Genomic DNA, 115343 nt, shown 5'->3' on the forward strand with positions numbered 1-115343 from the left:
GTCGGCCGATGATCGTATTTTCAAAGGGAACCTGGTACCGCCGGCTGATCGACGATCTGTTCGGCCGTTACAGCATCCTGCCCGACATCCGCATGGAGATCGATTCGTTTGAAGCGATCGTGCGCCTCCTGCCGATTTGCAAAGCGGCCGCCCTGTTGCCCAAATCGTACCTGCGCATGCCGCTGCTGCGGGATAACGGCCTGCTCACCGTCCCGATTCCCGAGCTGGCGCAGACGCGCCGCGAAACCTGCCTCGTCTACGGCGACAAATCGGAGCTGTCCAGCGAGACGAAGGAGTGGATCGCGCAAATCCGCGAAACCCTCGTGAAGGAAATGCCAATCTGAAGGGGGAGACCGATCCGCTCTCTCGTCCCTCATACAGAAAGCTGCCGCTCCTCAGGTCAACACCTGAATTAACGGCAGCTTTCTATTTAGAAGTAGCGAAGATAAATGTATATGCTGGAGATCAGAATGGTGATCACCATCAACGGCAGCCCGTATTTCAAATAACGGACAAAGCTGATGGGCTCTCCTTCCTTGGCGGACATCCCGGCGGCGATCAAATTGGCGCTGGCCCCGATCAAGGTCCCGTTTCCGCCCAAGCACGCCCCCAGCGCGAGACTCCACCATAACGGTTCCAGATGGTCCAGTCCCATGCTCCCCATATCCCGGATCATCGGAATCATCGTCGCGACCAGCGGAATATTGTCGATAAAGGCCGACGCCAAAGCGCTCAGCCACAGGATCAACATCGAGGCGGACAGCGCGTTCCCCCCGGTCAAATGCACAACCCATTCCGCCACCATCGTGATTATTCCCGTTTCTACCAAACCGCCAACCAAGACGAACAAACCGATGAAGAAAAAGAGGGTTGGCCATTCCACGGAGCGGAAGGCTCTCTCCATCACGTGTTCACCGGTCATGAATAGCAGCAGCGACGCACCGGCCAACGCGATTGTCGCGGTTTCTAGTTGAATATATTGATGCAAAAAGAACCCCAGCAAAGTGACGCCCAAAGAGATTAGGCATTTTACCAGCAGCTTTTTTTCCGTAATCAACCCCTCGAGGCTGATCTCCATAATGAGGTGCCGATTGGCGGCGGCCTCCTTCAAAGGCTTGCGGAAAATCACGATGACGAGCGGCAAGACTACTGCCAGAATCAGCAGGGATATCGGTGCCAAATTTTCCAAAAAAGCAACAAAGGTCAGCTCTTTCACGGCGCTGCCGATCATGATGTTCGGAGGATCCCCGATCAACGTCGCCGTGCCGCCTATATTCGTCGCGATAATCATGGAGAAGAGGTAAGGAAACGATTTTACCCTTAACCGGCGCGTGATGCTGAATGCCACGGGAACCATCAGGATGATCGTTGTCACGTTATCCAGAAAAGCAGAACCTACGGCGGTGATGAGCGACAGCAGCCACAAAAGGGTGATGGGATTCCCTTTGGCCAATTTGGCGGTCCACATTCCAATATAGGAGAATACCCCCGTTTCGGCCGTCGTATTGACGATAATCATCATTCCGATCAACAGCCCCAGCGTGTTGAAGTCGATATGATGCACCGCGCTCTCCTGGTCAAGGATCCCCAGCATGATCATCAAAGCGGCGCCGGCCATCGCCAATATCGTCCGATGAACTTTCTCAGAAATAATGAGTGCATAGGTTAGCAAAAAAATGCCCAATGCCCAAATCGCCTGTTGTTCCATGGTCTTCTCCCGTCCAATGCCAAAACCGCTTCTCGTTTATTGGTTGAGTATGGTCTCGAATTGCTCGATATTTTTTTTCGCTCCAATAATCACCATAATATCACCTTCGGTCAACTGATCCATAGCGGTTGGCGCCACCAGCACGCCGCCTTCGCGGTGGATCGCCACGATGCTGCAGCCGAACCGGGCCCGCGGGTTGAGGTCGCCTAAACTTTTTTGATTCAGGCAAGCGGGGACGTTCATTTCCACGATGCTGTATTCCTTCGACAACTCGATATAATCCAGCAGATTCGGAGTGACCAGTTGGTGCGCCACGCGGATTCCCATATCCCTTTCGGGGAAAATGACCCGGTCTACGCCCAGCTTCTCCAGCGCACGGCCGTGCAGTACGGAGATCGCCTTGGCAACCACGGTAGGAATGCCCAGATCCTTCAGGAGGATCGCCGCCAAAACGCTGGTTTGAATGTCGTTGCCGATCGCGACGACGCCGCAATCGAAGTTGCGTACTCCCAACGACTTCAACACCTCTTCATCCGTCGCGTCCGCAACCACGGTATGCGTCAGGTGCTCGCTCATTTCGTTGACCAGCTCTTCATTCCGATCGATGCCCAGTACCTCGTACCCCAAGTCCATGAGCTCCAGTGCCAGACTGGAACCAAAGCGTCCCAACCCGATCACTACAAACTGCTGTGTTTTCATTCTCGTTTAATTCCCCTTATCCAATAATAATTTTGCCCTCTGGATGGCGATATAAATCTTTCCCCTTTTTCGGTCCTAATGCATAGGCTAATGTCAGCATTCCCAACCGGCCGGCGAACATGGTGAAACTGATCACGGCTTTCCCGAACGATGTCAAATCACCGGTCAGCCCCATGGAAAGACCCACGGTTCCGAATGCGGAAGTCGATTCAAACAGGATCGTTAAGAAGCTGGCATCCTCCGTGGTAGACAACACCATCGCAACGACAATCACAAGGAACAAGGCCAGCATCGTGATGGTGACGGCTTTAAAGATGCGCTCCTGGGCCAAGCGGTAACGAAAAAGGTCAAGATCCGTCCGGCCGCGAATCATGGAGATGACCGCACCAACCAGGATCGTAAACGTCGTCGTCTTAATGCCGCCCCCGGTGGAGCCTGGCGACGCGCCGATAAACATCAGGATAATGATAAAGAATTGGCTTGCTTGCCGCATCGCGCCGATATCCAGCGTATTGGCCCCCGCCGTTCTCGGCGTAGCCGACTGAAAGAAGGAACTCATGATTTTCGTTCCCATATCCAAAGGTTCCAGGGTTCTGGAGTTCGTATACTCAAAAATGAAAAACACCAAAGTCCCGACCACAAGCAGCGTCGCAGTCATCGACAACACCACTTTGGAATGCAGGGACAGCTTCCGCCGCTTCCGATACTCGATCAAATCGGACAATACGATAAAACCGAGTCCACCCGTAATAATCAAAGTCAGGGCAATGAAGTTGGTCATCGGATCGCTGACGTACTGGGTTAGGCTGCGATAATCGCCGAACAGGTCGAAACCGCCGTTGTTAAACAGCGAAACCGCGTGGAAGATTCCAAAATATATCGCACGGCCCAGCGGCATATCGAACGCCCAACGAACGGAAAAGAGGAATGCGCCGCAAGACTCGATAATCAGGGAGTACATCAACACTTTGCGGATCAGGCGGACAATGCCCTCCATCGTATTTTGGTTCATGGCCTCCTGGAGAATCAAGCGGTCTTTAAGCGAGATTTTCCGTTTAAGCACAAGCGAGAACAAGGTCGCCATGGTCATGAATCCGAGACCGCCGACCTGAATCAGCAGCATGATAATGATTTGCCCAAAGGGCGTAAAAAAAGTACCCGTATCCCGCACGACCAACCCCGTGACGCAGGTGGCCGAGGTGGCCGTAAATAAAGCGTCGATATACGGCAGTGATTTCCCCGTTACATTGGCGATCGGAAGCATCAGAAGCACCGAACCCAACAAAATGATGAGCCCAAATCCGATGACCAAAATCTGCGGCGGCGAAAAGCTAACTTTCTTGAATCGCAACTCGTTCACCTCATTGTAGTTAGAACAAAAGAAAAAAAGCACTGGAAATCCAATGCCTTTCGGTGTTTGGTTCCTGCTGCACAGGCCTACGAGGTTAGCTGACGGATTCGGACATGCACAGTTGCCCTATTCGCAGACCTTCCGCCGCTATCTAGCCGGCTGCACGAAGCCCTGTGAAATTCACCCCAAAAAGACGGTTCCCCCGTTTTCATAACGAAATTCGGCCGCTATTCTTTTCAATTGTTTTCATTCATTTTTCGTCAAATGGATTATATCCCTTATTTTCTTTCGCCACAAAGCTCTATTTTCAGGAAAAAGACCAAAAAAGGACGAAATCGGAGGGTGGATCAATAAACTTCGCCCTGAATCTGAGAGATGCGAAGCCTTGCCGGAGTTATTGCCGTTTCTCGTCATTTTTATTCCCGATCTGGCGTAGGGGGGGCGGCTGTGTTATCTTTACTTTGACGTACTTGAGGGAATTTCATACCTCATATAAAGAAGGGCATGTTCAAAAATCAACATTACTTCAAAAAAGGAGTTTTGCGAGTGAGTTCCTCCATGAAACCAACCGGCCGCAGGATGAAGACGAAAACCCTATGGCTACTGGCCGCTCTCGGCTTGATCGTGTTTATCGCCGTCCAATTGTTCCCGACGACCGACTCAGAGTCGCTGCAGTTGCAGCAAGCGGATGAGGTCATCAGCAAATCGAAGGCGGCGGACAGCGCAGCCGAATTCGCCGGGTCCGTCTTACATCTGGAACTGTCGGACCAAGTCAAAGATAAGGCTTTAATTACATACGAAACGCGTTCCGATCTGTTTGGTTATTTGACCAAAGAAGATCTGCTCGCTACGTACTTAAAAACTTATGAAAAGCAGTTTCCCTACGACGTCTTCCGCGTCCGTTACAACGATCCCGCCGGGACGTTAAGCGCTGTGACCATCGATGTCCACATGACGACCGGCCGAGTCGTCGGCTTCGAGGAAATCGCTTCCGCCACCAACGCCAACAAGCAAATGATGCTTGACCTGGGGGCGGAAACTACCGATTCCATGAAGGCTTGGGAAGGCGATTTGACATTAGCCGAGAAAGAACAGCTGGCGCTGCCTTACCTGAACGCCTTCGGATTTCAACCCGGCGATCTGGAGCTGGCTTCCGACGAAGAGGAGGTCGGTCTCCAATATCAAGTCAAAGACCACGCTTTGGGCGAATCGCAAGCGCAAATCAAGATCAGCTACGAATACGGCGCCGTATCCTCGCTGGAGCGCTATTTTACCGTCCCGCAGGCTCACAAGGACTACGTCGCCGGGCAGACGCAAATCGCCAATTGGCTCACCTATGCCGGATATGCTCTACTGACGTTCGTGCTGGCGATTCTCGCGATCGTATACAGCGCACTGACGCGGGCCCATACGTCGTTTAAGCGGGGAATCTTCCTGGCTTCGGCTTACTTCGTGTTATCCACGCTTGGAACGATCAACATGATGCCGGTCTTCCAAAAAGACGGCCTCGAACCCGGCGTGCTGATTTTCGGCTTCTTCTTCCAGGGCCTGGTGACGTTGTTCCTCGCCGCTTCCGTGTACTTCTCGTTGGTCGGCGGAGACGGACTGTGGCGGAAGAACGGCATCAACCTGTGGCCGCGAGCGCGGGAGGAAGGGTACGGCCGCCATGTGCTGACCTCGATGGCCGACGGCTATGCCTGGGCCCTGATCCTGCTGGGGGTTCAATCCGTTGCCTTCTTCATTCTGGAACGAACGATTCATACCTGGTCCACAACGGATGCAACGCAGTCGCCGTACAACATGATGGTTCCGCTCCTGTTCCCCCTGCTGGCATGGGTGGCGGGGATCGGGGAAGAGGCGGTGTACCGGCTGTTCGGGATCCCGATGCTGAAGAAAATGTTCCGCAGCACCTTCGTCGCCAGCCTGCTGTCGACCTTGATCTGGGCGTTTGGCCATACGTTGTATCCGATTTATCCGGTCATTTCGCGCCCGATCGAATTGACCCTTATCGGACTGCTGTTCAGCTTCGTGTTCCTGCGGTACGGGTTCGCCGCCGTTGTCTTCTCGCATGTCATCTTTGACAGCATCCTGATGGCGCTGAGCCTGATGTTTATGGGCGGAGCGCTGAACATCGGCGCCGGCTTGTTCTACATCGCGTTGCCGGCGATCGTCGCTTATGTCATTTACCTGTTCAACCCGCCAAGCAAGGAACGGAAGAACCCGCCTCAGCAGCAGCAAAAAGAGGAGCCGTATTTCACGACTCCTCTGGCGGATCCTCGTCCCGGAGGGCATTGATAATTTCGCGGGCTAATTTTTCCCCGATAGAAAGAGGCCGGAAGTCTTCGACGGAGGCCTCTTTTATTTTTTTCAGCGACCCGAAGTGCTTCAGCAGCGCTTTCCGGCGTTTCTCCCCGATGCCGGGGATCGCATCCAGCCGCGAGGTGACCATCGACTTGGCCCGCTGTTCGCGGTGGAACGAAATGGCGAAGCGGTGCACCTCGTCCTGAATCCGCTGCAGCAGATAGAACTCCTGGCTGTCGCGGGGGAGAAGAACCGGCTCCGGCGGGTCAAACGCCATCAACTGCGCCGTTTTGTGCTTGGCGTCCTTCACCAGCCCGCACACCGGGATATACAAGCCCAGCTCGTTCTCCAGCACGTCGGTAGCCGCGGAGATTTGCCCCTTGCCCCCGTCGACGACGATCAGATCGGGACGCGGCAGATTCTCCTTCAGCACCCGCTCGTAACGGCGGCGGATCACCTCGCGCATCGTCTCGTAATCGTCCGGGCCTTGCACGGTTTTCACTTTATATTTGCGATATTCCTTCTTGGCTGGCTTGCCGTCGATGAAGACGACCATGGCCGAGACCGGGTTCGTCCCCTGGATGTTGGAGTTATCGAACGCCTCGATCCGCGACACCGACTCCAGGCCAATGGCCTTGCCGAGGTTCTCGGCCGCCTTCGACGTCCGCTCCTCATCCCGTTCAATGAGGCGGAACTTCTCGTCCAGCGAGACGCGCGCGTTCTCCTCGGCCATCTTGGTCATCTGCCGCTTCAAGCCGCGCTGCGGCACCAGCGTCTTGACGCCAAGCCACTCCTGGAGGGCTGTCGGGGCATCGAGCGCGCCCGGGTCCTCTTGGTCCTCCGGCTTCTCCGGCAGCAGAATCTCCTGCGGCAATGCCGGATTATCACTGTAATACTGCGTCACATAGGACATGAAATCGCCGTAAGCTTCACCGAAGAACGGAAAGACCGACGCGTGCCGTTCGATCATTTTCCCCTGGCGCATGTACAGAATCTGCACGCACATCCAGCCCTTGTCCACGGCGTACCCAAACACGTCGCGGTCCTTGGCGTCGTTCACCGTAATCTTCTGCTTCTCCATTAGCGCATCGATGTTGATGATTTGATCGCGCAATTCCTTAGCCCGCTCGAAGTGCAATTCTTCGGCCGCCTCGTGCATTTTGCGCTGCAGCTCCTTCTTGATCTCCTCATGCCCACCGCTAAGGAAAGAGGTGATTTCCTGAATCATCGTTTCGTACGTTTCCTTCGCCACCTCCTGCACGCAGGGGGCGAGGCATTGGCCGATGTGATAGTACAGGCACACCTCCTTGGGCATCACGTTGCATTTGCGCAGCGGATACATGCGGTCGAGCAGCTTCTTCGTCTGCTGGGCCGCGTACGCGTTCGGATACGGACCGAAGTATTTCGCTTTATCTTTAAGCACCCGCCGGGTGACTTCCAGCCGGGGATGCGGTTCATTCGTAATCTTGATATAAGGAAAAGTTTTGTCGTCCTTGAGCAGGATATTAAAACGCGGATGATGTTCTTTGATCAGGTTGCACTCCAGAATGAGCGCTTCCATATTGCTCGCGGTGACGATGTACTCGAAGTCGCGTATCTCGGACACGAGCAGTTGGGTCTTGCCGTCATGGCTTCCCGTAAAATAGGAACGGACCCGGTTCTTTAACACTTTGGCTTTCCCGACGTAAATAATCGTGCCGTCCTTGTTCTTCATCAGGTAACAACCCGGCGAATCGGGCAACAGCGCCAGCTTATGGTGGATTCGCTCCATCGCCTTCTCATAACTAGGCGTTTCGTCGGTCGGTGCGTCCAAGGCTTCTCCTCCTTTCTCCTCTCCAGGTTAACGCAGAAAACGCCCCCGGCCCAAACCGGAGGCGTCATCCAAGGCGTCAAGCGACGCGCCTGATCGCCTGGATTATTGATGTTTCGCGATCAGGTTTTTCAGCGTGTCCTTCGAGTTCAATCCGACGATTTTGTCAACCGGTTGACCGTCTTTGAACAAGATGAGGGTAGGAATGCTCATAACGCCGAAACGGGAAGCCGTTTCCGGATTGTCATCCACGTTCAGCTTGGCAATCTTCACCGAATCCCCTACTTCTGCGGACAATTCCTCCAGAATTGGAGCGATCATCTTGCAGGGACCGCACCAGGGAGCCCAAAAATCAACAAGAACCGGACCTTGCCCTTCGATTTCCGCGTTGAAGGACTGATCGGATACATTCACGATAGCCATGATTATTTCCTCCTTATTGGGGTTGCCCAGTCCCGCATAAAGATCTGCAGGCACTCGAACAACCGGATAGTTGGACAAAAAAGATGCAGACTGCCTGGAAAACAGCTGCCGAACCCATTATACCACACTCCACTGAAAAAAAGAAAGTGCATGATCACGCCTTCTTTACAAAGTGAAAAGGGTTTGGTTATACTAAGAATAACCTGAAAATGAATTGTCTATGACATATTTCATTGACGAGACGATTATTTCTTGAGGAGGCCCGTCGCCATGGATGCTAACCCGCATGCGAACGATCCGCGGCAACATATCAACGAAGAACCCCGCAACGACTTGTTTGATTTGATGAACGGCTTTTTTGGCATGTTGACGTTGATGGCCGTGATTTTCTTCGGCATGGTCATCATCAAATTTATCGCCAGCTAAGCTGGTCCGGCGGTAACAAAACCCGTGAATTTGACGAAAGAGCCGGGCCTTCCCCCGCAAGGGAAGCCCGGCTCTTTTTCTCTGCCGTTATATCTTCTACGCCCGACCGCGCTTATTTGTCCCGTTCACCTGGACGACGTCGACGAACGGGGCAATCCGGTCCATCAGCCGTTGGCCTTTGTGCCGCTCTTCCCCGTCCTTGTTCGTGAAGCTCAAATGCTTCTCCAGCGCGTTTAGGGAATAATTCGACGTGTAGAACGTCGGCTTGCGGTTCATCCGGTAATTCAGGATCGCGCCCATCACATGGTCGCGCACCCATGGATTCAGGTTCTCCGCACCGATATCGTCGAAGATGAGCAGATCCACTCGCTTCATCATTTCCACCGTATCGCGCAGCTTGTCGCTGTCCTGCAGCATGTTCTTCAGCTCTTCCACGAATTCCGGCATGTAGACGATGGCGCCGGAATACCCTTCCTTAGCCAGCTCATGCAGCAAATAACACATCAAGAACGTTTTGCCGGTGCCGAACGGCCCTTCCAAATACAGCCCTTTCGTTTGGAGGCCGGACTCCTTCGCTTCTTCAATGTAGCGAAATACCTGGCCTACGGCCGGAGCCCTCAAGCTATCCTTGGCCATGATTTCTACCGCATTGTAGCCTTCTTCCAGCGCCCGCTCATCCACGTAAAAACTGTGAATCCGTTTCTTGACGGACAATTCCCGTTCATACTGCAACTGCTTGGAGCATGGGACCTGCCGGTCCACCAACTGCGGGCTGCCACCCACCTGTTCGACCGTCAATCTCGTGAAATGGCCGGGGAAATCATTGGGGCAGTGCGCAAGCCCCGGGCAATTGGCACAGTGCTTGCTGTCGTTGACGTATTGATACAGCTTGGCCATTCCGCGCGTCAGTTGCTCCTGCTCCAGCTCCGGATGGCGATCCCGAAGTTCCCATACCAGCGGGTCATTCAGCAGCCGCGCGGTCAGTTCCTCCGAGCGTTGTTTGAGTTGCGTGTTCTTCATCTGGGTGAGCAGTTCCCCAAGGGATTCCATCGTGGTATGTCACCTTCCTTCCCCAAGCCAAACGGATTCAGACTTCTTTTTTGTGCTTTCCGGACTGCATGCGCTCCGCCATTTTAATCAATTCGGCGAACTCTTCCTCGGAAACCGTCGGCTCCGCCCCCGTCCGCTCCACGATCGGAATCTCCGGCTTCGGCTTGGCCCCGCGGCTGCCGTAGGCTCGCGCCCGTCCTCCGCCGGAAGCGCCGCCGGACGCCTTCTCTTTCACTTTATCCTTCACTTTCGACTGATCGCGGATATACTGCACCGCCTGCTCATATGTGCTGATCTGCTTCAGCAGCATGTTGGCGGCGATCGCGTCGATGAAGTTGCGGTTAATTCGTTGCTCCCCGCCCGAAGTTAACAGCGACATCAAATAATGGATGAGCACATTGATCACTTCGCCGGGCAGTTTATAATTGAGATCGATCTTCTCAAAGATGTCCAGCAGATTGTCCGGAATCGTCCCCGGAAAAAACGTCTTCAGCAGCCGGGTATACGGCTCATTGCGAAGCATCATATTGTATTGGTGAATATCGCATTTGCTTTGGAATTGCGGCGGCACATCGACGTAATACTCCATCTGCACCGCGACTTCTTCCGCCACGTTGCCGGAGGAAGAGGCCGCCTCCTTCGGCTGCTCGCCGCGCAGCGCGACGATTTTGCCGAAGGCGACCTCGCGCTCCTCCTGGCGCCGCTTCCCCTGCCGGAACTGCAGATTGGCCTTATGCTGGAGCTCATCCAGCAGAATTCCGCCGCCCGGCTCGAATACGCCGTCTTCGTCCAGCAACCGGCACAAATCCTGCACGCTCAAATCGTATTTACGGGCGACAAAATTCACCACGCCCATCCCTTCCGGGTCGAACCGGAGCGCCTCGACGAACGCTCGATTCCGCGATTCCCGCGGAAATCGGAGGATGATGTCCGCGTAGTTGATCGATTCCTCATCCATGGCCAGCTTAAGGCCCGGTTGTCTGGCAATCGACGTCTCGGCGATCGCCTGCTCCAGCTCGTAATCGATGGAATGCGTATTCAGCTCGAAAATTTCGTAAAACGGTACCGTAATATTCTCCCTATTCAAGCCAAGGCCGGGCCACGCCTCCGGCTCCTGGCGGAACAGTTGCTCCCGCAGGGACAACACCGCGAATTTGCCGATCTTGTCCCGCAGCAGCAAGGTCAAATGCTGGGTCCGAAAAAATTCGGCCGGAGCCAACGGGGCCTGCAGCTCATATTCGTACATATAATCATCGCTGTCCGGGACATACAGCCGATTCGTCTGAAGCAGACCTACCGCCTCCAGACGGGAAGCCTGCTCGATCAGGAACTTCCTTCCTTTTTCGCTCGGGTCCAGGCCTAGGGTCAAGAACAGCTTCCGCTGCTGCTCCAGCTCCGAATATCCAACCTGTTCCTGGGGAATCTGGTCCGCCAGCAGACGGTACAGCGAAATCGCAAACGCCCCGACCATCGGCTGATAGACCAAACCTAGCATCTTGCCGTCAACGGGACTGAGACCGAAGTCACGGTATACGCAATAACGGTGATTTTCGGTAAAATGCAGCAGGTTGTTCATGCGCACGGCTTCATCGCTCCTTCCCTATCACGCACCAATAGACTTCCTCTATTTTAGCATAAAAGACATCGTCCTGAATCGCCCCCAGCTTACAAAAATCGCCCTTTTTCCGCCTGCTCCGCTCCGGGACAACGTTTTACGCACGAATAGACAAAAAAAAGAACCGTCCCTCTTCCGACCGGGGACGATCCCTTACTCCCTCTTCCTGCTTTCAGTTACTCATTATGTAGGTGCCACTCTGCCGGTTTGGATCGATCTCCGGCCAAGAAGCGTCTGACCTCGTCAATGGATATCCCCGCCTCCTTGGCCATGGCGAGCAAAACCACCCACTCCGGATCGACGTTACCGGGGTACCGATCGTAAACAATAACCTGGGCGGACTTCTTCAACAACAATCTCCTCCTAAGATCATTATTTTGGTTTTGTCCCCAGGCAGTCCAGCCATCCTAGTATCGCTACCTTAGATCTGAGACTTTGTGCCCCTGCTTTTCAACAGGTTTACCCTTAACTGGTGCTTTGTTATGCCAATGGATCACGGGCTTTTGAGTCAGCAGCTCTCCTAGACCCTATTATAACGGCGTCGTTTTGAAAAGTATGTCACTCTGCGTAGACCGGGCCGATCGTTTTCTTGGAAAAGGATAGCTTTTTTTGTTTGATCGCTTACGATCTTGTCATTTCCGGCAAAAAAATAACCTGCTGCCGTAACAAGGACTGTTCGTTTCCTATAGTGAACAAAAGGCTGTGATATTTCGTGAATCAGGCAGATTTTTAAAGATAATCCAAGATAATCGTTCTTTATTAAGAACAAATCGCCGAATTCGTGAGTTTCCTTTTTTCGATTGTTTCGGGTATATTCGAATCACGGAATTCGTTCTTTATAACGAACGTAATAACGAACATTTGAACCCTCCCCAGAAAGGAGCGACTATTCTGCGAAGAACCCGAGCTGAAGTGATCCGCAAATTACGTAAAAAGCGGAAGAAACAAAACATGGTCAAATCGCTGCAATCCGGATTCATTCTCTCGACGCTGCTCTTGTGGACCTCCCAGCAGGTCGGGACCACTTTCGGCGAATTCACCAGCGTACGCGAGGACAACTCGGAGATTAAGGCATGCCGCGTGTTTCCGAGCCAAATCGAAAGCCAGCTTGCGATTTTGGCCAAGCATCTGGAACGGGCCGCAACCTTAAAAGGAAAACTTATCGGCGCGACCCTGACCCGCGCTGCGATAGATACGACGATCCCTGCGCCGGCTCCGGTTCTGTCGGAAGCGGGCGTCACCGCCCCTGCTTCGCCGGCTGCACCGTCCGCAACCGACGCGGTTTACTCCGGCGGCGAAGGGTCCGGCGGCTCGGAAGCGACCGCGGATTTCTCCGCAAGCTTGCAGTTGGAAGCCGCCGCCGATAGGTTAGCGGCGCAAATCAGCGAACTCCACGCCACGATTCAGCAGATGCAGCGGCAGCAAGCCCTGAACCAGTCCATTTGGCAGGAATTGCAACAGGAGCTCGCCGCTGCCGCCGCCGTGTTTCACGGGTTGTTGACTTCGCTGATCGAATTGGAGCCGAATTGCGCCGAACTCACGCAAACCACGCTGCTTGATCGCCTCGAGGACCTCCTGAAGGGCAGCGGGCTGTCCGGCCCGCTTCGCGGCACGCTGCAGGAAATGCTGGGCTACTTGCGCTCCATCCATGCGTCCGCCCCGGCCCTCTCCGTCGACGGATTTGCCGCCGTCGCATTTACCGGTCCGTTGGCCGATGGCGATTCCGCCTTAAACAATCCGGTTGACGGCGAGGCGCTCGCTTATTTTGAAAGCGTGCAGGCCTCTCTGGAATCGGCGATCGCCGGTTTATCCGCCGAGCTCTCCAGCCTCGAAGCGCAGCGGTCCAGACTGTTGGCGGAAGCGGAGGCCCAGCGGCTGGCCGAGATCGAACGGTTGAAGCGGCTGGCGGAAGCGAAAGCCCAAGAAGAAGCGGGGCAAGCCGAAGATCCGGCGAACCCGGATGAGAACGCCGACCCAAGCGGCGGCGAACCGCAGCAGCCCGGGGAGGAGCCGCCGGCGCCGGACGAACCGACTGACGGCGAAGTCCCTCCGACGGAGGGCGACTCCGATAACGGAGCGGTTCAACCTCCTGCGGAGGACGATAACGCTGCGGAGGAGGACGCTAAGGACGGTAACAAAGCGGACGAGGAAGCTTCCTCCGACGAACCGCCGCCAGCCCCCGGCGATGCTGCCGAACATGGTCCTTCGCCGGAACAGCCGGATCCACCGGTTGGCGAAGACCCTGTTGCCCTTCCGCCGGATGCGCCGACAAGCGGTGACCCGCCGACGTTGGAACCCCCGCTGCCTCCCGTACAGCCGGACCCGTTGGAGGATCTCGTCCTGACGAAGCCGGAGGAGGAGCTGCCGATTCATGACGAGAATACGGCGGATGACGAAGACGAGGAAGAGAGTGAAGGCGATAACGAAGAGGGGAATCAGCCGAACGAAGTCGATCCCTCTCGGACTGCGATTCCCTCTCCCGCAAATTCATCGGAGGTAGGTGAATAAGCATGCGGATTCGCAAATGGATCGGAAACGCGTTGACGTTCCTGATGGCGGTCGCCTTTTTTACCGTGGCCGGCTCGGTCGTACTCTCGAAGGTTTCCGGCAGTGAACCGAACTTCTACGGCTATCAGCTCAAAACGGTCCTGTCCGGCTCGATGGAGCCTGCCATCCCTACCGGTTCCGTCGCGGCCATTAAGCCCGGCGGAGATATGAACCGGTTTGGCGTCGGCGATGTCATCACCTTCCGCTCCATCGACAATAAGCTGATCACTCACCGCATTGTCGAGGTAACACGCGACGAGCAGAGCGGTCAGGTGCTTTACCGGACCAAAGGGGATAACAATAACGCCGCCGACTCCGCCCCCGTGAACCCGGCGAACGTCACGGGCGTTTATACCGGGTTTAACGTTCCCTATGTCGGTTATGTATTCAGCTTCGCCGGGACAAAAACGGGCAATGTCGTACTGCTGATTATCCCGGGCCTCCTCTTATTCCTGTACGCGCTCGTGACCCTTTGGAAAGCGATCGCCGGGCTGGAGGAACCGAAGAAGGAGCCGAACCAGCCGCAGCCCAATGCCGACGCTAAAGTCAGTTGACGTCTAAGGAGCTGGTTTGAACATCGGTTGTTCTCCTTATGAATTCATAAGGATGCAATATATCAAAAATCTTTTTAAAATCAGGGAGGAATTTAGGAAATGGGTATCAAAAAGACGTTAGGTTTCGGAGTAGCAACCGCAGCACTTGGCTTGACCTTGATCGGCGGAGGCACGTTCGCTTACTTTAGCGATACGGTGGAAACGACCGGCACGTTCGCCGCTGGCACACTGGATATCAACGCCGATCCGACGGCGATTGTGGATATCGGCAACTTAAAGCCGGGCGATCAGATTCTTCGCTCGTTCAAGCTCAAAAACTCCGGCACGCTCGACATTAAAGAAGTCCTGCTGAAAACGAGCTACACGGTAACGAATAGAGCCGGCGCACCGGACAACACGGACGATTTCGGCAAACATATCAAAGTGAAAATCCTGAAAAACGTAGACAAACTGAATGACGTCATTTATGAAACTACGTTGTTCGATCTGCAAAATCAAACCCCGGACGCCGTTGAAAAAGGATTTTTCCTCGGGGAACGCAGCGGCCTGAGAGCCGGCAACACCGATATCTTGGCCGTCGCTTTTGAATTCGTGGACAACGGTCAAGACCAAAACCAATTCCAAGGCGACGCCTTGAACCTGAAATGGACGTTTGAAGCTAGACAAGGCGCCGGCGACATTAGATAATAACGGATGGCCGAATCAGAACACCTTGCCCCGCTCTTGGGACTAAGGTGTTCTTTGCTTGGTTTAAATTCCGACTTAACTCCTTTGTCCGATTCCGTTTATTTTGATATAATGACATCAAATTATTCTGATAGAAGGGCGACGGCTACATGGCAGAACAAATTGGCGAGCGTATTCAGAAAATTCGGCAAGACCGAGGGTACTCCTTGTCCGAGCTGGCGGAGAAAGCGGAAGTGGCCAAATCTTACCTCAGCAATGTCGAACGCAACATTCAATCGAATCCCTCCATTTCCTTCATCGAGAAGATCGCCGATGCTCTTAACGTCTCGATCAACCTGCTATTGTATGGCGACCGCCCCGCACCCGAATTGCTTGATCCGGAATGGTCGGAGCTGGTGCAGGAAGCCATGACTTCGGGCGTCAGCAAGAAGGAATTTAAGGACTTCCTCGAATACCAGAAGTGGAAGCGAGGCCAACAGGAATAACGGTAAACGCAAAGAAAGCGCGAGACGCCAGGAGGCTGCCCCCTGACGATGCTCACGCTTTTTGAACATGTTCCCTCTAGAACATTTTGTACCCGCCCAGCCGCAGTTTGCGGATGGTCCACCCGCTCAGGATCGCCCCGCACAACCCGGCGAACGCCGTCAAATAATCCACCAGTCGGAACGACGCGAGATAGGCCCCGAAGCTCTGGTCATGGTCCCACAGCGTATAAATCACGATCGGCAAAATGACGATAATGAAGACGTATGCCGGAAACCAGGTTGTTTTCATCAGCATATTCAAAATAAACCCGATGCCGAACATCATGACGAAGAATAAAACCATCAGCACCAGTACGATGAGCCACCCCATCGCTCCCCCACCCTTCTAAAGGTCATTCAAAAAGGCATCTTTCGATCACGAAGCAAATCAGTGAAGGTGATTCGACATCGAATCTTGAATTCAGCGGGTCTTCCGTTGCTCACGTACCCAATACGTACGCTCCGCTACTCAGACCCTGGCTTCATCCAACCTAAAGCGTTTTGAAAAAACGCACTTCGGAAGCATAAGCTTCGGTGCTCCAAACCTGCCTTTTTGAATCTTCATTGTAACGATCATTCAATAAGGCATCTTCGGATCACGAATCCCGCTCAAACTATAACATAAATCACACAAAATTAGGCTAGTAGTTAGTTTACTAGAAATTATGTAACGAAGCAATGAACTTTGCATGAAAAATGGTTGAATCAATTTGCCCCGTTCGTGCTCCTTGCGATACAATAAGAAGCGTAATTGACGATTCGTGAATCAGGATCAGAATGAATCTAGGAGTGATTATACATGAACGAAGCTACCTTAACCTTGGAAGGTTGGTATGCGCTTCACGATTTCCGCACCATCGATTGGAACGCCTGGAAAGCGGCGGACGACGAGGAACGCGCCGGAGCTCTGGAAGAGCTGCACACGTTCTTGAAAGAATGGAGCCTCATGGAAGAATCCAAGACGGGCAGTTCTGCCGTGTATTCGATCGTCGGACAGAAGGCCGATATCGTGTTCATGCATCTGCGGGAAAGCTTGGAAGAGCTGAACGCCTTGGAGAATGCCTTCAACAAAACGACCTTTGCCGAATATACGATCAAAGCGTACTCCTACGTCAGCGTCGTGGAGTTGAGCAATTATCTCGCATCCGGCGGCGGCGATCCGAAGGCGAACCCGGAGGTCATGGCCCGTTTGCAGCCGATCCTGCCGAAGTCCAACCATATCTGCTTCTACCCGATGAACAAAAAACGCGATCTCAGCGACAACTGGTATATGCTGTCGATGGACGAGCGCCGCGAAATGATGCGCAGCCACGGTCTGATCGGTCGCAGCTATGCCGGTAAAGTAAAGCAAATCATCACCGGCTCCGTCGGCCTCGACGACTGGGAATGGGGCGTTACGCTGTTTGCCGATGATGCCTTGCAGTTCAAGAAGCTCGTTTATGAAATGCGGTTTGACGAAGTCAGCGCGCGCTACGGCGAGTTTGGTTCCTTTTATGTCGGCAACCTGCTCAATACGGAGCGGTTAGACGATATGCTGAAGCTGTAACTCTAATCATTTGAGCATCTCCAAAAAAGGGTGTGCCGTCTCTAAGCGAGCGGCACACCCTTCTTATTCCTCCTCTTCCCGTTCCGACTCGAGCGACTTCAGGAATTCCGCCGTCGCCCGGTCGCGGTCGCGGCTTTTCTCCTTCAGCCGTTCGATTGCCGGCAGGATCAAAAGATCGACTTCCTTTTGAACCGTATAAGCCAAATCGTAACGCTGCTGCGATTCCAGGTAAGAACCTACTTCCATCAAGGCGTTGTAGCGATCCAGCTCGTCCCGCGTCAGCAGCCCCCGAACCTGTACGCTGCAGTGCCGCATCCTAGAAGAATCTTCCTTTCTTCAGCACGAGCGGGATGCCGCCGATAATGAACAGATACCGCATGTCGACCAGCTTCTTCAATTGGGCCGCCACCCAACCTTTGTATTTCTTGCCGAAAGCACTGGCGACGGCTTCCCCTTTGCCGAGCGAAGCCACCGTTCCTTTATTGCTGAACACGAACTTCCTGAGCTCCTTGCCGCGAATGGACGCCACCACGTTTTGCGCGCAGGTCACCCCTTGCTGCATGGCGATTTGCGCCGTTGGCGGGTACGGACGGCCCTCCGGATTGAACATCAGCGAATTGTCGCCGATGATAAAGACGTTGTCATGTCCGGGCGCCCGCAGATAATCGTCGATTTTCACCCGTCCGCGCGCGGTCTCGAAGCCTGCCGCCTCGATCAGGCGGTTGCCGCGGATGCCGCCGGTCCACACGACCGTTTGCGATTTGATTTCCTCGCCGGTGGCCAAAATAACACCATCCGGCGTACACTCCTTAATGGCCACGCCGATTTTGAACTGTACCCCTTTCTTCTTGAGTACGTCCATCGCGTATTCGACCAGTTCGGGATCGAAGCCCGGCAGAGCCGTTGGCGCGGCTTCGACGTTGTACACATTCACGAAGTTCGGATCCACGTCGTATTCCTTGCACAACTGCGGAATGCGGTCGGCTAGTTCGGCCACAAATTCGATGCCGCTGAATCCCGCGCCGCCAACTACAAAGTTCAGGCGATCGCTCCGGCTTTCGTCCATTTTGTACAGCGCAAATTGATATTCGATATGCTGGCGGATCAAGCGGACGGAATTGATGCTGCGAATCGTCATCGCATATTCCGTCAATCCCGGAATGCCGAAGGACTCCGGCTCGCCGCCCAGCGCGATAATCAGGTAATCATAAGAAAGGGTTCCGTCCTGCAGCACGACTTTCTTGTCGGCCAGACGAATCTCCTGTACGTTCGATTTCACAAGGTCGATTTTGAACTCGTCAATCAATTTGGATATAGCCACCCGGGTATGTTCGATGGAGTCCGTCCCGGCTGCCGGCATATGTAGATGCGTCGTGAAATAATGATAGTCGTGCCGATTTACCAGGGTAACGTCCGCTTCATTGTAATTCAACTCTTTCTGCAGCCGCTGAGCGGTAAGAATGCCGCCATAACCCGCACCGAGAATTACAATTTTGGGTATGGTACTCATGTATTTGTTCTCCTTCCAATTTTGCACACTCTATATTTGAATTAAACCAAAAAACGCAATGTGAAAATTAACACATAAAAATCCAATCTTACGTCCCTTGTCCAGCCGTTCGATGAACCCTGAGACATTTGTCACAGTTAGTTTAACCCTTAATTATAGGATGATCAAAAGCCTTCTGTCGTATAATCATAAATGTACTTTTTTCGTCACAAATATGAGTGCATACATTTGAATGATATCGACTTTTGCCTAAAAGATCAAGTCTTATTTTACCTGTAACTATAGGACTTTCCACGGATTATTTTCCATATTTTCGACAGTTTCGAACTTGCCTTTGCAAGCGGGGGTGTGACGTTTATAATAAAGTAGAATTGACATTATAGCTAGAAGGAAAAGAAACCATCTGGAGGTGTTTGGCCCGTGTCATCCCAAAACAACGCCGAATTCACTGATCTCCTGATTATCGGGGGCGGACCGGCGGGCATGTTTGCCGCATTTTACGGCGGAATGAGAAAAGCTTCTGTCAAGTTAATTGAAAGTATGCCTCAGCTTGGGGGGCAAGTTGCTGCCCTCTACCCTGAGAAATATATTTACGACGTGGCCGGCTTTCCTAAAGTGACGGGCCAGGAGCTGATCAACAACTTGAACGAGCAATTGAAGCTGTTCGAGCCGGACATTCGTCTGGAGGAACGGGTGCTCCAAATCGAGAAGAAAGAGGAGCGCCATTTTGTGGTGACGACCGATAAAGACGTGCATTATGCGCGCGCCTTGATCATTACTGCAGGGGTTGGCGCCTTTGAACCGCGCCGTCTTGAACTGGAGAATGCCGCCCGCTTCGAGAAAACGAACCTGCATTATTTCGTCAGCGACATGAACCGTTTCCGCGGCAAGAAGGTGCTGATCAGCGGCGGCGGCGATTCCGCCGTTGATTGGGCGCTGATGCTGGAGCCCATCGCGCAGCAGGTCACGCTGATTCACCGCCGCGACAAATTCCGGGCGCATGAACACAGCGTCGAGAAGCTGATGGCTTCCCGAGTGCAGGTCATTACGCCAACGGAAATCGCGGAACTGCACGGGGACGAGCGGATCGAACGCGTCACGCTGGCCGACGTGAAAACGAAGGAAACGCAAGAGATCGCCGTGGACGATGTCATCGTCAATTTCGGTTTCGTTTCTTCGCTGGGACCCATCGCCGAATGGGGCCTCGACATCGAGGGGAACGCCATTGTCGTCGATTCCCGGATGGAAAGCTCGATTCCCGGCATTTTTGCCGCCGGGGACATTACGACATATCCCGGCAAATTGGACCTGATTGCGGTAGGATTTGGCGAAGCGCCGACAGCGGTCAACAACGCCAAAGTCTACATCGATCCGGAAGCGAAGCTATCCCCGGGCCACAGCAGCAATATGAAGCTGTAGTTCACCCGATTCACCCGAGGATATTCACGCTCTTACATGTTCTGACAAAGAAAAGGGTATCTTAACTTTACGGAAGATTCTGCCGTAAAGGAGAGATACCCTTTGCCATTTATATGCCCGTTATGCAACGGTCTGGCTGCACTGACCGCCACCTGCCCGGATTGCGGAAACATTCTGGAGAATGCGGGAAAAAAAGAAGATTACGCCGGGCCTTACAGCCCTTACGGCTCCGCTGATCAATACACCTCAGCTATCTCCGGGCGTATTCCTTTCGGTTGCGAACATGTCGTGCAATGTCCGCATTGTCATGAAGCTTATATATATCATGTCAACGCCTGGCAGGCGCCTTAATGGTTGGGGATAACTTCATCATCAAACTGGGAGATAGCCAGGTTGTCCACAATTTTAGTGCAGAACGGACGGCGCGGCGAGCTCTAATTCGCGTTTGCGGATTTCCGCTAACAGCAGTGCGATAAACTCGCGATCCAATTGCAGTTCGGTCGCTTTCTGATAGGATTCCAGGAGCAACTCATCCGTTAACAGCGCCATTCATAACACATCCTTTCTAGTATTTTCCTCATCATAACAGGAAAAGTTTAGTAGAACAAGTGTTCCTGTTATCCACAAACGCTTGTGGAAATCCTGTGAATAACGTGTTAGTAATTATCGAAAACCGTTGAAAAAGCTATTGGGATAATGTGGACAAAAGTTATTCACAGGACATTTGTTCCCATAATTCTCCAAAAATTTTTTTATTTTCCGTCGATCCAAGCTTATTGAGGCCGCGTATTGACCTCAAAAATCCAGATCTTGCCGCTCCGGTCCACGCCATAATCAAATCCCAGCTGTCCGATACCCGGAAAGCGAGTCTCCAATATTTGCACGCACGTATTGGTCAACGAGCGCATTTCCCGCCGTTTGCGGCCGGCGGCCTTTCGGCTTAACGAGCGGCTGAGCCCCTCGCGCGCGCTGAGCATCGTTCCGCCTTTGCACAGATTGGTCACGAACAGACCGGGACGGGCCAAGCGGCCAACCATCGAGCGGTATACCCAGGCTCCATTCTCCTTGACGACCTTCACCCGGTAGTCGATCGGTCGACCGCCGATGCGCGCCAAATGTATTCCCTGCTGAATCATGTACTTCCGCCCGACCTTCACTCGGTTTAATGCCCGAAACATCGCCTCAAAACTGGAGAAGCCATATCTCCGGGACATATAGGTAAAAGCATAAACCCCGCCTGCGTAAGTCACTTTAATCACGCCATATCCCCCGCCTCCGCGGAGCGGCTTAATCACGACCATGCCGAATTGATGCAGCATACTTCTTAAAGATTCGGCACCGTACAATCGGGTTTGCGGTATGTGGGCGGCCACGTCCGCGTTGCTTAGAAGCGCCTCGGTCTTGAGCCATTTGTTGGCCAATTGTCTTCCCGCCATGACACCATCCCCTTTCTCGCACTATACGATATCCTACTCATTTGTAGATTAATATTCTTGGATGATTGTCCAAGGCTTAAGCCTCTTTTCCGGCGCGGCCTTCCGCAGGCTCTTTCTATGCAAAAAGAGGGATTTCGCGTATATTAAGGGGAGACGTTGAACTATACCTAGCAGAGGAAGGGGAAATCAGAAGCTTTGAATACGGGGAATTCTTCATTCGAGGCAGCTCTGTTCGAGGTGCTTTATTGGTTTGCCATGATCGCCATGTCGCTGGTGCTGGCGGGCATCACCGTCGCCTTGTTCCTCATGGGCTTGAAAATGGCAAAAACGGCGCGCAAAGGTCTCGGGATCGGCTGCATCCTCTTTTCTCTCGCGGCAGCCTCCATGGTCGTCCTGATGGTGAATCGCCAATTTTTCTAGAGCGGGTTGGGGGCTCTCCCGCCGATGGTGAAAGGCTCCGGTCAACGCCTGCGGGTGGGGGCCCGGGCTTTTTTTCTTAAAATTTATGGGAACCAAATCGTTTTGATGCGTAATACTACATATAATTAATCCATTCTCGCTGAGTACTGAAGGAAGATACAGGAGGCTCTAATAGCATGGGAAGCGCGCAACCTTGGGGGGACCGATTCAAAAGATTCTTTCTAAACAACCGTTTCGTGGTATTTCTGCTCGTCTTATTGCTGATTGGCTTGAATATTTTGGTGTTCTCCAATATCCCATTCGTGTTCAAACCGCTTACGGTGTTGCTAAAAACGGTGCTGCTGCCGATTCTGCTGACCGGAGCGATTTATTATCTGCTGAACCCGCTGGTCGATTGGCTGGAAACCAAGCGAATCCAAAGGGTATACACGATTACCGGATTGTACCTGTTGATCGCGGGGATCCTGACGGTGCTGATTATGACCGTTATCCCGTTGGTTCGGGAACAGATTACGAGTTTGATCGATAATTTCCCGAAATATCTCACGGAGGTGCAACGGCAGTTCGAAAGCATGATCGGCAGCAACTTCTTCCATCAGGTACAGGAATCAACCGGCTTTAGTCTCGACGACCTATCGAACTCGCTCTCGGAGCAGGGATCAGCCCTGCTGAACAACGCCTGGTCAGGCCTGGGCGGATTCATAGGCGCGATCAAGAACGTCGTGCTGGCGATTATCACCGTGCCGTTCATCTTATTTTATCTGTTAAAGGATGGCAAGAAGCTGCCGAAATTCATCCTGCGTTACGTGCCGGTCCGCTTCCGCGAACAGACGCACCATGTCATGACCGAGATGAACGGCCAAATCAGCTCTTATATCCGCGGACAAATCATTGTCAGCTTCTGCATCGGGACGCTGATGTACGTCGGCTTTCTGATCATCGGCCTCGATTACTCGCTGACGCTTGCGATCATCGCTTCGTTCACGAGCATCGTGCCGTATCTCGGTCCGGCCATCGCGATCACGCCGGCGATCATCGTGGCCATCGTCACGTCGCCGATCATGCTGCTGAAGCTGGTCATCGTCTGGACGGTTGTTCAACTGATCGAAGGCAAGTTCATCTCGCCGCAAATTATGGGCAAGACGCTGCGGGTGCATCCGATTACGATCATCTTCGTCATCCTGACTGCCGGCAATCTGTTTGGCGTGCTTGGCGTCATCTTGGCCGTGCCGGGTTATGCCGTGCTCAAGGTGATCTTCACCCATCTGTTTCAGTGGTTCGAGCGGCGGTCCCATTTGTACGAGGAGACAGCCGGGCCTTCCCCTGGCCAGGATGTCAATCCCGATGGCGCCGACGAATCGCAGCAATAAGCAAGAGGGACCCTTCCGGTTGGAAGAGTCCCTTTTTAATTGATAACCGTTCTTGTTACTGCTTATCCCCTTTACGAAGCTCTTGCCGATCGCGCATGGGCTTCCGTACCGGCTACCGTTCAGATCAACGGGAGAAGAAACCGGAGAACCCGCGTCGTTATTGCGCTCGTCAATCGCAAGGCTGCGGTTGGCCTTCCTCATCCTTAAAGCGAAACGATTGGCCGCAGCCGCAGGTGGCGATGGCGTTCGGGTTGTGGATCGTGAACCCGCCGCTCATGCCGGATTCCTTGAAGTCGATCTCCAGGCCGTTCAGATAGCGGAGGCTTTCCTTATCCACGACCACCTTAAGCCCTTTAATGTCCATATATACGTCCTCTTCGCTCTCCTGATCATCGAGGCCCATGCCATAGGAGAAGCCGCTGCAGCCGCCGGGATTCACGCCGACGCGCAGGAACATGTTCGGCGTTTCTTCTTCGGCTAACATATCTTTAATCCGCGCCATGGCGCTGTCGCTTATGTTAATCATCATGTACTCACTCCTTTACGAAAAATTATACTCCTTCTCCCCCGATCGCTCAACAATTGTGATATTTCTTGTTGCCAATTTCTTTTTCATCTCTCTAGGCTTCTTGCCCGCTTAGGATGTGAGGTTTATAATAGGTAGGGAATTCATACAGTTAGGATACGAGGCATTTTATGCAATTGGAAACGGAGGGAACGTCATGTTCACTGTAGTCACCCCAAACACCGATAGGAGAATGGCCGAAATTGTGGACAAAGTCCGGCAAGGCGAACGTCTCACCCTCGAAGACGGTGTTTATTTATATGACAGCGATGATATATTGACCATTGGACAATTAGCGAATGAAGTCAATTTGCGCAAGAACGGCAAAAAAGTATATTTTATCGAAAATATGAGCCTCTACTTCACAAACGTCTGCGAATCTCACTGCGCATTTTGCAGCTTCCGCAAGGATCAAGGAGAAGAAGGGGCTTATACGCTTTCCGGGGAGGAAATGGTCGCTTACGTGAAGCAGCATATCACCCCGGGCGTCCGCGAGTTCCATATCGTGGGCGGGCATAACAACCACGTTCCGTTCCAATATTACGTTGATTCGCTTAAAGCGCTGAAAGAAAATTTTCCGAATGTCACGATCAAGGCGTATACGGCGGCGGAGATCGAATTCTTCACCCGGATCAGCGGCCTGAGCACGAAAGAAGTGCTGATCCGGTTGCAGGAAGCCGGCCTTGAATCGTTAACCGGCGGCGGCGCGGAAATTCTGTCTGACCAATACCGCGAAAAGATGAAGGTGGAAAAAGCCAACGTCGACCAATATCTGGATGTCCACCGGACCGCGCACCGATTGGGGATGAAGACGCCGACCACCATGCTGTACGGCTCGATCGAGTCCTATGAGGATCGGATTCGCCATATGATGCAAATCCGTGATCTGCAGGACGAAACCCGCGGGTTCCAAGTGTTTATCCCCTTGTCCATGCAGCCGCGCAACAAGAACGCCAGCATTATGCGCCGCAACTCGGCTTACGAGGACCTCAAGACGATCGCGATCAGCCGTTTGATGCTGGACAACATCCAACATATTAAAGCTTACTTCATTAATATTGGCGTTCAGTTGACCCAAGTGGCGTTGGCCTTTGGCGCCTCGGACGTGCACGGTACGATCCTGAAGGAGCAAATCAGCCATGCCGCTGGCGCGCAAACCCCGGAAGGGTTAACTTTGAAAGAGCTAATCTGGCTGGTTAAAGGCGCCGGGCGCATCCCGGTTGAGCGGGACACCTTCTATAACGAGATCCGTATCTACGAGTAATTCCGTCCGGCAGCAACACGCGGCTATTTCACGATCACGGCAAAAAGGGGAATCGTCACGTATGAGGCAATTCGTTGTGCTTGGGGGAGGATATGGAGGAACGGCCGTCATTCATGAGCTGTTCAAGGCTCCGATTCCTTCGGATGTGCAAGTCGTATTGGTCGACCGGATGCCTTACCAGAGCCTAAAGACCGAATTTTACGCCTTGGCGGCCGGGACGGCCAGCGATCATGAATTGCGCGTCCCCTTTGCCGCCTACCCGGGTCTGGTCCTGAAATACGGCGAAGTCGAATCCATCGATATGGACCGGCGACGGATCCATTTCGCGGAGGAGGAACCGCTGGAGTATGATCAATTGGTGATCGCATTGGGTTGTACCGATAACTATCACCATGTTCCCGGCGCTGCCGAGTTTTCGTGCAGCGTCCAGTCGTTCGCTTCAACCCGCGAAACCTACCTGCGGCTGAACAATACCAGGCCCTATGGCAAAATCAATATCGTCGGCGGAGGACTCAGCGGCGTCGAATTGGCTGCCGAGCTGCGGGAAAGCCGCCCGGATTTGAACATCGCGATCATCGACCGCGGGGCCCGGCTGCTCTCCGCTTTTCCGGCAAAGGTCTCCGATTATGTAGCCAAATGGTTCCATGAGAACGACGTCGAAACGCTGTCGACCATTTCGATCCAGGCCGTAGCATGCGGCGTGATTCACCATGAGCGGGGGTACATCGATTCCGACGTCACCGTGTGGACGGCCGGGATTCAGCCGGCGTCGATCGTGCAATCGCTGGACGTTGCCAAGGACCGGCAAGGCCGCGTCCTGTTGAACGAATATTACCAGATCCCCGAACACCCCGAGGTGTTTGTCTGCGGCGATTGCGCGAGCTTGCCCTTTTCGCCGAGTGCCCAGGCAGCCGAAGCTCAAGGCGCCCAGATTGGACAAATTACCGGCGCGTTATGGCGAGGGGAGACGCCGCGGCTTTCGCGGATTAAGCTCAAGGGAACGCTGGGATCGTTAGGCAAAAAAGCCGGATTCGGCCTGATGGGCCGAACGCAGGTCACGGGCCGCGTCCCGCGCCTGCTGAAGAGCGGCGTGCTGTGGATGTCCAAGCATCATATCGGATAAACGGAAGAAGGAGCGCCGTCAAAGCCTCAAGCGGCCTACGGATGTGTCTCCCTGATTTTTTGCAAAATCCGCTCCGCCAGCCGTTCCGCATCTTCCCCCTCTACCTGCTCGCCGTCAACCAGCACGTACGGGAACAAATAACAGGTGCCGCAAGCGGTAAGGCAGCCGTATTCATAAACGTCGCAATCCGCTTGTTCCTTCACTTGCCGGATTGCTTCCCCCGTACCTAAGCTGGCGTTATTTGCACAAAATTCAAGGATCGGTTTCATCTTCCGTCCCCCCCATGAAGAAGCATTTAAATTTTTGACTTTTTGTAATATAATAAGGCAAGAAAGGAGTTGAACACAATGAGTGAACACGTACAAGATAAATTATATGATGAAGTATTGGAAGTATTGGACAAACTGCGGCCTTTCCTGCAGCGTGACGGCGGCGATGTCGAGCTCGTCGACGTCGAGGACGGCATCGTAAAGCTGAAGCTGATGGGGGCCTGCGGCAGCTGCCCAAGCTCCACGATCACCCTCAAAGCCGGGATCGAACGCGCCCTGTTTGAAGAAGTGGACGGCGTAGAAGAGGTTGTTCAAGTATTCTAATCCTGTTTATAAAATAGACTCGGCCCCGTGCATTTGCCGGAGGGCCGGGTCTTTTGTTTTGCAATTTTTTTAATCGTCCGCTAATGCAGATAATGGTCGCGAAGCTGGCGAAGTTCCTCCCCAGTCAGGCCGAGTCCGCTCGTCCAATACGTTTCGAAGTTTCCGTATTTTCGGTCCATCTCGTCAAAGGCGGCTTGCAGATAGGAAGGTCTGGCTTCCAACAACGCGGCTCGAACCTCCTCCGGCAATCGCTCCATCGTTTTGGCCCAGACCGGGTCCCCCCCATCCAGTCCGCCCTTCAGGCGCTCTGCATACCGGTTGGTTAACGCATAATCGCTTAAAATATGTTTGCGGTCGACGCCAAGCGCCTGCAAAATCAACCCGCCGATAAAGCCGGTACGATCTTTGCCCGCCGCACAATGGAACAGGATCGATGCTCCCTGCTGTTCGAGGAGACGACGCAGGAAGCGGACCGCCGTCTCCGTATAGCCGACCATCCGCCGGTTCATGTCGGCCAGCATATTCACTGTCATGCCGGACGCTGTGGCGGCCAATTCTTCGGGATCGGCCGCGGCCATAAAGGAGAGCAACTCATTGACTTCACTTCCGATGCGCGGGCTGGGATAGCGTCGGGCTTCATCGGGGGTGCGCAGGTCGCAGATCCAGGCGATGCCTAAGCTGCGTGCATAACGAAGATCCGGATCGGTCATACGGGACAGGTCCCCCGAACGATACAACTTTCCCCATTGCACACGTCTGCCGTCGGCCGCCGGGTAACCGCCCAAATCCCTGAAGTTCATAACACTCCGTAAGGGAACGATCCGCTCCGCCACCGGCGGCAGCATTTCCTCGCCCAGTCGGATATGATAGTAGCTTCGTCCTTCCGGCTGCGGATCGGAAAAGCCGTAAGCGGTGGGCCCCGCGAATGCCGCGATCAGCGTCGCCTCCTGTTCCTCGAATTTCGGCCGCGGGCTCCAATAGATTTCGACCGGGTGATTCTTTTCTTCCTTGAGCCAAGACAAGCGCAGTTCCCCGTTCTCCGCCCGTTCCAACCTGATTCGCTCCTCTCGCAAACCGGCCGTTTCGTTTTGTTCAATCATCTGTATCGGACTCCTTTTGTTAGAACATATCCTATGATTTTTTGCGGAGCCCCAGCTTTATGCGGTTGGAAACCAACTCGACGCTGAAGACCATCGCAAAAATGACAAATCCGACGAATAAAGCTTGATCATACCGATAACTCCGCATGGCATGGGACAATTCGAAGCCGATGCCTCCAGCCCCCACCGCCCCAAGAATGGTGGATTCCGCCAAATCGCCCTCAAACCGCATGACGCACCACGATAATAATGCCGACAGCGCGCAGGGCAGCACCCCTTGAATAACGATCGCCAGCCAGCTTGCTCCCGTGGAGCGCAGCGCTTCGATGACGCCAGGGTCCACTTCTTCCAGCGACTGTGCGAATACTTTAACCAAGCTGCCGACCGCACCGACCATGATCGCCAGCACGCCGGGCAACGGCCCCATCCCAACCGCGACAATAAAGATCAGCGCCCAGACAAGCGTCGGTATCGCTCGTAGCAAGGAGGCTGCGCCGCGCACGAGCCAGGCGACCGCGGGATGCGGTGTAATGTTCTCCGCGGCAAGAAACGCGAGGAAAAAGGCGGTGATAATCGCCAGCACCGTGCCCAACACGGCCACCTGGATAGACTCCGCCGCTGCGGACAGCACATAAGTCCATTGCGAGACGTCCGGCGGAAACATCAGCCTTGCCGTCCGGGCGAATTTCGCCGCGCCTTCCAGCAGTCTGCCATAATCGAGGTCCAACTGGATCAAGCTGAATACGAAGAAGGCGGCCGCGCCGGCTCCGTACCCCGCAAGCGCCAACTTTCGCTTCGCCATCTGCCGTTTGGCCATCCGTAATCTCTCATTGACGGCCGGAACGTTGGCCGCATGCTCATTCATTAGATCAGCCTCCTTCTGATCCGTCCGGTCAGAAATTCCGTGCCCAGTACAATGATCAACACAAGAACGATTCCCATGCTAACCTCTTTATACTGAAACAGCTTGATGCCGGATTGAATCGCAAAACCCAGTCCACCGCCGCCTACCATCCCGACGATGGTCGAAGCCCGGACGTTGATCTCCAAATTGAACAGCGACCAGCCGATAAAGCTGGGCAAAAACTGCGGCAGCACGGCCTGCGTCAAGACGGCCCAATAACCTGCGCCAGTTGCCCGCAACGCTTCGACCTGCCCCATATCGATCTCCTCCAGCGAATCGGCATAGCAGCGAACAAGCATGCCGACCGAAACGAGCAGCAAGGACAAAATACCCACCAGATTGCCCAGTCCGAACGAAGCGACGAACAAAATCGTCCAGATCATCACCGGTATGTTGCGTAGCAGTGCGGATAAACCGCGAACCAAAATGCGCAGCGCCGAATTCGGTGCTGTCGTGGCCGCCGCGAACAACGCGAGCAAGCCTGCGATCAGCGAACCGACGACCATGGCGACAAAACTCATGTAAATCGTATCCAACGCCGGGGAGATCAGGCCCGGGAACTTGGAGGTATTGGGCGGAAGCAAATCGACGAACAGAAACTTTGCCCCATTGCCGAGGCCGCCCCACAGCTCCAAGGGACTAAAATTTGTACCGATCGCCGACCATACGGTCAGCCCGCCCAGCAAAACCAGAAAAACCATCGTCTGATTTCGTTTGGTTCGCCGGATTTGCCGCAGTTTCCGGTCATCCCGCTTCATACCACAGCCTCCGCCTGCGCGTTGCGATACTCCGGCTCTTCCAACGCGAATTCTCCCGGGTCCCGGGCATAGATTTGCGCGATGATTTCATCCGTCAGCTCCTCCGGCGTCCCGTCGAACACCTTCGTTCCCTTATGAATCCCGATGATCCGGGTAGCGTACTTGCGGGCCATTTCCACCTGATGTAAATTGCACAGGCAAGCGATACCGTCCTCCTTGCAGAAACGATGAAGACTGCTCATCACCGTCTCTGAAGAAGCCGGGTCCAAACTGGCAATCGGCTCATCGGCCAAAATCAGCTTCGGCTTCTGGGCGAGCGCCCGGGCGATACCGACCCGCTGCTGCTGGCCCCCGCTTAATTCGTCGGCCCGCTTGTAGATTTGCTCCCCTAGGCCGACGCGCTCCAACAGGCGTTCAGCCTCCTGAACGTCCTGTTTGGAGAACCAACCCAACGCCCCGCGCCAACCGCTCATATACCCAAGGCGGCCGTGCAGGACATTGGTCAGGACAGACACGCGTTCCACCAGATTAAAGCCTTGGAAAATCATACTGATTTCCCTGCGAAGCCGTCTCAGCCGTCGGCTGCCGGTCCCCACGGTTTCCTCTCCCAGAAACCGAATACTGCCCGACGTGGGTTCGACAATCCGGTTTAAGCAGCGGAGGAGCGTGCTTTTGCCCGCCCCGCTAGGTCCGATGACCGCGACAAATTCCCCGGCCTCCACCTGAACGTTGATCCCGCCAAGCATCCTACAATGTGGAAGATTGGATTTGAACGACCCTACCTCCACCTGAACGTTGATCCCGCCAAGCCCCACCGTTCCGTCCGCATATACTTTCCGCAAACCTTCAACCTGCAGCAATACCATTCTCCCCATCCCCCCGTCTCACTTGTACTTGTCATCCGGCGAATTATTGGCTTAGCATTTCTTCCGGAGACATCTCCAGCATTTTCGCCACTTCTCGGACACCGTCAAAATCGGACTCCTCCGCAGGAAAAAAGCCTTTTACCCCCAACGCCTGGAAATAATCGGGATTCTTCTCCGCGTAACCCAAGGCGAACTCGCTCATCTTGTCCACTAGATCCTGCGGCAAATCGCCACGGTAGGCTAGCGCTCCACCGCCCTTAATCGGGTCCGACTCGGCGATGATGCGGATATCCTCGGCCTTGAACAATCCGGAATCGGCAAACATCTGGATGCACTGGCTGCAGGTTGCCGCCGCGTCGGCGTCTCCGTTGGCGATCGCCAGAAGGGACTTGTCATGCCCTCCGGAAAATGAGACATTGCCGAAAAACTCCGGAATCTCATCGTTTTTGAGCCCCAGCAGTTTCATCAAGGTAGCCCGCGGGTACAAATGTCCGGTCGTCGAAGCCGGATCGGCAAACAGGAAGTCCTTTCCTTTTAAGTCCTGAACCGTCTGCACCGGGGAGTCCTTCGGCACGATGATGACGCTTGTGCCTTCCGACCCGGGGCCGTTGCCCATTGAGGCCAGCAGTTTGGCATTGCTTCGCTCCGCCGCGATAATATAACCGAAGGGCCCGTAAGTCGTGAGGTCGATTTTTTTGGAGCGCATCGCCTCGATCATCATGTTGTAGTCCTCGCCTTGAAACGTCTCCACCTTGACCCCCAGATACTCGCCAAGATCTTTCGCGAACTGGTCCGCCGTGCGGCTCATTTCGCCATCCTCCATCGGTAGGCTGCCTATACGTAATACGGACGGCCATCCTTCAGGCAAATCGCCGTCGTTTCCGGCGCTGGTCTCTTTGCCCTCGCCACATCCAGCCAACGTCAATATCACGGCCGAGAGCAGCAACGCCATGACCCACTTTGCTTTTTTCAACACAATTAACAACCTCCTCATAACTTGTATGCAACTAGAATACAACCTGAGTGTAAGAAGTTTGTTTCCGTAAATCACAAGTTTTGTTAAACTGGGATTGGGGTTGCGCACAGAAAAGCGCGACTGTTAAGATAAGGTTGCTAATTATTTTTGGAAAGGAATAATTCGTATGAGCTCCCAATCGCTTGTCAATACGGCCTACAAGGCTCTCAAGGAGCGGATGCTGTGCGGCAGCCTGATGCCCGGAACCATGTTGTCCGAGAATGAAATAGCCGAAGAACTGCAAATGAGCCGGACGCCGGTCCGTAACGCCATTACCCGCCTGGAAGCGGAAGGATTCGTCCAGTCGCTCAAAAACCGGGGGATCCTGGTAAGAGAAATATCCGGCAAAGAAACGATGGATATGTTCGAGGCGACGATGGCGATGCTGGTTTACGTCTTGGATATGACCCACGAGCTTGGTATCCGGTTAAACCTTGAGAAGCTGGAGGAGTTTGTGCAAAAGCAAATTGAGGCGGAGGAAGCGGATGATTATCTGTCTTATATGAAAAATTCTATGTTGTTTTTTAAAGCGGTCATCTCATCGATCAACAATCAAGCCATGCTTGAAGTCATGGAGGGTTATGCCGACAAGCTTGCGATGGCTTCATACATAAACTATTTAAGGACTCCCTTTGTGAAACACTATTCGGCCAACCATTTGAACCGCTCTATTCTGGAGGCCTTAAAAGCGGGAGATAGCGAGGGAGTTCGCAGCATTGTCAAAAGCTTCAATCGGTCAACCCGCAATCGGATTATCAACGGCATGCCCTTTTAAGCGAAGAAGGAAACGAAAAAAAGCCCCAAATTCCCACATTAGCGGGAATTTGGTGCTCTTTTTTTTTGAGAGCCAAATTGATTATATCGGCTTGATCCATGGCCGGATCGGATCCAGGCCGCCGGAAATGTCCACTCTACCGAGATAAACCGGTTTTCTCTTACCCATTCCCCGTTCTTCTTCGCTCCGCCCGGGGTCCCCGGTTTTTATCCTTGATGCAATAACCGAGCTGGACTGATACGGGTTAACCTGCTGGAAACAATAGAAGTTACTGTATACGATAGAAACAAAGCTATCCCGCAGCCGATTACAAACCATACTAATCTTACCGGCACATCGGTCATTCCCGAAACCAGGAGCTCTCCGACTGCAGCAACAAATAACGAAACGAACGTCCCCGCTGCCCCTCCGATGATGGAAATTAGTCCGTTCTCGATTAAAAAGGATCGTTTGATCTGACGATCGCCAACACCGCAGGTTTTGAGAATGGCTAAATCATACTGCGCCTCCAGAATGGTATTCATAAATTGATTTGCAATCAAAAGTGCGGCAATCAAAAGTGTAAATGCACTAATTAAAGTGAAAATTTTCTTTTGCATATCCAATATATTTTGCAACCCATCTACTGCCGCTTGATTCATGGAGTAGGTCATAGCGGATGGCGGCAGTTTCGAATACATTTGTTCTAGCGCCTGGTCATTCGCGCTTGTATAATAAATGAACCGTGTCGGGATATTCCATTCCCGAATCTCCGCATCGCTCACCCGAAGAAAGGCCGTCTTGACCGTTCCTGATTGAAAAAAACCTTTTGCTTTGAGCGTATAATCAACATCATTAATCTTAACAGTTACGGTATCGCCTACCTGCAACCCTAAATCCGTATGAAATTCCTCAATAAAAAGAGCCTCATCCTCATTTCCGGTCAAATCCGTTCCTGCAATGACTTTATAACGATGCTCAGAAGAAGAATTGAGATCTACCGACTCAACCGTTACGGTTGAACTTCTAAACATAGCGGCCACTCGTTTATTCTTCTGAAGAGAAAAGATTTTTTCTTGAAAGGCTTGATCGTTGAAAGAAACCAAATCCAGTTGCGCCTGCATATGAGGTTTCGGCGGAGCCGTCCCGGTTGCCTTTGCAATCACATTCTCTGTTTGTCCCCGGTCTCCGGTTGAACTGGTGACAATAACGTTGCCCTCCAATTGTTCCATGACCTGATTATTGACACTATGAATCAAATTTTGTCCAAATACCAAGCTGGCCAGTACTGAACAAATACTAACGGATAACACGAATGCAATCAGGCCATTCTTTTTGCTATGCCTCCCGACCCTTTGAAGACTAAGAAAAATCGACTGGGAACGTACAACTTTTATTTTTCCAATCAGATAAAAAAACAATCTAAAGAGAGAGCTGCCCAACTGAGTTATAATGATGGCCACCAGTAAAATGCCAATTGAGATGAAGAAGCAGGTGACATAAGAACTTAACGAGTAGACTCCCGGAGCCAACACATCGCGAATATAGAAGGCACTTATCGCTGCGGCTCCAAGAAAAACAATCAACTTTTCAAATAAGGAAGATCTGGAGCGCAAGGGCTTCTGAGCAGAGATACGCAATAATATCGTCGGATTGATTCTAAGCAATGGACGAACCGAAAGCAACGTTGCACAAAGCGTTACCAAAATTCCCAGTCCACACGCTACCAGCAAGGTCCACCATTGCATCCTCCAGGTCATCTCAATATCTATGGCATGTCCTAAAATTAGCGATAAAACTGAGTAAAAGAGGATGCCTAAAATTCCACCTGAAATACTTCCTATCGTTCCGAGAATCAGACTCTCGGAGAGCAGGATGCGAGTTATTTTCCACCCTTTCATCCCAACGGCTTTATATACGGCAATTTCATCCAAGCGTGCCATCCATACCATTTTCATCGTATTATAAACAGCGATAGTTGCAATAAACAAACTAATTAAACTGACAAATTGCAAATAAAACAAAACGAATTTCTTTTCCGAAAACTGGTTTTCTTCAACGATCTGGGGTGTGATTATTGTAGTTTGCGGTTGCGTTTTTTGGAGGTCAGCTTGAATGTCGGAAATAGATGCCCCCTCCCTTAATTTGATTAACCGCTCATTGTATACAGGAGTATCTAAATCCAATATATTTTTCATAAGTTGGTCATAGTGAATGTACATGCTTCCGAATATAGCCGCGTCACCATAAAATTCAACCGTGTCATTTATAATCGCAGTAACCGTATAATGCTGCATCTGATCTAAACGGTCAGGAATTTTGATTGTATCGCCTTCCTTAGCCTGAAGACGCTCAGCCGCCGTTTTTGTCAAGTAAACTCCATTGGCAGGCCATTCGCCCTTAGGATGAATACGATCGCGACCATAAAAGGGATACGATTCGGAAATGCCTTTTAATACGATGTTACTGACCCGCTGATCTGAAGCAACCCGGGTTTGCATGGAGAATGAAAAGGTTTCCGAAAGGCTTTCGGGTAAAGCCTGTGAATCATCCATGGAGTAAGGTTCCAGATAAGAGGTTAACATTAAATCTCCGCCGAGCATTTGACGGCTTGACTTTGCTATAGAGTCATTAAACTGGGTAATAAAGGACGTTGTCCCATAATAACTTGCTATAGAAACCATGATCGTGACGGCAAGCAAAATGGTGCGCAGAGGCGACTTTCGCAGGGTTCGCCACGCAGGGAGCATCCAAATCATCTTGTGCCTCCCAACTCTTCAAATATCCCGCCATCGGACATCTGCAGAATTCGATCTGAATGTGCTGCAACTTTTTCATCGTGCGTTACAATAACAAATGTTGTTTCATATTGATCTCGCAACCTATGAAGCAGCTCCAATATCGATTGCGTTGCTTTTGAATCAAGATTGCCCGTAGGTTCGTCCATAAACACAATTTGGGGGAAATTAGCAAGTGCTCTGGCAATGGCGACCCGTTGTTGCTGCCCCCCCGACATTTGGGAAGGAAGTTTATCCGCTTGATCTTCCAAGCCGACATCTCTCAACACCTCGATTGCGCGATGGTTCAATTGTTTCCGCTGTTTCACTCCTCCAGCCATTAGGGGAACATAAATGTTTTCCCTCGCCGTCATGCTGGAAATTAAATTGTAATTCTGAAATACAAAACCAATTAACGTCGAGCGGATCTTGACCAACTCTTTCTCGTTGCATTGCGTGACTCGGATTCCGTTAAGAGTCACCTCCCCGTTCGTTGGCTGATCCAACGTTCCCAGAATACTCAGGAGTGTCGACTTCCCGCTTCCGCTTGGCCCGATTATGCTAATCATTTCACCTTTGTTTACACGGAAGTCGATATGGTTTAGAATCTGATGGATGTTTCCGTTTATCCTATGATGTTTGTTTAAATTGTCTACCTGAATGACTACTCCCACGATCCCTGCTCCTCCTTTTTCATAACTATCGACTATGCCCTATTATCCCATATTTTAGTATATCTTAGATGTTTGGATTAGGATATTATTCACGCATAAGAAAAAAATTCTAAAAAAATCCAAAAGCGGCTCAAATATCAATGGACATCAAGCCCATTTCATGAACCGCCCTTGGATTTAAGACCTGTTAGGTAATATGGATGCAACAGAAATTCCAACAACAGATACCTTTAACGCAAACATCCGCCGGGGTAACTCCTAGAGCGCTCATTTCATCACGTTGTTCTAAGGATTCAACTTCATCTAGGAGATTTGTCCATAAACTTTCTGTTGCATTGACAGAATTGAACTTATCCATTTTCTCACCTCCTTCCTCGTTCGAAAAGTATGGAAGTGGTTTATCGGTTTTATCGGTTTTTAAAGAAATTTTTGCAAAAACTCAATGCAATTATTACAATTGGTATTAATAAAGGTACAAAATCTTTAAAACTGTAATCTTGGGAAGTAATAATAAAAATTATTCGATATAAAAAAGAACCAAGAAGTACAGTAAATAAAATTATTGCTATAAATGTATACATTATGCTCCAGAACTTTTCGCTTTTTCTTACTAATTTATGTTTCGTATTATACAACTGAATCGCTGTATCCTTTTTAAGTATTTTTGCTTTGATCCACAATGTGAAATTTTGAACAATCTTGTTTTTAAGATTGTACTGCCCTAAAAAGTCAGCCAGTAACCAATAGCCGTCTGTATTAGGTAATAAAGGATTTATATTAAAAATCATAGTAGATAATATTAAAATCACTGCGTAATCTAGCCAATATAAATTTAGAAAAGAGCGGCAAAATAATAGGAAGACTAAGAAAATACCTTGAAAATATATTCCTGATACATCAACTATCATTCGTTGCTTTCTATTTATTCTCCATATATTTGTCAAATCAACAAAAAAAGTAGGATAAATAAAGTATAACCCGACTCCTATATCTTTTGGTTTTACTCCGAACTTATAAGATGCAGTCACATGTCCTAATTCGTGGACTAATGTAGAAATAATAAGAATTAAGAAACCTATAATATATGTTCTTAGATCATTCACTGGATCAACTCGTGAATATAAGAAAATATAGCTAAAACAAACTATCAAGCAAAAAATGCTAATGAATAAAAGTGTCTTTTTAGAGAACAAGAACAAGAGCTTCTGAGAAATATGTTGAAGTCGACTTCCATCCATTAAGGGAAAACGAAAAAGTAATTGAGATTTTATATTGGATTTATGTTCTACACTTGAACCAATAACTAATCCATTCGGTATTAGTTTCTTATTAACTAACAATTTAATTTCTTCTTTTTCAATGTAAATGTTTTTTTCACGAAGCTCTTCTATAATGTCTTCATATTTTTTGGTTCCATCAAAGCACTCTATTAACGTAATGATCTTTTGGGATACCTTTAAGTTGACTTCATTATCAAAAGATAAAATATACTGCTCCTTTTCTGAGTTAATATCCAGCGTATCAATACTATAAGGAATAAGTTTAATATTTTCTTTATCCGTATTCATTTTTTAGACCTAGTTACTCGTAATTAATTTGTGCTCAATCGATTTAATATACTCATGTATAGTGGCATGACAATCCTTACAAACAGGTTTTGTAATCGAACCTTTTTGAAGGATATTATTGTAAGCACATGCTCCACCACAAAATAGTGCGACATTACACTTTCTACACTCTTCTGAATTTGTTATATCTTGCATCCAATAATTGATTTTCTTTTCATCAATAAAGTAATTAGGTAAATAAGAGCCTATTACCATATCAGTGTTTCCAACAGCCTCATTGCAAGCATAGATATATCCATCAGCACCAAACACGTAATATTTTCCGGCTCTCGCAGAACAATGCTTAAATATTGGAGCCCCCCCAACACTTCTATTACATTTTTTATCAAGTACATCGCGGTAAGTATAAGTAGAGTCAATTGCATTTTTAATTCTGGAGATTCTTAAGTTTGGATTTGCCCCAAATTGAGCGTTATACTTCTTTTCAAATTCATCGATATTACCAAAGTTCTCCCGAACCCATTTCATCAATTCATCGTCACTAATAAAATCATCATCATAATCCCCATAATGGTATTCTACAGTTGACAACTGCCATACAAATAGTCCTGTATCATTCCATCTCTGTTCTTCTATATATTCAGCCAAATTGATCAAATCCAACAAATTTTTCCTACTAACATTTGTTCTAACACCTACACGCAATCCTTTGGATAAGGCTAAATTAATGTTATTAGTTATTTTACGAAATGTCCCTTTCCCGTTTAAACTTTTCCTACTGATATTATGGATTGCTTCGGTTCCATCTAAAGTAATTTGTAAAAATGAAATATTATCCTTGTACAAGGTAAATATATCAATAAATTTTTCTAAGTAATATCCATTTGTTACACAATCAATTGAAAAATTGTGGTTCTCTACACTTTGCTTAATGATTCTCTCAACAATACTCTTTGTCCCTGGCAATAAGGGTTCACCGCCAAATAAAGTTAATGCATGTCTTTTTAGAGAAAAAGAAGGATCAGTAGCCGCTCCATTAGAGAGAATTTTTGAGATTGCATCAAATAGTTTATCAACTTCCTCATTATTCAATACTTTTGTGCCAATTCGATTATTTAACGGTTCAAAACAATAGGAACATCGAAAATTACACATTAGTGTCGGACATACTGTAAATGAATAACCAAGTTGAGACTTTTGAGAAATTTTTTCGGTAAGCCCTCTAACTTTATAAAGGACAACTTCCTCCTCCATTTCGTTATTAAATACGTATCCTCTACTATAAAAAAAATCAATCGTCTCTTGCGGAACATTATCAATATATTCTACTGTTTTTAACATATCGATTATTTCATGACCAACGACATCAATTGCACCACTGAGTGAATTCAATAAAACATATCGGCCATTAGATAGCTTTTGAAAGTAGTTATACGTGCTCGCTTTCATATAATCTCCTCCTTATCGATAAAATCACTAACAGAGAACAATCTTTCAATCTCCTCTAAAATCATTTGTTCCGGATCAGGACAGATTGGAACGCTTAAGTTACCATTTTTTATCAACGCCTGTGCGGCACATCCACCTCCACATAAGGGTGCACAATTACAAGTTTGACATTTAGTGAGTGAAAAAGAATTAAAATTACTCCATTGATCCATAATATTTCTATCTAGGTCGAACTGGGGGTAGTAGATACCTATATTGAAGCGTGGATCTCCTAGTAAGTCTTCGCAAGGATATATGTAGTTATCTGGGGCAAAAATATATCTAGAGCCTAAAGTGGCATCACAATAATTGAAAACCGGTAAGTATGTCTCCTTTGTAACTTTATATTTCTTTGTCATTCCAGACAAAATATGATAGAACCGAACCATATTAGGACTAATAATAAGTTTATTTGTTTGAATTAAATTTTCAAAGTCGTCAATGGACTCCCATAAAATTTGTAGTATTTCTGCACCCTTCATCAAGTTTTTATCATAATAACAATGTGAATGGTCTTTTACAGGTGCTAAAGATATACTAAAGTTTTCTTTAGCGAACAAACCGTTTTGTTTGTAAAATTGAATTAATAAGTTTACATCGTTAATGTTATCTCGATCCAAGTTCATTCTAATCATAACTGGTATTTTCAAATGTAGAATTTTTTTCACACCATAATTAATTTTCTCAAATGTTCCCTTCCCATTTACTAGGAATCTTCTCTTATCATGGGTTGATTGTAACCCATCTATTGTCACAAGAAGATTAATTATATCCTTATATTCTTTTAGCAACTCAGCAAATTCATTTAGATAATACCCGTTAGTATTAACTCCTATCATAAACTTCTGTTGTTTAGCAAATTCACATATTTGAAGAACTATCTCCTTAGTACTGGGTAAAAATGGCTCACCACCAAAGATATTTATGTAACCATTTTTCTTAGTCATTAGTTGGATCTCTTTAATTGCTTGAAAGATCGAATCAAGTTGCGATTGGTTTAATACATGTGTATTTGAATGCAGTTCCATGTTTTCAAAACAATATGTACATTTGAAGTTACATGCTAAAGTAGGACAAATTATATACTGGACACAATCTTTGTGAGTATGATTACACAACATTCTTTTTATCAAATCGATGCGTCTTTGTTCATCAACCTCATTAACCAAGTGTCCCCGACTAATCATCTGTTCTACAAACTCTTCATTACATTCTTCTTGTACAAGCGTATCTAAATCCTGTTCTAACCGTTTGTACAGACTATTTTGTAAAATATCAATAGCACCAGTGAAAGTATTAATTAGAACTGTATTATTTCCCTTGTTATATTTGATTGCATAATCGCTTAGTTTCATCATTATTCTCCTACTATATGTTTTATTGAAGTATAAAGCATCCTGGTTCAAAATAACTATATCATTTTTATAAATATGGTTATATATAGAATTTTATAGAAAATTAATTATTAAAAGTGATATAATGGTATTGTCTTGTTTTTCCTTTTTGTGTATCTTATACAAATACCAAAATGGCAAAGAAGGAAACGAAAAAAGCACCAAATTCCCACATTGACGGGAACTTGGTGCTCTTTTTTTGAGAGCCAAATTGATTATATCGGCTTGATCCACGGCCGGATCGGATCCAGGCCGCCGGAAATGTCCATGATATTGCCGGTGATGAAATCGGAATCCGAATGGCATAAGAAAGCGATTACGCGGGCGATATCCTCCCCGCTGCCCGGCCTTCCAAGCGGCGTCTCGCGATCGCGTTGGCCCCGCGCTTCCCGGATTGAGATCTCTTTGTTGCCCCCGCGGATATCGCCGGGACAAACCATATTGACGGTGATGCCGTAAGGCGCCTCTTCGACGGCCAGCGTTTTCGTAAAGGAGACCAGCCCGGTCTTCGCCGCGGCGTAGACGGCGCGGTGCGGCCAGGCCCGCGATTCGGCGGCATGGCCGAAGCCGAAATGAATGATTCGCCCCCACCGCTTCTCCCGCATGCCCGGCAGCACGAGATGATCCAGCAGCAGGCTGCCGACCAGGTTTCCCTCGATCATCGCCAGCACCTCGGTCTGGCTGTAATCGGCGAACAGCTTGCGCTCCCGGATAAACGGGCCGGCATTGTTGACCAGAATATCGATCGTTCCCAACTGTTCCCCCACCTGCCAGGTCAGGTCCTCGATTTGTTCGCGGCGCGAGACGTCCGCCTGCACCGCGATGCAGCGAACGCCCATCCGCTCGATCTCGGAACGGAGGGAGAGCGCTTCCGCTTCGCTATGTACGTAATTCAGCGCGATATGGCAGCCTTGCTCCGCCAGCATCAGCGCTGTTTTTTTCCCGAGGCCCTTCGCGCTCCCAGTGATTAAGGCGACTTTCCCTTGCAACGTTCCTCCTCCTCCAGATGCGATTATCTCAAGTATAAAAGATTTGGCGCGTTCCCACAAACAGCTGCGGCGTGACATCCTCCCTTCGATGATGCCGCCCGCCTATCTTCAAATGCATAAGTGCAGTTGATTTTCGCCAAAATGCCCCGCAGTCAGCTCTCAGATGCATAAGTGCATTTAAATTCCCGTAAAACAGATGTTTTCAAGCGAATCGCCACCAACCAGATGCGCTTTTGCATTTCAGTCGGCTTCTATCGGGAATTTGCCGGAGAGGTACTGCAGTTTTGCAGTTGAGGTGAATATGCCGATGCGGACAATGGGTTCTTGCCTTGATCAGGCGGCACCACTTCTCGTCGGCTCCAGCAATAAAAAAATCCCGCTGCATGCGCAGCGGGAACCCTTCAAGCCTAATCATCTTAAAATACCGGAACAAGCGCTCCTTGATACGTGTCGTTGATGAATGTTCTGACCTCATCGGAAGTCAGAGCTTTCGCCAGCTTCTGGATCGCTTCGGAATCCTTGTTGTCCGGGCGGGCGACCAAAATGTTAGTGTACGGCGAATCCTTATCCTCGATGAACAAAGCGTCCTTCGTCGGATTCAGCTTGGCTTCCAGCGCGTAGTTCGTGTTGATCAGCGCCAGATCCACTTCGGCCAATTGACGTGGCAGCATGGCCGCATCGGCTTCGATAAGCTTCAGGTTTTTTGGATTTTCCACGATGTCCTTTTGCGTCGCGGTGATGCCGGCATCGTCCTTCAGTTTGATCAGCCCTTGCTTTTGCAGCAGCAGCAGCGCGCGGCCGCCGTTGGTCGGGTCGTTCGGGATCGCGACTTTCGCGCCGTCCGGAATTTCGTCCGCAGATTTGTATTTGTTGGAGTATGCGCCAAACGGTTCAACGTGAACGCCTACAACCGGAACGAGGTCAAACTTGTTTTGCGCGTTTTGTTCGTCGAGATAAGGCTGATGCTGGAAGTAGTTGGCGTCCAGTTCTTTTTCGAACAGCTGCACGTTCGGCTGCACATAATCGGTAAACTCCTTGACTTCCAGTTCCACGCCTTCTTCCTTCAGCTGCGGCGCGATAAATTTCAAAATATCGGCGTGCGGCACCGTAGCGCCCACAACGAGTTTCACCGGCTCGGCTGCGGTTTCGTTCTCCGCATTCCCTTCGGCAGCCGGAGCGTTGCCCTCCGCCGCATTTCCCGCACCGTTGTTGGCGGCATTGTTGGTGCCGCAAGCGGCCAGCACCAGTACCAAAACGAGCGTCAACAAAGATAAAGTCCATTTTTTCATTGCAAATTTCTCCCCCTTAAAAGTGTGTTTTTGAATAAGGATTTCTTATCTATTTGGTATTTCCTTATTTCCGCGTAAAAAAGATCACCAGCCGGTCGCCCAGCATTTGCAGCACCTGCACCAGAATGACCATGAAAATAACCGACACGATCATGATTCCCGTCTCATACCGGTAGTAACCGTAACGGATCGCCAGATCGCCGAGTCCGCCGCCGCCGACCATCCCCGACATCGCCGTGTAGGACACCAGCGTCACGACGGTGATCGTCATGCCCGCGATCAGACCGGGTAGCGATTCCGGCAGCAGCACCTTGCGAATGATCTGGAACGAGGAAGCGCCCATTGCCTGGGAGGCTTCGATCACGCCCCGATCCACCTCGCGCAGCGCCGTCTCCACCAGCCGGGCAAAGAACGGAGCCGCTCCGATCACTAGCGGCGGAATCGTTCCCTCCACGCCGGTGGATACGCCCATGATCGCCCGCGTGACCGGAATCAACGCGACGATCAGGATGATGAACGGAACCGAACGAAGGATGTTGACGACGAGCGAAATTAACCGGTAAACCCATCCCAATACCAAGGATTGGGAACGCGAGAAAGTGAACAGCAGCACCCCGAGCGGAAGACCGATCACGAAGGTGAACAAAGTCGCGTAACCCATCATTTCCAACGTATCCAGCGTGGCGGCGCCCATCTCCGACCAATCGATCGTTCCGAAATCCAGTCCTCCCATTAATCGATCACCTCCACGTCAAGATCGCGTTCCCGCAGCAGCGCAAGCGTGCGCTCCACCCGGTCGTCTTCGCCTTCGAACGATACGGTCAGTTGACCGTATGGGGTATCCTTGATCGTTGATATCGTTCCTTGCAGGATGGCGAAGTTGACGCCGGTTTCCCGCACGACCTGGGATAACACCGATTCGTAGGTTTTCGCCCCCAGGAACGTGATTTTGACCAGCCGCGACCCTTCGGGATGCGGCAGCGAGGCAGCCAGCCTCACGCCCTCTTCCCCGGCCGACTCCCGGTAGATAAACTCCCGGGTCACCGGATGCTTCGGTTTGAGGAACACTTCCGTCACCGGCCCTTGCTCCACGATGCCGCCTTCATGAATGACCGCCACGCGGTCGCAGATGCTTTGGATAACGTGCATCTCGTGCGTGATCAGCAGAATCGTCAGTTGGAACCGCTTGTTGATGTCCAGCAGCAGCTTCAAGATGGAGTCCGTCGTCTGCGGGTCGAGCGCCGAGGTGGCCTCGTCGCACAGCAGCACATCGGGATCGCTGGCCAACGCCCGGGCGATACCGACCCGCTGCTTCTGGCCGCCGGACAACTGCGCCGGATACTTGTGACGGTGCTCCTCCAGCCCAACCAAGGCGAGCAGTTCATTCACCTTCTCCGCGATGGCCGCCTTCGGCGTTCCGATCAGCGTTAGCGGAAAAGCGATATTATCGTAAACGGTGGCCGAAGAGAGCAGGTTGAAATGTTGAAAAATCATCCCGATCTTGCGCCGCCGCTGTTGAAGCTCACGCTTGCCGAGCTTCGTCAACTCGACTCCGCCAACCCACACCTCGCCTTTGGTCGGGCGCTCCAGCAAATTGATGCAGCGAATCAACGTGCTTTTGCCCGCGCCGGAATGGCCGATGACGCCGAAGATTTCTCCTTTGCGAACGCTCAGGTTCAACCCGGACAGCGCAGTGGTCGCCGTTTTTTTCGTGCCGTATATTTTCGTAATCCCTTTAAGTTCGATCAAGCGGCTAACCTCCTGTACCTAGCATGAACAATTATCGATCGGCGTATGAAAAAAGAAAGAGCCCCTCACAGATTCAAAGGGCTCTCTTTACGTAAAGACAATGCCTTCTCATCTGCCAAAACCATCTGCGTCCATACGCATCGGTTTTGAAGGAATTAGCACCATGACATTCGGTCCCGTGACGAACGCGGCTTCACACTTCCGCATCACGGACGAATCGGTTGCTGGGCTTCATCGGGCCTTTCCCTCCGCCTCTCTCGATAAGAAAAATATGAAATTATAGAGTCGTATACTGAAACTATTGATGAGTATAAAGAGTTTTGACCGTTTTGTAAAGAGGGAAAAAATGAACGGCTGACCTTCTCAGTCCGCCGCTATTTTTTTCCATCGCAGATTGACGTAGTCGAACACCGTGAAATACGTGTCGCAAACCATGCGGTAACCCTGCTCCAGGTCGCGGATATGCTGGTCCAGATCCTCCAGGGCGACTTTCCCGTACAACGCCTGATGCCGCTGCCACAAATCGTCCTTCATCTCTGAATTCATGTAATGAATCTCCGTGTTTCTCCGGCTCCGCAGAACGCCAAGCGCTTCCCGGTAGGTCTCCTTAATGGCGGACAACCGGTTTCCGAGCTCGGTATGCGTCTTCAGATAAGCGAACTGGCGCAGTACGGTAAAATACGAAAAACGCGTCTTCACCTTCGCCGTATTCAAATCGAACAGCTCGTTCAGCACCGTCCCGAGCTTGTCCAGCGCCGAAAATACGCGAATGAAACCGTCCTTGTAAAAGTACACGTACCTCGCGTAATCGGTCCGTTCGACCGTGTCCATGTCCTCGACAAATTCGGTCCGCACCTTTTTGCGGAAAAAGGCGGCCGCATATAGACATTGTTCGAGCTCATCCAACGAAGAGATCAAGCCGTGCACCCAAATCTCCAGCTTGCGGAAATCATGCGAAGGATCCTGATGCTCTTTGATTTCCTTTTGCAGCAGCCGGGTCGTTTGCACCATCGCGTCGATCGTTTCGGCCAGCCGTCCCTCGTTTTGCCGAGGCGGCTCGCCAAGCAAGCTTCGCAGCATAAGCATCCCCCGATTCACAGAAAGTAGGATTTCCAACGCTGATCCACCAAGGACACGATGTCCTCTTGCGGGAACAGCTCGTCCGGATAACCCGGTTTCATGCGGGCATCGATGACCAGCGGCAGACCGTAGGCCAGATGATGCTGGCGGATCTCGGAGGCGGCGTAAATGTCGCTAGCCGGGTTAAACCGCGTAAACACCGTCCACAGGAACGCCGTCTGATCATGCGCCGCCGCTTCGGCGTTATCCACCAGCACCACAAGCGGCCAAGCGGTCCCGCGCTCGCGTAGACGGCCAAGCAGCCGCCCGGCAAGCTCCGGCTCGTCCTCATAGGATGCACCGGAAACGACAAGACATCCGTCATGAAAAACTTGGATGCGGTCGATTTCGGCGAGCTCGCCTTCCTCATACGTACGGGGCAGTTCCCGCACCGGATCGCCAACGCCGATCAAAATCGCTTTGCTGCCGTGGTTCAGCTTATGGCCGGTATAATCCAGCGTATCATGCGAGGTGTTGTTGAGAATAAACAGATCCGTCCGCGGATCGAAACGCTCCAACACCGTCTTGAGCAGCAGGCGGAAATCCGCCAGATCGATCGGCTTGTCCGTCAGCATGAGGAATTTGGTCAGCGAGAGCTGGCCTTCCCCCAGGATGCGGAACGCCGATACGAGCGCCTCGCGGGAGTAGCTTTCGCGAACCACAGCGGAGCTCAACGCGTGAAATCCGCTCTCCGCATACGTCCACAGGGAGCGCACATTCGGCATGACGATCGGGAATGCCGGCGACAGCAGCTTTTGCAGGAAATCGCCCAGGTAATAATCCTCTTGCCGCGGCTTGCCGACGATCGTCGCCGGATAGATGGCGTCCTTCCGATGCCACATATGGTTGACGTGCAGCACCGGGAATTCATGCTGCAAGGAATAGTAGCCGAAATGATCGCCGAACGGGCCTTCGAGTCGGCGTTCATGCGGCGGGACCAGCCCGGAAATGGCGAACTCCGACTCGGCCGGAATGCGGTGGCCGCCCAGCGGGTTTTCCGCCATCGGCAGCTTTTCGCCCAAAATGAAGGAAGCGACCAAAAGCTCCGACAAATGCTCGGGCACCGGCGAAATCGCCGAGGCGATCATGGCCGGCGGCCCGCCCAGGAACACGGAAACCGGCAGCGGCTCGCCGCGTTTCTCGGCCTCGTGGTAGTGGAATCCGCCGCCTTTTTGGATTTGCCAGTGCACCCCGGTCGTCTGGTCGTCATATAACTGAATCCGGTACATGCCCAGGTTGTTTTCTTTCGGCTGCAGCGGATTTTCGGTGTAGACGAGCGGCAGCGTGATAAACGGACCGCCGTCCTTCTGCCAGCTCGTGACCTTCGGCAGATCCTTCAGCGGCGCCTCCGTCCGGCAAACCTCCAGTATGGGGGCTTCATTTTTGGATACGGTTTTCATGCCGATCTTTAGCACATCGCGGATGAGTCCGCGTTCGTTCCAAATCGCTTTGGGGGAAGGCGGCAGCAGCTTATGTATCGCCTCGACCAACTGGTTAGCAAGCATTTCGGGACGGGGGCCAAAAGCCATCTCCACCCGGCGAGGCGTTCCAAACAGATTGGTTGCCACCGGGAACGGCGTTCCTTTCACATTGGTAAACAGTAAGGCCGGGCCGCCATCGTCGATGACCCGCCGGTGAATTTCAGCCAACTCCAGATAAGGGTCGACCGGCACGTCGATGACGGCCAGGTCGTTTTCTTTTTGCAGCGCATCGATCCATTGCCGCAAGTTCTTATAACTCATCTCTATGATCCTCCTAAAAGACGGGGTGTCTCCCGATCATTACATCCGTTATAGACAAAAGTATACCTTACCCAAGCGGTCCCTTGGGTGCCCGTCATTCTACAGATTCATGACAATCGCAGCAGCATTGCCCTGTGGCGGACCTTATACCGCCTTGCCGGCAGGCGGCGCCTGTACCTCGATCGCTCGGCTAAGCTGCCAAGTCCGAACGCTTAAGTAGCATAAGACCCCAAACAAAGCGGCCAGCACGACAATGTGCGCCAGCGAAGCGAACAGATACACGTGATAATTCGTTAGCGTCAGCACGATGCTCGCCCCGGTGAACACCTGAACGATCACCAGCAGCGTCGCGGCGAGCCCAAGCTTACGGATTTCCGGCAGTCCGGGATGCTTGCGGTATGCAAAATGTCCGACCGTTGCGATTACAATCAACAGCAAGGCGGCCGCGACCCGATGCATAAAGGCGATGCCTTCCCCTCCGGACAATCCGGGAACAAGCTTCCCGTTGCATAACGGCCAACCGCTGCACCCGCCGGCCGAATCCGTATGGCTGACATACGCGCCGATATAAACGACGACATAGGTGTAGCCGGTCGCCAGCCAAGTCAGGTTGCGGAATGCTTTCGATACGCGGGCTGGCGGGGCAGCAGCAGAAGACTGCTTCGCACTGACTTGTCCGCGTTCCTCCTGACGGACGCCCAGCACCAGCATGATCGAGTTGGCGAAGGCGATCAACGAAAACCCGAAATGCAGCGCCATAACAGCGGACGATGTAGGATAAATCACCGCCATCGCTCCCATAACGGCCTGTACCATGACGAAGATCAGCGCCAGCAGGGAGTACATCCGCAGGTCTTTACGATTCTTCCGATAGAACCAAAAGGCGACGAATGCCGCCAAAGAGACCAATCCGGCCGCCCCGCTGACGGCACGGTGGGAATATTCGATCATCGAAGCAAGGGTATGAGCAGGAACAAATTTTCCGTGGCACAGCGGCCAATCGTTGCCGCAGCCCAGTCCCGATTCCGTTTTGGTCACGACGCTGCCGCCCAGCGTGGCGAGGAACATCACAAAACAGGAAGCATAACTGAGCCATTTCAAATATTTCGTATTCAAACGGTTCACACCTTTTAGTTAATCGCTAAATCCCTTTCATTATAACCGATTAAGTCATCTCTTTCATAGAAAATGTTGAAAAATAGACACCGCCGCAAGGAAATCTCCTGCGGCGGTGTGAGAAATATAACGGCGTCTTATAATGTATCCCGAGTCTCCGGCGTGTCGTGTAGGGTGTGATACACGTCCAAAGCTTGGTTCAGAAAATGCTCGATTTCCTCGCGGGATTTGCGCAATTTGTTGACGAAACGAACCAACTCCCGTCCGTCGGTATAAGCGACGAAGCTCGGTATACCCAGGATATTTTGCTCCTGGCTGACATCGCCGACCTGATCGACATCCACTTCGATCAACGTTAAACGTCCGGCGTATTTCTCCTCGACTTCGGGCATAAAAGGATCTATAAATTTGCAATCCCCGCACCAGTCGGCTTTGAATACGGCCACGATCAAGTTGCTGGATTGGATGCTGACCTGAAATTCCGCGGGAGACGTTATCTTTTTCATAAGGCAATCCTTCCTTTCCTTCAGAGTACTTCCAGTCAACCAAAAGCGGGAGTGGAAGTCAAATCTTTAGGGAATACTAATACCGTATTATTCCTTGCCGGCCGCTGAATATTCGGTTGCTCGATCGATGAGAAGGGAGGGCGGAACCGCATGGATCACCCCCGTCAGGGCGAGGGGAAGGCGATCGATTTGCGAAGATTGATGTTCCGCCTGCCCGCCGCGATCTCAACCATGCTCAGAAGCAAAACCGCCTCGCTCTCCGACTCGTCCCGAATGCGGAAAGAGACGGTTTCTTTGGGCTGGAGCGAAGCGGCCGCCCGCACGGTGATCGCCGAAATCGAAGAGCAATTGCGGCGTTCCAAGGTGTCCCGGCCAGCGCCAGCCGAAGAGGAGTACAGCGCTGAGGATCTGCGGCTGGCCGAAGCCATCGCGGAGGAAACGCGGTTGGCCGGGGCAAGCAACATCAGCCGGACGGCGGCATATCTCGCCTGCTACCAAGCCTGTCCCGAGCTGCATTGGGCCTTCCTCGCGCACATGGTCTCACGCAATGCCGGCTGGAACATGACGGACCTGCACAGCAGCCGAATGGCCGATGTGATCGACGCCGAAGAGAAGCGGCTCACCTACCGGTTTCTGGAGCGGAGCAACGCTTTGATCTTCCAGGACGCCTACCCGCAGCTCAGATTGTATATGAAGAGCCGGGAGCTTGGGGCCAGCCGATTCCATCTGCTTCCGTATTTTCAGGTCTCCCGCTTCATGCGGCCGTTCTGGGAGCGGTTTTGGATCGACCGCGGCAGCGCCTTGCTTACCGTCGGACTGATCATCAACGAGCAGAACTATATCGAGAAACGCGTCGTGCGCCATCCTTACTTCCAGAAATACGTCACAGGGAAAATAAACTTTCGCCTGTTCAGCCTGGCCGGATTAAACCAGGTGGTGTTCCCGCTGAGCGAACAGGCGGAGGACGGGGCTGCCGCCGGGAAGGCGCGCCGCCTTTCGGGGCGCACCGTCTCCGACTTCGGCAGCCTGCCGGACCGCATCGCGTTAGGCAAAAGCCTGTACGCGATGCTGATGGGCTACCGCGCCGTGCGCAGCGGCGCGGAGCGGTTCGCCGCGAGCGTGCCGCACAGCGGCTCGCGGGCGGATTATTGGCCGGAGCTGTTCACGGCCAATTTGGAAGAAGCTCTGACCGCCAAGGTGCAGGGGTCAGAGCTTCTGGCGCAAGAGACGCTGCCGCCGGGCCAGCGTCTGTACAGCCCCAAGCTGCTGAGCGCTTGGGGCGACACCGCCTATGAGCCAATCTCCCGGGAGGATTGGCTCAAGGATACCCGCGCGCTGGACGGCATCAGCGCGCCGAAGGCGCCGTTCCTGTGCGACATCAGCCGCGCGCACCGGAACGGCATCCTTGAGACCGCATTACTGCACGATGCGGTGGAGGAGCGCTGACCCTGGCCACGGAGGGGGGCGGGCCCCCCTTCTCCGGCTTATTTTGCACCATTATCCCGTATGATCAGGTAACACTACAACAAGCCAATCGGGAGCTTCCCCTGCCACTCCTACTTCCCTGAACCAAAGGGATAATCGTGCAATGGGTGGCACACAGTAAGTACACTGGGACGGGAGCATCCCCTGCCACTCCTACCTCCCTGAACCAAAGGGATAATCGTGCAAAACGGCGGCACACATAAGAACACAGGACGGGAGCATCCCCTGCCACTCCTACCTCCCTGAACCAAAGGGATAATCGTGCAATGGGCGGCACACAGTAAGTACACTGGGACGGGAGCATCCCCTGCCAACTCCTACTTCCCTGAACCAAAGGGATAACCATGCTAAGGGTCGCACACATAAGAACACTGGGCGAGAGCATCCCCTACCATTCTTACCTCCCTGAACCAAAGGGATAATCGTGCAATGGGCACCAAACGTTAAAGTACGGGAGGAGTAATCCTCACCCCACCTGCCGTCCTCCGCGCTGCAACCGCATGAGCGGGGACAGCACCTTGCGCAGCGGCGCCGGATAACCGGCCAGCTCGTCCTTTCGGACCACGCGCAGCAAGATGAGCAGCACCGGATACAGCGCGACGACCGCCACGCCAACGATGCAGCAGGTCAGGAAGAAAGCAACGCGCGCAGGCATCAGCTCTACCATTTGGATCCCGGCCTGGTTCAAGCCATAACCGACCCCCGACAATGCGACGACCGTCACCAGGAACCCGCCCCAGCGGCTGCCCATCAGGGAGAACGGGACGATTTGCTTCATCGCCCGCACGTTCAACAGCGTGATCACGAAGAAGCAGAGCCCGGTGGCGATAACGATGCCATAAATCCCCCAAAACTGCGCAAGCACATAGCTGGCTGCCAGCTTGACGAGAACCCCGATCCCCACGTGTACCATCGACAGATTGGCTTTACCAACCCCAAGCAGGATCGAATTGCTAGTCATCATCGTGATCTGAAAAATGGTCGCGAACGTCAGCAACGCCACAATGCTGCTGCCGTCCAGGGTACTGAACAGCAACCCGTTCACGGAATAGGCCGCCGTTCCCAGCGCGAGGATGATCGGCATTCCGCTCAGCACCGCAACCCGCATGGCCAACGTAACCTGACGCCGCAGATGCTCTTCGTCCTTCCGCGCATAAGCGGCCGAAATGATCGGCACCAGCGATTGGCTTAGCGCGATCGCCAAGATCGGCGGAATGCCGGCGATCATCTGCGCGCGGTTCCCGAGAATGCCAAGGATGTACGTGGCTTGATCGGAACCGATTTGCCCGGTCAGCAGCGGCTTCAGAATCGAGTTGTCGATGAAGTTGACGGCCGGTACCGCCAGCGCAGTCAACACGATCGGAATCGACAGCTTGAAAATCTCCGCATAAATCCGCTTAAACGAAAGCCGCCCGGCCCCCTTCTCCGGCGGCCCTTGCCGCTCGGCCTGGTCCTGCCGCTGCAATTTCATGCTGTAGACGAGCATGACGACCAGCGCCGCCACCCCTCCGAGCACCGCGCCGAACGTCGCGCCCGCCGCGATCCGCTCGCCCGAGTACCCCCAATGAAACAGCACAAACGCCAAAATAATGCCGGTAGCCACCCGCACTATTTGCTCGATGACCTGTGAGACGCCTCCGGCGATCATGATGTTCCGCCCCTGCAAATATCCGCGGATCATCGCGATCAGCGGAAACAGCAGCAGTGCCGGGGCTAGTGCGCGGATGGCGACGACCGATTCCGGAACGCCGGAAGCCTTGGCATAATAGGGCGCCAGCGCAAACAGCAGCCCGAACATAACCACGCCCGCCACGCCCGCAAATAAAAGCGCCGCCTGGTAGACGCGACGCGCTTCCTCCGGCCGACCCAGCGCATGCCGCTCCGATACCATTTTGCTCAACGTACTGGGAATGCCAGCCGTCGCCAGAGTTAACAGCATGAAATAAGCCGCATTCGCTTGAGAATAGGACGCGTTCCCGACGTCGCCGAGGATATGCTCCAGCGGAACGCGCTGGAATAAGCCAAGCACCCTCGCGATCAGCGCGGCCCCCGCCAAAATTAACGTGCCCTTAATGAACGATTCCTTCTTGGACAAAACCGATTCCTTCTTTCCCGCAATCCTGATGAGTGCAATCTGAAATATAAGTTAAAACGCAATGATCCAGATGATGAAGGCGACGATCATGACCAGTTGCAAAATCACCTTAACGACCATGCTGCTAAATAAGCCGACGACCGAGCCGATACCAACCTTAAACGACTTGGACAGCGATTCGCCTTTGATCAATTCCCCGATCATCGCGCCAAGCAGCGGCCCCAGTACCAAGCCGAACGCCGGGATAACAAACGGGCCGACGATAATGCCGATCGTGCTGAGCCATACCGACAGCTTGCTGCCGCCGAATTTCTTAACGCCCCAGGCCCCGACCGCATAATCCGCCACCATTAACACGACGACGATCAGCGTTTGCAGGATCCAGAAGAATGCGTTAAACGGTTCAAACGAGAAAAACCACCCGTATACGAAAAAGGCAAAATATACGGCAAGCACCCCGGGCAATACGGGATACACCGCTCCGGCCATGCCCACGGCAAACAAGGCGATCACCAGAATCCATCCAAGCACGGTCAGCGCCATCTGCTTCTCACTCCCCCGTCAAAATATAATCCCGGATAATCCAAGCAATTCCGTCCTCATTATTCGACGCGGTGACGACATCGGCCTTCTCTTTTACGGTCTCCTGGGCATTGCCCATCGCCACGCCAAGCCCGGCGGCTTCAATCGCGGCCAAGTCGTTCAAGCTGTCCCCGATCGCCACGACTTCGGACATCTCCAGCCCCAGCAGTCCGCAAACGGTCGCAATTCCGCTGGCTTTGCTGATTCCCTTCGGGTTGATTTCCAGATTATGCGGGGATGAATTCGTGATTTCAAGGCCGCCCATATCCTGCAGCTGTCGCATAATCTCCCCGCGTACCGCGTCATCCTCGGTAAAATAACCAAACTTCATCCACTGGTTCCGCTCCAAAAACTCCGGTCTCCAGTTCGTTTCGTTGTAGCTTCCCTCCACCGCGTAGGCCCAAAACCAGACCTGCTTTTCCCGGGAAATGTCGTACATTCGCGAAACCAAAGACCGATCAAGCAGCAGACGGCGGTACAGTTCATGCGGCGACTTCCAAACCTCGCTCCCATTCACCGTAATCATCGGCGTACCAAGATCCAGTTGATCGCCGTAAGGAATCGCCTCCCGATACCCGCGCCCCGTCGACAAGCAGACATGAACCCCGGCTGCTGCCGCCTTGCGGATCCAGCGTTCCGTCTCCGGCGTAATTTGCTGCTCATCATTGAGCAGCGTTCCATCCATATCGAGCGCCAACAGTTTGTATTTCAACAACAGACAGCTCCCCTATCCGCAAAATTCTTGATCTCTAAACAGCACACCGCCATTTTACCATAATCCCGGAACCCCAACAAAGCTTCGGCAAAAGCGGGCAGGCTGACCGGTGGCTCGTCGGTCGCAACCTGTCATAGCTTGCGAGCCGCTATTGCATCATATCGGCTCCTTCCGGCATTGCCGGCATCCCACCCTCTCATGCGAAAGCTCCCCCGCTCATCGACGCTCCAGTCAAAACGCGCGTCGCCGGTTCGGCATTTCAACGCCCGCTCACTGTTTCAGCAAAGGAAGGCAGCGGGCAACTGTACAAGCTGGAGAGTGAAGCAGATGCGCTCGGGCGGGGCGATCAAAAAAAGAGCTCCCAAGCGGAGAGCCCTGCAAAAGCCTCGTTTCTAGGTTATTGGGGGCTCGGAACTGGAAAATAAATTCGATAAAACGGAAAAAGCAGCTTCATCCTCACCCGAGGATGGGCTGCTTTTGCTCTTTTAACTTCACCATCCGTTTTACGTTTACAACAAACGCGGTGAGGTAGGCTTGTATTCGCATGCGGAAGAGACCCCGGTACCTGGCTGTATCCATACCGTGGAATCTCTTCATTTCCGCGTTCTTGTGTTCAATGATCGGTCTGCGCTTGATTCGTTCCTTGAACGTATCACTGAACTCGAACTCGATCTGTTCCTTATAATGTTCGGCGATGATCCGAATCGAGTAAGTCTTACTCTTGGCGCCCGGCTTGTAGCATCCTTCGCGCAGCGGACAGGTTTTGCATTTCTCGACGTCAAAGTAAAAGACGAGTGATCGGCTCTCTCCGCTGGTCTTGCTGCCTTGAATCGCCTTCCGTTTGTTTCGCTCACCGGCCGGACAAACGACGAAATCGGCATCCTTGTTATACTCGAATCCTTCTTGACGCTCGCCCCCTTCGTGGACAATTGGGTTTAAGGGCACGACAGGCGATATGGTTTCCTTTTTCATTCTCGCCAGATTATCCTTGCCCGAATAGGCGGTATCCGCAATGATTTCGTTTACGGTTACACCGTTTGCTGTGGTTTGTTCGAGCAATGCCGGTAATTGCTTGCCGTCGTCAGTGCTTCCCGGTGTTACCTCCAGCGCGGTAATGATCTCTTCCTCCGTCATGGCGATATGTTCTTTGTAGCCAAAGAACGATTTGCTACTACTCTTCCAGCCGAAACGTGCATCCGGGTCGATGGCGGAGAGAATCCCCTTTTGTGAGAGGAGTCGCTCATCCTCGATGATTTGTTTGGCGATGCCCAGTTTCTCACTCACCGCTCCTTCATGGTCCGGAAGCAGTTCCTCCACGGTCTCTCCCAGTTGCGCCAAGTAGGTCAGCATGGTTTTCTCCGCTTCCGTATCTTCGCTTTTAACGGAGGGCAGCTTAGGTAGTTTCTTCTCCAACTTGGGGTGGCGTTTGACTACGACGCGAAACAGACGCTTGGCCGCGTCACGCAGCACGTCGAACGGCTTTTGTTTTGGGCTGCCGGCCCGTGTATGCGTGGCATCCAGGATAATGGTTTTGCTTTTGACTAAGCCTTGCTCAATGCATTGACTGACTACATGCTTCAGTACGTCTTCGACCTGACTTGCTCCTAGCCGGTGATTACGAAACCGCGACAGCTGGGAGGCGTCTGGCAGCGGATCCTCCGGATTGATCCCGAGAAACCACTTGTAAGCCAGATTCACCTCAGCTTCCTGAATCATTCGCTCATCCGAGAGGTTGTACAGGATCTGTAAGAACAGCAGGCGAAACAACAGTTCCGGCTCGTTTGCCGGTCTGCCGTAATACTTGCAGTAGGAATCCTCCACTAGTTCGTATACAAATCCGAAATCCACCGCAGCATCGATCTTGCGAAGCAGATGGTCTTCCGGCACAAGCTGATATAGCTCCGCATGGAATGATGCGGTTAGTTGTCTGGCTGGCTGCAGCAAAACGGCTCAACTCGCTTCTCTTTTTCTTCCAGTATACAGCAAACCCAGCACCGAAGGGGTACTGGGTTGCTTTTTACAGAAACTGTATTCGTTTTGCAGGGCTCTCCAAGCGGAAGAAACCTTCTCGCTATTGGGGAGCCCTTAATTAACCAACCCGCCGCTATGCCTATATAAACTGGAGCATCACGGCGCGCCGGTACTCGCCGCTTGCCATTTTTGCCGGTCCAGCGCCGGATCCGGCTCGTTCAGGTACAAGGAACCGCCGTCCGCCGAAGCTTCAAGCGCTTGCCGGTTGTGAAGCGACAGAATGGCTATCGTGCCGTCGCCATTGTCGCGAAGCAGCCAGCGCTGATTGTCGTAACCGAGATAATCGTACAGTTGGAGTTTGTTTTGGCCGGTATCGAGGTCCAAAGCTTTGCCTCCCGCGGAGGTGCGGATCGAATAGGAGCCCAACTCGTCTCCGGTCGGCACCAACACCCAAGCCTGCCGGGTCGCCTCCCCGTCCCCGGCCGGGAGCAGGGCGATCGGCTCGCCGTCTTCCGCTACAGCGGCGTACAGCGACGCGTTCGCGCCGGCGTTGACGAAGCTTGTTCTCCGCAGCTTGGCCTGCTCCATCCGGTTGGCGTTGACGTTTTGATAAAACGCCGCGCCGCCGAAGACGTGGACGCCGAGATGCCCTTCCGCAAACGTTCCGTCGGTAATGTCAATGATCCCGGCGCCGTCCACGGAAATCCGGATACGCGGCCCGTCCGCTTCGATGACGATGGCGTATTTCTTTCCCGGCTGGATGAAAGCCGGCACTTTCGCCAGCACCTGGCGTTCGGCAAATGCGCCATCGATTTTGTAGAACAAACGGAAAGCTTTCATATTCGGATCGATATTAAAATAGTACCCGCTTCGCCCGTCCCGGCTGGCGCGAAACAGGATAGAGCCCGCCCCGCCCGTTTCGGCCAGCGTCATTTCGGCCTCATACACAAAATCCCCGGCCGTCTCCTCCGCCACATAATGAGCGTCGCTCCCGTAGCTGCCGCGGATGCCCCGCTCCGTCGCCACCCAGGAGGATGCCGTCAAATCGGGAGCCCATCCGGTCAGATTCGTATGGAACTCCCCGGCAAACACCTTCACCGGAACGCCGGCCGCCGCTTTCCCGTTCGGGGTGGAGGCGGTGACCACCGCCTCTCCTGGGCCGACCGCGCGAATCACCGCCTGCCGCTGATCGGACGAAGCGATGGCCACGACTTGCGGATCGCTCGACTCCCAGCGGATCGGCTGATTCCGGTTAATGTCCGAACCGCCGCTGTGCCCGCTTGTCGCACCGTCGCTCACCGCCGCGTACAAGGTCCGGGTGTCCCCTTGCCCCATTTCCTGCGGGCTCGTGTTCATCACGATGGAGGTTTGGCTCCCCGCCGCCTCGTTCCATACGTTTGTCAGCGCGTGCACCTTCAAGGAAACGACGTTCACCTCTCCACCTACACTAAAAAGGCTCATTTCACGGTGCGCAGGATCGGGAAACATCACCTCCGAAAACACGATGCGGCCATCCCCTCCGAAGACTTCCAGCGAGGAATCGTCCACGAAAATCCGCAGCTTCACGCGCCGGTTGTCCGGCTGAAGCGGTGCCTTATGAAGCGTGGTGAACCGGTCGGAGAAGTCGGTATCGCCGGAAAGGGAGCGGTCCACGTAGATTTCGTTCTCTTTTGTTTTGTAGCCGACGACCGTATACTTTCCGGCTCCCTCGCGGAGGCGGAAACCAAATTCGCTCACGCGGCTAGACTGCGGAATTTCAATGTCGGCTTCAATTTCATAAGCGCCGGAGGACACGCCTTTCAGTAAATTCTCCCTATCCGGCTGGACAAGGCGATCCGACGCCGCAAACAACCGCTGGCCGCGCAGCGATTCCAGCTCGCGGATCGGCGTCTGCACCAGACGGATTCCCTCTTGCGTCTTCCTCAGCGTTAACTCGCGCGGAATGCTAAGGACACCTTTCCACCCTTCGGTCGGAAAAGCGAACGGGTAATCCCAGTTCGTCATCCAGGCCAGCATCACCCTGCGTCCGTCCGGCATACCGGCAAATGACATGGAGGCGTAAAATTCTTTGCCGTAATCGGTCGCCAGCACTTTGCCGGCAGGATTGTCGTTAACGAACTTGCCCTCGGCAGTAAGCTCCCCGACAAAATACTCCGCCGCCGAGCCCTGCGTATTCGGGTGGGCGCCCGTGCTGATCATGAGCACCCATTTTTTCTCGCCCGTGCCGTCCACGGCCAGTTGGAACAAATCGGGGCATTCCCACACGCCGCCGCGGACATAAGCCCCGTATCCGAAGTTGTCGGTCAGCGTCCAGTCGATCAGGTTGGTCGAAGTGAAGAAGCGGATATGGTCGCCGCCGGACACAACCATAACCCAGCGGTTATGCTCTTCGTCCCGCACGACCTTGGGATCGCGAAAGTCCCATCCTCCCGGATCGTCCCCCTGCTTGCCCGGGTTTTCGATCACGACCGGGCGCTCTGCGGCGTATTCCCAGGTGCGGCCGCGATCTTTGCTGTAAGCCAGCCCGATGCGTTGGTTGCCGTTCGGACCGTCCGGATGATAGGAAGTATAATAAGCGATCAGGCCTTTTCCCCCGGAATCCGTGAACAAGCCGGAGGCATTATGGAGATCGGCGACGGCCGAACCCGACCAAACATGGCCCAGATCGTTCCAGGGCAATGCGACGGGCAAGCGCTTCCAATGAACGAGATCGGTGCTGACCGCGTGCGCCCAAGTTCCGCCGTCCTGATGAAACAGATGGTATTCCCCTTCGTAATAGACCAGTCCGTTCGGATCGCTTGCCGACCCGCGGGCAGGCGAATAATGGTAGTCGGGGCGGTATTTTTCCGTATAATAATCGTTGGCCGCGGTCAAATAAACGTCCTGAAAATACGCCGCTCCCCCGGATACCGCAAATCCCGCGTGACCGTCCGCGTAGCTATTGTCAACGGCATCCACGGCCGGTTCGGCGTAGCCGTCCACATAAACCTGAATCCGGCTCCCAAGCGCATGGATTTCCAGATGATGCTTTGCTTTGGAAGCCGACGGGTAAGCGCGTTTCGAGATGGCGATGACGCGGCCGTCCGCTTTTCTTAGCTCCGCCCAAACTTGGCCGCCGTCTTTTCGCAAAGCCGCCTCGTAGCCGTCCGTCCCCTGTCCGTTCGCTCTAAACCGCAAGCCGGCATCCCCTTGATCGGCGGCAAAAGACACGTTCCCTTCCAGCACGAGATCCCGCTCAGCCCCCTGATAAAGCCGCAGCGCCCGCCGGGTACCGTCCGCCGTTCCCAGCTCCCCCCGCAGGTCCGGCTGCCAGGCTCCCGAAGTCGCGATCGCCTTGCCTAAATTACTGTTCAGTTCGCTGACCCTCACGTTTTGAAACAGCGCGGAGCCGTCCCAAACGTTCAGGCCCAAATACCCGGAAGCATAAGCCCCGTCATGGACATCGATCAGCGGTTTATAGCGGTCCCCCCAATAGACCTGAAGCCGGGTTCCTTCGGCTTTGACTTTCAGATGATAGATTTCCCCTTCGGCCAAGTCCACCCGCCGTTCTTCCCGCAGCCTGCCGTCTCCGCTCGCGTCTTTTAATCGGATCAATCCCGCGTTCGGCACGAGCTGAAGCATATAGGAGGACCACCCGTCCTGACTGGAACGGAATACCAACGTGGCGTCCGCCTGTCTCTCCGTTACCATGACGTCGGCTTCATAGATAAAATCGGCCGCCCGGGTTTCCGTCAGGGCCATGACGTTCTCCCTCGGTTCCGAGACAAGCAGCAGCCCCAGCTCCGCCGTCTCCATTCGGCCCTTTCCTTCCATCCGCCAACCGGTCAAATTCGTCTCAAAGTTGGTTGCGCTTTCAAAAATGACATGAGCCTCCTTTCCCGTTTCCTTTTCCGTCTCCGCACTCAATGCCCGGACCACCCCTGCATCAAGCCCGGCAATAATAAGCGCGGAGGACAAAAGGATGGAGACTGCGACGGATTTGCCTTTTCCCATGATATCCCCTCTTTTCTTGTGAGAGATACAAACTTGTTTGGACCTCCGGCGCGAGGAGGCCGTGGATCACGGCCACCGCCTCCCTCCGGTGTCCCTCTTCGCTTAAGAAGCAGGAATCCGCCCGGTTAACGCCTTCAGCCCCAATGCCAACGCGCCGCAAAGCCCCGCTTGCTGCCCAAGACCGGGAGGCACGATATACTCCTCTATGCGCTCCAAAATCTCGCCGGCGTTTAGGTATCCGTTCAGATTTTGGCGCACCGCCTCCCGAATCAACGGGAACAATTGGGGCTGCTGCATGACCCCGCCGCCCAGGATGATCTTTTCCGGCGAGGTCAACAGCACCGCCCCCGTAATCGACTGAGCAAGATAAAACGCCTCGATTTCCCAAGCGGGATGATCCCCCGGCAGCTCATGCCCTTTGACTTTCCAGCGGGCTTCAATCGCCGGTCCCGCCGCCATGCCTTCCAGGCAATCGCCGTGATACGGGCAGCGGCCCGCGAAATCATCGTCCGGGTGCCGCCTTACCGGCACATGACCGCCCTCCGGGTGAACCAGCCCATGCACCAGCCGGCCTTCCAGATAGACGCCGATCCCAACGCCCGTTCCCACCGTATAATACAGGCAGCTGTTCAGGCCCCGGGCGGCCCCCCATGCCGCTTCTCCCAACGCGGCCGCGTTCACGTCGGTATCCCAGCCCAAAGGGACGGGAAATTCGCGGCGCAGCGCGCCGAGGAAATCGAACCGGCTCCAGCCGGGTTTCGGCGTTGTGGTTACATAGCCGTAGGTGGGACTGTCTTGCCGAAGATCGATGGGGCCAAATGAACCGACCCCGATCGCCTCCACCCGTTTGTCCTTCAAATAAGCTATCGCTTTGCCAAGCGTGACCTCCGGACTTCCCGTCGGAAAACTGATGCTGTCCTCAATCACGCCGTGCTCATCGCCGACGCCGCAGACGAATTTCGTCCCGCCGGCCTCAATCGCTCCTATGCGCATGTTGATGATCTCCTTTTTTCGATACAGTCCAAGGCGGCCCCGCATCTTGTATGTTTCACCGGCCCCATTCATCGGCCGCAGTGCCGATCCTAACGGACACCAGCGCCGCTATTTCGCCAAAAGCAACAGTTTGCATACAGTAACGGACACCACAGACCTTATTTGGCAATACAGCGTGCGTATTCGGTCATTTCCGGGCAAATAAGAGCGCTACGGTCCGCTAGAATTTGAAACGCCGCCTTTTCGAGCAAATCATAACCACCCGTCCAACGGGTGGTTTGCTCTTGGGGTATAACCCCCTGTTGCCAAACTGCGCCTAAAGACGCTAGCCTGACAATAAAATTGTTCAGGCTCAGTGTATTTTGTCACCTTCACTTACCAGTTAAACTGGTTTACTTCTTCTTGCCACCGTTACTGCTGAACGGATCTTCATATTCTTTTACACTCAGCTTATCCATCGCCTGGTCGTGTACTTCTTGTTCACGAATATACTTTGCTACGGTAGCTTCATTCAGTCCCACTGTACTCACATAATATCCCTCCGCCCAAAATTTTCGGTTCCCGTATTTATACTTTAATTGGGCATGTTTCTCAAAGATCATGAGGGAACTTTTTCCCTTCAGATATCCCATGAAAGATGACACGGATATCTTTGGTGGAATGGCTACCAACATGTGTACATGATCCGGCATCATATGACCTTCTAGAATCTCCACGCCTTTATACTTACATAGACGTTTGAAAATTTCGATCAAGTCTTTCCTCACTTGATTATAGATTTCTTTCCGTCTATACTTCGGGGTGAACACAATATGGTATTTGCACATCCACTTTGTGTGAGCAAGACTGTAGTTCTTGTTTGCCATCTAAGACCATTCCTTTCATTGAGCCTGAACATCTCAATTTTATCGGGATGGTCTTGTTGGTCAAACCCTCGTTCCCTCCACCCGCATAGCGGGTGGTTTTTTGTTTCGCACGCTTCGCGTACTCAACTGGCTAAAGCCTAAATAAGGCCGCCCAGGTCCGTTAACCGTCCAGGCCGGCGCGCCCGCCATTGCCACACCAGCCAATTATGGCGCCAGCTCATAAATCGTCAGCGACTTCAGCGCCAAGTCCGTTTCCGCCGCCAGGGATAGGCCGGTGGCCTCCGGTCCGGGGAAGATCAGATCGGTAATGACCGCCTCTCCGTCATTGGCAAACACTTCGACGGAGGCGCGGTCCACGAAAATGCGCAGCTCAAGCTTCTCCCCCGCGGAATGCAGCTTGGCCGCGTGCACGCCGCGGAACTGCTCGTGGAACTCGTGCTGCCCCGACTTCGTGCGGTCCACATAGACCTCCCCGGAAGCCGCGTTCACGCCAACAATCGTCTCCTGTCCGGCCCCCGTTCTGACCTTAAAGGCTAAGGACGTGCCGGGTGCGGCTTCCGCAACCAGCTCGTAGCTATCCAGCCGCAAGGAACGCAAAGCGGCTTCCGCTTCCCCGGCGGCGACATTCGCCAGACTGAGCACCGGCCGGCGCAGACGAGCCAGTTCCCGCACCGGTCTCTGCGTCAGAACGGTCGCACCGTTCCGGGATTCCAGCGCAAGTTCCCGCGGTACCGTCATCGCGCCGCGAAACGCTTCCGTCGGCGTCAACTGCGCATACTTCCAGTTGCTCATCCAGCCAATCAACAGCCGTCTGCCATCCTCCGCCGGAATATCGGACCAACTGACGCCCGCGTAATTGTCCCGGCCATGGTCCAGCCAGCGGACCGCGCGCGATTCTTCATCGGGCGTAAACGTCACGCCGTCGAATTCCCCGGTAAAATACTGTGTTCTCGACCCTTCCGGATAAGCGGGATGGTCGCCCACGCTGACTAGCATCACCCACCTGGTTCTGGAAGCGTCGCCGTCCACCGCCAGCTGGAACAAATCGGGACATTCCCAAACCGCCTCATGGAAGCCGATTCCGCTGCCGAATTCACTGGCGAACGTCCATGTTTTTAAATCGGGAGAATGATACAGACCTACCGTCTGTCCGCAAGCGATGATCATAACCCAGCGCCGGGTGTCTTCATGCCAAAATACCTTGGGATCGCGAAAATCAACGAAACGTTCCTGTCTCAACACCGGATTTCCCGCGTATTTCGTCCATGTCCTGCCTTTGTCTTTGCTGTAGGCGATGCTTTGCATCTGCACGGGAGGTTTTCCTTCCGATTCGAGGTGATGGGTGAAAATCGCGACCAGCCCCGGTTCCTCCCCGAAAAAGCCGGTCGAATTGCTCCAGTCCACTACCGCACTCCCCGAGAAAATCGTTCCGTTCTCGTCGGGAAAGAGCGCGATGTCAAGCTCCTCCCAATGAACCAGGTCTTCGCTTACGGCGTGGCCCCAGTGCATTGGCCCGTGGGTCGTTCCATGCGGATAATACTGATAGAACAGATGGTATTCTCCGGCAAAATAAACCAGCCCGTTCGGATCGTTCATCCAGTTTTTCTCCGGCGAGAAATGATACCTGCCTCTGTAGTTTTGCTTGGCGATTGTCGACATTCCAGCGTCTCTCCTTTTTTGCCTCCATAATATAAATCGATTATCTCTATATAAGTACCTTTGCTTCGTTCGAAGCCGCTTGGCTTCCCGATTACTTTTTCATGGCCCGGTCGTAACCGTCCTGTTTGATTTTCAGCCAATCCTGCAGCCCGAGCCGATCCAGCTCCTGCAAATAGCCGCCCCACTCTTGATCGATTTTGCCGTTCTGATACCACTCGGTGCGCTTTCTCAGCACATAAGCGAACAAGTCCGTTTCGATCGTCGTCAGTCGGTCCAGCTCATCGATCGAATGGAATACGTTGGGCATTGCCTGCTCCGCCTGCATATGAGGTGCCATGACCTCCTTGATGATTTGCATTCTCTCCTTGGCGTCGTCCGGCACGGTGGTGTATTTGCCGAAATAGCTGTCCAGGATCGCCAGCGGACCGCCGACGCTCGTTTTTTCCCGCAGTTCAACCGGAGCGGTTCCGTTCAGCGGCAGATGCTTCAGGCTGTTGCTCGCTTCGTCGTATTCGAAGATGTTTTGCTGCGTCTCGTCGCCGTAAGTGCCCCAGTTGTTCTGCACGGATTGGATCGGATCGTACATTTGATCCACCCATTTCGCCGTCGCTTCCAGGTTTTTGTTGGTGCTCGTAACGACCATCCGGCCGCGATGGAAGCCCAACGCGTTCGTTTGGGCCACATTGATCTCGCCGTCCGGCCCGGCTACCGGCGGCATCACTTCGTAACTGTCATTAGCGCCCGTAATGTTGCTCTTGTCCCAAGTGAAATAGAGGCCGTACCGATGGTCCTTGCCCTTGGCCAGATACGTGCTCCAATCCTGCGTGTACGCTTCGATATCGATGAGTCCCTCTTTATATAGCTCGTTGATATATTTGACGGCGTCTTTATAGCCTTCCTCGGCAGGTGCAAACACGACTTTGCCGTCGTTCGAAACTACCGCGTGATCGGGATTTTCTCCTAAACCAAACGCGGCGAACAGGAACACCAAATCCTCGGCCCCCGGCTTGTTGATAAAAGACAGCGGAATTTCGTCGGCCTGCCCGTTTCCGTTGGGATCCTGGGTTTTGAAGGCGATCAGTACCCGCTTCAATTCCTCCGTCGTTTTCGGCATCTCAAGACCGAGCTTATTCAGCCATTCCACATTGATCCACGGAACGGCGTCGACGGATTGAATTCGCTCTTTCCCCGTACCGAGCTCTTCGATCCACGGAAAAGCGTAGATGTTGCCGTCCGGCGCGGTAATCATCCCCTTGTATTCCGGCGCATCCTCCAGCACTTTTTGGAAATTCGGCATATATTGCTCGATCAGATCGTTCAGCGGAATAATCGCCCCGTCCTTGGCCAGCTTAAGCAGCTCGTAATCGCTGTAACCGGCGTCGAAGATCGCGTCGGGAAGATCGCCGCTGGCCATGGCGAGATTTCTTTTTTCCACAAACACATCTTTGGTGAAATTCTTCCAATTAATATGGACATTCGTTTTTTCCTCCAGCCGTTTGAAAATCAGCTTGTCGTTAGGATCCGCAGGCGCCAGCGGCGAGCTTTGCGTCATCATGTTCAGCGTGATTTTCCCGTTCGGATCCTGTTCGTTGCCGGCCGAGCTTTGGCTTCCCCCGTTGCCGCAGGCGGACAGCAGAAGCGCGGAAGCAAGTACGGAGACGGAGACAGCCTTGCAGGCAAATTTCACTTTTTGGCTTTTTTCCATTGTTTTTGACCTCCCAGATTTGTGCTTTAGGCAAAGCATTTATGTGCAGGCGGCATTATTTCAGGGAGCCGACCATAACACCTTTCTCGAAATATTTCTGGAAAAACGGATACATCACGACGAGCGGCAGGCTCGAAATCACGATCGCCGCGTATTTGATCATCTCGGACAACCGCTTCATCTCCGCCATGGCCAGTTGATCGGCGATCATGCTAGGATCGACCTGGTTCTGGATCAGAATCGACCGGAGCACGAGCTGCAGCGGGTGCAAGTTCGGATTGTCCAGGTAAATCATGGCGTCGAAATAGGCGTTCCACTGGCCGACGAAAGCGTACAGCGCCAACACAAAAACGATCGGTTTGGACAGCGGCAGCACGATGCGGAAGAAAATCATCGCTTCGGAAGCGCCGTCGACGTTGGCGGCCTCCCTCAGTTCGTTCGGCACGCCCCTGAAAAACGTCCGCGACAAGATGATGTTCCATACGTTGACCGCGCCGGGAATGATCACCGCCCAGACGGTATCGATCATGCCAAGCTCTTTGACCAGCAGGTAAGTCGGCACCAGCCCGCCGCCGAAAAACATCGTGATCAAAAACAAGGTCATAAATATGCGGCGGCCGACAAGCCTATGATCCGACAGGGCGTAGCCCGCGAACACCGACACCGTCACGGTGATCAGGGCAAAAGAAGTCGAGTACAGCACCGCGTTGCCGAATCCCCGGACCATCGCCGGATTCGTCAGGATTTTCTCGTAACCGTCCAGGGTCCAGTCCTTCACGTTGAAGGACAGGCCGCGGCTAAGCAACACGGAAGGGTCCATAAATGAGGCCACGACGACATAAATCAGCGGGATCACCACGACCAAAACGGCGAACGCTAGCCCGACGGCATTTAAAACCAGCAGAAATCGGTCGAATTTCGAATGTTTAATGGGCATGGCAGTTTTGCTCCTTTCCTACAGTTGCGAGTTCAATAAGTCAGGTTTTCAGCACCGAGAAGGTTGAATGAAGCTAGGGACTGAGTAGCGCAGCGTACGTTTTGGGTACGTGAGCAACGGAAGGCCCGGCTGAATTCAAGATTCGACGCCGAATCCGCTTCTTGACCTGCTTCGTGATCAAAAGATGACTCAATAAAGGCCTTCGCCTTCGTTTAGCCTCTTAACCACAAAATTCACGGTCACAAGCAGGATGACGTTGATGACGGAGTTGAACAACCCGACGGCGGCGGAGTAAGCGTAGTCTCCGGACTGCAAGCCGATTTTGTACACATAGGTCGGAATAATCTCCGAGGTCGGCAGGTTCATCGCCGTCTGCATCAAGTAAGCCTTCTCGAAACCGATCGACATGATCCCGCCGGCGGCCAGAATGAACACGATCGCCATAATCGGACGAATCGTCGGCAGATCGATGTGGCGAATCCGCTGCAGCAAGTTAGCGCCGTCAAGATGGGCCGCATGGTGCAGCTCCGGATCCACGTTGGCCAATGCGGCCACATAGATGATCGAGGACCAGCCCGCTCCCGTCCAAATATCCGACAAAATATAAATCCACCTGAAATACTCGGGTCGGGACATGAACATGATCGGCTCATCCGTAAACCAGACGAACAGTTGGTTGACGGGCCCTGTCGGCGACAGGAAGATAAACAGCATCCCGACGACGACCACGACGGAAATAAAGTTGGGGGCGTACAGAAACAACTGAATGTTCTTCTTTACGCCGGCCCGGCGGATTTGATTGAGCATCAGCGCCAGCAGGATCGGCACGGGAAAGCTGAGCAAAAGCCCAAGCAAGCTCAATTTAAGCGTATTCATAAAGATGACTTCAAAATTGGGCGAGGACAGAAACTTGTCGAAATTTTTAAGTCCCACCCAATCGCTGCCCAAAATGCCTCGAATCGGGCTAAAATCCTTGAACGCGATCACCGCTCCATACATCGGCCCGTACTTGAAGATCAAGGTGAGGATCAGGGCCGGGGCAAGCAGCAAGTAGAGGAAGCCGTATTTTCGCAAATATTCGAAGGGGCTTTGTTTAGGGGATCTCCTAAGTGCCGTTTTTCCTTGTCCGGCTTTTATGGTGCTTTGCAATTTTGTTACCTCCGTTCTCCCGCTAAGTTTACATTTTCTCATGTAGTAAGGGCTTTCACCAAAAGCAATCTTTTGTCAATTGCACCCTATCGCATTTACAATTTAACAAACAAACATCTTGCAGTCAATATATTTTGTAAAAATAATATTGTGCATTTGTTAACATAAAACCTCTAATTTTGCACAATGTTCTTTTTTCAATTCATGTAAACAAGCAATAACAATGAGATTTTGACAAAATACGCAACAAAAAAGACACTTCTCCTGCTGTACGGAAGCCAAGAGCTATACAATAGCTCTGCAAAAAGTTGACAAATGTAAATGTTCAAAATGTAAAATACGGTTGTGCATTTGTAAAATAAATATTGCTATTTTTCTCGATCTATTATACATTGGGGATAGGAAATCTTTGCAAATACTCGCTTTTTAATGCATCGTGACCCGAGGATACTATAGAGGTGAAATGATGGCGAAGGAAAAAGTAACGATTCAGGATATCGCCGATGCTTTGGGCATCTCCCGCAACACGGCGTCCAAAGCGCTGAACGGAAGCGAAGGCATCCCGGCGGAAACGCGCAATAAAGTAATCAGAAAAGCCATTGAGCTGAAATACAAGCAGTTTGCTTTTATGGACAGCGACGGCCTCTTGTCCAAAAGTTCGGGCAACATCGCATTGTTGACGGAGAACTTGCCGAACACATCCCATTTCGGGTCTACCCTGATCAGCGGCTTGGAAAAAAGAATCAGTGCCGAAGGCTACAACCTGTCCATTCATATCGTCAGGGATATTGAGCAAAAATCGCTGTCGCTGCCGAAAAACTTCGACGCAGCCAATGTGGACGGCATTATCTGCATCGAGTTGTTCGACCTGGAATACAGCAAGCTCATCACCGGCCTCGACATCCCGACCATCTTTATCGACTGCTCGGCTTACGTTTGCTATCCGGATTTTCGCGCCGACGTGTTGCTGATGGAGAACGAACACAGCACCTATCAACTTACCCAGAAACTAATTGATGGCGGTTACAAAACTTTTGGATTCATCGGCGATTACAACCATTGCCGCAGCTTTAACGAAAGATGGACCGGTTTCCAGCGCGCGCTGACCGAGGCCGGCATCGCCCTTGATTTGTCCCAGTGCATCGTCGACGATGACCGGCTGTTCTTCTCCAAACCCGAATGGATGGACGAGCGGGTGGCCGGAATACGCGATCTCCCTTCCGTTTTCGTCTGCGCGAACGACTTTATTGCCGTTAGCGTAATGAAAGCGCTGAAGAATCGAAACTTGTCGGTTCCGCGGGATATCGTCATCTGCGGTTTCGACAACAGCCCCGAGTCCGTGATTGTCGAACCTCATTTGACGACGGTCCACATTTTCAGCAACGAAATGGGGATTAAGGCAGCCGAAATGCTTCTCTCGCGGATGAATCACCCGAGTCAGCCTTACCAGGTGTCCCATATCTACACCAAGCCGATTATCCGGGACTCCACGCCGAATATCGACTGAGGCTCTTTCCCATGAGGCTTAAAGCCAAATAGAAAAGCCGCCCCTCAAGGGCGGCCCGGATGATCTGCCCCCTCTCTCCATAAAGAGCGGGGTTCCTTATTGTTGGATACAGTTACTGTTGACCGGTCAACGATTGGATATCGATAAAGGGCGTAGCTCCGCCCGTTACTTGCGGGAGCTTGCCGTCCCATTTCTCCAGCGCTTTCTCCTGCACTTCGATCTGCTTCAGTTGCACCAGTTCCGGCGTTACCTCCTGCTTCTTCAGCTTGAGCGATTCGGCCTCGGCTTCGGCCTGGGCTATTTTTTGCTGCGCTTCGATCTGGATCCGCTTCAGGTCGTTGCTGGCTTTCAGCGCTTGCTGCTGGGCGACCTGCTTCGCTTCGATCGATTGGTTAAACGCGTCGGAGAACTTGAAATTGACGATATTGATTTCGTTGACGATTAGATCGTATTTCGCCAGGCGGGCAGTCAAATGCTCGCTGATTTCCCCGGCGACGATGTCGCGCTTGGCGATCAAATCCTCGGCCTGATAGCGGGCCGTCACTTCCTTCACGATCTCCTGCACGGCCGGGTTAATGATGACCGTATCGTAATTGCCGCCGATATTGTTCATCAGATTATAAGCCGATTCCTTGTTGACCGAATAGTTGACGGCGACATGCGTGGAGACCGGCTGCAGGTCCTTGGAGGAAGCGGTCGTGTCCGTCTCCGTCTTGGTGACCTGCGTATTGACCTGAATGACGGTTTGAATAAACGGAATTTTGAGATGCATGCCCGGGGATAAAATATTGTTATTCAATTTCCCGAACGTTTTGTATAAACCGACGTGACCGTATTCCACCTGCGCGTAACTGTTGGATCCGATGATGAGCACGACGATGACGATGATGGCCGTGGAAATCCATTTTCCCACAGGCATATTCCTCTTTGGGTGTTGCTGCGTACCTGCCTCCATATGAATCCCTCTCCCTTAAAATATGGTCTGACCGGACACGTTGGCCGGCTAACTATATCAGGTAATACGGAGAAGACAGGCGCTAGGTAGCAAAAACTTGACGACGACGCCTTAAACCACCGCGGAGTCGAGACGTTTCCGTTTCCCGAACCGGGCGATCAGACCATGCTTCGGGGAGAAAACGAACGCCAGCAGGAAAAGAATCCCGGCAACGGTCACCATCGAGCCGGCGATGGAGGCGTCCAGCCACTTGGCGGCGTAGTAACCGCCGGCTGCGCTAAGCGCCCCGATCAACACGCTGTACCCCAGCATCACGCTCAGCCGGTCGGTCAGCAGATACGCCGTCGAAGCCGGAATGATCAGCATGCCGACGACCAGGATCGCGCCGACGCTCTCGAACGAAGCAACCGTCGACAGCGATACCAGCCCCATCAGCAGATAGTGGAACAACACCACCGGTATGCCGACCGCAGCGGCCAGCGCGGGATCGAAGGCGCAGAGCTTGAACTGCTTGTAGAACAGCAAAACTGCCGCCAGCACGAGGAGCAGCGTTCCGCCCAGCATCCAGACGGCGACCGGTCCCATATCGTAGCCGTTCCAAATCCAGGTATCCCACTGCACGTAGGCGATTTCGCCGAACAGCACGCAATCCAGGTCCAGGTCAATATGGGAGGCGTTCCGGCTGATCAGAATCACACCGACGGCAAACAGCGCCGTAAACACGATGCCGATCGAGGCATCGGATTGCAGGCCGCTTTGCTGCAAGGCCTGGATCAGAAACACGGTAATCAGCCCAAGCGCGGCCGCCCCAAGCAGCATCAGCAGGGAGTCCCGCGAGCTGCTGATCAGAAAAGCGATGGCGATGCCCGGCAGCACGGAGTGGCTGATCGCATCCCCGACCATGGCCATTTTTCGCAAAACCAAAAAACAGCCCAAAATCCCGCAGGTGGCCGCCACTAGCGTACCGGTCAATATAATCCAAAAATCAGCCATTATTCCGCACCCCTTTCTACCGCATTTCCGGCTTGCCGGATCATCGTCAACTCGGCGGATTGCTGTACCTCGCTGCGACCGCGCCAACGGCGCATCAGCTTCGCCAGCAGTCCCCGATTCGGCGCAAACACGGCGGAGACGGCAAACAATGCGGTGGCGGCAAGCACCGTTACCGGACCGGTCGGCAGATTCGACAAAGTGGAGCTGATCAGCGTACCGGTGACCCCCGACAGCGCTCCGAAGACGCCGGCCAGGACGACCATGATGCCCAAAGCATCGGTCCAATACCGCGCGGCGACAGCCGGCGTAATGAGCAGGGCGGCAACCAGCACGACGCCGACAGCCTGAATCCCCACGACAACCGCCACGACGGTCATCAGCAGGAGCAGTTGTTCGAAGAAAGCCACCTTGAGTCCCATGCCCCGGGCAAAACCGGGATCAAAGCTTACCAGCTTAAACTCTTTAAAGAGCAGGGCGCAAACCGCGATCAGCAGCACGGACACCGCGCCCATCAGATAGACGTCCGTCAGCATCATGGAGGCCGCCTGGCCGAACATGTATTTGTCGAGCCCGCTTTGGTTGCCGTTGCCGCTGTGCTGGATCTTGGTCAACATCACGATCCCGATGCCGAAGAACACCGACAGCACGATGCCGAGCGCCGCATCTTGCTTGATTCGCGTATAACGGGTAATCGCGGAAATGCCAAACGTGGCCGCCATCCCCGCGAGGACCGCCCCGAGCATAAAGAGGCCCACCGATTTGACGCCGCTCAGCATAAACGCGATGCAAATCCCCGGCAGCGCGGCATGCGCCAGCGCATCCCCCAGCAAGCTCTGCTTGCGAAGATAAGTGAAAGAGCCGATGACGCCGCTGCCCAAGCCTAGCAGCAGGGAGCCCATCAGGATCCATTGCAGGTTCGGATCGGTGATCCATTGCCATAATGTCGTAAACATCGCCGTCACACCGCCCCTGTCGGTACGGCGCCGAAATCCGCCAGCATGGCGATTTTCCCGCCGTATGTCTTGTGCAAATAGTCCGGCGTAAACGTCTCGTTGGTGGGACCTGCGGCAATCAATTCACCGTTCAACAACAAGACGTGATCGAAATACTCCTTGACCGTGGATAAATCGTGATGCACGACCAGCACCGTTTTTCCCTGCTCCTTCAACTCGTGCAGCAGGCCGATGATCGCCTTTTCGGTGGTGGCGTCCACGCCGGCAAACGGTTCATCCATAAAATACACCTGCGCGTTTTGCGCCAGCGCCCGGGCCAGAAATACCCGCTGCTGCTGACCTCCGGACAGCTGGCTGATCTGGCGGCCGGCATACTCCGCCATGCCTACCTTAGCCAGACAATCCAGGGCGATCTGCCGCTCCTTTGCCCCCGGGCGGCGGAACCAGCCAAGCTGGCCGTAACGCCCCATCATCACGACATCCAGCGCATTCGTCGGGAAATCCCAATCGACCGATTCGCGCTGCGGCACGTAACCGATCAGTTTGCGTTGTTCCCGGTAGGACTTGCCGTAAATGCGAACATCACCGTCCAGCGTCGGAAGCAATCCCAGCACAGCTTTCAGCAGCGTGGATTTTCCCGCCCCGTTCGGGCCAAGGATTCCGATCAATTGGCCCTCCGGGATTTGGAAAGATACCGACCGCAGCACCGGCTTTTTATGATAAGCGACCGTTAATCGGTTGACTTCAAGCGGATAACCGTTCATTGTTGTTCTTCCTTTCTGGACTTCTTATTTCAACGCTTCGACAATCGTGTTGACATTATGTTCCACCATGCGAATATAAGTATCTGCCTCTGAACCCGGTTCGCCCAGCGAATCGGAATATAGCTCGCCGCCGATCTTGACCGTATGTCCCAACTCCGCGGCTCCGGCAATGACCGCCTCCATCGATTTGGTCGGAATGCTCGATTCCACAAATACGGCTTTGATCTTGTTCTCGACCAGGAAGTCCCGGAGCTTGGAGACGTCCTTCGAACCGTATTCCGCCGCCGTGCTGATCCCCTGCAGTCCCATCACCTTGATCCCGTAAGCATCGCCAAAGTAGCCAAATGCATCATGCGCCGTCACCAACACTCGGTCCTGCTCCGGAATTTCCGCAATCCGCTCATTCACTTCCGCGTCGAGCTTCTCCAATTCGCCGATATACGCCTCGGCGTTCCGGTCGTAAACGTCCGCATGGTCCGGATCGAAGGAAGACAACGTATCGCGAATCGTCTGCGTTGCCGTAATCCAATGGCGAACGTTAAACCAGATATGCGGATCATATTGCGATCCGCCGGCGTCCGCGCCGGAACGCAGTTCGGCCGGATCGATGTCCTTCGAGACCGCCACCGTGCGTTTTCTCTGCTCCAACTTCTCGAAAATCTCCGTCATTTTCCCTTCCAGATGCAGTCCGCCATAAAAAACAACGTCCGCGTCATCCAGCTTTTCGATATCCCCTTGCGACGCCTTGTATAGATGCGGATCGACTCCCGGCCCCATCAGGCCGGTCACCTCGACTTGGTCGCCGCCGACCTCCCGTACGACATCCGCAATCATCCCGATCGTAGCCACTACCTGTACCGGCGAATCGTCTGCCGATTTACGAATTTGATCCGCTTGGCCCTCCACCTTGGAACAAGCCGCCAATACGATCAACGCCAATACCCCCAAAGTCAACTTCGCCCTTTCAAACGGGCTTTTCTTCACCTTTATTTCGTCCATTTCGCTTCTCCTCTCCTTAAAATCGGCTCATGTTGTACAAGTAAACACTTGTTTACTTAAGCTTTGTTTTTTAGTTAGATATAAAAATGTTTCCCTAATGCAAATTTTAAGCAAAGGTTTGCCAAAAATCAAGGGGAAATTAAATAAAAAAAGTCCGGGGACCGGATAACGGCCGCCGGAATATAAAAAGCGACCTTTTCGACATGGCTGTGAAAAGGTCGCTGCTGTAAGAACAGATTCAGTTAGGGATTCGTTTGCTCGTTTTTCGCTTTCTTCGGCACGCCGTCCAAACCGTATTCCTGGTCGTACGCATCGAAGATTTTACGCGCTACCGGCGCGGCGCTGTAGGCGCCGAAGCCGCCCTCGGGAATGACGACCGCGACCGCCAACTTCGGATTTTCCCGCGGGGCGAAAGCAATAAATACGCCGTTGTCGCGGTTGGCGCCGGCTCCCCATTGCTCTGAGGTCCCCGTCTTCCGTGCAAAATCATACGGGAATCCGTTAAAGGCCGATACATCGGTCCTCATCCCATTAATCACCGTATTCCAATAAGCGTCTTTAAACTCAACCTTATTCAGTACTTTTGCCTTAAATTCTTGAATAATATTCCCGTTCTCATCCGTTATTTTGTTAACAACATGCGGTTCCATCCTCAAGCCGCGATTCGCTAATGTCGCAGTGTATTGAGCTAATTGCATCGTCGTATATCCGGCTTGTTGGCCAAATGAAGCATATACTAAACGAGATAACGATGTTTCCCGCTCATCGGTATACCCCAATTTACCTAAAAATTCTTTAGGAAGATCAACCCCGGTCGAAACCCCAAGGCCGAATGCTTTCATGTACTTATCCCAAACATCAATCCCCTCCGACCCGTACTTTTTCCAAAGTTTCTCTCCAACCATATCAACCATAAAGGTATTAGAGGAATAGCGAATCGCATCAGTAGGTTTAATCCGTCCATAAGCATGTCTACCCGAGTTGCGTACGCTGGAAGAATCATTCTTCCCGAAATAAGCGATACCCGTATCAGGGTAATAATCCGTCGACTTGAACAGCCCCTCGTTTAAACCAATCAATACGGACAAGGGCTTGATCGTTGAGCCAAGCAGAACAGCAGAATCAAAATCGTGACCTGAACGCCCCGAACTGATCGGAGTAATAGTCCCGTTCTGATAATTAGTCATAATTTTGGACCAATCATCCGAAGCAATGCCGCCAGACTGCCACACATTCGTGTCATAATCCGGCATACTTGCCATGGCTACTACATTGCCGGTATCCACTTCCATAGCCACCGCATACCCGGTTTTGGCATTAGGATGGGTTTTGCCCGAAACAGGATTTTTATGCACCCAATCGATCTGATCCAGGATCGCCTGCTCGGCAACCATTTGAATATTTTTATTAATATTGGTATGCAGATCATATCCCTTTACGGGTGGAGTTATCTCCGCAATACCGGTCGCCATATTACGAGGGTCGATCGGCACGCTCTTATAACCATTTTTCCCACGGAGTTGCTCCTGATAATAGAGTTCCAACCCGTCATAACCGACAAGCTCTGTTTCTGTGTATTGCAATGCCGGATCCGTGTCCTTTTGTTCCCGGATATTTTTATAATACTGGAGATCCGAAGCGTCTGTTGTCGACGCGCTGGAGAATTTCTTCAAATACCCGATTGTCTGAACAGCCACCGTATCCTTATCGTAATGCCGGATGCTTTCCTCCACAACCTCGATCCCCAGGTACTGATCCTTTCGCTCCAGAAAATAAGCAACCTCTTCCCTTGTCAAACCCGTTTTGATCCGACGCGGCGAAAACCCGTTCTGCTTCCGGTAATCCAGATCCATAGCTTCGATAATGTCTTCTTCGCTCATTTTAGAATCCGCGTTGCCGTACTTGTCAAATACTTCCTTTAACTTGCCCGCCAAAGCCAAAGCCTCCGGACGGTTGGTTTTGCCTTTGTCCGTTGCGTTGCTGTAGTCCTTCTGCAGGGTGATATACAGCGATTGTACCGGCGTGGAGTAGGCCAATTTCTCGCCTCCAGCCGCATAGATCGTTCCGCGCGTCGGCGACAGCGGCACGTCCTTGACCCGCAGATTGCTCTCCTGCTGGGACAACGTAGGCCCTTCCACGAACTGCAAGATGGCGAGACGAACAATAATGACGGTGAAAATGGCAAAAGCACTAAAGAAGAACATGTTCAACCGTATATTAAAATGGCGCTGCATCGCGATTTCCTGTTCTTGCGGATCTTTCACATAAGCGCTTTTCAAGGTGTTTCCCTACTTTCTATCCCTTAAATCATTATCAGTCGATTAGTCGAAAACAACCTAACTCTTATAGTATCATAACGAAATAAGGCGCGGTGAAGTTACACCCCGTTTCCAGCAATTTCTTCGGAAAAGTCCTTATTCCCGGCGCCCGGCGCTGCGTTTTCGCATTTAAATCAGCTTGTCGGGGACGTGGGTTTCGCTGAAAGCCGGCGGATTAAACCAATCCCCGCTTTTGGCCCACGTGGAATCCAGCGGAATCCAGGCGTTCTTCTCGGTCAAATACACTTCGTTCCAGGCATGCGGCCCATATCCGCCTTGCCCGTCGTAACCGAGTCCGGTCACGACCTTGACCTGAAGGCCCACGGATCTGGCCATCACGGCGTACAGCCGCGAATAATCGATGCACACGCCGCGTTTCGTATCAAACGTCATTTGCGGGGTTTGCTCGTGCCAGATTCCTCTTTCCTCGTAGTCTTTCACTTTATCGTAATCGTATGACACCCGGGTCCCGACCCAGTCGTACAGAAGGCGGGCCTTCTGTTCGTCGGTATCCGCGCCTTTCGTAATATCCGCCGCGGCTAGTTCGACGGAATCCGGGATGTTGGCGTCAATGATTTCATATTTCTGCTGCAGGATGCTGCCAAGCTCCGCTTCCACGCTGCGGGTGAACACCGGCAGCTTCTCCTTGATCAAATTGCCGGTGAGCGGCTCGATGACCGTTTTCGCCCCCTGCTGATAAACCGGCGAAGCCTCCACGTAGCGGCTGAACCCGCTGTTCGGGTACAACGTCACGGCGATAAACAACACGGCAATCAGCATCAGACAACGCGCCGCCCCGATCACCGCGCCGATGCCGGCGCCGGTCAAACGGCTGAGCAGCGTGGCCGGACGGTCACCGCCGGAGAACAGCCAGCCAAAGAGGCCGCTTCCCCCTCGGAAGAACAGCATCGCGAATCCCGCCAAGGTCCGGATAAGCCAATACAGCAGAAGGAATACGACCGCAAACCGCATCAGCGGAAAATCCCGCACCGCCATGACCAGCGTGTACAGAACCTGCTCCCACCGAGCCAGTTCCCGCTCGGGAAGCGGAAGAGCCGACAGCCAAGCCTGAACCTTCGGCGACGCCCACATCGATAACGGAACGGCGATCGCGATGCCGACCAACGATAATACGCCGCCACTTAGCAAGGAGAACAGACGGCCGGCGGAGCGGGAAGCGCCGCGCACCAAGCCCTGCAGCACCGAACCGAGCAACACGGCCAGCAGCAGCACCGTTATCCAGTTATATTCGCTTAGGGTTTGCAACAATGTCGTCATGTCCTGTTTCATGAGTTCCTCCGTCCAATCTGGCTGCTTTGTATGCTCTATTGGGAATTCCGCTTGGCTTCCTGGACAAATGCCTCCAACGTGTCGTTCATCGACCATTCTCCCATCGAGACACCGCGGAACGATACCTTCACTTTATCGCTGCCCGCTTGACCGGTAACCTCGAGATTCGGGGTCGTAATGGTAAACGTACCGTCCGGATTTTGCGCCAGTTCCGCTTCCTTCGCTTCGTTCTTCATCATGTTCAACACTTCGGTTTTGCTGATGTCTTTGACCGTCGTTACCGCATCACCGATGTCCTTCATCGTGATGCCGCTGTAAATGATGATAAATGCGGCGATCACCAGCACCAGCGCCCATTTCACGACCGTTCTGACGAAATTCAGCACGAAGAACAGGATGACCAGGGCTACGACGATCACCAGCCAGTTTTCCTTCAGAAATTCAGTCCATACTTGTACATCAAACATGATGATCCTCCATCTTTAGATTTCTTTCATTTTGATTCTACCCCATTATACATGATGGCCCAAGGCCATGTCAGCTTAACCCCGGTTTCCGCCCAACCCGCTGCATCTCTCCAAATATCCCCCCCTTGCAAAGGGGTTAAGTGCGTCTTTGTGGGAGTAAATGTGCCACTTTTCCGAAGTTGGGCACCCTTGGGCAGGAAGCATTGCCTTTAAAGCGGTTGCTTGAACATTCGGTTATACGGAAATATAATAAATTAGATAGATACCAAACTCAATCTGGAGGCGCTATGAATCTCGATATTTGCGAAGAACTCGATCCGGTATTTGAGACGATGGGACTGCTGTTCGTCAGTTGTCACGCCGAGCGGCAAAAGCAGGAAACGATCAGCGAGCTGGACAAGTTCGGTCTGGACGGGGAAGCCTTTTACAACAAACATCTAAAAATGATCGACAGATACGTGCGGACCTTCAGCAAGCACCGGGTCATGGACGAACAAAACCCGCTGCCCTTGCTTCGCGAAGACGGTACCCTCTTTCTGCTTCTGCAGGGGCTCCTGGTCGAGAACAACCACTGGCTGAGCGGATTTTCCGCTGTTTCGGACGACGACATTCGCGGCCAACTGCTCATCGCTTTGGGCGAGCACTGGGGAGATCTGGACGCCCCGTTGCCGCCGCCTTCGCCGGATGAACTAACCACGCTCGATCAAATCGTCGCTTTTCTAAACCAATGTCCTTTCGACGAAGCGGTCAAATGGGACCTGATGCGCATCTTGCGGCAGCCGCGCGCGCAGCTCGGCCCGCTGGTGAACCTGGTCAACGCCAACCTGCCCGCTTACGAAAAAGCCCGCCGGGAGGTGGACAAGCCGCTGGGCAAGCTGATTCCCGCCTACGTCCAATCCGTACGGAAGCGTAAGGACGAGCAATTTATCAAGCTCGTCGAGATGTTCACCCAGAGTCCCTCGATCCATCCGGCGCTAATTATGCCTCTCGGCCAACATATGTTTCGGACTCACTGTTATTACGGCCTGTATGTGGACTCGCTTCCGATCCTCGACAAGACGTCGGCGGACGGGCTGGATTTTTTGCTGATGAGGCTGAAAGCGCTGGCCGACAAAAGCAAGCTGCAGATTCTCGCTTCGCTTAAGCTCAGCCCGAAATACAATCTGGAATTAGCCGAGCAATTGGGGCTGACCGCGGCCACGACTTCCCATCACATGAATGTGCTGCTCGCCTGCGGCCTGGTAGGCATCGAGAAGAAAAACGGCAAGGTGTACTACCATCCGGACGAGAGTAACATCAAACGGTTTTTAAACGATGTGGAGCAATTCTTAATATAACGAGCCTGAATTCCCGGGGTAACCGGGAATTTTTATTTTGAACTAATATAAGGTTACTATCTAACTTATTTGACGAATACCAAATTCATATGATATTCTCTCCTTGCAAATAAGATTATTATCTAATTTATAAGGAGTTGTTCTATGATGAAACCGTTCGTCCGGCAAAATAAATGGCTATTGGGCTTCACCCTGCTGTTTGGCGCCGTCGCTTCGGCAGCGAGCGTCCTGATCGCTTTGGTCTTGCAGAAAATTATCGACGCCGCCCTGCAGGGGGACTGGAAGCTGTTTTGGCAAATCATGCTAATTTCGGTCGTTTATTTGCTGCTCCTGGGATTGCTCGACTTCGCCTACTCGGTTTGCAGCAAAGCGCTGATCCGCAATCTGACGATCTTCTTGCGGGAACGGGTGTACCGGGGCGTATTCGCCCGCGACGCCTCCGCTTACTCGGCAGCCAACTCGGCGGATTATCTGTCGGCATTAACCAATGACATCAAGCTGCTGGAAGAAAACTACATGCGCCCCGCGCTCGACACCCTGCAGCACCTGATCGTCTTCGTGTTTTCTCTGATCGTCCTGCTTTACCTAAGTCCGCTGGTCACCGGCATCCTGCTCGCCAGCATGGTTTTGATGTTCGTCGTGCCCTCGCTCTTCGGGCAGGCGCTGCAGGAGAAACAGAGCGCCGTATCGACCCAACTGTCCCGGTTCACGATCCGTTTGAAAGACCTGTTGGGCGGGTACGAAGTCATTCAATCGTATGCTCTGAACCAGCACGCCGAGCGGGAATTCCGCGAGCAGAACACCCGCGCCGCCAAGGTGAAATTCGCCGCCGACCGGCTGGTGGCCTTAAGCGAGAGCGTATCCCACACCCTGGCCATCCTCACCCAATTTTCCGTCGTCTTTATCGCCGCTTATCTTATTCTTACCGGCCGCCTGTCGGCGGGCAGCCTCGTCGCGCTGGTGCAGTTGAGCGGCGGGTTTGTCGGGCCGGTGCTGGGCATCATGCAAAACGTGCCTAAGATCAAAGGCGTCAAGCCGGTGCTGGAACGAATCGGCGCGTTAGCCGCGGAAGCGGACAGCCCGGAATCGGAGCAACTGCCGCCGGCATTCAACCGAAGTCTGGAAGCCCGCCAACTGCAGTTTGCCTATCGGCCGGAGCAGCCGGTGATTTCCGAGATCAATCTGGAGCTAAAAAAAGGGGGGAAATACGCTTTGGTCGGCCCCAGCGGCTGCGGTAAATCCACACTCGTTAAACTGCTCACCGGGTATTACCGCCCCGGCGAAGGCTCGGTCCTGCTCGATGGCAACGATGCGGACGCGCTGGGCCGGGATCGGCTCAGGCGGCTAGCCGCGGTCATTCACCAGAATGTATACATGTTCGATGCGGATATCCGTCACAACATTTGTCTGTATGAGGACTTTTCGGAGGAAGCGCTGGAGGGCGCCCTAAAAATGAGCGGAATCGGCAAGTTCTTGCCCAGTTTGCCCGCAGGGCTGCTCTCCCCCGTCGGTGAGAACGGCTCACTTCTGTCCGGGGGCCAGCGCCAGCGTATTGCCGTGGCCCGGGCGCTGATCCGCAACAAACCGCTGCTGGTGCTGGATGAAGCCACCTCGGCCATCGATATGCAGACCGCTTACGAGATTGAAAGCAGGCTGCTGTCGCTGGACGGCCTGACCCTGATCACCATCACCCATAACATGAGCGAGAACCTGCTCGGGTTATATGATGAAATTATTTATATGGAGGAAGGGCGAATTGCCGAAAGAGGCCCTCTAACGGAGCTGCTGGAACGCGAGGGCAAATTCGCGCGGTTCTACACGTTGGAGCGCGAACAGCAGTTGAACACCGATCCGGCCGCGAGTACGGTGGCGTTGTAACGCAGGCAAGCTTTGACATCGTCCACCAGACCCATTTTCGCGTAAATCTTGCCCCTAAAGCCAAGCACGGCTTTGCGCTGCAGGCCATCCACATGTTCCATGATCTGCGGCATACCGACTCATCATTTCTATGAGGTAATAAGTTCGTCCAGGGCAGCGTACAAGTAATAACAATGATTCATTTTACGAAAAAGGAGGGGCGACGCGTGAAAATCGCCTTTTGGCTGTATTTCTTTATGTTTCTGGCTTTCTTCGACCTGCACGCCCAGTATCCGATCCTGACTCCATTCGCCTTGTCGCTTGGGGCCGCACCGACGTTTATCGGTTGGATGATGGGTATCTACGCGCTGACGCACCTGCCGGGCAATCTGCTGGCCGGCCAAGGCGTTGACCGTCACGGCAGCAAGAGGTACATGATCTTCAGCCTGCTGACCGCCGGGGGGATCCTGCTTCTTCAGGCCCACGTCACGGAACCGTGGCAGTTGCTGGTGCTGCGCTCGATCAGCGGATTCGTCCTGGCCTTTTTATCTCCGGCCTGCCTGGCGATGCTTGCTTCGCTATCCAAAAATCCGGTGCAGCAAGGCAAGCTGATGGCCGGTCACGGGGTCATGCATACCGTCGCCTCCGTCGTGTCGCCGGCCGCCGGCGCCTTCCTGGTCGCACAATCCGGTTATACGATCACCTTCCAGATGCTGGGTTGGCTGCTGATCTCGACGGGGATCATCGCCGTATTCACGATCAAGGAACCTTCCCGCTCGCCGGCGGAAGTTCTGGCCAAACCGGGATCCGCCAAGGCGCAGGTACCGGTCAAAATCAACGTGATCCCCCTGCGTTATTACCTGTTTCCGCTCGCCGTCGCCTGTTCTCAGGGCATATTGTTTTTCGAGCTCCCGCTCCAGGCCGGCGGGACCGAAGGCATTTTGCATACGGGCATCTATTTCTCCATTATCAGCTTAGGGGCGCTTGTGACGTTGTCGATGCTATTTTTGAGCCGTTACTCCCCTTATTTAAGAGCGGGCATCGGCATTCTGGGCATCGCCTTATCCTTTTTCGCACTGGCGGCGCTTGATTTCATCCCGCTTCCCGTCACGCTGTTCATCTTGGGGATGGCCAAAGGGGTGGTGTTCCCCGCCATGGCTTCGCTGTTTATCGATTTGAGCGGCGGTAAACGCCTGGGGACCGTCTTTTCGCTGCAATCGATCGCCATGTCGGTCGGCTCATTTATCGGCCCGATCGCGGCGGGAGCGCTCCACGGTTCTTATTCGCCTTATTTTCTAGCCTTCTTTGTGCTGATGATGACCCTTATCCTCGTCCCGCCCAAAAAGCACGCCGACACTCTCCCTCCCCCGATCGGCGCCGGCACCGGACACCCCTGATCCGGGCTTCCGCCCCCGGGACAGGGGACCGGATATTTCGCGCCGCCTTAGGCTGCCGCACAGGGCACATCATACGGTCCTACATATGATAATCGTGTAGTAACCGATAATCGATCCTGTCGAAAGCGGGGTGAACACAGATGGGTGGCGTTGACAATTGCGGACCGGGCCCGGTGGGTCCTGGCTACGGCTTCTGGACATCGACGGGGACGATCCTCGTGTTGTACATTTTGCTGGTCATCATTCTCCGTGCTCCTTTTTATTGATTCCGGCAAGATCCCGACCTGCACACCGGTCTGCCCTTCGGCAGACCGATTTGCGTTTGTGCGGTTCGCTTTGCGGCCTGTTTCCCTTATGGTTCCGAAATATGTGAACCCTCCCCTAACTTGTAAACGTACTAAAGATATATCGATAAATAGGAGGGGTTTAGTTGAAGAAAAAACGAAATGCGTTTCTTGCCATCATCCTTGCTCTTACCCTGTTGATGCCGGCCGGCGTCATGGCGGCTGAAGCGCCCATAAGCGGCACTGCACCGCAAGGCCTCGAGGAAATCGCCGCCGAGAAGGCCGCGCTGCTTACCGGCACCTATGGAACAACCAGCGTCCAATACGCCTTGGTGGACAACGGCAAGATCATCGTCTCCGGAGAAGCCGGCAAGAATGACGCGGCCGGGAAGTTGCCGCTGACCTCCGAAACGATGTACGGAATCGGTTCGACCAGTAAAATGTTCACGACCGCCGCGGTCATGAAACTGGTTGACCAGGGCAAAATCAACCTCGACTCCCCTTTGGTGAATTACATAGCGGAGTTTAAGATGAAGGACGAACGGTATAAACAGATCACGCCGCGGATGCTGCTTAACCACTCATCAGGACTGCAGGGGTCCAGCCTCGCCAACGCCTTTTTGTTCGAGGATAACGACACCTACGCGCATGATACGCTGCTGAGCCAGCTGGCCGAACAGTCTCTGAAGGCCGACCCTGGCGCGTATTCGGTTTATAGCAACGACGGGTTTACGCTGGCGGAAATTTTGGTCGAACGCGTTAGCGGTGCGGATTTTACCGACTATATCCACCGGGAATTCACCGGGCCGCTCGGCCTGAAACACACGCTGACGTCGCAGGACGATCTTGAAGCAAGCAAGCTCGCTGCGCTCTACGCGCCGGGAGTTCCGGAGCAACTGCCGAATGAAACGGTAAATGTGATCGGAACGGGGGGGATTTATTCGACCGCCGAGGACTTGGTGAAGTTCGCCGGATTGTTTACGGGCGAAGCCAAAGACATTCTATCCCCACAAGCGGTTAACGCAATGGCGCAGCCGGAATATAAAAGGGGCATATGGCCGCAGGACGCCGACAACAGCGTTGATTACGGACTTGGCTGGGATAGCGTGAAGCTGTTCCCCTTCAGCGAGTACGGCATCAAGGCGCTGGCCAAAGGCGGAGATACGCTGATGTACCATGCCGAGCTCGTCGTTTTGCCGGAACAGAAGATGGCCGCAGCCGTTCTATCCTCCGGCGGCTCCAGTTCGCTCAACCAACTGCTCGCGAACGAACTGCTGCTTCAGGCGTTACAGGATAAAGGAACGATTAAGGAGCTTAAGCCGGCCAAATCCTTCGGTACGCCGGAAAAAGCGGAGATGCCGGAAGAGCTGACCCAGTACAGCGGGTTCTACGGAGCGACGAATCAATTGATCCGCATCGACGTGGCGGAGGGGGAGCTCAACATCACCTCACCGTTTGCTCCGGGCGAATCCTTGGATCTCCCCAAACTGATCTATACGAAGGACGGGACGTTCGTCAGCGAAGACGGCTCCCTGAAGGTCACTTTCGTGAAGGAGAAGAACGGCCGCACCTATCTCTGGGAAAGACAATATGCCTCCGTTCCCGAATTGGGACAACTGGCTTTGAATCTCTACTCCGCGGAGAAACTGGAAGCGAACGAGATTACGCCGAACGTTGAGGCCGCTTGGAAGCAGCGCGACGGGAAATCCTATTTCCTGGTATCGGAAAAATACAGCTCGATGGCTTACTTTATGACGCTGCCCATTTACCAAATCACTCGTACCGACAGCCTGCCCGGCTACGTGATGGACAAACAAATCACGGGTCCCGATTCGTTGATGGGCAAACATGCGGTTCCCATTACGGGCAGCCGCGATTCAGCGGAATTCCGTTTCTTTACCCAAGCCGGAAGCGAATACTTGGAAGCCGCCGGGGCCCTCTACTTGAGCGGAGAACAAATCAAGGAGCTGTACCCCGGCAAGAAGTCCTCGGTGACCTTGCGTCCGACGGAACAGGCACGTTGGTTTAGCGTTCCGGCCAAAGCCGCCGGAAAAACCATGACCGTTGAGCTGCCGGCCAAATCGTCCTTTGCGGTCTACGATGCTGCCGGGGTTTGCGTGAACTTCTCGGTGGTCAGCGGAAACAACCAAGTGAAGCTGCCAGAGCAAGGAACCCTCGTGTTTATTGGCGATCCGGGTACGACTTTCCGTATTTCTTTGAACTCATAACCGTTTATATTTCAGTTAGCGCAAAAAAACAGGGGGCCTCGCCGTAAATCCGCGAGCGTATCCCTGTTTTTTCATCATTGTCGGCTGCATAGCGTTGGCTGGGTCACAACCTCCCCCTCTGCATCGCCGGATTATGCATTTTTGGATGGTTTGTACGATTTTTGGCACAAAAGCTTGTGAATCGCCCGCTTTGCATCACCCCCACACCAAGGGATAAACTAGAAACATACCTAACCGATCCATCCTTGATCCAGAGGTGATTTCAGATTGAACATCAGCATTATCGTGGAAGGCAAAAACGACCGCAGCAAGCTTCGCCGCCTTCTGGACGAAGAGATCCGCATTTATTGCACGTTCGGTACGCTCAATAACAACAAGCTGGAGAGCTTGCGCAAGAAAGTCAAAGACGACGAACTGTTCCTGTTCCTCGATAACGATCCGTCCGGCAAACGCATTCGCGGGGTGCTGCGGGACGCTTTTCCCGATGCGGCGCAAATCTACACGAGACGGGGTTACGCCGGGGTGGAAGGGACCCCTGACGAATATCTGATCGCCCAATTGGAAAAAGCCGGGCTGGAGGAGTATATCCTGTATCCCCCCAACACCGGCTTCCTATAGCGGCTTTTGATCGCGAAGTGAATTCAAAGGAGCGGACTCGGCATCGAATCTTGAATTCAGACGGTCGCTCCGTTGCTCACGTAGGATTTACCTACGCTCCGCTACTCACTCCCTCTCTTCATCCAACCTTCTCGGCGCTGAAAAGCCTAATTTTGATCGCGAAGTGAATTCAAAGGAGCGGACTCGGCGTCGAATCTTGAATTCAGACGGTCGCTCCGTTGCTCACGTAGGATTTACCTACGCTCCGCTATTCCTTAACCAGACCCGCGACGCCCGCGGCAATTTCGTCCGGCGTCGCCTCCGGCCGGTAAATCTCCCGCAGCCGGCCGTCGCGGTCCACGAGACCGATCAAGTCCATATGCACGAAGTTCCCGTCCTCGTCCTGATCAATCAGGATTTTAAACGAATCCATCGCCAGATCGATCGTCTTTTGCTGATCCCCGCGCAGGAAATACCAACCGGAATAATCCGCCTTGAATTTATCGCCAAACGCCTTGATATTCTCCAGCGTGTCGCGTTCCGGATCAAACGTGATCGATACGATGGACGCCTCTTTGCCGAACAGACCCTTATCCTTCAAAATATCCTGCACTTGGCTCAACCGGAAGGTCGTAATCGGGCACACGTCGGGGCAATTGGCGAAGAAGAAATAGAATAGCCGGACTTTGCCGTTCGTATCCTGCAGCGATACCGTCTTGCCGTCCACGTTTTCCATGCTAAAATCCGCAACGGGACGAATGACCGGCAGCTTGGGTTTGGCGTACGTATCCCAGAGCAGATATCCGGCCAAAATCACACAGATCGCCAGCAGAATCCACGTCCATTTGTATTTTTTCAAAACCGCCATTCCCCATCCCCCATTACAGCCTTACCGTATCCAATATCATGACGATCAAGGCAATCGTTAAATAATTGACCGAAAATAAAAATACCCGTTTCGCCCAAACATCGTTATCCTTCGCCCGGAATCCCTGAAGCGCCATAATCAGCCAGGCAACCGAAAGAACGCTGCCGATTGCCAGGAACCAGACGCCCGTATAGCCGTACGCATACATGAGAATCGGAATCGGAACGAGCAGAACGAGATAGGGAATCATCTGCAGCTTGGTCCGCGGAATGCCTTTGACGACAGGCAGCAACGGAAAACCGGCCGCCCGGTATTCCTCCGTGCGGCGAATCCCCAGCGCCCAGAAATGGGGCGGCTGCCACAGGAAGAGCAGGGCGAACAGCATCCAGGCGCCCAGGTCGATGCGGCCCGAGGCAGCGACATAGCCGATAACCGGAGGCATGGCGCCGGATATCGCGCCGATCGACGTGCTCCAGGTCGAGCTGCGCTTGAGCCACAGCGTATAAACGACCACATAGACGAACATGCCTGCCATACCGAACAACCCGGCCAACGGACCGGAGAAGGCATACAATACCGATAAGCCTGAGACACCCAAAATCACCGCATACCACAACACCGTCTTCGGAGACAATTTCCCCGTGGGAAGAGCGCGGTTCTTCGTCCGGGCCATCTTCATATCCATTTCCCGGTCGAAATAATTGTTAAAAACACAAGACGACGCCATCACCAGCGCCGTACCCAGCAGCATGACAATTAATGGAATATAATCGAGTTCCCAGCGGGAAGCCACCCAAAATCCGGCAAACGCGGCGATCAGGTTCGAGCGCAAAATGCCCGGTTTGGTCAAGGCGATGAAGTCTTTCCAAGTCGCTGTCTCTCCCGGAGGAGTAGGTCTCACGGACAACGCAGCGGATTCCGCAGAAGCCTGAACACTTATTGGTTTGTCCACGCGCGATTCAATCCTCCTACAATTGGAATAGAGTTAATTTAAGTGCACCTATATCGATCGTTCATAAAATTTTCAACATTTTAAGCCTCTCGCTATAAACTTTATCATATCAAAACCCAGAAGTGTTTGACAATCGATGGAATATCGCATGATAACTATGACAATTTGGTGACACGAAAGCCGCCGGGCGTGTCCCGGCGGCTTTCGTGGATATGATATTTATTTGTCCAAACAAAGCCGGATCAGATCATCTACATGCGCCGTAGCCAAACACTCTACCGTATCTGCTGCACCGTGATTTACCGTACCTGAACCCTCGTTTTGTCTCCCTCCGTCATCCAGCAGAACGCTCGAATGGAAAAAGGGTCTGCCCGAGGCAATCTTCAGCCCCAAGCACACCCTGTCCCATTCTTCTTCCCGTTATTTCCCGACAAACCCCATCAGGCGCTGGACATCCTGCAGCGTTTTCTCGGCCATTTCGGACGCTCTTTCCGCGCCTTGCCGCAAAATGCTGCGCAGTTCCCCCGACTCGCGAATCTCGCGGTAGCGCTGCTGGAGCGGCTCCAGCACGCCGACGACGACTTCGGCCAGGTCCTTCTTGAACGGCCCGTACATTTGCCCTTCGTAACGCCGCTCCACCTCGGCGATCGAGAGCCCCGAGCATTGGCTGTAGATCGTGATCAAATTGCTGACCTCCGGCTTGCCCGCCGGATCGAATCTGACCTCGCGGCCCGAATCCGTGGTCGCCCGGCTGATCTTCTTGCGGATCTCGTCCGGCGTATCCAAGAGCGCAATGTAGCTGCCCGGATTCGGATTGCTTTTGCTCATTTTCTTGGAGGCGTCGTCCAGGGACATGATTCGTGCGCCAACTTCCGGAATATACGGATCCGGCAGTGTAAAGTAGTCGCCGAACCGGTGATTGAACCGTCCGGCCAAATCGCGGGTCAATTCCAGATGCTGCTTCTGGTCTTCCCCGACCGGCACCAGGTCCGCGTTATAAATCAAGATGTCCGCCGCCATCAAAGCGGGATAGACGAACAGCCCCGCCCCGACGGACTCCTTGCCGGCCGACTTGTCTTTGAATTGCGTCATCCGTTCCAATTCGCCCATCGAGGTGAGCGTCGTTAACAGCCATCCGAGCTGCGCATGCTGCATGACGTGGGATTGCAGGTACACATTGGCTTTGTTCGGGTCGATGCCGGCGGCGATATACAGCGCCGCCACCGCTTCGGATTGCTCCGTCAGCGCGGCCGGCTCCTGCGGAACCGTGATCGCGTGCAGATCCACGACCATAAAGTTGCAGGCATGTTCATGCTGCAAGGTGACGAAATTTTTGATGGCTCCGATGTAATTGCCCAGCGTCAGCTTGCCGCTGGGTTGGATGCCGGATAGTACTTTTTTCATGACGGAAACTCCTCCTTCATCTCGTTAAGGTTTACGTAGATCCCCGTGTTGATGCGGGTGCAGCCGCCTAAATGCAAAAAGGCCCCACGCCCGCAAGGGACGTGAGACCGTGGTGCCACCCTCTTTTGCCGATTCATGGAGCAACCCTTGCGGCATCGGTAGACGCCGGCCCTCCTAACAATCAGCCTTTCCGATCCGTAACGTGGATCAAGCGGCCGGCATACTGGCAAAAGGCCCGCGTCCCCTTGCGTTCAACCCGGCGCTCCGAGGCCCATTCGGCGCAAGCTCCTCCGCCGGTTCGCATCATCCACCGGCTTTCTGCATGTCGGATTCTTCGCTTACTTCCCCTCATCATCGCATTATGGTTATGCCTATCATCTTAAATTGCACAGGCCATGGTGTCAATTCCATTTTTCGTCCAACGGAAAAAGTGTTATGATTAGTCTAGCTTGAAGGATCTGATTATGTGGGAAAAGGAGCAACGATATGAAAAAGGTGACCAAAGGGCAATGGAACGGTTACGATACGTACATCTTACATAGCCGCGAACTTGAAGTCACGCTGCTACCCCGCCTCGGAAATAACATTATTCGTATATGGGACAATGTCCAGCAGCGCGATGTGCTGCGTCATCCGGAAGAAAACGAGCTTGAATTCTATTTGCAGAAGCCCTATCATTTCGGCATCCCGCTCTTGACTCCTCCCGGGCGCATTCGCCGAGGGCGGTTCACGTATGCCGGGCAGGAATATCAGTTCGACCGCAACACGGCGAACGACAATCACATTCATGGGTTGCATCGGACGCAGAGCTGGTGCGTAAGCGATATCGAAGAGGATGATGAAGGCTGCGCCATTACGACCGAATTCGTAACCGCCGACGATCCCGGCTGGATCCGGCAATATCCCGAGCCGTTGAAGCTGGAGATGACGCTCAGGCTGCAGGGAGCAAGCTTGAAGCAAACCTTTAGAATTACCCACCTGGGCCAAAATCCCGCTCCCTTCGGTTTGGGCCTGCATACCTGGTTTCAGATTGACGGCGAGCCCCATCGCTGGAATCTGCAGTTGCCCGTGTCGGACCTCTTCGTTCCGGACGAGGAAAATATCCCTACCGGAGAAACCGCTCCGTTAGGCGTTTGGGAAGCGTTAAACTCGGGCATGAACCTGCAGGGCGTCAATTGCGATACCATGCTGCGCATCGGCGGCAAACCGGTCGAAGCTTTGATGATGCGCGATGACGGCTACGGGCTTCGTTACGCTGCCGATCCGGAGCATTTTAAATTCTGGGTCATCTATTCGAAGGGCGAGGCGGATCAATTCTTCTGCATCGAGCCTTACACTTGGCTGCCGGACGCGCCGAATCTAACCCTTCCGGCCAACGAAACCGGACTCATCGAGCTGACGCCGCAGCAAACGCTGGAACTGAACCTTTCCTTGGAAATGATCTATCCGGATCACGGCTGATTGCAACCTTTTTTCAGAAATTCCGCCTTCTCGAGAGGGCGGTTTTTTTGCGTGGTTGCGCGATTTTTCGGCCCGAAGAAATAATTACCACTCCTATTGATTTGGGTGTCCCCGCATATTTTGCAACCTACGAACCATACTAACATCACAAACGCCAAAGGAGGTGACAAACATGGCAGGTCAAAGCCGCGGAAGCCGTAATAACCTTATTGTTCCTCAAGCAAACGCTGCGCTGCAACAACTGAAATTCGAAGCAGCTCAGGAATTGGGCGTACAAATTCCGCAAGACGGTTACTATGGGAACTACACTTCCCGTGAAACCGGATCTCTTGGGGGCTACATCACGAAACGTTTGGTTCAACTGGCGGAGCAGCAATTGTCGGGTCGTTCGAGCCTGTAACTTTGCATTCTCCAATTACCCACTATAGAAACAGGCGGTCTGCTCGGCAGATCGCCTGTTTCCCCGTGAATCCATAAGAATCGAAAGATCGTGATGCGCCTGCCGAAAACCAGTCTTAGGAAGATAGGTTTCTGTATGTATGTGTGCCGCTATCCTTATGCGGGTACCGCTGGATCAGCAAATTGGCCATGTTGTAATTCGATTCCATGACCGCATCGATGACCACGGCCCCTTGACGCAATGCGAATTCGTAGCTGATCTCGCCGTGCGTCCAGTAACGCTTGAACTGAAGCGCTTGAATCGCCATCGTCCGAAAAGAGTGGATTTGTTCCGCATTTAACCCATGAGGCTCTTCACTCAGCTGTCCGTTTCTTCCGGCAATCGGATTGTGGCGGATTCCAAACTTACCGACGGTATTATTCCGGATCTGCAGAAATACGGTTCCCGAAGACAACCCCGACAATTCCTCCTCCAGCTCCTTAAAGACCATGTCGATCTGCCTAACGAGCGAAATTTGCTCGGCTTTCAGCATATCCTCCCACCTTTCCCCAAAAATCGCAACCTATGATATAGGGCTTATGTCACATTATAGGATATATTTTCCTTTCAATCAACAATATGCAACATATTTGGTTATTAATCCCTAATAAATATGAATCCTTCGCCATCTTTCGGCAAAAATTAAAGCGGGCCTTCTCTCGAAAGCCCGCATCATGCGATGTTGGACAGGATCTCTTCCCTTTATCGGGTCAGTTCCAAAAATGCGTCGACATCGGCTACGTTCACCGCCATCGCTTCGCGCCAAAAATCCGGCTTCGTCAAATCGACGCCAAGATGTTTCGCGGCCAATTCTTCCACCGTCATCCGGCCGGTGTCTCGCAGCAGCGCATCGTATTTTGCCGCAAAGCTTTGGCCTTCCCGCTGCGCCAGCGCGTAAAGCCCGGTGCTGAACATATACCCAAAGGTGTAGGGGAAATTATAAAAAGGCACATCCGTGATATAGAAGTGCAGCTTGGACGCCCAGAAATGCGGATGATAGCTGCCCAGCGCGTCTTGGAAGGCTTCGCGTTGCGCTTCTTCCATCAGCTCGGACAGTTCGGCAGCATCCAGCACGCCTTGCCGGCGCTTCTCGTAGAACCGGGTTTCGAACAGGAAGCGGGCATGAATATTCATGTAGAAGGCTAGCGAATTTTGGACCTTGTCGGCGAGCAGAACGATTTTCTCCTGGTCATTCGCCGCATTTTTCACGAAGGCGTCGGCCAAGATCATTTCGGCAAACGTCGAAGCGGTCTCCGCCACGTTCATCGCATAGTCCTGATTAAAAATCGGCAGCTCTTCCATTACGTACTGGTGATAAGCATGCCCAAGCTCATGCGCCAGCGTATAAACGTTGGAAACCGTACCGCCGAACGTCATGAAAATCCGCGTTTGCTTGCTCTTCGGCAGGGAGGTGCAGAATCCACCCGGACGTTTGCCGGGACGGTCCTCCGCCTCGATCCAGCGTTTGTTGAACGCCATCGTGGCGAACTCGGCCAGCTTGGGGCTGAAATGACCAAACTGCTGGACGATGTCCTCGGCGGCCTGTTCATACGTAATTTTGCCGGCCGCTTGGCCCAGCGGGGAATCCACGTCGGTCCAGCTCAGTTTCTCTACGCCAAGCAGCTTGGCTTTGCGCTCCAGATAAGCCACGAATTTCGGCTTGTTTTCGACGATCACCTGCCACATCGTGTCCAACGTGGCTTGGGTCATCCGGTTGATGGCCAGCGGTTCCTTCAGAACATCGCCCCAACCGCGTTTTTCGTACAACTTCAGCCGAAACCCGGCCAACCGATTCAGCGTATCGGCGCAATAGTCCTCCGACTTCGTCCAAGCTTCCTCCCAACTGGCAAACACGCGCTCCCGTACGTTCCGGTCCGGGTCGTCCAGCTTGTTGGCAGCCTGGCCTACCGATAACGTCTTCACTTCGCCGTCCGCTTCTTCAAAAGACACGCCAACTTTGGAGACGATCGTATCGTAATGCTGGCCCCAGCCATGGTAGCCGTCCACGGCCAAGTCGGAAACCAGGTTTTCCAGCTCCGGCGCCAGCTTCTCCCGGGCTTGATCCCGCTTCTCGCGAAGCACGAAGGAGATCGGCGCGATTTCTTCCCGCTCCATCCAGGCTTGCCATACCTCATCGTTCGTCAACCGGAGAACGTTCCAGAACAGGGTCATGACATTGCTAAATGAGGCGTTTAAAGAGGTGATTCTGGCATCCAGTTGGATCGCTTTCTTGTCATGCTGATCCTGCGCGGTCAAACAGCCGACAAAGCTATTGGCTTCATGCAGACGGGCGGCCGCCGCTTGAAGATCCGCGATCAGGCCGTCCAGCGCTTTCGTTTCCTCCAGCGCGGTCGGCGCCTCCAGCGTTTGCAGCTTGGCCTGGAACGCGGCAACATCCCGTTCCAGGGCATTCAAATGATCGCGCAGCGCAGTGGAGGCCGAACCTCCCGGGAAAATGGTCTCCAGTTCCCAAGTGGGTTGTATCGTTCCGGAAAAACGTGACATAAATTTCGCTTCCTTTCCGCATCGTTAGGATTGATGGCTTATGGGATATCAGTGTATGCTAGTAAAGGCTGCACTATTATATAGATGCTACACACAGGAGGGATATGTGATGAAGCCGTTGCAAATTTCGGCGGATACCGCCGTGAAATTAGCCGCAAAGCTCAAAGTGCCGATCGAGCACCTTATGCATATGCCGCAGCACATTTTGATGCAAAAAATCGCTGAACTGGCCAAAGAGGAAGCGGGCAACACGTCCGCCGATTCGGGATCCGAGGCGGCCGGTCAAACCGGTCAAGAAACCGAACCTTCATGATCCCCTTCAATCAGTCGTGGCCCTATGACGTAGTCATGGGGGATGTATATGTACATGAGTGCCCGTTTTGCTCCAGCAGCAACGTGCTGCTGCCGCTGAAGCCCCGCGAGCTGAAAACGATCCATGAAGGCAAAAAGAAGCTGTTGGTTTTTCCCTGCTGCGGAAACAAGCTTCATGTCTTGGACTGCGACAGCGATTACCTGCTGACCGATACGGTCGTCCGGTAAAGCAATTGGCGCGGAACAAATGCGACGAATCGATTTCTCTGCATGACGAAGGGCCGCTTCCTCCGGGACGGCCCTTCGTCATGCCTGAATCGCCAAGCGGTCGCTTGTCCGTTCAGCCGCGCATCTCCTCCGGCAGCTCATGTCCGCCGCTTAGCATCTCTTCACGCAACAGCGCCCACTGCTCACGGGAAGCCCGAATCATCGCCGCGTCCACGATCCGCTTATCGTTGATGACGCGCCCAAACCATTTGACCGCATCGTTGTATTTCCCGACCCGCCGGTGCAACTCGCCGATCAAGTACATCAGGCGGGCATCGTTGCCGCTGACGGCTTCATTTTCGTAAACGCGGATATACGCCTCCAATGAATGCTCCAGAAAACGCTTCTCCTGTTCGGCATTGTTTTTGTACCGATACAGCCAAGCGATGTGATGCAGCAAGCTGGCGATGATCCGGTCCGTCTCCCCGATGGTCTGGGCACAAATCAGCCCAAGCTTGTAAGTTTCCATAGCTTCTTCCCAGTCGCGATGACCGCCGTAGCTCTTCTGGTTGAATCGACTGCCGATCGCCTCCTGGAATCGAGCTTTCTGCCGGTCGGTCAAGCGGGCCACGGAGTTCTCCGTCGAAGCAAAGCCGCAGGAAGGGCATACCCGCACCACGTAATAATCCGGATTATCCTTCTGATAATACCGGCAAAAGTCCGTGTCCGTGCGCACGGCCCGCTTAAAACTGGGGCGCACGCGCGAGGTCGAAAATTCATTTTGGCAATGGATGCAAGTGACTTTGATCTGATACAGGGGTTCAAGTTCCAAATCGTTCTACTTCCTTTCAAAAGTCCACCCGGCGGATCGTCCCGGATTCGTCAAGGGGTGTTCACAAAATGGAAAGCCGGACCGGACAAACGCTCCAGCACGACTCCCCGCAGCGACTCTTCAACGCCAATCTCCTCCAGTGCGGCGCTCATGCAGGCCAGCCAGGCATGTGCGCGTTCCGTCGTTACCGGAAACGGCAGGTGCCGGGCACGCATCATCGGATGGCCAACGGCCTCGGAATAGAGGGGCGGACCACCGAAAAACTGTGACAAAAACATGAATTGCTTCTCCATCACCGGGGTGATGTCTTCCGGGAACAAAGGGCCGAGCAACGGGTCGCGCTGAACCCTGGGATAGAAGGCCTCCACCAGTCGCCGGATCGCCCCTTCGCCGCCAAGGTTATCGTATAGGCTTAAGCTTGGATTCAATCGGTTCACCGCCTCCGTTTTCCTTCATTATAACAAAAAAAAATAAAAGCTCCTACCGGAGCTTCTACGTTATGCAGGTCTCGAATCTCAGTAGCTGCGCCAATCCTCTTCGCCGGAATGGACGAGAGAGGCGCGGATCACATAAACAAAAGCACAGACGAGAACTCCTGCGACAATGCTCATGAACATCCCTCCATCCACAAAATTGGGCTGCTGCACCGTGTATGATAGGATCGCAGCTGGTTCTAAAGATCCATATTGGTCTTCAAGAATCATTTTAGCATAGAAGCTCAAAAATATCAGCCCTTATTGAAACCGCTTCCTTCATTTTTTTGTGCTGTTTGTCCCAGTCAAATCATAAACTTCACTATGATTAAATATGGAGGCGTACCCATGGTGAAACGCATAACGGCTTTTTTGTTCCTCTCTGCCGCGCTTATGCTGGCCGTACTGATGATCGGCTACCCGGAAGCTTCCTGGCAGGCCGGAATCCGCGGTTTGGCCATTTGGTGGGACGTGCTGTTCCCGTCCTTGTTTCCGTTCTTCGTTATTTCCGAGGTGCTGCTTGGCTTTGGTATCGTCCATTTTCTCGGCAAGCTGCTCGACCCGCTGATGAGACCGTTGTTTCGTATCCCGGGCAGCGGCGGATTTGTGCTCGCCATGGGTTTTGCCTCCGGCTACCCCGTAAGTGCCAAGCTCGCCACCCAGTTGCGCGAGCAGCGCCTCGTTTCCCGAGTCGAGGGAGAACGTCTCGTCTCTTTCACCACGTCGTCCGACCCAATCTTTCTGATCGGGGCGGTCTCGGTCGGTTTCTTCGGCAATCCCAAGCTGGCTGGCGCGCTCGCCTTATCCCATTACGGGGGGGCATTGCTGATCGGCCTGATCATGCGATTCTATCGTCCTGACCGCAAGGAAGCGGCCGCCCCCGCAGCGAAAGGCGAACCCGGGCGCTTCAGCCTGAAGCTGGCGCTGCGGGCGATGCATGAGGCCCGGATTCAGGACGGGCGCAGCCTTGGCGAGCTGCTGCGGCAAGCGGTAGCCTCTTCCCTCCAACTCATGACCGTCGTCGGCGGCCTGGTCGTGTTTTTCTCCGTCATCCTCGAAGTACTCACTGCCGCGGGCTTCATGAGTTCGCTTTATGCCGGGTTCCGCCATCTGTTGCCGCTCTTGGGGTTGCCGAGCCCGTTGGCGGAGCCGCTGATGGGCGGGCTGTTCGAAGTCACTTTGGGCGCCAAAGCGGCGGCGGCCCCGCAGGGCATTCCGCTGATGTTCATGGCGGCGACGGCGGCATTTATTCTCTCTTGGGGCGGCTTATCGGTGCATGCACAGGTTGCCAGCATTTTAAACAGCTCGGACCTGCGTTATTTCCCGTTCCTGTTGGCGCGTTTTCTTCACGCCGTATTATCCGCCGGGCTGCTGCTGCTCATCTGGAACCCGCTCATGGGATCCGCTCCGGCGTGGGGAATCGCTTCGCCCGAGCTTGGACATCCTCGGGCCCATTACGGTTGGCAAGCCGTTCCGGAGGCATTCCGGTTCTTTCTGATGACGATGACCGCCCTGCTTAGTTTGTCATTCCTGATCGGATTCATTCGCCGCCGGCACCGAAAATGAAACGTTGTGTTCTGCTGGCGAATTGATTATGATCTTTACAAAAGGATATTCAAGCGCGTGTTCAAAAACGTTTTTTTGAACAGCCTCTCTAAAAGGAGCTCGTCAACTTGAGATACTATGTACTGGACCGTGGGGATCAACTATCCGTCGAATTGAGCCAAACCTTCCATAAGCTCGCCGCGCAGCAAGGGCTTGAATTGGATGCAAAATCCCCGGATATCGTCGTCTCCATCGGCGGAGACGGCACGATGCTTCATGCCTTCCATACCTTTATCGATCAAATTCCTTCCATCGCTTTTGTCGGAATCCACACCGGCCATTTGGGCTTTTACGCCGACTGGAAAGCCGACGAAATCCCCGATCTGGTGCAAATGATGAGCGGGCATGCGGACCCCGGATTGCTTAGGCCGCGCATCGTCCGTTATCCCTTGATCGAGCTGGAGATTCAGAAGAGGTCGGGCGTTTCCTCTCACATTTGCTTGAACGAGTTCACGCTGAAGGGCGTCGACGGCACCGTCGTGGCCCAAGTGGATATCAACGACCAGATGTTTGAAATGTTCCGCGGGGACGGCATATGCGTATCCACCCCGTCAGGCAGCACCGCTTACAACAAAAGCCTGGGGGGAGCGATGATCCATCCGACGATCGAAGCGTTGCAGATCACGGAAATTGCCTCGATCAATAATCGGGTATTCCGGACGCTTGGTTCTCCGCTGGTGCTGCCCAAGCACCATCACTGCGATATCTATTCGCGCAAGGAACAGAATTTGCTGCTGACGATTGATCATGTGAACCTGCCGATGGACGATTTGATCTCCGTCCGCTGTCAGGTGTCCGAACGGAAGATCAGCTTTGTCCGCTATCGGCCGTTTCCGTTCTGGAGCCGGGTGCGCAATGCGTTCCTGGACTAACCGGGCGGGCAAGACAAGCTCTTCGAATTTCGAAAATCATGCAAAGGAAGAACTGAATATGATTCTAACTTCATTCCGCAAGTATGCTTTAATTCCGATGTTGTCCCTAACGCTGCTCGGCTTGCCGCAAGCGGCAGAAGCGGCGGGAACGCCGGCCGGAACTGCCGGCACCGCCGAGGCCGGAACGATCATTCCGCTGGACTCGACGGAAACTTCCGCCGACCTCCAAACGCTCCAGGAAGTATTGGATTATTTGGAAACCTATAACATCGAAGGCGTGGAGCGCCAGGAATTCCTCGACAATGCGATCCGGGGTATGGTTTATTCGCTGGACGACCCCTATAGCGATTACTTCACCAAAGAGGAGCTTCAAAGTTTCGAGGACGGCCTCAATCAGGAATTTGTCGGCATTGGGGTTACGCTTCGCTTCTACAACGACAAGCTATACGTCACCGATGTGCTGCCCAACTCCCCCGCATCCAAAGCGGGACTTCAAGCGGGCGATATCATTACCAAGGTCGACGGGCAGCCGGTGACCCACAGCGAAGATGTGGCGCGAATTCAAGGTGAAGAGAACAGCCAGGTCAAAATTACGGTTAGCCGGAGCGGACAAGCCTTGGTTTATCCAATCACCCGGGCCCACTTCTCGTTGCCTTCGGTCACCGGGTCGGTCATTCCTGCGAGTAAGGTCGGCTACATTGCCATCTCCTCCTTCTCCGATACGGCGGACGAGGAATTCGCGGAAAAACTGGCCGCCCTACGGCAGGAAGGAATCGGTGCGCTGGTATTGGACCTGCGCGACAACTTGGGCGGTTACGTCGAGTCGGCGGTCAATATCGCCAAACATTTCATGAAGGATGGCGTACTGATGTACATTTCCGGCCAAGGCGATGAACTGGAGTCTGTAGAGATCACGGGCGGCAAAGACATCGGAATGCCGGTGGTGGTGTTGACCAACGGACTCACCGCCAGCGCTTCGGAAATATTGACGGGGGCGCTGCGGGACAACGGGATCGCCAAGGTCGTCGGCGCGCAAACTTACGGCAAAGCTCGCATCCAGAACGTCTTCCCCTTGTCCAATGGCAGCTCCCTGAAGCTGACCGTTCAAGCTTATCTGACGCCGAACATGCTGGATTTTAACCACATCGGCCTGAAACCGGACATCGAAGTGAACAACAATGCCGCGGCACAGTTGATTACCGGGATGTATGAAGCCGGAGTACGACACATAAGCGTAAGAGGGGGACCGGCTTCGTTAAGCATTAACGGCGCTGCTTTCCCGGGTTATATCGATGTCATTCAAAGCGGCAATCAAGTGTACGCTCCATCCCGCTTGTTGGCGGCGCTGGTTCAAGGCACGCCGTCCTGGACCTCAAGCAACGGGAAATTGACTATCACGGACCGCCTCGGGAAGCAAACCGGCTTCACGTTGGCCGCCAAAACGGCCAAGATGGTCGATGGCGAATCCTATCTTGAGCTGCACGAATTCCAAAAGAAATACCCGAAACTGACATGGAGCTATAAACAAGGCATTCTGAACTTATCCCTAAAATAAACACACAAACGGCCTCCGATTATTCGGGGGCCGTTTCCGTTTCATGCGACTGCGCGACTTTTCCGCTTCCGGCATCCTTGTCCTTATGATTGTCCTTCACCTTCTGGAGAACGAAATAGGCACAGCCGAAATTGCAGTATTCATTGATATAATCCGTGATGCCGGAATAAGCGGTATCCCGGTTCGCTTTGGGATGATTATCCCGCAAAAAGCCTTTGAGCCGGAGCTTCTCGTAACCCCAATCGCCGATAATGTAATCATAACGATCAAGTACTTCGCTGTACCGTTGTTTAAAAGCTTCGGGATTCCAAGCGTCCCGATAATTTTGAATCAGTTCATAGGTTCTGCCGCCGATTTGAATCAAAGGATCCATCCTCCTTATGCTTTACGACGAAGTGGGCACGCCTGCATGCTTCTTGGCCGAGTTGACCTGTTCATGGGCGTGGTACGAGCTGCGTACGAGCGGACCGGATTCCACGTGGCTGAATCCCCGCTTCATGCCTTCTTCCTTTAACTCCGCAAACTGCTCGGGCTTGTAATACTTCTCTACGCGCAGATGCTGCGGAGAAGGCTGAAGATATTGACCGATTGTCAAAATATCGCAATCCACGGCCCGCAGATCCTCCATCGCCTGCAAAATCTCCTCCCATTCCTCTCCGACGCCAAGCATGATGCTGGACTTCGTCGGAATCTCCGGCTTCATCGCTTTTGCCCGCCGGAGCAGCTCCAGGGACCGGCGATACTTCGCTTTCGCCCGGACGCGGTCGGATAACCGTTCCACCGTTTCGATGTTATGGTTCAGAATATCCGGCTTCGCCTCCATGACGATGCGAAGCGCTTCTTCGTCCCCCTGGAAGTCCGGGATAAGCACCTCTACGCTGCATAGAGGCAAGCGTTCGCGGATCGCCTTTATGGTTCCGGCGAAAATGCCAGCCCCGCCGTCCTTTAGGTCGTCCCTGGCCACGCTAGTCACGACGCAGTGACGCAAATTCATCTGCTCCGCCGCTTCGGCTACGCGCTGCGGCTCCTGCAGGTCAAGCTCGGTCGGCAGACCGGTATTTACCGCGCAGAAGCGGCAGGCTCGCGTGCAAATATCGCCTAAAATCATAAACGTCGCGGTGCGGTTCGCCCAGCACTCGTATATATTCGGACAACGCGCTTCTTCACACACGGTATGTAAAGTTTTGGAGCGCATCATTTGCTTGATGTCTTGGTAATTGTCTCCTGTCGTCAGCTTGATACGAATCCAATCCGGTTTCGGTTCCTGGATTTGTTTTGCCAAAGCGCAAGACCTTCCTTCTTGTGATTTAAACCGTAGCGCCATTTATTATATCATGAAACCGCTGGAAAAACCTACTTCGCCAAATGGAATAAAAACACATCGTTTGCCTCAATCTAAGAGAGGTCACGAATCGCGTGCAAAAAAAAAGGCGAAGGAGGAATACTTGCCTTGAGGTCTTATTGGTTTGCCCGCGGCAAAGCGGTTGGGTGTGTCGTCAGCGCGGCGCTTATCGCCTCATTATGGCCGGGACTCGGGTTTGGCTCCGCGGATGCCGAAGCCCAGGGAACTCCCGCGGCGGAGGCGGTTTCCGGCGTGTACGAACAGCGGCGCATATTATACGAGGAAATGGGGTTGCTGACAAAAGTTCCTTGGTATTGGCTGGCCGCCGTCGATCAATACGAACGGACAATCACGCCGCGCAAGGAACAAAGGCAGCAGGAGCAGCAGCTCACCGGCTTCCGCTTCAAGGAAGCGTTTTGGAGTGGTCCGCTAAACCCCGATCCCGAGGACCGAAATCCGGCCACGATCGAATTGTTCGGCGGCAGCGGGAAAGACGCCACATCCGATGGGGCGGCCGATCCTAAAAACGATCGGGACGCCTTGTACACCATGGCTTCTTATTTAACCGGCTTCGGCTATAAGGAAGAGGACTTCCGCATCGCGCTGTGGCGATACTACCAAAACGATTCCGCTGTAGAGCGGATCCGCCAATTCGCGAAAATGTACAATCACTGGGGTCGTCTGGATTTGTCCGACAGCGTTTTTCCGTTGCCTTTACGCAGCACCTATACCTATCGCGATACCTGGGGAGACCGGCGCGGCTGGGGCGGTCGACGCATCCACGAGGGAACCGACCTGTTCGCCCCGATGGGCGTAACCGTTCGCAGCGTATGCTACGGCGTGGTGGAAACGAAAGGATGGAACCCCTACGGAGGATGGCGAATCGGCATCCGGGATATCAACAATCGATACCACTACTATGCGCACCTGCAAGGTTATGAGAAAGGCATTGAAGTCGGCCATTTCGTCGAACCGGGACAAACGATCGGATGGGTCGGCAGCAGCGGTTACGGCCCGCCAGGCACGTCGGGGAAATTTCCGCCGCACCTGCATTACGGGATCTACCGGGATACCGGAAGCACGGAGTGGGCGTTTGATCCATACCCGCTGCTAAAGAAATGGGAGCAAGCCGAACGCTCCAAAAAAAACAAAAGGGCGCCCAGAAGATGACCGGCGCCCTTTAATGTTGTCCCCCTGCACCGGATTCCGTATCGAGCGGCTCCTTCGAGCCCACGTTTCCTCCTCCTGCATTTCCCTCGATTTCGCCCGCCCCCGGCCCCTCGGCTCCGTTCGGGATGACCGTATCTTCCTTGTTGGTGTTCGGTGTTTCGGCCGTGCCGTGCCCGCCCGGCAGCACCGGGAGCGCAATGTTCGGCGCATCGGCCCCGCCCTCGCCGACCGGATTGCCTTTACTGTCATAATAGTACATGGGCACATCCCCAACGACAAGCAGGTATGAGACCGGAATTTCCGTCTCCACCGCCTGCGACTCCATGTTAAAGGGGACGACCACGGCCAGTTCCGTTTTTACCCGGAGGAACACTTCCACAAGGATCATGTTAATGCCGGCGTCCTGGCGACGGGTATTCAAGTCGACCTTCACATCGCCTTTCGGCTCGATCTTGATCGGGATGCTTGGGCCGAAGGAAGCCAGGATCGGACTGCCGAGCGCCTGCCCCAACGGGATGGATTCCGATAGCCGAGCCACTTCGTCCAGCGTATGCCGAACCGTTTGAATCGTCTCGGACGTCACCTTCATATGGGCGGAGTAATTCAGCATAAACCCGGTGATTTTTCCGTTATCGTCCGTTTTCCAATCGATCAGTTGCCCCACCTGCTGTTGATTCGCCACCTGGGCGGAAATTGCGTCGTTGATCGATTCCGTGGCGATCTGCTTGACCCGGATCTGAGCCAAGTGAATGATCGGCCCCGTCATCCGGCTTTCCACATACTGAACAAATTGAAACAACCCGAAGATGGCGATGATCACGACGGCAATCCAGATTTTCCGCCTGCGCTTTGGCCGTCTTGTCCGGCTCCGCCATCCGCGTCGTCGTATCCGCATGTTGCACCCCCTCTGCAGCGGGAAACTTCTTTCCGGAAGATATTCGAAACTCGATGAACCACTACTCTAAAAGCTATGCGGGACAGGGGCAAAAAAGAAGGACGCGCGGATGGTAACGGAAGATTGTACGATTTATCACTTGATTTTTCATAATCGTTTGCTTATAGTACTTTAGTATCACTTTTTTAGTTGGGAAGTGCTCCGATTCAGACTTAAAAGCGCTCATGATTCGTGTTATAATATTCATTATTATGTATAAATATACAAGGGGATCTTCATCATGACCAGCTCGAAAACACTGTACCAAGTCACCTTGGAATTAAGAAAAGATCAGCTTTATTCCGAGATTACGCCGTGGAGATTGCTCGTTGAAACCAAGCGTTACTACGAGATAAAACGGATCAACGGATCGGTCAAACGGCTGTATAAGGAGAAGCTGAACACGGCCATTCAGGAGACAAAGCACTATGCCGACGGTCTGCTGGCGATGTCCGCGTTTTGCCGGGAGGAGCATATCGAGGATACTCATACATACCTCATCGAACAATTGGACTCGAAAATCAACCACTATCTGCAGGACTTGGAATTGAACAAAAAAGCGCTGCATTCGAACCTAACCCTCAAAGGCTACTCCTAGATAAAACCCCGAAACCAGTCGATCCGGCTTCGGGGTTTTACGTTTCGCTTATGAAGGAGATAGAAGCCTATTATTGGGGGAATGGACCGGAATTCTGGGTCGACGAAAAATACCGCTGCCGCATCGCTTCGTACAACAGCACCGAGGCCGCCATCGCCACGTTCAGCGATTCGGCCTTGCCGCGCATCGGAATCAGCAGGCCGTCGTCCATCAGCGCGCGGACTTCCGGGCTGAGGCCGCTGCCTTCGCTGCCGAACAGCAGCCACACCGGCTGCGTGAAGTCGTAGGCGAAGCAGTTCGCCGCCGCCTGCAAGCTCGTGCCGGCCAGCCGGATGCCCCGCTGCTTCGCCTGCGGCAGCACCTCCGCCAGGTCGCCGTGCACGACCGGCAGATGGAACAGCGAGCCCATCGTGGCGCGCAGCACCTTGGGCCCGTAGATGTCGGCGCAGCCGGCGCCGACGATCACCCCATCCGCACCGACCGCGTCGGCGCTGCGGATGATCGTGCCAACGTTGCCGGGATCCTGCACGCCGTCCAGCACCACCACCAGGCTCCGCTCCCGGTCCAGGAGCGGAGCGATCGGCCCGCGGTCCTTGCGCACGACCGCGAACACCGGCTGCGGCGTCTTCGTATCGCTGCATTTGGCAATCACGGCGGCGGACACGCCGATCCACTCGGCGTCCAATCCCGCGGACACCGCTGACTGCAGCTCGGCGGGAATGCCGCCGACGGTGTCGTAGCAGACGCATTCCACATCGGCCCGCGCCTGCAGCGCCTCCTGCACCAGATGAAGGCCTTCGATCAAATATTTGCCCTGTTTGTCCCGGTTTTTCTTCTCAAGCAGCCCGGCCCATTCTTTGACGCGGGAGTTCTGCGGAGACCTAATTTCCATACCTGCTTCATCCTTAATCAGCTAGTCATCATGATTTACAAAAGCCGACGGGTTCGAGCGAACGTACCGGACGGTTTGCCTTAAGACTCCGCGTAGGCCAGCTCCAACTTCGTCAAATCGCCTTTCTCGCCGACGATAACGAGCACGTCCTCTTCCGTCAGCCGATCCGTTGCCGCCGGCGAAATATTCATTTTGCTGCCCCGTTTGATCGCCATGACGTTGCAGCCGAACCTCGCACGGATATCCAGCTCGATAAGGTTCTTGCCGACCATCTGCGAGCTGACGCGCATCTCCACGATACTGTACTCCTCGGACAGTTCGATATAATCCAATATGTTCGGGGAGGTCAGATGATGCGCCACCCTCAGTCCCATATCGCGTTCCGGAAAAATGACCTTATCGGCCCCGATTTTCTGCAAAACCTTGCCGTGCAGTTCGTTTTGGGCCTTGACCACAATGAGCGGGCCGCCCATGTCCTTCAGGATCAGCGTCGTTAAAATACTGGCCTGGATATCCTCCCCGATAGCCACGACGACGACGTCAAAATTGCGAATTCCCAGCGCGCGCAGCGCCTCTTCATCGGTGGAGTCCGCGGAAACGGCATGCGTGACCAGGTTCGCCACGGCTTGCGTATGATGCTCGTCCGTATCGATAGCCAGTACGTCAAACCCCATGCTGCTGAGTGAAGTTGCCACGCTTAATCCAAATCGGCCCATGCCAATCACGGCAAACTGTTTTTTGGCTGTATTTGCCATGTTCTCACCACCCATAACATAATCCATCCGAATTAGTATACCACAATCCCGCTAACGAGTTGACTCGCTTGGGGAAATCCCTCATGCGCAGTTGTCCCTGCACGGCTGCTGCTTTGTACCATTATCCCTTTCGTTAAGGGTGGGGCAAGAGGGGCGGCCGGGATGTGGAGCAAACCAGAATCAAGTTCAGCGAAACAGACCATTCAGGGAAAACAACATGCAGGTTAGTGAAACGGATCTGATCAAACGGGATAATCGTGCAAAGCGTCCGGACAGCAGGGGGTTTACCTGGGATCACCAGAAACAGCGAATGCTTGTATGTTCCCCGAACCGATCGGGCAAATTAACACCGGGCAAGTCATATATTTCAAGGAGGGAAAAGGCATGCCATCGATTACACTCGATTTGCGTCAAGCGATAATGCACAAAATCCACGGCCAGGACGAACAGGGGCTGCGGGAGATGATCGAAGGCTCGATCGATGCCCAGGAAACGGCGTTGCCGGGCCTTGGCGTCGTCTTCGAAACGATCTGGAAGCATATCGATGCGTCCGAACAAAACGAACTCCTGTCCGTGCTTAAAGAGCAGGTGGATCATACCAGCCTCAAGCCTTTGAAATAATTCTGCCCTGAAAAAACAAGCGAGCCTTCTGCCCGTCGCCAGACGGACGGAGGGCTCGCTAAAATCAATATTTCGCGCCGCTTGAAACCGCCGCCCGTTCCCTCAACCGACGAACGAATTAAGGCGCCGTCTCCAAAAACTTGGCGTCCGGATTTTTCTCCATCGCCGTCCGCATCGCGTATTCGTTCTCGAACAACGCGACGTAGTTGCCTTTCTTATCCTTCACCAACGTCGAATTGATCCGGAACTTGGAAGGATCGATCTTGTCGCCCACAATCCAGCGCGCGAACTGGAACGGCATCCGCTGCAGTTGCACATCCACGCCGTATTCGCCTTTCATCCGGTACTCGAACACCTCGAACTGGAGCTGTCCGACCACGCCCAGCAGCGTATCCTCGAAGCCAACCGTCGTGAACACCTGGATCGTACCTTCCTCGGTCAACTGATCGATGCCTTTCTGATATTGCTTATGTTTGAGTGCGTTCTTCACCGTCACCTTGGCGAAAATCTCCGGCGAGAACGTCGGCAGCTCGTCGAATACAATTTCGCTGCCTTGGCTCAGCGAGTCGCCGATCCGGAAAATCCCCGGGTCAAACAGCCCGATGATGTCGCCCGGATACGCCTCGCTGACGATATCGCGGTCCTGGGCCAGGAATTGCTGCGGCTGGGACAACTTGATTTCCTTGCCCGCACGCACATGCTTGACGGACATGCCGCGTTCGAACTTGCCGGACACGATGCGCAGGAAAGCGATCCGGTCGCGGTGGGCCGGGTTCATGTTCGCCTGGATTTTGAACACATATCCCGAGAACTTCTCGTTCGTCGGTTCGATCATGCCCTGCGTGCTGCGGCGCGGCTCCGGCTTGGGCGCCAGCTGCAGGAAGTTCTCCAGAAACGTCTGCACGCCGAAGTTGTTGACCGCACTGCCGAAAAAGACCGGCGTCAGTTCTCCGCGGCGCACCTTCTCCAAATCAAACGGATCGCCCGCGACGTCCAGCAGCTCCAAATCCTGGCACAGCTGATCGTGGAGGTAGTCGCCCGCCATTTCGCGAATGACCGGATCATGGTAATCCTCCACTTTTTTCACCTGAATCGCCTGATGATCGTCGCCTTGGAACAGCTCGACCTGGTTCTTCATCCGGTCGTAAACGCCGGACAGCTCGCGGCCCATACCGATCGGCCAGTTCATCGGGACCGAGCGGATGCCCAGCACCTGCTCGATTTCCTCCATCAACTCAAACGGATTCCGGCCTTCCCGGTCCAGCTTGTTAATGAAGGTGAAGATCGGAATGCCCCGTTTCGCGCACACCTGGAACAGCTTAATCGTCTGCGCCTCGACGCCTTTGGCCACGTCGATCAGCATGACAGCGCTGTCCGCCGCGGTCAACGTGCGGTAGGTATCCTCCGAGAAATCCTGGTGGCCCGGCGTATCCAGAATGTTCACCCGATGGCCGTTATAATCAAACTGCATGACGGAAGAAGTGACGGAAATCCCCCGTTGCTTCTCAATTTCCATCCAATCACTCGTCGCGTGTTTGCTTGCTTTGCGCGCCTTGACCGAACCGGCGAGGCGAATCGCGCCGCCGAACAGCAGCAGTTTTTCGGTCAGCGTCGTTTTCCCGGCGTCCGGGTGGGAAATGATCGCAAACGTGCGCCGTTTGTCCACTTCCTGCTGCAGCACTTGGTCCAATGCTTTGCTCATGCTCACTTTCCTCTCGTTCTCACAAATTCACGTTCTCTATTGTAACATATTTTGTCCCTCTGTTAAGCAAAAACACCTTACGCCCTTGCCGGGACATGAAGGTGTTTCCAGCCATCCTTATTCTATTCGTCCGCCGCCTTTGCGGGTGACAGCGTGATCCGAATTAATTCTGTTTGATCCAAATGACATTGTCTTCCTCCTGCCCGTTCACCGGCCACCAATGGAAGCCATCCTTCGCGAGCAGCTCATCGGCTTCTTTCGGTCCCCAGGAGCCGGCAGGGTAAGTGCTGATGTCGGACGGATTCTGCGCCCAAGCGGCGGCGATCCGGTCGACGAAGGCCCAAGCCGTCGCCACTTCGTCCCAACGGGTGAAATACGTCGAATCCCCCTGCGCCGCATCATGAATCAGGCGTTCGTATGCCTCCGGCGAGTTGATACCTACCAGGCAGCTTTGGCAGAATTCCATCGCCAACGGTTCGATTTGCGATTCCGACCCCGGCTTCTTGGCATTGATCTTGATGTAGATGCCTTCCATCGGATTTACGCGGATCACCAGCAGATTCGGCTCCAGCGTGTGCTTTTGACCGAGGTAGACGTTCGTCGGCATCTGCTTGAATTCGACGACGACCTCCGTCGTTTTGACGGGAAGTCTCTTGCCGGTGCGAATATAAAACGGCACGCCGGCCCAGCGGAAGTTGTCCACAAAGACTTTGGCCGCAAAATACGTTTCCGTATTGGAATTCGGATCAACCTTATCCTCTTGGCGATAGCCCGGGAACTTCTTGCCCTGCGCTTCCCCTTCGGTGTATTGCCCGCGCACCACGTGTTCCTTGACTTCCTGAGCCGATTCATAAGGCCGCAGCGAGCGCAGCACCTTCACCTTCTCATCGCGGATGTCCTCGGGAAACAAGCGGCTAGGCGGCTCCATGGCGATCATCGTGAGCATTTGCAGCATATGGTTTTGTCCCATGTCGCGCAGCGCGCCGGCGTGATCGTAATACCCGCCGCGTTCTTCCACGCCGACCGTTTCGCTCAGCGTAATTTGCACATTGGCGATATGCTTGTTGTTCCACAGGGGTTCAAAAAAAGCATTCGCAAACCGAATCACCTCGATGTTCTGCACCATTTCTTTGCCGAGATAGTGGTCGATCCGGTAGATTTCCTCTTCCTTGAACACCTGGCTCAATTCTTCGTTGAGCTTCTGGGCCGACTGCAGGTCGTAGCCGAACGGCTTCTCGATCACCAGCCGGTGCCAGCCTTCGCTGCTCAACATGCCGCCTTTCCGCAGGTTGAAGGACACGCTGCCGAACAACTCCGGCGCCAACGCCAAATAAAACAGGCGGTTTCCGGGAATGCCGAAGCGCGTCTCCACGGATTCGGTCAACTCTCTGAGTTCGCGGTAACCGTCAACGTTGTTGATGTCCAGCGATTTATAGGAGAAATGATCGGCAAACCGCGCCCATTGCTCCTTATCGCCGATTTTGTAACGGCAGAATTCCTCGATGGAACGATACAGATCGTCCTTGAATTCCTCGTCCGAGCGCGGACGCCGGGCGACGCCAACCACGGCGAAATCCTCGGCCAATTTCCCTTCGCGATATAAGGAATAGATGGCCGGGAAGAGCTTGCGGCGCGCCAAGTCACCGGTGGCTCCAAAAATGAAAAATACCGCCCCTGGGGGCCGAACCGTTTCCTGAGTTAGATTTTCAGCCATGGCTCCTCATTCTTTCTATGTAAGATGGGTGAATTTAATCTCGATTCCCGATCAAGGGCATGTCTTTACATGGCATCACGGGATGTGATGCCATTTTAGCATATTCGCCTTGCGGATGCCATCATATAAATTTCAGAAAATAATCGATTTTCAGAAAATTAATTAAACTTTTTCCGAATTGGTGATTTGCAGCACGCGAAACCTCCCGCGTTCGCCGTACAGCTCGTCCGTTTCATAGACCGTGATTTCCGAATAGCGGCTTCGTGGATACAGCAGCAGATGGCGCACTCTCCTCATCCCTCCTTGACTGTTCCCGAATTCTCGGCTCAAAATTCTACGCTCAACAGCGGCGTCCCGATCGTGATCTCGTCCATTCCGGTGCCGCTGTTGCGGTGAACGGCCACTTGCAGCGCCACGCGATGGACGCCGCTTTGAACCGCAATCGGCAAAGCGTCGACCGAATAGGTGCGGCTCGCCGTTCGCCCATCCGCAAACTCTTCCGCCTGCTTCAGCTTGAGTTTAGGCAAATGATTGATCTTGGCTTCCAGTTCGGCAAGCGTGGCGGCAAGCATCGACACCCCGGAATCCGCCTGGCTTCCGGCCGCGATCGCAGGCCAGGCCATGCCCTGTATCGCGGCGTTCCAATCGATCCGTACGCCTTCGTCCGCCAGCGATTCGCCCGCCGTTCGCTGGGCTTCCTGCAGACGCTCCAATGTCGCCTTGTCGCCGCCTGCCGCCTCCATTCGAAGCATCGCATAGTGCTGGCCTTCATCCAGGGTCGTAAGCTCCAACTCGGCGGGAAATCCCCCAATGAACCCCTGGATCTCGTAAACCGTGCGGCCCTGGACGGTCCCTGCCTCCGGAACGGGCAGGCCCAAACGGCTGGCCAATGCGCCGGCGGCTTCCTCCGCGGAAAGCAGCGAGCTCCATTCGCCCTGCCATTTCAGCGTCAGGCGGAACGGATCCGGCGTCACGGCTTGGCCTATCGAGTACAAGCCGGCCAGTTGCCGCTCCGCCGCCTCGAGCGGGCCGGGGGCGGCCGCTTCCCGCCCGGTTTCCTTGAATCGCTGCAAGCCGACCAGCAGCATCGCGCAAATGAGGATCAACAAACCGACTTTCCATAACTTGCGGTTTTGCATGCGACAAGTCTCCTTTGCAAATAATAAACATATCATCGAGCCAGAAGATTAAGACGGGAGAAATTTATGATCCGCTCGCCAAAACCTACGAAATTGCAGGCCATCATGACCCTGATGCTCACCATCGGCATCACGAACCATGTCTTTATCATACCCGCACTGCTGCAAATCGCCAAACGGGATGCCTGGATTTCCGTGCTCTTTGCCGGTGTGCCCTTTGCGGTCGTGGTGGGCCTGATTCTTTTCGCTTCGTCTCGGATCGGAACCGAGCCCCTACCCGAATGGATTCGCGAACGGTTCGGCCGATTTCCTGCTTTTTTGTTTCGCTGCGTCGTGACGGCGTTCTTTTTCGTAACGGCGTGGTCCAGCTTATTCGACACCGTGATGTGGATGAAGGTGACCTTCCTGCCATCTACCCCGGTCTTGGCTACCTCGTTGATTTTGATGCTTTTATGCCTGATCGGAGCCTTAAAAGGGATGAGAACGATCGCCGTCACTTCGGGCATTCTGCTGCCGCTGGTCGTGCTGCTCGGCATTTATGTCGCCCTCGTCAACGTGGAATACAAAGATTACAGCCTGCTGTTCCCCCTTTTCGAACAGGGATGGAATCCGGCATTGAAAGGCATGTTGTACGCTTGTTCCGGTTTGTTCGAATTGTATTTCATCTTGTTTCTTCATCCCTACCTGGAAGCGCCGTTGAACCGAAAACAATTGATCGTGTTCGCGTGCATTCTCTTAGGTTTGACCCTTGGCCCTTTGACCGGCGCTATCATAGAATTCAACCCGTTCGAGGCCGCCGTCCAGCGTTACCCGGCCTACGAGGAATGGAGAATCGCCGGGTTCGGCAAATACATAACGCAAACCGACTTTTTCTCGATCTACCAATGGTTGTCCGGCAGTTGTATCCGCATCTCCTTTGCCTTGATCGTCATCGCCGACATGTGGAAGAGACCGGCGACACGCTGGAGAACTTCCTTGCTCTCCGTCCTTGCCGTCATTCTAGTACCGCTAGGCTGCTATGCCTTAACCGACGTCGAGTTCCAGCATCTGATGGTTCGATACGTTTTTCCGGCGAACGCCTGCTTCATCTTGGGCCTGACGCTCTTGATCGCAATCGCCGCCTTGTTTCGATCTCGCAAGAAAGGACGAACCGCATGAATGCCAGCGACCGGCCTCACAGCCAAAAGGAACGCCCTATCGATATCCCGTTCCTCAACCAATATTTTCAGCACTCGGCCGATGTCAAGATTCGCCAGTTCGACGCGGGCGGGGAGCACAGCCACCCGATTACCTTAATCTACTGCGAACCCATGACCGATATGAAACAGTTAAACGAATACGTCCTTCCCCGTCTGGCCGACCTGTTTCGGGAACAGGTTGACCCTGGAATCGAGGCGATCGAACGCAATCGTTTTTTGCCGCTGAATCCGATCAAGGAGCCGGACTTGCTGCATCATCTTTCGCTTCTGGTCTACTCCGGCAAGCTGGCGATTTATTTTGAAGAGCGGGAGGCCTTTTTCAGTTTCGATATCTCCAGTCCCCCGGGCCGCTCTCCGGAAGAAGCCAATACGGAAGCTGCGGTCAAGGGATCCCGAGACGGATTTACCGAGAACTTGACGACCAATATCGGTTTGATTCGAAAACGGCTGCGAACCCCTTCGCTCTGCGTGGAGGAGATCATCAAGGGAACGCGGGGCGAATCGCGAATTGCGCTGTTCTACATTCAAGACGTCATCAGTCCGGAAATTCTCGAGGAAGCGCGAAAACGGCTGAACGGGATCGATACGGACGCCATCATCGGCACCTCGTTTATCGAATCCGTCGTGACCGGTTCGAAAACCAGGTCCATCTTTCCGCTGACCGATTATTCGGGAAGACCGGACTATGTTACCGATGCCCTGCTGGCCGGCCGATTCGCCGTACTGGTGGACGGGAACCCGATCGCGATCATCGCTCCCGTTACGCTCATGAATCTCCTGATTTCTCCGGAGGATGCCAACACCCCGTTTTATATCGTATCGTTGCAAAAGGTGCTGAGGATTGTTGGATTGACCATCGGATTATTTCTGCCGGGCTTTTATGTAGCGCTGACCAGCTTCAATCTGGAGCAAATTCCCGTTCCTCTGCTGGCGACTATCAGCAATTCGCGGCACGGCTTGCCTTTTCCGGTCCCGTTCGAGGCCGTCATCATGCTGTTTCTGTTCGAGATTTTCAACGAGGCGGGCAGACGCTTGCCGCAAGCCATCGGGCAAACGATTACGGTGGTAGGCGGGTTGATTATCGGAGATGCCGCAATTCGCGCCGGGATCACGTCCCCGACGATTATCGTAGCCGTGGCGATCGCGATCGTTGCAAGTTCAACCCTGGAAAATCAAACGTTAAGCGGTACGGCAGCCCATCTCCGGCTCGGCATTGTACTGCTGTCCTCCTTCTTCGGAATGTTCGGGTTTTTGATCAGCTTAATCGGATTAGTCCTCTATCTCTCCTCATTGGAGTCCTATGGCGTGCCTTATTTGTCCCCGTACTCCCCGTTCGTTAAGAGAGATTTTGCCGAAAGCGTGTTCAAGAAACCGTCGGACTCGATCAAGAAGCGGCCTCGCATCCTACATCCGCACGACAAAACCGCAAGGAGGGACAAACCTTGAGAGCAGTACCGGCTATCCTGTTGCTCATCCTGATGTTGACGGGATGTTGGGACATCAAAGAAGTGCAGCATAGCAATTTCATCACCGCGCTGGGGGTCGATTATGCGGAAGGGCGCTATATCATTTACGCCCAGCTTCTGGACTTTGCGGAAATTGCCAAACAGGAAGGAAAGGTCGAGACGGGCAAAGGAAAAATATGGATCGGTAAAGGCGAAGGCAAGACGATCGACGAGGCGTTGAGTTCTCTCTACCCCGCATCGGAGCAGCAAACGCTTTGGACGCATGTTCGGGCGATCGTCTTTTCCAAAGCGCTGCTCGACAAGCATTTGCCCGAATCCATCAACAGCTTGATTCAAACCCGCGATCTTCGGTACACGCCTTGGGTATTCGGCACCGACAAGGAGATCCCCGACATTTTTTCAAGCATCTCTCTCTTGAATGAATCGACACTTAATTCGGAGTTGCTCGATCCTGAGGAAGTGTTCAAGCAATATTCCTTCGTCCGGCCCATCCGGGTCATAGAACTGATGAACGGCGTGAAGGAACCGGCCGTTACGAAGATTCTGCCCTTAATCAGTTGGACCGATGAGGTTTGGAAAGGGGAAGGCAAACCCGTCCCTCAAGTGAAGCTCGTCGCTGCTTACGCTATCGCGCAAGGCCAAAACCGCGGACTTCTCGATCCAACGATGCTTCAGGGAGCAAGGTATGTCGCTTTCAAAAATGTGGGCCAATATCCGTTGGCCATGACCATGGAGGGCGGATCGCCGATGACGCTGATCATAAGCCATTGCGATCCGCACATTCGGATCGGCGCCGGAGTCGATAACCTTAGGGTTCGTATCCGGGTTGGCGTCAAAGCTTATATCACCGAGTCGGGCATGACGGGCAAAGTCACGGCCGCCACCATTAAAGCGTTGGCCGAAAAGAAAATCGAACAGGACATCAGACGTGCCTTTACGGCGGCAAAGGCCAAAAATATCGACCTCTACAATTTGGAGGAGAAGTTGTACCGCTATGATCAGGCACGCTGGAAACAGCTCCGTTCCCGCGGCAAGCCGCTGATTTCCCTGATGGAATTGGATCAAGTCACGCCGGTGGTAACCATCGTCCACTCCTCCTCCTATAAATTGCTGGACCCATAGAAAAACGGTTTGCCGGAGCAAAATCACTCCGCCAAACCGTTTTTATAAGCGTATATGGCCGCTTGGGTACGATCCTCAACCCCCAGCTTCGCCAAAATATTCGTGACATGGAACTTGACCGTTTTAATTCCGATGATGAGCTCATCGGCGATATCCTGATTGGATTTGCCCTGGGCCAGCAGGCGCAGAACGTCCATTTCGCGTTCGGTCAGCTCCTCGTGAGCCGGTGCCTCCACCTTCGGCTGGCGGAACCGGTTCATCATCTTGGAAGCGACTTGCGACTCCAGTACCGACTGGCCGCGGGCCGCGGCGCGGATTGCCTCGGCGATTTCGGAAGCGCGCGACGTTTTGAGCAAATAACTGAAAGCCCCGGCCTCGATAACGGGGTACATCTTCTCGTCGTCCAGATAACTGGTGAGCACAATCACCTTGCTGTCCGGATGCAACGCGAGCAGTTGCCGGGTGGCTTCAATCCCGTCCATCCCCTCCATAACCAGATCCATTAGCACGACATCCGGCCGGTATTCCTGCGCCAGGCGGATTCCCTCTTCCCCGCTGCTGGCTTCCCCGACGACCTCGATGCCGTCTTCGGTGCCGAGTACCGCCGCCAGGCCGATTCTCACCATTTCATGATCATCCACAAGCAGTACCTTAATCTCCTTGTCTTCCATCTCCATGGTTGACCTCTTCCCCGCTTTCCTCATTAAATAGTGGCACAGTCATATCAATTCGCGTCCCCTTGCCGGGCGCGGTGATAAACTGAATCGATCCGCCGATCTCATGAATGCGTTCCTGCATGGTGGACAAGCCGTAGGAAGCCTGCTTCTTGTCGTCCAAATCGAACCCCATGCCGTTATCGCGCAGCGTTACCTTGACAGCTTCGCCCCGGCGGTGAATCCGAATCTCCATCTTGTCTGCCTTGGCATGTCGCAGCGTATTGGACATCGCCTCCTGAATGATGCGGAACAGATGGTTTTCGATTCCCTTGCCCAAGTTTAAATCCTCATCCATCTCCAGCGTCAAATCCATCGGCACCTTGGTTTTCAGCTCCTTGACCAGGTCGCGCAAACCTTGGGACAACTCCTTGCCTTCCAGATAGACCGGCCGCAAGTGCAACAGCAACGCCCGCATTTCCGACTGGGCGACGGAAGCCATTTCTTCGATGAGCTCAACCTGCCGCTGGGCCTTGTCGAAATCCTTTTCCAGCGTTCTTCCCACGGCCGTGGCCGTCATCGAGATGGCGAACAACTGCTGGGAGACGGCGTCATGCAACTCGCGCGCAAGGCGCTGTCGCTCCTCCACGATGGCCGAAACCCGGGCTTGCTCGGCCAGTTGGGCGTTATGCGTCGACAACCGCTGAAGGGAAGAGACCTGATCCTCCCAGCGTTTGCCGATCCGTTCCAACTGCTCGGCGAGTCGGCCCAGTTCATCTTCGCCGAGCTTCGGAACGCTCCCGGTTTGGTTGCCTTTCTCCCATTGCAGGAGCGCTTCGCGCAGGCCGTCGATCTGCCGCTTCGGGCGATACCCCTGAATCAAACCGTAAGCCGCTCCGATGATGACAAGCAGCGACAGCAGCGTAATGCCGGCCTTGATGCCCGTTCTCCAGGACGATTGAGGTTGAATATACCCGTATGTGTACAGCACGTAAAAGGTGGCCGCCATCATAATAACAGACAGGAGAATCCCTCCGCGCATGCTGCGGGATACCATATTGCTCGTCTTTCTGGATTTCATGCGGGACGTTCCTCCTGTCTCAAGTTAATCGTATATCGACATCTCCTACAAGATAGGAAATGATGATTTTCACTTTTTGGTCACGGAGCTCGTAATTCGGCGACTTCCAATACAGCCGATTGAGCATTCCCGTTTCTTTGTCTTGGCCGAAATCGATTTGTCCGAACAAGACAAACGCCTCGATCTCCACCCCGTAATCCTCCGGGATCACCAGATCGACATCGGCGACGATCCCTTGGAACATGAGGACGTTATGCCCTCCTTCCACCATCGCCAGCGACAAATCGATGTCGAGTTCCCCAACTACATGCCACATGCTCGTATTCCGCAAGCTCCACGGATCGCGATCCCACCGAATGCTGGAGGTGATGTTCTGCTTCTGCACATAATTGCCTTGGGGCTGAGTTTTGCGAATCTTGGCGTAATAGTAGCCCAGCGAGATCATCAGAATCGCCAGGACCAGCATGAAATGATCAAGCAGGATCATCCCGCCGCCGATCGCCAGTAAGATATAGCCGGTTTTGACCTGCTCTCCCTGCCGGATCTTATAAATGCCGAACACAAGAAAAAAGAGGGCGACAATCGTGAAGAAACTCAGCCACTTCCCGAAAATCAACAGTACCCC

The 115343-nt window shown here is 53.4% G+C and carries 111 protein-coding genes and 3 riboswitches (2 of these 114 cut by a window edge); of the genes, 37 read left to right on the plus strand and 74 right to left on the minus strand.

Annotated features, from left to right (window positions below; translation table 11 throughout):
- Positions 1–344: the end of a LysR family transcriptional regulator gene (locus tag ACZF99_RS21330; protein ID WP_483606962.1), read on the plus strand. The gene continues 568 nt to the left of window position 1, outside the view; 344 of the gene's 912 nt are visible here — the last part of the coding sequence; its start codon lies beyond the left edge, outside the window; its stop codon occupies positions 342–344.
- An 86-nt stretch (positions 345–430) separates the two neighbouring features.
- On the opposite strand, the gene ACZF99_RS21335 is transcribed toward ACZF99_RS21330, so the two are convergent.
- From ACZF99_RS21335 to ACZF99_RS21345, 3 genes are read right to left on the minus strand one after another with little or no spacing between them, the layout of a single operon-like run.
- Positions 431–1708 (minus strand): ArsB/NhaD family transporter, encoded by a 1278-nt coding sequence (locus ACZF99_RS21335; protein WP_483606964.1) that lies wholly within the window; start codon positions 1706–1708, stop codon positions 431–433.
- Positions 1709–1744: 36 nt separating this feature from the next.
- Positions 1745–2407, minus strand: a complete 663-nt coding sequence (locus ACZF99_RS21340) for a potassium channel family protein (RefSeq protein WP_483606965.1) — start codon at positions 2405–2407, stop codon at positions 1745–1747.
- 16 nt (positions 2408–2423) lie between these two features.
- Positions 2424–3767: a TrkH family potassium uptake protein gene (locus ACZF99_RS21345; RefSeq protein WP_483606966.1), complete on the minus strand. Its 1344-nt coding sequence runs from the start codon at positions 3765–3767 to the stop codon at positions 2424–2426.
- A gap of 59 nt (positions 3768–3826) precedes the next feature.
- Positions 3827–3994: riboswitch (cyclic di-AMP (ydaO/yuaA leader) on the minus strand.
- 343 nt (positions 3995–4337) lie between these two features.
- Here ACZF99_RS21345 and ACZF99_RS21350 point away from each other — a divergent pair.
- On the plus strand, positions 4338–6053 hold the full coding sequence (locus ACZF99_RS21350) for a CPBP family intramembrane glutamic endopeptidase (protein ID WP_483606967.1): 1716 nt from the start codon (positions 4338–4340) through the stop codon (positions 6051–6053).
- Here the strand turns inward: ACZF99_RS21350 and uvrC are convergent.
- Positions 6013–7830: an excinuclease ABC subunit UvrC gene (gene uvrC / locus ACZF99_RS21355; RefSeq protein WP_483612878.1), complete on the minus strand. Its 1818-nt coding sequence runs from the start codon at positions 7828–7830 to the stop codon at positions 6013–6015. The two genes, ACZF99_RS21350 and uvrC, sit on opposite strands and share 41 nt — an antisense overlap.
- Before the next feature lie 144 nt (positions 7831–7974).
- Positions 7975–8292: a thioredoxin gene (trxA, locus tag ACZF99_RS21360; RefSeq protein WP_483606968.1), complete on the minus strand. Its 318-nt coding sequence runs from the start codon at positions 8290–8292 to the stop codon at positions 7975–7977.
- A gap of 270 nt (positions 8293–8562) precedes the next feature.
- On the opposite strand from trxA, the gene ACZF99_RS21365 reads away from it, so the two are divergent.
- Positions 8563–8718 carry a YqzM family protein gene (locus ACZF99_RS21365; protein WP_483606969.1) on the plus strand — a complete coding sequence of 52 codons (156 nt, stop codon included), beginning with the start codon at positions 8563–8565 and terminating at the stop codon, positions 8716–8718.
- Between the two features lie 96 nt (positions 8719–8814).
- Here ACZF99_RS21365 and dnaI read toward each other — a convergent pair whose 3' ends face one another.
- From dnaI to ACZF99_RS21380, 3 genes are all read right to left on the minus strand, one after another.
- On the minus strand, positions 8815–9768 hold the full coding sequence (dnaI, locus tag ACZF99_RS21370; RefSeq protein ID WP_483606970.1) for a primosomal protein DnaI: 954 nt from the start codon (positions 9766–9768) through the stop codon (positions 8815–8817).
- A 37-nt stretch (positions 9769–9805) separates the two neighbouring features.
- Positions 9806–11350: a DnaD domain protein gene (locus ACZF99_RS21375; protein WP_483606972.1), complete on the minus strand. Its 1545-nt coding sequence runs from the start codon at positions 11348–11350 to the stop codon at positions 9806–9808.
- Positions 11351–11559: 209 nt separating this feature from the next.
- Entirely contained in the window at positions 11560–11733 is a 174-nt protein-coding gene (locus ACZF99_RS21380; protein ID WP_483606973.1) for an anti-repressor SinI family protein, read from the minus strand.
- A gap of 39 nt (positions 11734–11772) precedes the next feature.
- Positions 11773–11857, minus strand: a riboswitch (cyclic di-GMP riboswitch).
- Positions 11858–12295: 438 nt separating this feature from the next.
- On the opposite strand from ACZF99_RS21380, the gene ACZF99_RS21385 reads away from it, so the two are divergent.
- From ACZF99_RS21385 to ACZF99_RS21400, 4 genes are all read left to right on the plus strand, one after another.
- The gene (locus ACZF99_RS21385) at positions 12296–13891 is read left to right on the plus strand and encodes a hypothetical protein (protein ID WP_483606974.1); all 1596 of its coding nucleotides are present in this window, start codon (positions 12296–12298) and stop codon (positions 13889–13891) included.
- Positions 13892–13893: 2 nt separating this feature from the next.
- Complete coding sequence (gene sipW, locus ACZF99_RS21390; RefSeq protein WP_483606975.1) at positions 13894–14484, plus strand: signal peptidase I SipW; 591 nt, start codon at positions 13894–13896, stop codon at positions 14482–14484.
- A 99-nt stretch (positions 14485–14583) separates the two neighbouring features.
- Entirely contained in the window at positions 14584–15171 is a 588-nt protein-coding gene (locus tag ACZF99_RS21395; protein ID WP_483606976.1) for a TasA family protein, read from the plus strand.
- Positions 15172–15320: 149 nt separating this feature from the next.
- Entirely contained in the window at positions 15321–15656 is a 336-nt protein-coding gene (locus ACZF99_RS21400) for a helix-turn-helix domain-containing protein (protein WP_483606977.1), read from the plus strand.
- A gap of 76 nt (positions 15657–15732) precedes the next feature.
- On the opposite strand, the gene ACZF99_RS21405 is transcribed toward ACZF99_RS21400, so the two are convergent.
- The gene (locus tag ACZF99_RS21405) at positions 15733–16026 is read right to left on the minus strand and encodes a YuiB family protein (RefSeq protein ID WP_483606978.1); all 294 of its coding nucleotides are present in this window, start codon (positions 16024–16026) and stop codon (positions 15733–15735) included.
- Positions 16027–16494: 468 nt separating this feature from the next.
- Here ACZF99_RS21405 and hemQ point away from each other — a divergent pair, with 468 nt between their 5' ends.
- On the plus strand, positions 16495–17241 hold the full coding sequence (hemQ, locus tag ACZF99_RS21410) for a hydrogen peroxide-dependent heme synthase (protein WP_483606979.1): 747 nt from the start codon (positions 16495–16497) through the stop codon (positions 17239–17241).
- A gap of 63 nt (positions 17242–17304) precedes the next feature.
- Here the strand turns inward: hemQ and ACZF99_RS21415 are convergent, their stop codons facing one another.
- Entirely contained in the window at positions 17305–17556 is a 252-nt protein-coding gene (locus tag ACZF99_RS21415) for a hypothetical protein (protein WP_483606980.1), read from the minus strand.
- A gap of 1 nt (position 17557) precedes the next feature.
- Positions 17558–18751, minus strand: a complete 1194-nt coding sequence (locus tag ACZF99_RS21420) for an NAD(P)/FAD-dependent oxidoreductase (RefSeq protein WP_483606981.1) — start codon at positions 18749–18751, stop codon at positions 17558–17560.
- A 420-nt stretch (positions 18752–19171) separates the two neighbouring features.
- Between ACZF99_RS21420 and ACZF99_RS21425 the strand changes: the two genes are divergently transcribed.
- Both ACZF99_RS21425 and ACZF99_RS21430 read left to right on the plus strand, forming a co-directional pair.
- Entirely contained in the window at positions 19172–20170 is a 999-nt protein-coding gene (locus ACZF99_RS21425) for an NAD(P)/FAD-dependent oxidoreductase (protein WP_483606982.1), read from the plus strand.
- A 102-nt stretch (positions 20171–20272) separates the two neighbouring features.
- A complete protein-coding gene (locus ACZF99_RS21430) occupies positions 20273–20521 on the plus strand; it encodes a hypothetical protein (RefSeq protein WP_483606983.1) in 249 nt (82 codons plus the stop codon).
- Positions 20522–20575: 54 nt separating this feature from the next.
- On the opposite strand, the gene sda is transcribed toward ACZF99_RS21430, so the two are convergent.
- Both sda and ACZF99_RS21440 read right to left on the minus strand, forming a co-directional pair.
- Positions 20576–20719, minus strand: a complete 144-nt coding sequence (sda, locus tag ACZF99_RS21435; protein WP_028540204.1) for a sporulation histidine kinase inhibitor Sda — start codon at positions 20717–20719, stop codon at positions 20576–20578.
- Between the two features lie 224 nt (positions 20720–20943).
- Positions 20944–21606, minus strand: coding sequence for a YheC/YheD family protein (locus ACZF99_RS21440; protein WP_483606984.1), 663 nt, complete (start codon positions 21604–21606; stop codon positions 20944–20946).
- Positions 21607–21801: 195 nt separating this feature from the next.
- On the opposite strand from ACZF99_RS21440, the gene ACZF99_RS21445 reads away from it, so the two are divergent.
- Together ACZF99_RS21445 and ACZF99_RS21450 are read left to right on the plus strand one after the other, a co-directional pair.
- On the plus strand, positions 21802–22026 hold the full coding sequence (locus tag ACZF99_RS21445; protein WP_483606985.1) for a hypothetical protein: 225 nt from the start codon (positions 21802–21804) through the stop codon (positions 22024–22026).
- 176 nt (positions 22027–22202) lie between these two features.
- Entirely contained in the window at positions 22203–23396 is a 1194-nt protein-coding gene (locus ACZF99_RS21450; RefSeq protein ID WP_483606986.1) for an AI-2E family transporter, read from the plus strand.
- A gap of 169 nt (positions 23397–23565) precedes the next feature.
- Here ACZF99_RS21450 and ACZF99_RS21455 read toward each other — a convergent pair whose 3' ends face one another.
- Positions 23566–23922 (minus strand): HesB/IscA family protein, encoded by a 357-nt coding sequence (locus tag ACZF99_RS21455; RefSeq protein ID WP_483612880.1) that lies wholly within the window; start codon positions 23920–23922, stop codon positions 23566–23568.
- A gap of 196 nt (positions 23923–24118) precedes the next feature.
- Here ACZF99_RS21455 and mqnE point away from each other — a divergent pair, with 196 nt between their 5' ends.
- The gene (gene mqnE / locus ACZF99_RS21460) at positions 24119–25225 is read left to right on the plus strand and encodes an aminofutalosine synthase MqnE (protein WP_483606987.1); all 1107 of its coding nucleotides are present in this window, start codon (positions 24119–24121) and stop codon (positions 25223–25225) included.
- Positions 25226–25286: 61 nt separating this feature from the next.
- Positions 25287–26348, plus strand: a complete 1062-nt coding sequence (locus tag ACZF99_RS21465) for an NAD(P)/FAD-dependent oxidoreductase (RefSeq protein WP_483606988.1) — start codon at positions 25287–25289, stop codon at positions 26346–26348.
- A gap of 35 nt (positions 26349–26383) precedes the next feature.
- Here ACZF99_RS21465 and ACZF99_RS21470 read toward each other — a convergent pair whose 3' ends face one another.
- Positions 26384–26617: a YuzB family protein gene (locus ACZF99_RS21470; RefSeq protein WP_483606989.1), complete on the minus strand. Its 234-nt coding sequence runs from the start codon at positions 26615–26617 to the stop codon at positions 26384–26386.
- A gap of 78 nt (positions 26618–26695) precedes the next feature.
- On the opposite strand from ACZF99_RS21470, the gene ACZF99_RS21475 reads away from it, so the two are divergent.
- On the plus strand, positions 26696–26941 hold the full coding sequence (locus tag ACZF99_RS21475) for a NifU family protein (protein ID WP_068783372.1): 246 nt from the start codon (positions 26696–26698) through the stop codon (positions 26939–26941).
- 80 nt (positions 26942–27021) lie between these two features.
- Here the strand turns inward: ACZF99_RS21475 and ACZF99_RS21480 are convergent, their stop codons facing one another.
- Genes ACZF99_RS21480 through ACZF99_RS21500 form a run of 5 tightly spaced genes read right to left on the minus strand, consistent with a single transcriptional unit; the run spans position 27022 to position 31545 of the window.
- Positions 27022–28041, minus strand: a complete 1020-nt coding sequence (locus tag ACZF99_RS21480; RefSeq protein ID WP_483606990.1) for a tyrosine-protein phosphatase — start codon at positions 28039–28041, stop codon at positions 27022–27024.
- 31 nt (positions 28042–28072) lie between these two features.
- Entirely contained in the window at positions 28073–28906 is an 834-nt protein-coding gene (gene phnE / locus ACZF99_RS21485) for a phosphonate ABC transporter, permease protein PhnE (RefSeq protein ID WP_483606991.1), read from the minus strand.
- Positions 28906–29703 carry a phosphonate ABC transporter, permease protein PhnE gene (phnE, locus tag ACZF99_RS21490; RefSeq protein WP_483606992.1) on the minus strand — a complete coding sequence of 266 codons (798 nt, stop codon included), beginning with the start codon at positions 29701–29703 and terminating at the stop codon, positions 28906–28908. The genes phnE (ACZF99_RS21485) and phnE (ACZF99_RS21490) overlap by 1 nt, the downstream gene beginning before the upstream one ends.
- Complete coding sequence (gene phnC, locus ACZF99_RS21495) at positions 29700–30569, minus strand: phosphonate ABC transporter ATP-binding protein (protein WP_483606993.1); 870 nt, start codon at positions 30567–30569, stop codon at positions 29700–29702. The genes phnE (ACZF99_RS21490) and phnC overlap by 4 nt, the downstream gene beginning before the upstream one ends.
- Positions 30570–30612: 43 nt before the next feature.
- On the minus strand, positions 30613–31545 hold the full coding sequence (locus ACZF99_RS21500) for a phosphate/phosphite/phosphonate ABC transporter substrate-binding protein (protein WP_483606995.1): 933 nt from the start codon (positions 31543–31545) through the stop codon (positions 30613–30615).
- A gap of 166 nt (positions 31546–31711) precedes the next feature.
- Between ACZF99_RS21500 and ACZF99_RS21505 the strand changes: the two genes are divergently transcribed.
- Positions 31712–32359 (plus strand): GntR family transcriptional regulator, encoded by a 648-nt coding sequence (locus ACZF99_RS21505; RefSeq protein ID WP_483606996.1) that lies wholly within the window; start codon positions 31712–31714, stop codon positions 32357–32359.
- A 206-nt stretch (positions 32360–32565) separates the two neighbouring features.
- Here ACZF99_RS21505 and ACZF99_RS21510 read toward each other — a convergent pair whose 3' ends face one another.
- The 14 genes from ACZF99_RS21510 to ACZF99_RS21575 form a co-directional block, all read right to left on the minus strand.
- The gene (locus tag ACZF99_RS21510; protein WP_483606997.1) at positions 32566–35097 is read right to left on the minus strand and encodes an ABC transporter permease; all 2532 of its coding nucleotides are present in this window, start codon (positions 35095–35097) and stop codon (positions 32566–32568) included.
- Positions 35094–35789, minus strand: a complete 696-nt coding sequence (locus tag ACZF99_RS21515; protein ID WP_483606998.1) for an ABC transporter ATP-binding protein — start codon at positions 35787–35789, stop codon at positions 35094–35096. Before ACZF99_RS21515 ends, ACZF99_RS21510 begins: the two co-directional genes overlap by 4 nt.
- A gap of 187 nt (positions 35790–35976) precedes the next feature.
- Positions 35977–36147 carry a hypothetical protein gene (locus ACZF99_RS21520; protein ID WP_483606999.1) on the minus strand — a complete coding sequence of 57 codons (171 nt, stop codon included), beginning with the start codon at positions 36145–36147 and terminating at the stop codon, positions 35977–35979.
- 49 nt (positions 36148–36196) lie between these two features.
- On the minus strand, positions 36197–37357 hold the full coding sequence (locus ACZF99_RS21525; protein WP_483607000.1) for a site-2 protease family protein: 1161 nt from the start codon (positions 37355–37357) through the stop codon (positions 36197–36199).
- A gap of 9 nt (positions 37358–37366) precedes the next feature.
- Entirely contained in the window at positions 37367–38806 is a 1440-nt protein-coding gene (locus ACZF99_RS21530) for a radical SAM protein (protein ID WP_483607001.1), read from the minus strand.
- Positions 38803–40200 (minus strand): radical SAM protein, encoded by a 1398-nt coding sequence (locus ACZF99_RS21535; RefSeq protein WP_483607002.1) that lies wholly within the window; start codon positions 40198–40200, stop codon positions 38803–38805. The genes ACZF99_RS21530 and ACZF99_RS21535 overlap by 4 nt, the downstream gene beginning before the upstream one ends.
- Before the next feature lie 254 nt (positions 40201–40454).
- Positions 40455–41228 carry an SDR family oxidoreductase gene (locus ACZF99_RS21540; RefSeq protein ID WP_483607003.1) on the minus strand — a complete coding sequence of 258 codons (774 nt, stop codon included), beginning with the start codon at positions 41226–41228 and terminating at the stop codon, positions 40455–40457.
- Positions 41229–41644: 416 nt separating this feature from the next.
- Complete coding sequence (locus ACZF99_RS21545) at positions 41645–42517, minus strand: MetQ/NlpA family ABC transporter substrate-binding protein (RefSeq protein WP_483607004.1); 873 nt, start codon at positions 42515–42517, stop codon at positions 41645–41647.
- Positions 42518–42581: 64 nt separating this feature from the next.
- A complete protein-coding gene (locus ACZF99_RS21550) occupies positions 42582–43250 on the minus strand; it encodes a methionine ABC transporter permease (protein ID WP_483607005.1) in 669 nt (222 codons plus the stop codon).
- Complete coding sequence (locus ACZF99_RS21555) at positions 43250–44266, minus strand: methionine ABC transporter ATP-binding protein (RefSeq protein WP_483607006.1); 1017 nt, start codon at positions 44264–44266, stop codon at positions 43250–43252. The genes ACZF99_RS21550 and ACZF99_RS21555 overlap by 1 nt, the downstream gene beginning before the upstream one ends.
- Before the next feature lie 105 nt (positions 44267–44371).
- Positions 44372–44533, minus strand: a riboswitch (SAM riboswitch).
- 96 nt (positions 44534–44629) lie between these two features.
- Positions 44630–45346 carry a Cthe_2314 family HEPN domain-containing protein gene (locus ACZF99_RS21560; RefSeq protein WP_483607007.1) on the minus strand — a complete coding sequence of 239 codons (717 nt, stop codon included), beginning with the start codon at positions 45344–45346 and terminating at the stop codon, positions 44630–44632.
- 14 nt (positions 45347–45360) lie between these two features.
- The gene (locus ACZF99_RS21565) at positions 45361–47127 is read right to left on the minus strand and encodes a UbiD family decarboxylase (protein ID WP_483607008.1); all 1767 of its coding nucleotides are present in this window, start codon (positions 47125–47127) and stop codon (positions 45361–45363) included.
- 144 nt (positions 47128–47271) lie between these two features.
- Entirely contained in the window at positions 47272–48243 is a 972-nt protein-coding gene (locus tag ACZF99_RS21570) for a COX15/CtaA family protein (RefSeq protein ID WP_483607009.1), read from the minus strand.
- A 137-nt stretch (positions 48244–48380) separates the two neighbouring features.
- On the minus strand, positions 48381–48749 hold the full coding sequence (locus ACZF99_RS21575; RefSeq protein ID WP_483607010.1) for a thioredoxin family protein: 369 nt from the start codon (positions 48747–48749) through the stop codon (positions 48381–48383).
- A 150-nt stretch (positions 48750–48899) separates the two neighbouring features.
- Here ACZF99_RS21575 and ACZF99_RS21580 point away from each other — a divergent pair, with 150 nt between their 5' ends.
- Positions 48900–50195 carry a DUF2515 family protein gene (locus ACZF99_RS21580; RefSeq protein ID WP_483607011.1) on the plus strand — a complete coding sequence of 432 codons (1296 nt, stop codon included), beginning with the start codon at positions 48900–48902 and terminating at the stop codon, positions 50193–50195.
- Positions 50196–50700: 505 nt separating this feature from the next.
- Here ACZF99_RS21580 and ACZF99_RS21585 read toward each other — a convergent pair.
- From ACZF99_RS21585 to ACZF99_RS21635, 11 genes are all read right to left on the minus strand, one after another.
- Complete coding sequence (locus ACZF99_RS21585; protein ID WP_483607012.1) at positions 50701–52329, minus strand: putative polysaccharide biosynthesis protein; 1629 nt, start codon at positions 52327–52329, stop codon at positions 50701–50703.
- Positions 52330–52380: 51 nt separating this feature from the next.
- A complete protein-coding gene (locus tag ACZF99_RS21590; protein WP_483612882.1) occupies positions 52381–52866 on the minus strand; it encodes a DUF456 domain-containing protein in 486 nt (161 codons plus the stop codon).
- Positions 52867–52879: 13 nt separating this feature from the next.
- Entirely contained in the window at positions 52880–53596 is a 717-nt protein-coding gene (locus tag ACZF99_RS21595) for a Cof-type HAD-IIB family hydrolase (RefSeq protein ID WP_483612884.1), read from the minus strand.
- 486 nt (positions 53597–54082) lie between these two features.
- Positions 54083–55570: an IS1182 family transposase gene (locus ACZF99_RS21600; RefSeq protein ID WP_483606049.1), complete on the minus strand. Its 1488-nt coding sequence runs from the start codon at positions 55568–55570 to the stop codon at positions 54083–54085.
- Positions 55571–55753: 183 nt separating this feature from the next.
- The gene (locus tag ACZF99_RS21605) at positions 55754–59590 is read right to left on the minus strand and encodes a GH32 C-terminal domain-containing protein (protein WP_483607014.1); all 3837 of its coding nucleotides are present in this window, start codon (positions 59588–59590) and stop codon (positions 55754–55756) included.
- Positions 59591–59692: 102 nt separating this feature from the next.
- Positions 59693–60583: an ROK family protein gene (locus ACZF99_RS21610; protein WP_483607015.1), complete on the minus strand. Its 891-nt coding sequence runs from the start codon at positions 60581–60583 to the stop codon at positions 59693–59695.
- Positions 60584–60975: 392 nt separating this feature from the next.
- Positions 60976–61449, minus strand: coding sequence for an IS200/IS605 family transposase (gene tnpA / locus ACZF99_RS21615; protein ID WP_240268557.1), 474 nt, complete (start codon positions 61447–61449; stop codon positions 60976–60978).
- A gap of 204 nt (positions 61450–61653) precedes the next feature.
- Entirely contained in the window at positions 61654–63108 is a 1455-nt protein-coding gene (locus ACZF99_RS21620; protein ID WP_483607016.1) for a glycoside hydrolase family 32 protein, read from the minus strand.
- Between the two features lie 91 nt (positions 63109–63199).
- On the minus strand, positions 63200–64813 hold the full coding sequence (locus ACZF99_RS21625) for an ABC transporter substrate-binding protein (protein ID WP_483607017.1): 1614 nt from the start codon (positions 64811–64813) through the stop codon (positions 63200–63202).
- Positions 64814–64868: 55 nt separating this feature from the next.
- Positions 64869–65750, minus strand: coding sequence for a carbohydrate ABC transporter permease (locus ACZF99_RS21630; protein WP_483607018.1), 882 nt, complete (start codon positions 65748–65750; stop codon positions 64869–64871).
- A 189-nt stretch (positions 65751–65939) separates the two neighbouring features.
- The gene (locus ACZF99_RS21635) at positions 65940–66824 is read right to left on the minus strand and encodes an ABC transporter permease (RefSeq protein ID WP_483612886.1); all 885 of its coding nucleotides are present in this window, start codon (positions 66822–66824) and stop codon (positions 65940–65942) included.
- Between the two features lie 541 nt (positions 66825–67365).
- On the opposite strand from ACZF99_RS21635, the gene ACZF99_RS21640 reads away from it, so the two are divergent.
- On the plus strand, positions 67366–68406 hold the full coding sequence (locus ACZF99_RS21640; RefSeq protein WP_483607019.1) for a LacI family DNA-binding transcriptional regulator: 1041 nt from the start codon (positions 67366–67368) through the stop codon (positions 68404–68406).
- A 112-nt stretch (positions 68407–68518) separates the two neighbouring features.
- Here the strand turns inward: ACZF99_RS21640 and ACZF99_RS21645 are convergent, their stop codons facing one another.
- The 8 genes from ACZF99_RS21645 to ACZF99_RS21680 all read right to left on the minus strand — a co-directional run bounded on the left by ACZF99_RS21645 (position 68519) and on the right by ACZF99_RS21680 (position 77145).
- On the minus strand, positions 68519–69325 hold the full coding sequence (locus ACZF99_RS21645; protein ID WP_483607021.1) for a prohibitin family protein: 807 nt from the start codon (positions 69323–69325) through the stop codon (positions 68519–68521).
- A gap of 147 nt (positions 69326–69472) precedes the next feature.
- A complete protein-coding gene (locus ACZF99_RS21650) occupies positions 69473–70354 on the minus strand; it encodes a metal ABC transporter permease (protein WP_483607022.1) in 882 nt (293 codons plus the stop codon).
- Entirely contained in the window at positions 70354–71307 is a 954-nt protein-coding gene (locus tag ACZF99_RS21655) for a metal ABC transporter permease (protein ID WP_483607023.1), read from the minus strand. Before ACZF99_RS21655 ends, ACZF99_RS21650 begins: the two co-directional genes overlap by 1 nt.
- Positions 71308–71312: 5 nt before the next feature.
- On the minus strand, positions 71313–72071 hold the full coding sequence (locus ACZF99_RS21660) for a metal ABC transporter ATP-binding protein (protein ID WP_483607024.1): 759 nt from the start codon (positions 72069–72071) through the stop codon (positions 71313–71315).
- A 24-nt stretch (positions 72072–72095) separates the two neighbouring features.
- Positions 72096–73070, minus strand: a complete 975-nt coding sequence (locus ACZF99_RS21665; protein ID WP_483607025.1) for a metal ABC transporter solute-binding protein, Zn/Mn family — start codon at positions 73068–73070, stop codon at positions 72096–72098.
- A 242-nt stretch (positions 73071–73312) separates the two neighbouring features.
- Positions 73313–75349 (minus strand): peptidoglycan D,D-transpeptidase FtsI family protein, encoded by a 2037-nt coding sequence (locus ACZF99_RS21670; protein ID WP_483607026.1) that lies wholly within the window; start codon positions 75347–75349, stop codon positions 73313–73315.
- A 168-nt stretch (positions 75350–75517) separates the two neighbouring features.
- The gene (locus tag ACZF99_RS21675) at positions 75518–76678 is read right to left on the minus strand and encodes a transglutaminase domain-containing protein (RefSeq protein ID WP_483607027.1); all 1161 of its coding nucleotides are present in this window, start codon (positions 76676–76678) and stop codon (positions 75518–75520) included.
- Positions 76679–76713: 35 nt separating this feature from the next.
- Entirely contained in the window at positions 76714–77145 is a 432-nt protein-coding gene (locus ACZF99_RS21680; protein WP_483607029.1) for a hypothetical protein, read from the minus strand.
- 287 nt (positions 77146–77432) lie between these two features.
- On the opposite strand from ACZF99_RS21680, the gene ACZF99_RS21685 reads away from it, so the two are divergent.
- On the plus strand, positions 77433–78482 hold the full coding sequence (locus ACZF99_RS21685) for an ArsR/SmtB family transcription factor (RefSeq protein ID WP_483607031.1): 1050 nt from the start codon (positions 77433–77435) through the stop codon (positions 78480–78482).
- Positions 78483–78629: 147 nt separating this feature from the next.
- The gene (locus ACZF99_RS21690) at positions 78630–80360 is read left to right on the plus strand and encodes an ABC transporter ATP-binding protein (protein ID WP_483607032.1); all 1731 of its coding nucleotides are present in this window, start codon (positions 78630–78632) and stop codon (positions 80358–80360) included.
- On the opposite strand, the gene ACZF99_RS21695 is transcribed toward ACZF99_RS21690, so the two are convergent.
- A complete protein-coding gene (locus ACZF99_RS21695) occupies positions 80297–80461 on the minus strand; it encodes a hypothetical protein (protein ID WP_483607034.1) in 165 nt (54 codons plus the stop codon). The two genes, ACZF99_RS21690 and ACZF99_RS21695, sit on opposite strands and share 64 nt — an antisense overlap.
- A 105-nt stretch (positions 80462–80566) precedes the next feature.
- Here ACZF99_RS21695 and ACZF99_RS21700 point away from each other — a divergent pair, with 105 nt between their 5' ends.
- From ACZF99_RS21700 to ACZF99_RS21715, 4 genes are all read left to right on the plus strand, one after another.
- Positions 80567–81736: an MFS transporter gene (locus tag ACZF99_RS21700; RefSeq protein WP_483607035.1), complete on the plus strand. Its 1170-nt coding sequence runs from the start codon at positions 80567–80569 to the stop codon at positions 81734–81736.
- 140 nt (positions 81737–81876) lie between these two features.
- Positions 81877–82002 carry a hypothetical protein gene (locus tag ACZF99_RS21705; RefSeq protein WP_483607037.1) on the plus strand — a complete coding sequence of 42 codons (126 nt, stop codon included), beginning with the start codon at positions 81877–81879 and terminating at the stop codon, positions 82000–82002.
- 164 nt (positions 82003–82166) lie between these two features.
- Positions 82167–84248: a serine hydrolase domain-containing protein gene (locus ACZF99_RS21710; RefSeq protein ID WP_483607038.1), complete on the plus strand. Its 2082-nt coding sequence runs from the start codon at positions 82167–82169 to the stop codon at positions 84246–84248.
- Positions 84249–84515: 267 nt separating this feature from the next.
- Positions 84516–84866, plus strand: a complete 351-nt coding sequence (locus ACZF99_RS21715; RefSeq protein ID WP_483607039.1) for a toprim domain-containing protein — start codon at positions 84516–84518, stop codon at positions 84864–84866.
- A gap of 247 nt (positions 84867–85113) precedes the next feature.
- On the opposite strand, the gene ACZF99_RS21720 is transcribed toward ACZF99_RS21715, so the two are convergent.
- From ACZF99_RS21720 to ACZF99_RS21735, 4 genes are all read right to left on the minus strand, one after another.
- On the minus strand, positions 85114–85713 hold the full coding sequence (locus ACZF99_RS21720; RefSeq protein WP_483607041.1) for an SCO family protein: 600 nt from the start codon (positions 85711–85713) through the stop codon (positions 85114–85116).
- 13 nt (positions 85714–85726) lie between these two features.
- The gene (cyoE, locus tag ACZF99_RS21725; RefSeq protein WP_483607043.1) at positions 85727–86665 is read right to left on the minus strand and encodes a heme o synthase; all 939 of its coding nucleotides are present in this window, start codon (positions 86663–86665) and stop codon (positions 85727–85729) included.
- A gap of 420 nt (positions 86666–87085) precedes the next feature.
- Positions 87086–88069: a tryptophan--tRNA ligase gene (gene trpS, locus ACZF99_RS21730; protein WP_483607044.1), complete on the minus strand. Its 984-nt coding sequence runs from the start codon at positions 88067–88069 to the stop codon at positions 87086–87088.
- A gap of 181 nt (positions 88070–88250) precedes the next feature.
- Positions 88251–88376 (minus strand): hypothetical protein, encoded by a 126-nt coding sequence (locus ACZF99_RS21735; RefSeq protein WP_483607046.1) that lies wholly within the window; start codon positions 88374–88376, stop codon positions 88251–88253.
- 179 nt (positions 88377–88555) lie between these two features.
- Here ACZF99_RS21735 and ACZF99_RS21740 point away from each other — a divergent pair, with 179 nt between their 5' ends.
- On the plus strand, positions 88556–89530 hold the full coding sequence (locus tag ACZF99_RS21740; protein WP_483607048.1) for an aldose epimerase family protein: 975 nt from the start codon (positions 88556–88558) through the stop codon (positions 89528–89530).
- Positions 89531–89702: 172 nt separating this feature from the next.
- The gene (locus ACZF99_RS21745; RefSeq protein WP_483607049.1) at positions 89703–89930 is read left to right on the plus strand and encodes an alpha/beta-type small acid-soluble spore protein; all 228 of its coding nucleotides are present in this window, start codon (positions 89703–89705) and stop codon (positions 89928–89930) included.
- 115 nt (positions 89931–90045) lie between these two features.
- On the opposite strand, the gene ACZF99_RS21750 is transcribed toward ACZF99_RS21745, so the two are convergent.
- Both ACZF99_RS21750 and ACZF99_RS21755 read right to left on the minus strand, forming a co-directional pair.
- Complete coding sequence (locus tag ACZF99_RS21750) at positions 90046–90462, minus strand: O-methyltransferase (RefSeq protein WP_483607050.1); 417 nt, start codon at positions 90460–90462, stop codon at positions 90046–90048.
- Between the two features lie 209 nt (positions 90463–90671).
- Positions 90672–92474, minus strand: a complete 1803-nt coding sequence (locus tag ACZF99_RS21755; protein WP_483607051.1) for a M3 family oligoendopeptidase — start codon at positions 92472–92474, stop codon at positions 90672–90674.
- Between the two features lie 109 nt (positions 92475–92583).
- Here ACZF99_RS21755 and ACZF99_RS21760 point away from each other — a divergent pair, with 109 nt between their 5' ends.
- A complete protein-coding gene (locus tag ACZF99_RS21760) occupies positions 92584–92787 on the plus strand; it encodes a YycC family protein (protein ID WP_483607052.1) in 204 nt (67 codons plus the stop codon).
- Positions 92784–93014, plus strand: coding sequence for a hypothetical protein (locus tag ACZF99_RS21765; RefSeq protein WP_483607054.1), 231 nt, complete (start codon positions 92784–92786; stop codon positions 93012–93014). Before ACZF99_RS21760 ends, ACZF99_RS21765 begins: the two co-directional genes overlap by 4 nt.
- 112 nt (positions 93015–93126) lie before the next feature.
- Here the strand turns inward: ACZF99_RS21765 and ACZF99_RS21770 are convergent, their stop codons facing one another.
- Entirely contained in the window at positions 93127–93825 is a 699-nt protein-coding gene (locus tag ACZF99_RS21770) for a DUF2225 domain-containing protein (RefSeq protein WP_483607056.1), read from the minus strand.
- Between the two features lie 50 nt (positions 93826–93875).
- The gene (locus tag ACZF99_RS21775) at positions 93876–94253 is read right to left on the minus strand and encodes a globin domain-containing protein (RefSeq protein ID WP_483612888.1); all 378 of its coding nucleotides are present in this window, start codon (positions 94251–94253) and stop codon (positions 93876–93878) included.
- Between the two features lie 393 nt (positions 94254–94646).
- Here ACZF99_RS21775 and ylbJ point away from each other — a divergent pair, with 393 nt between their 5' ends.
- From ylbJ to ACZF99_RS21790, 3 genes are all read left to right on the plus strand, one after another.
- Positions 94647–95864 carry a sporulation integral membrane protein YlbJ gene (ylbJ, locus tag ACZF99_RS21780; RefSeq protein ID WP_483607057.1) on the plus strand — a complete coding sequence of 406 codons (1218 nt, stop codon included), beginning with the start codon at positions 94647–94649 and terminating at the stop codon, positions 95862–95864.
- A 107-nt stretch (positions 95865–95971) separates the two neighbouring features.
- The gene (locus ACZF99_RS21785; RefSeq protein WP_483607058.1) at positions 95972–96775 is read left to right on the plus strand and encodes an NAD kinase; all 804 of its coding nucleotides are present in this window, start codon (positions 95972–95974) and stop codon (positions 96773–96775) included.
- 58 nt (positions 96776–96833) lie between these two features.
- Positions 96834–98330, plus strand: a complete 1497-nt coding sequence (locus ACZF99_RS21790; protein WP_483607059.1) for a S41 family peptidase — start codon at positions 96834–96836, stop codon at positions 98328–98330.
- 19 nt (positions 98331–98349) lie between these two features.
- Here the strand turns inward: ACZF99_RS21790 and ACZF99_RS21795 are convergent, their stop codons facing one another.
- A complete protein-coding gene (locus ACZF99_RS21795) occupies positions 98350–98703 on the minus strand; it encodes a YutD family protein (protein WP_483607060.1) in 354 nt (117 codons plus the stop codon).
- A gap of 12 nt (positions 98704–98715) precedes the next feature.
- Positions 98716–99612, minus strand: coding sequence for a lipoyl synthase (lipA, locus tag ACZF99_RS21800; RefSeq protein ID WP_483607061.1), 897 nt, complete (start codon positions 99610–99612; stop codon positions 98716–98718).
- 168 nt (positions 99613–99780) lie between these two features.
- On the opposite strand from lipA, the gene ACZF99_RS21805 reads away from it, so the two are divergent.
- On the plus strand, positions 99781–100842 hold the full coding sequence (locus ACZF99_RS21805; RefSeq protein ID WP_483607063.1) for a M23 family metallopeptidase: 1062 nt from the start codon (positions 99781–99783) through the stop codon (positions 100840–100842).
- 10 nt (positions 100843–100852) lie between these two features.
- Here ACZF99_RS21805 and yunB read toward each other — a convergent pair whose 3' ends face one another.
- Positions 100853–101737, minus strand: a complete 885-nt coding sequence (yunB, locus tag ACZF99_RS21810) for a sporulation protein YunB (RefSeq protein WP_483607065.1) — start codon at positions 101735–101737, stop codon at positions 100853–100855.
- 280 nt (positions 101738–102017) lie between these two features.
- Here yunB and ACZF99_RS21815 point away from each other — a divergent pair, with 280 nt between their 5' ends.
- Positions 102018–102374: a hypothetical protein gene (locus ACZF99_RS21815; protein WP_483607067.1), complete on the plus strand. Its 357-nt coding sequence runs from the start codon at positions 102018–102020 to the stop codon at positions 102372–102374.
- A gap of 70 nt (positions 102375–102444) precedes the next feature.
- Here the strand turns inward: ACZF99_RS21815 and ACZF99_RS21820 are convergent, their stop codons facing one another.
- Together ACZF99_RS21820 and ACZF99_RS21825 are read right to left on the minus strand one after the other, a co-directional pair.
- A complete protein-coding gene (locus ACZF99_RS21820; RefSeq protein WP_483607068.1) occupies positions 102445–103266 on the minus strand; it encodes a TrmH family RNA methyltransferase in 822 nt (273 codons plus the stop codon).
- An 80-nt stretch (positions 103267–103346) separates the two neighbouring features.
- On the minus strand, positions 103347–104021 hold the full coding sequence (locus tag ACZF99_RS21825; RefSeq protein ID WP_483607070.1) for a potassium channel family protein: 675 nt from the start codon (positions 104019–104021) through the stop codon (positions 103347–103349).
- 384 nt (positions 104022–104405) lie between these two features.
- Here ACZF99_RS21825 and sspI point away from each other — a divergent pair, with 384 nt between their 5' ends.
- Positions 104406–104642 (plus strand): small acid-soluble spore protein SspI, encoded by a 237-nt coding sequence (gene sspI, locus ACZF99_RS21830; RefSeq protein WP_483607072.1) that lies wholly within the window; start codon positions 104406–104408, stop codon positions 104640–104642.
- A 118-nt stretch (positions 104643–104760) separates the two neighbouring features.
- Here sspI and ACZF99_RS21835 read toward each other — a convergent pair whose 3' ends face one another.
- The 4 genes from ACZF99_RS21835 to ACZF99_RS21850 form a co-directional block, all read right to left on the minus strand.
- Positions 104761–106344, minus strand: a complete 1584-nt coding sequence (locus ACZF99_RS21835; RefSeq protein WP_483607073.1) for a peptide chain release factor 3 — start codon at positions 106342–106344, stop codon at positions 104761–104763.
- A gap of 163 nt (positions 106345–106507) precedes the next feature.
- A complete protein-coding gene (zwf, locus tag ACZF99_RS21840; protein ID WP_483607074.1) occupies positions 106508–108058 on the minus strand; it encodes a glucose-6-phosphate dehydrogenase in 1551 nt (516 codons plus the stop codon).
- Positions 108059–108220: 162 nt separating this feature from the next.
- On the minus strand, positions 108221–108346 hold the full coding sequence (locus ACZF99_RS21845; RefSeq protein WP_483607075.1) for a hypothetical protein: 126 nt from the start codon (positions 108344–108346) through the stop codon (positions 108221–108223).
- A gap of 38 nt (positions 108347–108384) precedes the next feature.
- The gene (locus ACZF99_RS21850; protein WP_483607076.1) at positions 108385–109197 is read right to left on the minus strand and encodes a hypothetical protein; all 813 of its coding nucleotides are present in this window, start codon (positions 109195–109197) and stop codon (positions 108385–108387) included.
- Between the two features lie 66 nt (positions 109198–109263).
- Here ACZF99_RS21850 and ACZF99_RS21855 point away from each other — a divergent pair, with 66 nt between their 5' ends.
- From ACZF99_RS21855 to ACZF99_RS21865, 3 genes are read left to right on the plus strand one after another with little or no spacing between them, the layout of a single operon-like run.
- Entirely contained in the window at positions 109264–110355 is a 1092-nt protein-coding gene (locus ACZF99_RS21855) for an endospore germination permease (RefSeq protein ID WP_483607077.1), read from the plus strand.
- Positions 110352–111842 carry a spore germination protein gene (locus tag ACZF99_RS21860; RefSeq protein ID WP_483607078.1) on the plus strand — a complete coding sequence of 497 codons (1491 nt, stop codon included), beginning with the start codon at positions 110352–110354 and terminating at the stop codon, positions 111840–111842. The genes ACZF99_RS21855 and ACZF99_RS21860 overlap by 4 nt, the downstream gene beginning before the upstream one ends.
- Entirely contained in the window at positions 111839–112984 is a 1146-nt protein-coding gene (locus tag ACZF99_RS21865; RefSeq protein ID WP_483607079.1) for a Ger(x)C family spore germination protein, read from the plus strand. The genes ACZF99_RS21860 and ACZF99_RS21865 overlap by 4 nt, the downstream gene beginning before the upstream one ends.
- Positions 112985–113007: 23 nt before the next feature.
- Here the strand turns inward: ACZF99_RS21865 and ACZF99_RS21870 are convergent, their stop codons facing one another.
- The 3 genes in view from ACZF99_RS21870 to liaF are tightly spaced (at most 19 nt apart) and all read right to left on the minus strand, a layout consistent with a single transcriptional unit that may run on beyond the window.
- Positions 113008–113655: a response regulator gene (locus ACZF99_RS21870; protein WP_483612890.1), complete on the minus strand. Its 648-nt coding sequence runs from the start codon at positions 113653–113655 to the stop codon at positions 113008–113010.
- Positions 113636–114718, minus strand: coding sequence for a sensor histidine kinase (locus ACZF99_RS21875; protein WP_483607080.1), 1083 nt, complete (start codon positions 114716–114718; stop codon positions 113636–113638). The genes ACZF99_RS21870 and ACZF99_RS21875 overlap by 20 nt, the downstream gene beginning before the upstream one ends.
- Positions 114719–114737: 19 nt before the next feature.
- Positions 114738–115343: the 3' portion of a cell wall-active antibiotics response protein LiaF gene (gene liaF / locus ACZF99_RS21880; RefSeq protein WP_483607081.1), read on the minus strand. It continues 45 nt past the right edge of the window; 606 of the gene's 651 nt are visible here — the last part of the coding sequence; its start codon lies beyond the right edge, outside the window; its stop codon occupies positions 114738–114740.

The sequence above is a fragment of the Paenibacillus sp. JL3B1040 genome (assembly GCF_057063165.1).

Bases quoted from the DNA above. Each gene is read 5' to 3' on its own strand.
- ACZF99_RS21735 (WP_483607046.1), bottom strand. From the start codon at position 88,376: ATGATGCGAACCGGCGGAGGAGCTTGCGCCGAATGGGCCTCGGAGCGC.
- ACZF99_RS21655 (WP_483607023.1), bottom strand. From the start codon at position 71,307: ATGTTTACGACATTATGGCAATGGATCACCGATCCGAACCTGCAATGG.
- ACZF99_RS21440 (WP_483606984.1), bottom strand. From the start codon at position 21,606: ATGGCGGGAAGACAATTGGCCAACAAATGGCTCAAGACCGAGGCGCTT.
- ACZF99_RS21510 (WP_483606997.1), bottom strand. From the start codon at position 35,097: ATGATTTGGATGCTCCCTGCGTGGCGAACCCTGCGAAAGTCGCCTCTG.
- ACZF99_RS21505 (WP_483606996.1), top strand. From the start codon at position 31,712: ATGAGCTCCCAATCGCTTGTCAATACGGCCTACAAGGCTCTCAAGGAG.
- ACZF99_RS21405 (WP_483606978.1), bottom strand. From the start codon at position 16,026: ATGGGGTGGCTCATCGTACTGGTGCTGATGGTTTTATTCTTCGTCATG.
- ACZF99_RS21660 (WP_483607024.1), bottom strand. From the start codon at position 72,071: ATGAACGGTTATCCGCTTGAAGTCAACCGATTAACGGTCGCTTATCAT.
- ACZF99_RS21705 (WP_483607037.1), top strand. From the start codon at position 81,877: ATGGGTGGCGTTGACAATTGCGGACCGGGCCCGGTGGGTCCTGGCTAC.
- ACZF99_RS21685 (WP_483607031.1), top strand. From the start codon at position 77,433: ATGAATCTCGATATTTGCGAAGAACTCGATCCGGTATTTGAGACGATG.
- mqnE (WP_483606987.1), top strand. From the start codon at position 24,119: ATGTTCACTGTAGTCACCCCAAACACCGATAGGAGAATGGCCGAAATT.
- ACZF99_RS21520 (WP_483606999.1), bottom strand. From the start codon at position 36,147: ATGGATAAGTTCAATTCTGTCAATGCAACAGAAAGTTTATGGACAAAT.
- ACZF99_RS21610 (WP_483607015.1), bottom strand. From the start codon at position 60,583: ATGCGCATAGGAGCGATTGAGGCCGGCGGGACGAAATTCGTCTGCGGC.
- ACZF99_RS21525 (WP_483607000.1), bottom strand. From the start codon at position 37,357: ATGAATACGGATAAAGAAAATATTAAACTTATTCCTTATAGTATTGAT.
- trpS (WP_483607044.1), bottom strand. From the start codon at position 88,069: ATGAAAAAAGTACTATCCGGCATCCAACCCAGCGGCAAGCTGACGCTG.
- hemQ (WP_483606979.1), top strand. From the start codon at position 16,495: ATGAACGAAGCTACCTTAACCTTGGAAGGTTGGTATGCGCTTCACGAT.
- phnE (WP_483606991.1), bottom strand. From the start codon at position 28,906: ATGAATGAGCATGCGGCCAACGTTCCGGCCGTCAATGAGAGATTACGG.
- ACZF99_RS21790 (WP_483607059.1), top strand. From the start codon at position 96,834: ATGATTCTAACTTCATTCCGCAAGTATGCTTTAATTCCGATGTTGTCC.
- ACZF99_RS21850 (WP_483607076.1), bottom strand. From the start codon at position 109,197: ATGCAAAACCGCAAGTTATGGAAAGTCGGTTTGTTGATCCTCATTTGC.
- uvrC (WP_483612878.1), bottom strand. From the start codon at position 7,830: ATGGAGCGAATCCACCATAAGCTGGCGCTGTTGCCCGATTCGCCGGGT.
- ACZF99_RS21855 (WP_483607077.1), top strand. From the start codon at position 109,264: ATGATCCGCTCGCCAAAACCTACGAAATTGCAGGCCATCATGACCCTG.
- trxA (WP_483606968.1), bottom strand. From the start codon at position 8,292: ATGGCTATCGTGAATGTATCCGATCAGTCCTTCAACGCGGAAATCGAA.
- ACZF99_RS21630 (WP_483607018.1), bottom strand. From the start codon at position 65,750: ATGCCCATTAAACATTCGAAATTCGACCGATTTCTGCTGGTTTTAAAT.
- ACZF99_RS21350 (WP_483606967.1), top strand. From the start codon at position 4,338: ATGAAGACGAAAACCCTATGGCTACTGGCCGCTCTCGGCTTGATCGTG.
- sspI (WP_483607072.1), top strand. From the start codon at position 104,406: ATGCCATCGATTACACTCGATTTGCGTCAAGCGATAATGCACAAAATC.
- ACZF99_RS21860 (WP_483607078.1), top strand. From the start codon at position 110,352: ATGAATGCCAGCGACCGGCCTCACAGCCAAAAGGAACGCCCTATCGAT.
- ACZF99_RS21415 (WP_483606980.1), bottom strand. From the start codon at position 17,556: ATGCGGCACTGCAGCGTACAGGTTCGGGGGCTGCTGACGCGGGACGAG.
- ACZF99_RS21645 (WP_483607021.1), bottom strand. From the start codon at position 69,325: ATGCCTGTGGGAAAATGGATTTCCACGGCCATCATCGTCATCGTCGTG.
- dnaI (WP_483606970.1), bottom strand. From the start codon at position 9,768: ATGGAATCCCTTGGGGAACTGCTCACCCAGATGAAGAACACGCAACTC.
- sipW (WP_483606975.1), top strand. From the start codon at position 13,894: ATGCGGATTCGCAAATGGATCGGAAACGCGTTGACGTTCCTGATGGCG.
- ACZF99_RS21820 (WP_483607068.1), bottom strand. From the start codon at position 103,266: ATGGAAATTAGGTCTCCGCAGAACTCCCGCGTCAAAGAATGGGCCGGG.
- ACZF99_RS21815 (WP_483607067.1), top strand. From the start codon at position 102,018: ATGACCAGCTCGAAAACACTGTACCAAGTCACCTTGGAATTAAGAAAA.
- ACZF99_RS21690 (WP_483607032.1), top strand. From the start codon at position 78,630: ATGAAACCGTTCGTCCGGCAAAATAAATGGCTATTGGGCTTCACCCTG.
- ACZF99_RS21565 (WP_483607008.1), bottom strand. From the start codon at position 47,127: ATGAGTTATAAGAACTTGCGGCAATGGATCGATGCGCTGCAAAAAGAA.
- ACZF99_RS21335 (WP_483606964.1), bottom strand. From the start codon at position 1,708: ATGGAACAACAGGCGATTTGGGCATTGGGCATTTTTTTGCTAACCTAT.
- sda (WP_028540204.1), bottom strand. From the start codon at position 20,719: ATGGCGCTGTTAACGGATGAGTTGCTCCTGGAATCCTATCAGAAAGCG.
- ACZF99_RS21835 (WP_483607073.1), bottom strand. From the start codon at position 106,344: ATGAGCAAAGCATTGGACCAAGTGCTGCAGCAGGAAGTGGACAAACGG.
- ACZF99_RS21580 (WP_483607011.1), top strand. From the start codon at position 48,900: ATGGATCACCCCCGTCAGGGCGAGGGGAAGGCGATCGATTTGCGAAGA.
- ACZF99_RS21695 (WP_483607034.1), bottom strand. From the start codon at position 80,461: ATGGAACATGTGGATGGCCTGCAGCGCAAAGCCGTGCTTGGCTTTAGG.
- ACZF99_RS21760 (WP_483607052.1), top strand. From the start codon at position 92,584: ATGAAGCCGTTGCAAATTTCGGCGGATACCGCCGTGAAATTAGCCGCA.
- tnpA (WP_240268557.1), bottom strand. From the start codon at position 61,449: ATGGCAAACAAGAACTACAGTCTTGCTCACACAAAGTGGATGTGCAAA.
- ACZF99_RS21480 (WP_483606990.1), bottom strand. From the start codon at position 28,041: ATGATTGAACAAAACGAAACGGCCGGTTTGCGAGAGGAGCGAATCAGG.
- ACZF99_RS21640 (WP_483607019.1), top strand. From the start codon at position 67,366: ATGGCGAAGGAAAAAGTAACGATTCAGGATATCGCCGATGCTTTGGGC.
- ACZF99_RS21620 (WP_483607016.1), bottom strand. From the start codon at position 63,108: ATGTCGACAATCGCCAAGCAAAACTACAGAGGCAGGTATCATTTCTCG.
- ACZF99_RS21825 (WP_483607070.1), bottom strand. From the start codon at position 104,021: ATGGCAAATACAGCCAAAAAACAGTTTGCCGTGATTGGCATGGGCCGA.
- ACZF99_RS21530 (WP_483607001.1), bottom strand. From the start codon at position 38,806: ATGAAAGCGAGCACGTATAACTACTTTCAAAAGCTATCTAATGGCCGA.
- ACZF99_RS21870 (WP_483612890.1), bottom strand. From the start codon at position 113,655: ATGGAAGACAAGGAGATTAAGGTACTGCTTGTGGATGATCATGAAATG.
- ACZF99_RS21465 (WP_483606988.1), top strand. From the start codon at position 25,287: ATGAGGCAATTCGTTGTGCTTGGGGGAGGATATGGAGGAACGGCCGTC.
- ACZF99_RS21650 (WP_483607022.1), bottom strand. From the start codon at position 70,354: ATGGCTGATTTTTGGATTATATTGACCGGTACGCTAGTGGCGGCCACC.
- ACZF99_RS21795 (WP_483607060.1), bottom strand. From the start codon at position 98,703: ATGGATCCTTTGATTCAAATCGGCGGCAGAACCTATGAACTGATTCAA.
- ACZF99_RS21475 (WP_068783372.1), top strand. From the start codon at position 26,696: ATGAGTGAACACGTACAAGATAAATTATATGATGAAGTATTGGAAGTA.
- ACZF99_RS21455 (WP_483612880.1), bottom strand. From the start codon at position 23,922: ATGATTAACATAAGCGACAGCGCCATGGCGCGGATTAAAGATATGTTA.
- ACZF99_RS21340 (WP_483606965.1), bottom strand. From the start codon at position 2,407: ATGAAAACACAGCAGTTTGTAGTGATCGGGTTGGGACGCTTTGGTTCC.
- zwf (WP_483607074.1), bottom strand. From the start codon at position 108,058: ATGGCTGAAAATCTAACTCAGGAAACGGTTCGGCCCCCAGGGGCGGTA.
- ACZF99_RS21420 (WP_483606981.1), bottom strand. From the start codon at position 18,751: ATGAGTACCATACCCAAAATTGTAATTCTCGGTGCGGGTTATGGCGGC.
- ACZF99_RS21550 (WP_483607005.1), bottom strand. From the start codon at position 43,250: ATGGGAGGACTGGATTTCGGAACGATCGATTGGTCGGAGATGGGCGCC.
- ACZF99_RS21765 (WP_483607054.1), top strand. From the start codon at position 92,784: ATGATCCCCTTCAATCAGTCGTGGCCCTATGACGTAGTCATGGGGGAT.
- ylbJ (WP_483607057.1), top strand. From the start codon at position 94,647: ATGGTGAAACGCATAACGGCTTTTTTGTTCCTCTCTGCCGCGCTTATG.
- ACZF99_RS21400 (WP_483606977.1), top strand. From the start codon at position 15,321: ATGGCAGAACAAATTGGCGAGCGTATTCAGAAAATTCGGCAAGACCGA.
- ACZF99_RS21575 (WP_483607010.1), bottom strand. From the start codon at position 48,749: ATGAAAAAGATAACGTCTCCCGCGGAATTTCAGGTCAGCATCCAATCC.
- ACZF99_RS21535 (WP_483607002.1), bottom strand. From the start codon at position 40,200: ATGAAACTAAGCGATTATGCAATCAAATATAACAAGGGAAATAATACA.
- ACZF99_RS21395 (WP_483606976.1), top strand. From the start codon at position 14,584: ATGGGTATCAAAAAGACGTTAGGTTTCGGAGTAGCAACCGCAGCACTT.
- yunB (WP_483607065.1), bottom strand. From the start codon at position 101,737: ATGCGGATACGACGACGCGGATGGCGGAGCCGGACAAGACGGCCAAAG.
- ACZF99_RS21875 (WP_483607080.1), bottom strand. From the start codon at position 114,718: ATGAAATCCAGAAAGACGAGCAATATGGTATCCCGCAGCATGCGCGGA.
- ACZF99_RS21625 (WP_483607017.1), bottom strand. From the start codon at position 64,813: ATGGAAAAAAGCCAAAAAGTGAAATTTGCCTGCAAGGCTGTCTCCGTC.
- ACZF99_RS21595 (WP_483612884.1), bottom strand. From the start codon at position 53,596: ATGGATGGAACGCTGCTCAATGATGAGCAGCAAATTACGCCGGAGACG.
- ACZF99_RS21755 (WP_483607051.1), bottom strand. From the start codon at position 92,474: ATGTCACGTTTTTCCGGAACGATACAACCCACTTGGGAACTGGAGACC.
- ACZF99_RS21450 (WP_483606986.1), top strand. From the start codon at position 22,203: ATGGGAAGCGCGCAACCTTGGGGGGACCGATTCAAAAGATTCTTTCTA.
- ACZF99_RS21740 (WP_483607048.1), top strand. From the start codon at position 88,556: ATGAAAAAGGTGACCAAAGGGCAATGGAACGGTTACGATACGTACATC.
- ACZF99_RS21750 (WP_483607050.1), bottom strand. From the start codon at position 90,462: ATGCTGAAAGCCGAGCAAATTTCGCTCGTTAGGCAGATCGACATGGTC.
- ACZF99_RS21605 (WP_483607014.1), bottom strand. From the start codon at position 59,590: ATGGGAAAAGGCAAATCCGTCGCAGTCTCCATCCTTTTGTCCTCCGCG.
- ACZF99_RS21545 (WP_483607004.1), bottom strand. From the start codon at position 42,517: ATGAAAAAATGGACTTTATCTTTGTTGACGCTCGTTTTGGTACTGGTG.
- ACZF99_RS21470 (WP_483606989.1), bottom strand. From the start codon at position 26,617: ATGAAACCGATCCTTGAATTTTGTGCAAATAACGCCAGCTTAGGTACG.
- ACZF99_RS21680 (WP_483607029.1), bottom strand. From the start codon at position 77,145: ATGTTTGATGTACAAGTATGGACTGAATTTCTGAAGGAAAACTGGCTG.
- ACZF99_RS21720 (WP_483607041.1), bottom strand. From the start codon at position 85,713: ATGGCGGTTTTGAAAAAATACAAATGGACGTGGATTCTGCTGGCGATC.
- ACZF99_RS21365 (WP_483606969.1), top strand. From the start codon at position 8,563: ATGGATGCTAACCCGCATGCGAACGATCCGCGGCAACATATCAACGAA.
- phnE (WP_483606992.1), bottom strand. From the start codon at position 29,703: ATGAAGCGGGATGACCGGAAACTGCGGCAAATCCGGCGAACCAAACGA.
- ACZF99_RS21745 (WP_483607049.1), top strand. From the start codon at position 89,703: ATGGCAGGTCAAAGCCGCGGAAGCCGTAATAACCTTATTGTTCCTCAA.
- ACZF99_RS21560 (WP_483607007.1), bottom strand. From the start codon at position 45,346: ATGCTGCGAAGCTTGCTTGGCGAGCCGCCTCGGCAAAACGAGGGACGG.
- phnC (WP_483606993.1), bottom strand. From the start codon at position 30,569: ATGGTATTGCTGCAGGTTGAAGGTTTGCGGAAAGTATATGCGGACGGA.
- ACZF99_RS21675 (WP_483607027.1), bottom strand. From the start codon at position 76,678: ATGAAACAGGACATGACGACATTGTTGCAAACCCTAAGCGAATATAAC.
- ACZF99_RS21665 (WP_483607025.1), bottom strand. From the start codon at position 73,070: ATGGACGAAATAAAGGTGAAGAAAAGCCCGTTTGAAAGGGCGAAGTTG.